The organism is Microbacterium sp. AC215, assembly GCF_979258645.1.
In genome coordinates, this window is the sequence record NZ_OZ409869.1 from 1,061,777 (window position 1) to 1,177,119 (window position 115,343).

99 protein-coding genes, 1 tRNA gene and 2 riboswitches (2 of these 102 running past the window's edge) are annotated in these 115,343 nt (G+C 68.1%); of the genes, 36 read left to right on the top strand and 64 right to left on the bottom strand.

Annotation, left to right across the window (positions count from 1 at the left end; all coding sequences use genetic code 11):
* The 6 genes from glf to rfbA form a co-directional block, all read right to left on the bottom strand.
* Positions 1-1,116, bottom strand: the 5' portion of a protein-coding gene (gene glf, locus ACZZZF_RS05435) for a UDP-galactopyranose mutase (RefSeq protein WP_072591042.1). It extends 21 nt beyond the left edge of the window; only the first 1,116 of its 1,137 coding nucleotides appear in the window; it begins with the start codon at positions 1,114-1,116; its stop codon lies off the left edge, out of view.
* Positions 1,117-1,208: 92 nt separating this feature from the next.
* Positions 1,209-3,287, bottom strand: a complete 2,079-nt coding sequence (locus ACZZZF_RS05440; protein ID WP_463497434.1) for an acyltransferase family protein — start codon at positions 3,285-3,287, stop codon at positions 1,209-1,211.
* A gap of 67 nt (positions 3,288-3,354) precedes the next feature.
* Positions 3,355-5,499 (bottom strand): acyltransferase family protein, encoded by a 2,145-nt coding sequence (locus ACZZZF_RS05445; RefSeq protein ID WP_372984385.1) that lies wholly within the window; start codon positions 5,497-5,499, stop codon positions 3,355-3,357.
* The gene (gene rfbD, locus ACZZZF_RS05450) at positions 5,496-6,911 is read right to left on the bottom strand and encodes a dTDP-4-dehydrorhamnose reductase (RefSeq protein WP_400340731.1); all 1,416 of its coding nucleotides are present in this window, start codon (positions 6,909-6,911) and stop codon (positions 5,496-5,498) included. The genes ACZZZF_RS05445 and rfbD overlap by 4 nt, the downstream gene beginning before the upstream one ends.
* A gap of 4 nt (positions 6,912-6,915) precedes the next feature.
* Entirely contained in the window at positions 6,916-7,914 is a 999-nt protein-coding gene (rfbB, locus tag ACZZZF_RS05455) for a dTDP-glucose 4,6-dehydratase (protein ID WP_056278175.1), read from the bottom strand.
* Positions 7,914-8,783, bottom strand: coding sequence for a glucose-1-phosphate thymidylyltransferase RfbA (rfbA, locus tag ACZZZF_RS05460; protein ID WP_053095633.1), 870 nt, complete (start codon positions 8,781-8,783; stop codon positions 7,914-7,916). The genes rfbB and rfbA overlap by 1 nt, the downstream gene beginning before the upstream one ends.
* Positions 8,784-8,887: 104 nt before the next feature.
* Between rfbA and ACZZZF_RS05465 the strand changes: the two genes are divergently transcribed.
* From ACZZZF_RS05465 to ACZZZF_RS05480, 4 genes are read left to right on the top strand one after another with little or no spacing between them, the layout of a single operon-like run.
* Entirely contained in the window at positions 8,888-11,173 is a 2,286-nt protein-coding gene (locus ACZZZF_RS05465) for a hypothetical protein (RefSeq protein WP_463497436.1), read from the top strand.
* Positions 11,174-11,210: 37 nt separating this feature from the next.
* Positions 11,211-11,966, top strand: coding sequence for a glycosyltransferase family 2 protein (locus ACZZZF_RS05470; RefSeq protein WP_285363049.1), 756 nt, complete (start codon positions 11,211-11,213; stop codon positions 11,964-11,966).
* Complete coding sequence (locus ACZZZF_RS05475) at positions 11,963-12,361, top strand: DUF2304 domain-containing protein (protein ID WP_053095630.1); 399 nt, start codon at positions 11,963-11,965, stop codon at positions 12,359-12,361. Before ACZZZF_RS05470 ends, ACZZZF_RS05475 begins: the two co-directional genes overlap by 4 nt.
* Complete coding sequence (locus ACZZZF_RS05480) at positions 12,358-13,287, top strand: glycosyltransferase (RefSeq protein WP_463497438.1); 930 nt, start codon at positions 12,358-12,360, stop codon at positions 13,285-13,287. Before ACZZZF_RS05475 ends, ACZZZF_RS05480 begins: the two co-directional genes overlap by 4 nt.
* Before the next feature lie 27 nt (positions 13,288-13,314).
* Here ACZZZF_RS05480 and ACZZZF_RS05485 read toward each other — a convergent pair whose 3' ends face one another.
* Positions 13,315-14,337, bottom strand: coding sequence for a glycosyltransferase (locus ACZZZF_RS05485; protein WP_463497441.1), 1,023 nt, complete (start codon positions 14,335-14,337; stop codon positions 13,315-13,317).
* 88 nt (positions 14,338-14,425) lie between these two features.
* Between ACZZZF_RS05485 and ACZZZF_RS05490 the strand changes: the two genes are divergently transcribed.
* Together ACZZZF_RS05490 and ACZZZF_RS05495 are read left to right on the top strand one after the other, a co-directional pair.
* The gene (locus ACZZZF_RS05490) at positions 14,426-15,688 is read left to right on the top strand and encodes a lipopolysaccharide biosynthesis protein (RefSeq protein WP_072591035.1); all 1,263 of its coding nucleotides are present in this window, start codon (positions 14,426-14,428) and stop codon (positions 15,686-15,688) included.
* A complete protein-coding gene (locus ACZZZF_RS05495) occupies positions 15,681-16,454 on the top strand; it encodes a glycosyltransferase (protein WP_053095626.1) in 774 nt (257 codons plus the stop codon). Before ACZZZF_RS05490 ends, ACZZZF_RS05495 begins: the two co-directional genes overlap by 8 nt.
* Before the next feature lie 31 nt (positions 16,455-16,485).
* Here the strand turns inward: ACZZZF_RS05495 and ACZZZF_RS05500 are convergent, their stop codons facing one another.
* Genes ACZZZF_RS05500 through ACZZZF_RS05515 form a run of 4 tightly spaced genes read right to left on the bottom strand, consistent with a single transcriptional unit; the run spans position 16,486 to position 21,891 of the window.
* Positions 16,486-17,376 (bottom strand): glycosyltransferase, encoded by an 891-nt coding sequence (locus ACZZZF_RS05500; RefSeq protein WP_463497443.1) that lies wholly within the window; start codon positions 17,374-17,376, stop codon positions 16,486-16,488.
* Positions 17,373-19,313, bottom strand: coding sequence for a DUF6541 family protein (locus ACZZZF_RS05505; protein ID WP_463497446.1), 1,941 nt, complete (start codon positions 19,311-19,313; stop codon positions 17,373-17,375). Before ACZZZF_RS05505 ends, ACZZZF_RS05500 begins: the two co-directional genes overlap by 4 nt.
* Complete coding sequence (locus ACZZZF_RS05510) at positions 19,310-20,212, bottom strand: glycosyltransferase family 2 protein (RefSeq protein WP_056278153.1); 903 nt, start codon at positions 20,210-20,212, stop codon at positions 19,310-19,312. The genes ACZZZF_RS05505 and ACZZZF_RS05510 overlap by 4 nt, the downstream gene beginning before the upstream one ends.
* Positions 20,206-21,891 carry a glycosyltransferase gene (locus tag ACZZZF_RS05515; protein ID WP_295103261.1) on the bottom strand — a complete coding sequence of 562 codons (1,686 nt, stop codon included), beginning with the start codon at positions 21,889-21,891 and terminating at the stop codon, positions 20,206-20,208. The genes ACZZZF_RS05510 and ACZZZF_RS05515 overlap by 7 nt, the downstream gene beginning before the upstream one ends.
* A 144-nt stretch (positions 21,892-22,035) precedes the next feature.
* On the opposite strand from ACZZZF_RS05515, the gene ACZZZF_RS05520 reads away from it, so the two are divergent.
* Together ACZZZF_RS05520 and ACZZZF_RS05525 are read left to right on the top strand one after the other, a co-directional pair.
* Positions 22,036-22,956: an ABC transporter permease gene (locus ACZZZF_RS05520; protein ID WP_082297772.1), complete on the top strand. Its 921-nt coding sequence runs from the start codon at positions 22,036-22,038 to the stop codon at positions 22,954-22,956.
* Positions 22,940-23,683, top strand: coding sequence for an ABC transporter ATP-binding protein (locus ACZZZF_RS05525; protein ID WP_463497448.1), 744 nt, complete (start codon positions 22,940-22,942; stop codon positions 23,681-23,683). Before ACZZZF_RS05520 ends, ACZZZF_RS05525 begins: the two co-directional genes overlap by 17 nt.
* A 53-nt stretch (positions 23,684-23,736) precedes the next feature.
* On the opposite strand, the gene ACZZZF_RS05530 is transcribed toward ACZZZF_RS05525, so the two are convergent.
* A complete protein-coding gene (locus tag ACZZZF_RS05530) occupies positions 23,737-24,810 on the bottom strand; it encodes a glycosyltransferase (RefSeq protein ID WP_372984653.1) in 1,074 nt (357 codons plus the stop codon).
* A gap of 109 nt (positions 24,811-24,919) precedes the next feature.
* On the opposite strand from ACZZZF_RS05530, the gene ACZZZF_RS05535 reads away from it, so the two are divergent.
* Together ACZZZF_RS05535 and ACZZZF_RS05540 are read left to right on the top strand one after the other, a co-directional pair.
* The gene (locus ACZZZF_RS05535) at positions 24,920-26,680 is read left to right on the top strand and encodes a DUF4012 domain-containing protein (protein ID WP_463497451.1); all 1,761 of its coding nucleotides are present in this window, start codon (positions 24,920-24,922) and stop codon (positions 26,678-26,680) included.
* A gap of 143 nt (positions 26,681-26,823) precedes the next feature.
* Positions 26,824-27,405 carry a hypothetical protein gene (locus ACZZZF_RS05540; RefSeq protein WP_053095618.1) on the top strand — a complete coding sequence of 194 codons (582 nt, stop codon included), beginning with the start codon at positions 26,824-26,826 and terminating at the stop codon, positions 27,403-27,405.
* 189 nt (positions 27,406-27,594) lie between these two features.
* Here the strand turns inward: ACZZZF_RS05540 and ACZZZF_RS05545 are convergent, their stop codons facing one another.
* The 6 genes from ACZZZF_RS05545 to ACZZZF_RS05570 all read right to left on the bottom strand — a co-directional run bounded on the left by ACZZZF_RS05545 (position 27,595) and on the right by ACZZZF_RS05570 (position 33,499).
* Complete coding sequence (locus tag ACZZZF_RS05545; protein WP_463497453.1) at positions 27,595-28,965, bottom strand: LCP family glycopolymer transferase; 1,371 nt, start codon at positions 28,963-28,965, stop codon at positions 27,595-27,597.
* 80 nt (positions 28,966-29,045) lie between these two features.
* Positions 29,046-29,513, bottom strand: coding sequence for a 5-(carboxyamino)imidazole ribonucleotide mutase (purE, locus tag ACZZZF_RS05550; RefSeq protein WP_053099056.1), 468 nt, complete (start codon positions 29,511-29,513; stop codon positions 29,046-29,048).
* Positions 29,514-29,622: 109 nt separating this feature from the next.
* A complete protein-coding gene (locus ACZZZF_RS05555) occupies positions 29,623-30,747 on the bottom strand; it encodes a 5-(carboxyamino)imidazole ribonucleotide synthase (protein WP_053095616.1) in 1,125 nt (374 codons plus the stop codon).
* A 90-nt stretch (positions 30,748-30,837) separates the two neighbouring features.
* Complete coding sequence (locus tag ACZZZF_RS05560) at positions 30,838-31,392, bottom strand: PH domain-containing protein (RefSeq protein ID WP_056278146.1); 555 nt, start codon at positions 31,390-31,392, stop codon at positions 30,838-30,840.
* 57 nt (positions 31,393-31,449) lie between these two features.
* A complete protein-coding gene (locus ACZZZF_RS05565; protein ID WP_372984649.1) occupies positions 31,450-32,214 on the bottom strand; it encodes a biotin--[acetyl-CoA-carboxylase] ligase in 765 nt (254 codons plus the stop codon).
* A gap of 1 nt (position 32,215) precedes the next feature.
* The gene (locus tag ACZZZF_RS05570; RefSeq protein WP_072591026.1) at positions 32,216-33,499 is read right to left on the bottom strand and encodes a CDP-glycerol glycerophosphotransferase family protein; all 1,284 of its coding nucleotides are present in this window, start codon (positions 33,497-33,499) and stop codon (positions 32,216-32,218) included.
* A gap of 153 nt (positions 33,500-33,652) precedes the next feature.
* Between ACZZZF_RS05570 and ACZZZF_RS05575 the strand changes: the two genes are divergently transcribed.
* Positions 33,653-34,678: a glycosyltransferase gene (locus ACZZZF_RS05575; protein ID WP_053099055.1), complete on the top strand. Its 1,026-nt coding sequence runs from the start codon at positions 33,653-33,655 to the stop codon at positions 34,676-34,678.
* A 21-nt stretch (positions 34,679-34,699) separates the two neighbouring features.
* Here the strand turns inward: ACZZZF_RS05575 and ACZZZF_RS05580 are convergent, their stop codons facing one another.
* Genes ACZZZF_RS05580 through ACZZZF_RS05590 form a run of 3 tightly spaced genes read right to left on the bottom strand, consistent with a single transcriptional unit; the run spans position 34,700 to position 39,032 of the window.
* Positions 34,700-36,136 (bottom strand): CDP-glycerol glycerophosphotransferase family protein, encoded by a 1,437-nt coding sequence (locus ACZZZF_RS05580; protein WP_463497454.1) that lies wholly within the window; start codon positions 36,134-36,136, stop codon positions 34,700-34,702.
* The gene (locus tag ACZZZF_RS05585; RefSeq protein ID WP_320487923.1) at positions 36,133-37,386 is read right to left on the bottom strand and encodes a CDP-glycerol glycerophosphotransferase family protein; all 1,254 of its coding nucleotides are present in this window, start codon (positions 37,384-37,386) and stop codon (positions 36,133-36,135) included. Before ACZZZF_RS05585 ends, ACZZZF_RS05580 begins: the two co-directional genes overlap by 4 nt.
* A 53-nt stretch (positions 37,387-37,439) precedes the next feature.
* Positions 37,440-39,032, bottom strand: coding sequence for a S1C family serine protease (locus ACZZZF_RS05590; protein WP_072591023.1), 1,593 nt, complete (start codon positions 39,030-39,032; stop codon positions 37,440-37,442).
* Between the two features lie 100 nt (positions 39,033-39,132).
* Here ACZZZF_RS05590 and ACZZZF_RS05595 point away from each other — a divergent pair, with 100 nt between their 5' ends.
* A complete protein-coding gene (locus tag ACZZZF_RS05595) occupies positions 39,133-40,332 on the top strand; it encodes an aminotransferase class I/II-fold pyridoxal phosphate-dependent enzyme (RefSeq protein ID WP_463497456.1) in 1,200 nt (399 codons plus the stop codon).
* Positions 40,333-40,342: 10 nt separating this feature from the next.
* Here the strand turns inward: ACZZZF_RS05595 and ACZZZF_RS05600 are convergent, their stop codons facing one another.
* A complete protein-coding gene (locus ACZZZF_RS05600) occupies positions 40,343-41,164 on the bottom strand; it encodes a carbon-nitrogen hydrolase family protein (RefSeq protein ID WP_463497459.1) in 822 nt (273 codons plus the stop codon).
* 79 nt (positions 41,165-41,243) lie between these two features.
* Here ACZZZF_RS05600 and ACZZZF_RS05605 point away from each other — a divergent pair.
* Positions 41,244-41,317, top strand: a tRNA-Met gene (locus tag ACZZZF_RS05605).
* 120 nt (positions 41,318-41,437) lie between these two features.
* Here ACZZZF_RS05605 and ACZZZF_RS05610 read toward each other — a convergent pair.
* Entirely contained in the window at positions 41,438-41,905 is a 468-nt protein-coding gene (locus ACZZZF_RS05610) for a hypothetical protein (RefSeq protein WP_053095607.1), read from the bottom strand.
* A 4-nt stretch (positions 41,906-41,909) separates the two neighbouring features.
* Entirely contained in the window at positions 41,910-43,229 is a 1,320-nt protein-coding gene (locus ACZZZF_RS05615; protein WP_463497462.1) for a hypothetical protein, read from the bottom strand.
* A 218-nt stretch (positions 43,230-43,447) separates the two neighbouring features.
* Between ACZZZF_RS05615 and ACZZZF_RS05620 the strand changes: the two genes are divergently transcribed.
* A complete protein-coding gene (locus tag ACZZZF_RS05620; RefSeq protein ID WP_463497464.1) occupies positions 43,448-44,041 on the top strand; it encodes a hypothetical protein in 594 nt (197 codons plus the stop codon).
* 150 nt (positions 44,042-44,191) lie between these two features.
* Here the strand turns inward: ACZZZF_RS05620 and ACZZZF_RS05625 are convergent, their stop codons facing one another.
* Positions 44,192-47,086: a UPF0182 family membrane protein gene (locus tag ACZZZF_RS05625; protein ID WP_463497466.1), complete on the bottom strand. Its 2,895-nt coding sequence runs from the start codon at positions 47,084-47,086 to the stop codon at positions 44,192-44,194.
* A 46-nt stretch (positions 47,087-47,132) separates the two neighbouring features.
* The gene (locus ACZZZF_RS05630; protein WP_082586550.1) at positions 47,133-48,227 is read right to left on the bottom strand and encodes a YlbL family protein; all 1,095 of its coding nucleotides are present in this window, start codon (positions 48,225-48,227) and stop codon (positions 47,133-47,135) included.
* 117 nt (positions 48,228-48,344) lie between these two features.
* Between ACZZZF_RS05630 and ACZZZF_RS05635 the strand changes: the two genes are divergently transcribed.
* A complete protein-coding gene (locus ACZZZF_RS05635) occupies positions 48,345-49,751 on the top strand; it encodes a zinc-dependent metalloprotease (RefSeq protein ID WP_463497468.1) in 1,407 nt (468 codons plus the stop codon).
* Between the two features lie 789 nt (positions 49,752-50,540).
* Here the strand turns inward: ACZZZF_RS05635 and ACZZZF_RS05640 are convergent.
* Positions 50,541-52,262: an ATP-dependent helicase gene (locus ACZZZF_RS05640; RefSeq protein ID WP_053095601.1), complete on the bottom strand. Its 1,722-nt coding sequence runs from the start codon at positions 52,260-52,262 to the stop codon at positions 50,541-50,543.
* Entirely contained in the window at positions 52,259-53,158 is a 900-nt protein-coding gene (gene nudC / locus ACZZZF_RS05645; protein WP_056278120.1) for an NAD(+) diphosphatase, read from the bottom strand. The genes ACZZZF_RS05640 and nudC overlap by 4 nt, the downstream gene beginning before the upstream one ends.
* A gap of 64 nt (positions 53,159-53,222) precedes the next feature.
* Here nudC and ACZZZF_RS05650 point away from each other — a divergent pair, with 64 nt between their 5' ends.
* Positions 53,223-54,572, top strand: a complete 1,350-nt coding sequence (locus ACZZZF_RS05650; RefSeq protein WP_463497470.1) for a phosphotransferase — start codon at positions 53,223-53,225, stop codon at positions 54,570-54,572.
* On the opposite strand, the gene ACZZZF_RS05655 is transcribed toward ACZZZF_RS05650, so the two are convergent.
* Together ACZZZF_RS05655 and ACZZZF_RS05660 are read right to left on the bottom strand one after the other, a co-directional pair.
* A complete protein-coding gene (locus ACZZZF_RS05655; protein WP_400340712.1) occupies positions 54,518-58,012 on the bottom strand; it encodes a UvrD-helicase domain-containing protein in 3,495 nt (1,164 codons plus the stop codon). The genes ACZZZF_RS05650 and ACZZZF_RS05655 overlap by 55 nt on opposite strands.
* Positions 57,961-61,194 (bottom strand): ATP-dependent helicase, encoded by a 3,234-nt coding sequence (locus tag ACZZZF_RS05660; protein ID WP_463497473.1) that lies wholly within the window; start codon positions 61,192-61,194, stop codon positions 57,961-57,963. Before ACZZZF_RS05660 ends, ACZZZF_RS05655 begins: the two co-directional genes overlap by 52 nt.
* Before the next feature lie 186 nt (positions 61,195-61,380).
* Here ACZZZF_RS05660 and ACZZZF_RS05665 point away from each other — a divergent pair, with 186 nt between their 5' ends.
* The gene (locus ACZZZF_RS05665; RefSeq protein ID WP_053095596.1) at positions 61,381-61,605 is read left to right on the top strand and encodes a DUF3107 domain-containing protein; all 225 of its coding nucleotides are present in this window, start codon (positions 61,381-61,383) and stop codon (positions 61,603-61,605) included.
* Positions 61,606-61,612: 7 nt separating this feature from the next.
* The gene (locus ACZZZF_RS05670; protein ID WP_053095595.1) at positions 61,613-61,900 is read left to right on the top strand and encodes a hypothetical protein; all 288 of its coding nucleotides are present in this window, start codon (positions 61,613-61,615) and stop codon (positions 61,898-61,900) included.
* A gap of 22 nt (positions 61,901-61,922) precedes the next feature.
* Here ACZZZF_RS05670 and ACZZZF_RS05675 read toward each other — a convergent pair whose 3' ends face one another.
* Positions 61,923-62,636 (bottom strand): ferritin-like fold-containing protein, encoded by a 714-nt coding sequence (locus tag ACZZZF_RS05675; protein ID WP_053095594.1) that lies wholly within the window; start codon positions 62,634-62,636, stop codon positions 61,923-61,925.
* A 167-nt stretch (positions 62,637-62,803) separates the two neighbouring features.
* Between ACZZZF_RS05675 and ACZZZF_RS05680 the strand changes: the two genes are divergently transcribed.
* A complete protein-coding gene (locus ACZZZF_RS05680; RefSeq protein ID WP_463497475.1) occupies positions 62,804-64,327 on the top strand; it encodes a DEAD/DEAH box helicase in 1,524 nt (507 codons plus the stop codon).
* Between the two features lie 73 nt (positions 64,328-64,400).
* Here the strand turns inward: ACZZZF_RS05680 and ACZZZF_RS05685 are convergent, their stop codons facing one another.
* Positions 64,401-65,276 carry a PHP domain-containing protein gene (locus ACZZZF_RS05685; protein WP_187249398.1) on the bottom strand — a complete coding sequence of 292 codons (876 nt, stop codon included), beginning with the start codon at positions 65,274-65,276 and terminating at the stop codon, positions 64,401-64,403.
* Positions 65,277-65,364: 88 nt separating this feature from the next.
* Between ACZZZF_RS05685 and ACZZZF_RS05690 the strand changes: the two genes are divergently transcribed.
* From ACZZZF_RS05690 to ACZZZF_RS05700, 3 genes are read left to right on the top strand one after another with little or no spacing between them, the layout of a single operon-like run.
* The gene (locus tag ACZZZF_RS05690) at positions 65,365-66,384 is read left to right on the top strand and encodes an endonuclease/exonuclease/phosphatase family protein (protein ID WP_187249397.1); all 1,020 of its coding nucleotides are present in this window, start codon (positions 65,365-65,367) and stop codon (positions 66,382-66,384) included.
* Positions 66,385-66,421: 37 nt separating this feature from the next.
* On the top strand, positions 66,422-67,843 hold the full coding sequence (locus tag ACZZZF_RS05695) for an aminopeptidase P family protein (RefSeq protein ID WP_230100661.1): 1,422 nt from the start codon (positions 66,422-66,424) through the stop codon (positions 67,841-67,843).
* Between the two features lie 8 nt (positions 67,844-67,851).
* Positions 67,852-68,742 (top strand): phosphotransferase, encoded by an 891-nt coding sequence (locus ACZZZF_RS05700; protein WP_463497478.1) that lies wholly within the window; start codon positions 67,852-67,854, stop codon positions 68,740-68,742.
* A gap of 4 nt (positions 68,743-68,746) precedes the next feature.
* Here ACZZZF_RS05700 and ACZZZF_RS05705 read toward each other — a convergent pair whose 3' ends face one another.
* The 4 genes from ACZZZF_RS05705 to ACZZZF_RS05720 are packed head-to-tail and all read right to left on the bottom strand — an operon-like array spanning position 68,747 to position 71,711.
* Positions 68,747-69,502: a metallophosphoesterase family protein gene (locus ACZZZF_RS05705; RefSeq protein WP_053095588.1), complete on the bottom strand. Its 756-nt coding sequence runs from the start codon at positions 69,500-69,502 to the stop codon at positions 68,747-68,749.
* 12 nt (positions 69,503-69,514) lie between these two features.
* Positions 69,515-70,165 carry an alpha/beta hydrolase family protein gene (locus tag ACZZZF_RS05710; protein WP_053095587.1) on the bottom strand — a complete coding sequence of 217 codons (651 nt, stop codon included), beginning with the start codon at positions 70,163-70,165 and terminating at the stop codon, positions 69,515-69,517.
* The gene (locus ACZZZF_RS05715) at positions 70,165-70,944 is read right to left on the bottom strand and encodes a DUF4870 domain-containing protein (RefSeq protein WP_463497480.1); all 780 of its coding nucleotides are present in this window, start codon (positions 70,942-70,944) and stop codon (positions 70,165-70,167) included. The genes ACZZZF_RS05710 and ACZZZF_RS05715 overlap by 1 nt, the downstream gene beginning before the upstream one ends.
* A complete protein-coding gene (locus ACZZZF_RS05720; RefSeq protein WP_463497481.1) occupies positions 70,944-71,711 on the bottom strand; it encodes a YflT domain-containing protein in 768 nt (255 codons plus the stop codon). Before ACZZZF_RS05720 ends, ACZZZF_RS05715 begins: the two co-directional genes overlap by 1 nt.
* Before the next feature lie 101 nt (positions 71,712-71,812).
* On the opposite strand from ACZZZF_RS05720, the gene ACZZZF_RS05725 reads away from it, so the two are divergent.
* Genes ACZZZF_RS05725 through ACZZZF_RS05740 form a run of 4 tightly spaced genes read left to right on the top strand, consistent with a single transcriptional unit; the run spans position 71,813 to position 75,214 of the window.
* Positions 71,813-73,078: a magnesium transporter MgtE N-terminal domain-containing protein gene (locus ACZZZF_RS05725; RefSeq protein ID WP_053095585.1), complete on the top strand. Its 1,266-nt coding sequence runs from the start codon at positions 71,813-71,815 to the stop codon at positions 73,076-73,078.
* Positions 73,078-73,617 carry a DUF1003 domain-containing protein gene (locus ACZZZF_RS05730; protein ID WP_463497482.1) on the top strand — a complete coding sequence of 180 codons (540 nt, stop codon included), beginning with the start codon at positions 73,078-73,080 and terminating at the stop codon, positions 73,615-73,617. The genes ACZZZF_RS05725 and ACZZZF_RS05730 overlap by 1 nt, the downstream gene beginning before the upstream one ends.
* Positions 73,614-74,732: an Mrp/NBP35 family ATP-binding protein gene (locus tag ACZZZF_RS05735; RefSeq protein WP_463497484.1), complete on the top strand. Its 1,119-nt coding sequence runs from the start codon at positions 73,614-73,616 to the stop codon at positions 74,730-74,732. Before ACZZZF_RS05730 ends, ACZZZF_RS05735 begins: the two co-directional genes overlap by 4 nt.
* Before the next feature lie 8 nt (positions 74,733-74,740).
* Positions 74,741-75,214, top strand: a complete 474-nt coding sequence (locus ACZZZF_RS05740) for a hypothetical protein (protein ID WP_082297768.1) — start codon at positions 74,741-74,743, stop codon at positions 75,212-75,214.
* A 37-nt stretch (positions 75,215-75,251) separates the two neighbouring features.
* On the opposite strand, the gene ACZZZF_RS05745 is transcribed toward ACZZZF_RS05740, so the two are convergent.
* Positions 75,252-75,638: a Sec-independent protein translocase family protein gene (locus tag ACZZZF_RS05745; RefSeq protein WP_053095581.1), complete on the bottom strand. Its 387-nt coding sequence runs from the start codon at positions 75,636-75,638 to the stop codon at positions 75,252-75,254.
* Positions 75,639-75,727: 89 nt separating this feature from the next.
* Between ACZZZF_RS05745 and ACZZZF_RS05750 the strand changes: the two genes are divergently transcribed.
* Entirely contained in the window at positions 75,728-76,363 is a 636-nt protein-coding gene (locus ACZZZF_RS05750) for an O-methyltransferase (RefSeq protein WP_053095580.1), read from the top strand.
* Between the two features lie 91 nt (positions 76,364-76,454).
* Here the strand turns inward: ACZZZF_RS05750 and ACZZZF_RS05755 are convergent, their stop codons facing one another.
* From ACZZZF_RS05755 to dapE, 3 genes are all read right to left on the bottom strand, one after another.
* Complete coding sequence (locus tag ACZZZF_RS05755) at positions 76,455-76,628, bottom strand: DUF3117 domain-containing protein (protein ID WP_067122349.1); 174 nt, start codon at positions 76,626-76,628, stop codon at positions 76,455-76,457.
* A 96-nt stretch (positions 76,629-76,724) separates the two neighbouring features.
* Complete coding sequence (locus tag ACZZZF_RS05760; RefSeq protein WP_463497487.1) at positions 76,725-77,942, bottom strand: hypothetical protein; 1,218 nt, start codon at positions 77,940-77,942, stop codon at positions 76,725-76,727.
* Entirely contained in the window at positions 77,924-78,997 is a 1,074-nt protein-coding gene (dapE, locus tag ACZZZF_RS05765) for a succinyl-diaminopimelate desuccinylase (protein WP_463497488.1), read from the bottom strand. Before dapE ends, ACZZZF_RS05760 begins: the two co-directional genes overlap by 19 nt.
* A gap of 65 nt (positions 78,998-79,062) precedes the next feature.
* Between dapE and dapD the strand changes: the two genes are divergently transcribed.
* Positions 79,063-80,016 (top strand): 2,3,4,5-tetrahydropyridine-2,6-dicarboxylate N-succinyltransferase, encoded by a 954-nt coding sequence (gene dapD / locus ACZZZF_RS05770; RefSeq protein ID WP_053095577.1) that lies wholly within the window; start codon positions 79,063-79,065, stop codon positions 80,014-80,016.
* 227 nt (positions 80,017-80,243) lie between these two features.
* The gene (locus ACZZZF_RS05775; RefSeq protein ID WP_463497491.1) at positions 80,244-81,644 is read left to right on the top strand and encodes a DEAD/DEAH box helicase; all 1,401 of its coding nucleotides are present in this window, start codon (positions 80,244-80,246) and stop codon (positions 81,642-81,644) included.
* 75 nt (positions 81,645-81,719) lie between these two features.
* On the opposite strand, the gene ACZZZF_RS05780 is transcribed toward ACZZZF_RS05775, so the two are convergent.
* The 7 genes from ACZZZF_RS05780 to ACZZZF_RS05810 form a co-directional block, all read right to left on the bottom strand.
* A complete protein-coding gene (locus ACZZZF_RS05780; RefSeq protein WP_463497493.1) occupies positions 81,720-82,190 on the bottom strand; it encodes an SRPBCC family protein in 471 nt (156 codons plus the stop codon).
* A gap of 11 nt (positions 82,191-82,201) precedes the next feature.
* Positions 82,202-83,521: a citrate synthase gene (locus tag ACZZZF_RS05785; RefSeq protein WP_187249390.1), complete on the bottom strand. Its 1,320-nt coding sequence runs from the start codon at positions 83,519-83,521 to the stop codon at positions 82,202-82,204.
* A 144-nt stretch (positions 83,522-83,665) separates the two neighbouring features.
* A complete protein-coding gene (gene dapC, locus ACZZZF_RS05790; protein WP_285363076.1) occupies positions 83,666-84,778 on the bottom strand; it encodes a succinyldiaminopimelate transaminase in 1,113 nt (370 codons plus the stop codon).
* Between the two features lie 3 nt (positions 84,779-84,781).
* Positions 84,782-85,102 (bottom strand): ferredoxin, encoded by a 321-nt coding sequence (gene fdxA, locus ACZZZF_RS05795; protein WP_042542002.1) that lies wholly within the window; start codon positions 85,100-85,102, stop codon positions 84,782-84,784.
* A gap of 9 nt (positions 85,103-85,111) precedes the next feature.
* Entirely contained in the window at positions 85,112-85,588 is a 477-nt protein-coding gene (locus ACZZZF_RS05800; RefSeq protein ID WP_230100669.1) for a histidinol dehydrogenase, read from the bottom strand.
* Positions 85,589-85,623: 35 nt separating this feature from the next.
* The gene (locus ACZZZF_RS05805) at positions 85,624-85,938 is read right to left on the bottom strand and encodes an AzlD domain-containing protein (protein WP_053095573.1); all 315 of its coding nucleotides are present in this window, start codon (positions 85,936-85,938) and stop codon (positions 85,624-85,626) included.
* Positions 85,935-86,645, bottom strand: a complete 711-nt coding sequence (locus ACZZZF_RS05810; protein WP_463497495.1) for an AzlC family ABC transporter permease — start codon at positions 86,643-86,645, stop codon at positions 85,935-85,937. The genes ACZZZF_RS05805 and ACZZZF_RS05810 overlap by 4 nt, the downstream gene beginning before the upstream one ends.
* A 93-nt stretch (positions 86,646-86,738) precedes the next feature.
* On the opposite strand from ACZZZF_RS05810, the gene ACZZZF_RS05815 reads away from it, so the two are divergent.
* The gene (locus ACZZZF_RS05815; protein WP_463497496.1) at positions 86,739-87,287 is read left to right on the top strand and encodes a helix-turn-helix domain-containing protein; all 549 of its coding nucleotides are present in this window, start codon (positions 86,739-86,741) and stop codon (positions 87,285-87,287) included.
* 3 nt (positions 87,288-87,290) lie between these two features.
* On the opposite strand, the gene ACZZZF_RS05820 is transcribed toward ACZZZF_RS05815, so the two are convergent.
* The 4 genes from ACZZZF_RS05820 to typA all read right to left on the bottom strand — a co-directional run bounded on the left by ACZZZF_RS05820 (position 87,291) and on the right by typA (position 93,101).
* Positions 87,291-88,922, bottom strand: a complete 1,632-nt coding sequence (locus ACZZZF_RS05820; protein WP_072590999.1) for an MFS transporter — start codon at positions 88,920-88,922, stop codon at positions 87,291-87,293.
* A gap of 28 nt (positions 88,923-88,950) precedes the next feature.
* Positions 88,951-89,964, bottom strand: a complete 1,014-nt coding sequence (glsA, locus tag ACZZZF_RS05825) for a glutaminase A (RefSeq protein ID WP_072590998.1) — start codon at positions 89,962-89,964, stop codon at positions 88,951-88,953.
* A 173-nt stretch (positions 89,965-90,137) separates the two neighbouring features.
* Positions 90,138-91,022, bottom strand: coding sequence for an aggregation-promoting factor C-terminal-like domain-containing protein (locus ACZZZF_RS05830; RefSeq protein ID WP_463497498.1), 885 nt, complete (start codon positions 91,020-91,022; stop codon positions 90,138-90,140).
* 165 nt (positions 91,023-91,187) lie between these two features.
* Complete coding sequence (gene typA / locus ACZZZF_RS05835) at positions 91,188-93,101, bottom strand: translational GTPase TypA (protein WP_053095568.1); 1,914 nt, start codon at positions 93,099-93,101, stop codon at positions 91,188-91,190.
* A gap of 103 nt (positions 93,102-93,204) precedes the next feature.
* On the opposite strand from typA, the gene ACZZZF_RS05840 reads away from it, so the two are divergent.
* Positions 93,205-93,990 (top strand): CPBP family intramembrane glutamic endopeptidase, encoded by a 786-nt coding sequence (locus ACZZZF_RS05840; protein ID WP_463497499.1) that lies wholly within the window; start codon positions 93,205-93,207, stop codon positions 93,988-93,990.
* 14 nt (positions 93,991-94,004) lie between these two features.
* Here ACZZZF_RS05840 and ACZZZF_RS05845 read toward each other — a convergent pair whose 3' ends face one another.
* From ACZZZF_RS05845 to ACZZZF_RS05905, 13 genes are all read right to left on the bottom strand, one after another.
* A complete protein-coding gene (locus tag ACZZZF_RS05845) occupies positions 94,005-94,565 on the bottom strand; it encodes a PH domain-containing protein (protein WP_295104154.1) in 561 nt (186 codons plus the stop codon).
* 2 nt (positions 94,566-94,567) lie between these two features.
* Positions 94,568-96,241, bottom strand: a complete 1,674-nt coding sequence (locus ACZZZF_RS05850; RefSeq protein WP_053095566.1) for a dipeptide ABC transporter ATP-binding protein — start codon at positions 96,239-96,241, stop codon at positions 94,568-94,570.
* Entirely contained in the window at positions 96,238-97,182 is a 945-nt protein-coding gene (locus ACZZZF_RS05855) for an ABC transporter permease (protein WP_053095565.1), read from the bottom strand. The genes ACZZZF_RS05850 and ACZZZF_RS05855 overlap by 4 nt, the downstream gene beginning before the upstream one ends.
* The gene (locus ACZZZF_RS05860; RefSeq protein WP_053095564.1) at positions 97,175-98,101 is read right to left on the bottom strand and encodes an ABC transporter permease; all 927 of its coding nucleotides are present in this window, start codon (positions 98,099-98,101) and stop codon (positions 97,175-97,177) included. Before ACZZZF_RS05860 ends, ACZZZF_RS05855 begins: the two co-directional genes overlap by 8 nt.
* 101 nt (positions 98,102-98,202) lie before the next feature.
* Positions 98,203-99,840: a peptide ABC transporter substrate-binding protein gene (locus ACZZZF_RS05865; RefSeq protein ID WP_150115049.1), complete on the bottom strand. Its 1,638-nt coding sequence runs from the start codon at positions 99,838-99,840 to the stop codon at positions 98,203-98,205.
* Positions 99,841-100,065: 225 nt separating this feature from the next.
* A complete protein-coding gene (gcvP, locus tag ACZZZF_RS05870; protein ID WP_463499921.1) occupies positions 100,066-102,897 on the bottom strand; it encodes an aminomethyl-transferring glycine dehydrogenase in 2,832 nt (943 codons plus the stop codon).
* A 61-nt stretch (positions 102,898-102,958) separates the two neighbouring features.
* Positions 102,959-103,336, bottom strand: a complete 378-nt coding sequence (gene gcvH / locus ACZZZF_RS05875; protein WP_463497501.1) for a glycine cleavage system protein GcvH — start codon at positions 103,334-103,336, stop codon at positions 102,959-102,961.
* On the bottom strand, positions 103,333-104,517 hold the full coding sequence (locus tag ACZZZF_RS05880) for a glycine cleavage system aminomethyltransferase GcvT (protein ID WP_285363079.1): 1,185 nt from the start codon (positions 104,515-104,517) through the stop codon (positions 103,333-103,335). The genes gcvH and ACZZZF_RS05880 overlap by 4 nt, the downstream gene beginning before the upstream one ends.
* A gap of 51 nt (positions 104,518-104,568) precedes the next feature.
* Positions 104,569-104,671: riboswitch (glycine riboswitch) on the bottom strand.
* Between the two features lies 1 nt (position 104,672).
* A riboswitch (glycine riboswitch) is annotated at positions 104,673-104,767 on the bottom strand.
* A 127-nt stretch (positions 104,768-104,894) separates the two neighbouring features.
* Entirely contained in the window at positions 104,895-105,731 is an 837-nt protein-coding gene (locus ACZZZF_RS05885) for an ATP-binding cassette domain-containing protein (RefSeq protein ID WP_463497504.1), read from the bottom strand.
* Positions 105,728-106,591, bottom strand: a complete 864-nt coding sequence (locus ACZZZF_RS05890; protein ID WP_053095559.1) for an ABC transporter ATP-binding protein — start codon at positions 106,589-106,591, stop codon at positions 105,728-105,730. The genes ACZZZF_RS05885 and ACZZZF_RS05890 overlap by 4 nt, the downstream gene beginning before the upstream one ends.
* The gene (locus ACZZZF_RS05895; RefSeq protein ID WP_053095558.1) at positions 106,588-107,568 is read right to left on the bottom strand and encodes an ABC transporter permease; all 981 of its coding nucleotides are present in this window, start codon (positions 107,566-107,568) and stop codon (positions 106,588-106,590) included. The genes ACZZZF_RS05890 and ACZZZF_RS05895 overlap by 4 nt, the downstream gene beginning before the upstream one ends.
* Positions 107,561-108,556, bottom strand: a complete 996-nt coding sequence (locus tag ACZZZF_RS05900) for an ABC transporter permease (RefSeq protein WP_053095557.1) — start codon at positions 108,554-108,556, stop codon at positions 107,561-107,563. The genes ACZZZF_RS05895 and ACZZZF_RS05900 overlap by 8 nt, the downstream gene beginning before the upstream one ends.
* Before the next feature lie 39 nt (positions 108,557-108,595).
* A complete protein-coding gene (locus ACZZZF_RS05905) occupies positions 108,596-110,287 on the bottom strand; it encodes an ABC transporter substrate-binding protein (protein WP_400340677.1) in 1,692 nt (563 codons plus the stop codon).
* 243 nt (positions 110,288-110,530) lie between these two features.
* Between ACZZZF_RS05905 and ACZZZF_RS05910 the strand changes: the two genes are divergently transcribed.
* The 5 genes in view from ACZZZF_RS05910 to ACZZZF_RS05930 are tightly spaced (at most 5 nt apart) and all read left to right on the top strand, a layout consistent with a single transcriptional unit that may run on beyond the window.
* Positions 110,531-111,247 (top strand): NUDIX hydrolase, encoded by a 717-nt coding sequence (locus tag ACZZZF_RS05910; RefSeq protein ID WP_053095555.1) that lies wholly within the window; start codon positions 110,531-110,533, stop codon positions 111,245-111,247.
* Positions 111,244-112,581: a quinolinate synthase NadA gene (gene nadA, locus ACZZZF_RS05915; RefSeq protein WP_053095554.1), complete on the top strand. Its 1,338-nt coding sequence runs from the start codon at positions 111,244-111,246 to the stop codon at positions 112,579-112,581. The genes ACZZZF_RS05910 and nadA overlap by 4 nt, the downstream gene beginning before the upstream one ends.
* On the top strand, positions 112,578-114,092 hold the full coding sequence (gene nadB, locus ACZZZF_RS05920) for an L-aspartate oxidase (RefSeq protein WP_463497507.1): 1,515 nt from the start codon (positions 112,578-112,580) through the stop codon (positions 114,090-114,092). Before nadA ends, nadB begins: the two co-directional genes overlap by 4 nt.
* Entirely contained in the window at positions 114,092-114,943 is an 852-nt protein-coding gene (gene nadC, locus ACZZZF_RS05925; RefSeq protein WP_053095552.1) for a carboxylating nicotinate-nucleotide diphosphorylase, read from the top strand. Before nadB ends, nadC begins: the two co-directional genes overlap by 1 nt.
* Before the next feature lie 5 nt (positions 114,944-114,948).
* Positions 114,949-115,343 carry the beginning of a cysteine desulfurase family protein gene (locus ACZZZF_RS05930; protein WP_463497509.1) on the top strand. It continues 745 nt past the right edge of the window, so only the first 395 of its 1,140 coding nucleotides appear in the window; the start codon lies at positions 114,949-114,951; its stop codon lies beyond the right edge, outside the window.

Below are 115,343 nucleotides of genomic sequence, written 5' to 3' on the forward strand. Positions count from 1 at the left end.
CAGCGACAGCGCCGAGCCGATGGCCATGTGCATGTCGAGGTACTGGTACGTGCCGAGGCGTCCGCCGAAGTGCACGTCCTTCTCGCCCCTCGTGAGCTCGCGATAGGCGAGCAGGCCGTCACGGTCCGTCGGGGTGTTCACCGGGTAGTACGGCTCGTCCTCGCGGTTCGCGAAGCGAGAGAACTCCCGCATGATGACCGTCTTGTCCGACTCGTAGACGTCCTTACGCTCCGGGTGGAAATGCTTGAACTCGTGGATGCGCGTGTACGGCACGTCCATGTCGGGGTAGTTCATCACGCTGGTGCCCTGGAAGTCGCCGATGTTCAGCACCTCCTGCTCGAAGTCGAGCGTGCGCCAGCTGAGGGCACCCGCCGTGTAGTCGAAGTAGCGGTCCACGGGGCCCGTGTAGACGATGGGCAGCTGTCCGACCGTCGCCTTCTTGTTCAGGGGCTGAGCCTCATCGAAGAAGTCGACGTTCAGCTTCACCTCGATGTTGGGGTGATCGGCCATCCGCTCGATCCACGCGGTGTAGCCGTCCGTCGGCAGCCCCTCCCACGTGTCGTTGAAGTAGCGGTTGTCGTATGTGTATCGCACAGGCAGGCGGCTGATGATGTCGCCGGACAGCTTCTGCGGATCCGTCTGCCACTGCTTCGCGGTGTAGTCGCGGAAGAACGCCTCGAACAGGGGGCGGCCGACGAGCGCGATGCCCTTCTCCTCGAAGTTGGACGCCGTCTTGACGTCGAACTCCCCCGCCTGCTCGCGCACGAGGGCCCGTGCCTGGTCGGGCGTGTAGGCCGACTGGAAGAACTGGTTGATCGTGCCGAGGTTGACCGGCATCGGGAACACGGTGCCCTTGTGCGTCGTGTACACGCGGTGCACGTAGTTCGTGAAGCTCGTGAAACGGTTGACATACTCCCACACCGTGGCGTTGGAGGTGTGGAACAGATGCGCGCCGTAGCGGTGGACCTCGATGCCCGTCTCGGGCTCGGCCTCGCTGTAGGCGTTCCCGCCGATGTGGTGGCGACGATCGATGACCGTCACCTTGCGGCCTGCATCGGCGGCGCGTTCTGCGATGGTGAGGCCGAAGAAGCCCGACCCGACGACAAGAAGATCCATGTTGCTGCTTTCTGCCCACAAGGCTGACATCCGCACGGCGTCGCGCGGCACACAGCAGACAACTCTACCTGCAGCGCACTCGGCGCTACCTGTCAGCCCGCCTCGGTGCCGACACGCCCTCCCACGTCCAGCATCTGCTGGAGCATCGGGGCGAGCGTGCGCCCATACGAGTCGGAGAGGTGATTGTCGTCGATGTAGACGGCGACGTTGCCGATCGACCCCCTGCACACGCCCTCAGGACACAGCCAGGGTCGGAAGTCCACCGCGATCACCCCGTCAGCCGCCGTGAGATCGTCGAAATCCTCTCCGTCGACGAAGGCGAGTTCGGGCACGTCGCACGATGCGGCGTCGGCACCCGGAACGACCTCCGAATCCTCCGACACGCACTCGTACATGTCGAAATCGAAGCGAGGATTGTCGCGCACGGCGATCACCTGGATGCCGTTCGCCGTGAGCTCCTCCGCGATCTCGCGGATCCCCTCGACGAGAACCTCGGGAGACGAGGGCGTCGCCCGGGTCGCGACCAGGTAGACCGCATCCGGCTGGACCCTCATCGCATACTCGATCGCCGCGGCGCGCCATTCGTCGCAGGGTGTACCCGCCGCCGACCAGGTCGGAGCTCCGATGCCGATGGCGCACCCTCCCTTCAGCAGAGCGACGAGGCCCCATCCCTGCTGATCGGCGAGAACGGCGAGAGGCGACATGAGCTGCTGTGCGTGCGAATCCCCCATCACGAGCACTCGCCAGGCGTCGGAGTCCTCCGCTGCCGCGGTCTGGGCGCAGCTGCCTTCCAGCGCAGGCTCCACAGGTTCGAGGTCTCCCGCGCAGCTGCCGTTCAGGTCCACCCACTCGTCATCGAGCGCCGTGGCCGGCGGCATCAGCGGGAGATCGGTGACGGCGAGATCGATCGGCGAGTCGATCTGGGCGGCACCCGGATACCCGCCGCTGTCGCTGTCCATCAGCGCCGCCGCACGATGCTGGATCGTGAGCTGCCAGGCGGCGAGGGGTGCGGCGACCAGCAGGACCGAGGCCGCGAGTGCGAGGACGCCGAGACGACGGGAGCCATCGAAGAACGCGGCGTCGCGGATCGGGCGCTCCACGAGCGTCGACACGATCCGCGCCAGCACGAACGAGACCAGGACGATACCGGCGCCGGCCAGCCATCCCGGCTCGGACCTGCCGCTCACCATCATCCAGGTCACGAGGACCGGCCAGTGGACGAGGTAGAGCGCGTACGCGTCATGGGAGACGAATCGCAGCGGCGCCGACTCGAGGATCATCGCGGGGCCGCCACGCGGGCGGTCGCGCCCGGCGACGATGACGAGCGCCGTGCAGATCACCGGCCACAGAGCGAGATACCCGGGGAATCCGCCCTGCACGTCGAGCACGATTCCGCACATGACGATGCCGACGATCCCGACCCAACCGAGGAGTGCGGCGATCGACGGTCGGACGCGGACATGCGGGAGAGCGATCGCGACGAGCGAGCCGGCCGCGAACTCCCACAGTCGCGTGCGGGTGTCGAAATAGGCGAAGGACTGGGCGCGCATCGTCTCGACGACCGAGAATGCGAGCGAGGCGACGAAAATCGTCCCGAAGACGACGGCGAGTGCGGGGATGACGAGGTGGCGCCGACGACGGAGGATCAGCCAGACCGCGGCGATGATGAGCGGCCACAGGATGAAGACCTGTCCTTGGACCGACAGCGACCAGAAGTGCTGGAACGGACTCGGGGTCACGGAGTCGCGAGCGTAGTAGTCGACCTCCGACAGGGCCAGCGTCCAGTTCTCGACGTAGAAGAGACTCGACCAGGCCTCACGCCAGACGCGCGGCCACTCGGTCTGCGGATACGCCGCGAACGCGACGCCGAGGACGCCGACGATCGTCACGGCCGCAGCGGGCAGCAGCCGCTGGAAGCGGCGCAACCAGAAGGACGCGAGCGCGAGCGGACGCTCCGACCCGACTCGTCGCACGAACGACGCGGTGAGGAAGAAGGCGGAGACCATCAGGAACACGTCGACGCCGCCCGAGACGCGCCCCAGCCACACGTGGTACGCCACGACCAGCAGGATGGCGAGCGCGCGCAGACCGTCGATGTCCGCGCGGCGGGTGAGCGGATCCCCGGCGACAGGCGCGGTCGGAGGAAGCGGTGTCGGGTGCGTCGTTTTCATGAGGGGCGGCGTATCGGCGAGGGGTGTCGCCGCAGTCGTCTCGGGTCGACCGTCTGCCTCTGCCAGCCTATCCGCCCGTTGCGAGCAGTCGCTCGGCCGCCGCGTCGATCTCGGTTCCCAGCAGTCTGGCGTATTCGAGATTGAGATGATCCGCGTCGTAGTAGACGGGGATGCCGCCCACCACGGCGTAGCACGATGTCGCGTCGCAGAATCGGTCGGTCAGATCCAGCACGCTGATCGACGGTGACTCTGCCTGAGCGCCCGCCACGACCACCGGGTCGACCGGGTGCGCCTCGGCTCGAGGGCGCGCGCAGGACTTCGGGTCCTCGGCATTGTGCAGCACGCAGTCGGGGCTTCTGACCTCAGCGTTGAACGGAGGATCCGCCAGCGCGAGCACCTTGATCCCCTCCTCGCTCCACCGCGTCCAGTAATCGAGCAGTCCGTCCGACATCTGATCGACCTGCGGCCGGTCGCTGCCGTCGTCCACCAGCTGGAGCCGCGACGCCATCGCGGTGATGACGAGGTCCGGATCCTCTTCGGCGACGGTGTCGGCGAGGTCGCTCGACCACTCGCGGCACCTCTCGACGTCGGCGGCACCCCACGCGCTGCGGAACCCGATGAACTCGACGTCGGCTGCGGGACACCCGCCGTAGAAACTCGTGTCGACGATCCAGCCGTGCTCCTCTGCGATGTCGAACACAGCTCCCTGCCACTGCTGCGCATGGGAGTCCCCGATGAGCCACACCCTCGTCGGATCCTCTTCTCCTCGCGAGAAATCGCACTCGTGGGTGGTCTTGAGGTCCCCATACGTGAGAATCGGCAGGAACTCGCCGCACTCCGCAGGCGTGTAGAAGTACTCGTTCTTCTTGGTCATCACCGAATAGTCCGCAGCCCCGAAAGGGTCGTCGCACTCGGCCCCCGGTGCGAGCGCCGAAGGCCCTTCGCACGTCGACGCGGCGAGGTCGTCCGGTGGGCTGTCCGCCTCGACCCTCGCCGCATATGCGGCAAGGACCGCCGCCACGAGCGCCGCGATGACGAGCATCCCCGTGACCATGAGCCCGAACGCGCGGCGCGAGGAGCCGCGCCAATATCCCCAGGTCTGTCCGGCGTCTTCGACGAACCTCTTCGTGAGCACGGCCAACACCAGCGAGATGGCCAGAACCGCGATCTTCGAGAGAGTGCTCGCTTCGCCACCGATGACGAACGGGGCGACGACGATGAGCGGCCAGTGCCAGAGATAGAGCGAGTACGAGATTCCGCCGATCCACTGCACAGGTCTCAGTGCGGTCACCTTCGCATGCCAGAGAGCGGCGTGCGAGTTTCCGGCGAGGATCACCGCTGCGGTGCCGAGAACCGGCAGCAGTGCGGCGTACCCGGGGAAAGAAGTCGCATGATCATAGGCGAAGGCGGCGACGACGATGAGGCCGAACCCGAGCAGGCTGACGATGTCGGCCGCGGCGCGTCCGAGCGGGATTCGACTGCCGAGCAGCGCGACCGCCCCGCCGATCGCGAATTCCCACCCGCGCGTGAACGTCGCGAAGTACGCCTGAGGCGGAGCCATGGTCGTGTAGACGACGCTGGCGACGAAGGAGGCGACCCCCACCAGCGCGACGACCGCGATCAGCGCCGTGGCCGTCCGCGCTCTCACTCCGCGTCGCGTGTCCGGTCGTCCGGTGCGCCGCGACACGGCCAGCGCGGCCACCAGCAGCACGGGCCAGACGATGTAGAACTGCTCTTCGACCGAGAGCGACCAATAGTGCTGGACCACGCTCGCCGCATCATTGAGCGCCGAGTAGTTGACCGACATCGATGCCAGGAACCAGTTCTCGACGTACCCCGCGCTCGCTGCGACCTCCCAGGCGCCCCGCTCCCAGCGAGGGTAGGGAAGGAACAGCACGAGAAGCACGAGCGACACCGCGAGGACGAGCAGCGCCGCCGGAAGCAGGCGCCGGATCCGTCGGGCGTAGAACGCACCGAGGCGCACTCCCCCGGTCCGTGTCATCTCGCCCACCAGGTGCCCCGTGATGAGGAAGCCGGAGATCACGAAGAACACATCGACTCCGACGTAGCCGCCGGGCAGGCGCATCGGCCAGAGGTGATTGAGCACCACCAGGCCGATGGCCACGGCGCGAAGTGCTTGGATGTCGGTTCGGAACACCCGCGCCTTCGGCGCCGCGGTCGGAGCGTCTGCGCTCCGCAACGACACGCTCACGACCCGAGATACTCCCTGAGGAGCTCGTCTCCCACGCGAGGGGTGAAGCCGATGCTCTGCACCCGGGTCAGGTCGAGGACGCTGTTCGTGGGGCGCGGGGCGACGGGCGACGTCGCCGCGGCGAAGTACGCGTCAGTCGACACACCCGTGACCCGCGCCGGATCCTCGCCGACGAGTTCGAACACACGGCGGGCGATGTCGGCCCAGGTGACGCTCTCGCCCTCGGACGTCAGGTTGTAGACGCCGAACGGCGGGCGGGTCTCGACGAGGGTGCGGATGAGGCGCGCGATCTCTTCAGCGAACGTGAGTCTCCCCCGCTGGTCGTCGACGACCTTCGGGTCGACTCCCTTCGCGGCCAGCGACGCCATGGTGCGCACGAAGTTCCCACCACTCCCGATCACCCACGAGGTGCGGACGATGTAGTGACGAGGGGCTGTGGAGACGGCGAGATCGCCCGCCGCCTTCGACTGGCCGTAGACGCCGAGTGGACACACGACGTCGTCCTCCGTGTACGGTCGCTCGGCGGTTCCGTCGAAGACGTAGTCACTCGACACATGCACGAGGGTGATGCCGTGCTCCGCAGCGATGCGAGCGAGAGCTGCCGGTCCGGCGGCGTTGACCGCCCACGCATCCCGCCTGCCCTCGGGCGTCTCCGCACGATCCACGGCCGTGTACGCGGCGGCGTTGATGATCGTGTCGTAGTCGCGCCACCGTCGCGCGTCGGTCAGAGTCGTCGATCCGAGATCGAAATCCGCGCGCGTCGTCCATTCGACGCTGCCGACGCCTTCGAACTCGGCTCGCAGCGCGGTTCCCAGCTGCCCGCCCGAGCCGATGACGAGGGTCTTCTTCGGGGCGACCGGCTCGACATCCGCGAGACGCGGGTGTGCGAGGTCCTTCGCAGACACCTCGGCCTCGGCGAGCGGGATGGGCCACTCGATCGCGACGGTCTCGTCAGCGAGATTCAGGAACGAGTACGAGGCGTCCGGCGACCAGTGATCGTTCACGAGGTAGGTGTACGCGGTGTCAGGCTCGAGGGTCTGGTAGGAGTTGCCGACGCCGCGAGGCACGAAGATCGCCTTCGAGGGATCCAACTCCGCCGTGAAGACCGCTCCGAATGTCGGGCCTTCTCGCAGGTCGACCCAGGCCCCGAAGATCCGACCGGTCGCGATCGACACCCACTTGTCCCACGGCTCGGCGTGGATCCCGCGAGTCGTGCCGACGGCGTCGTTGAAGGAGACGTTGTTCTGCACCGGACCGAAATCGGCGAGGCCCAGTGCGGTCATCTTCTCGCGCTGCCAGTTCTCCTTGAACCATCCGCGCGAGTCGCCGTGCACGGGCAGATCGAAGATCTCGAGCCCGGGAATCGTCGTCTCGGTGCGACTCAGAGGCTTTCCGAAGTCGATCTCGCTCACCGGGTCACTGTCCCTTCGACGCGTAGAACGCCTCGGTCTGGTCCTTGGACGGCGCCCACCACGATTCGTTGTCGCGGTACCAGGCGATGGTCGCGGCGAGTCCGGACTCGAAGTCGGCGAACTCCGGCTTCCAGCCCAGCTCGGTGCGGAGCTTGGTGGAGTCGATCGCGTACCGCAGATCGTGACCTGCGCGGTCCGTGACGTGGTCGTACGCGTCTCGCGGCTGGCCCATCTCCTCGAGGATGAGCTCGACGACGTCCTTGTTGTTCCGCTCCCCGTCGGCGCCGATCAGATAGGTCTCGCCGATCCGACCCTTCTCCAGGATCGTGAGCACGGCGGACGAGTGATCGTTCGCGTGGATCCAGTCCCGGACGTTCTCCCCGGCACCGTACAGCTTCGGCCGGATACCGCGGATGACATTGGTGATCTGCCGAGGGATGAACTTCTCGACGTGCTGATAGGGGCCGTAGTTGTTGGAGCAGTTCGAGATCGTCGCCTGGACGCCGAACGAGCGGACCCACGCGCGCACGAGCAGGTCGCTGCCGGCCTTCGTCGACGAGTACGGCGACGACGGGTTGTACGGCGTCTGCTCGGTGAACCGCTCGGGGTCGTCGAGTTCGAGGTCGCCGTACACCTCGTCGGTCGAGATGTGGTGGAACCGCGTCTCGTGCCGACGCGCCGCTTCCAGCAGCGTGTACGTGCCGATGATGTTCGTGTCCAGGAAGGGACGAGGACTGTGCAGCGAGTTGTCGTTGTGCGACTCCGCCGCGTAGTGCACCACGGCGTCCGCTTCTGCGGTGAGCCCGTCGACGAGCTCGGCATCGGTGATGTCACCGTGCACGAATCGCACCCGGTCCTCGGGGAGCCCCTCGAGCGACGCCCGGTTTCCGGCATAGGTGAGCGCGTCGAGCACCGTGACCGTGTGATCGGTGTTCTCCACCGCGTAGTGGACGAAGTTCGAGCCGATGAAACCGGCGCCTCCGGTGACGAGGATGTTCGACATCAACGACCTCTTTCCAGGGTCTCGAGCAGGTAGGTGCCGTATCCGGACTTCACGAGCTTCGTGGCCCGCTCGCGCAGGTCATCGTCGGTGAGGAAGCCCTGACGCCAGGCGACCTCCTCGGGGACGCCGATGCGCAGACCCGTGCGGCGCTCCATGGTGCGCACGTAGTCGCCGGCATCCGACATCTGGTCGAAAGTCCCGGTGTCGAGCCACGCTGTTCCGCGCGGGAGCACCTCCACCTGGAGCGCGCCTCGTTCGAGATAGGCGCGGTTGATGTCGGTGATCTCGTACTCGCCGCGAGCGCTGGGCTCGAGGGCGCGAGCGATCTCGACGACGTCGTTGTCGTAGAAATAGAGTCCAGGTACGGCGTAGTTGCTCTTGGGGTGCTCGGGCTTCTCCTCGAGCGAGACGGCACGACCGTCGGCATCGAACTCGACCACTCCGTAGGCGTTGGGCTCCGCCACCCAGTAGGCGAACACGGCGCCGCCCTCGACATCGGTGTAGCGCTTGAGCTGCGTTCCGAGCCCCGGGCCGTAGAGCAGGTTGTCACCGAGCACGAGCGCGACCTTGTCGTCGCCGATGAAGTCCGCTCCGATCACGAAGGCCTGTGCCAGGCCGTCCGGCGAGGGCTGCTGTGCGAAGGTGAGGTTCACTCCGAACTGCGAGCCGTCTCCGAGAAGCCGCTCGAACTGCTCGGCGTCGTGAGGCGTGGTGATGATCAGGATGTCTCGGATCCCGGCCAGCATGAGCGTCGACAGCGGGTAGTAGACCATCGGCTTGTCGTACACGGGAATCAGCTGCTTCGAGATGCCGATCGTGATCGGATGCAGTCGGGTTCCTGAGCCACCAGCGAGAATTATGCCTTTCACCCCCATATCGTGTCACATCCCAGCTGGGACTCAGACAGGCACGATTTACTTGCGTCACATCGTTCACACTGGCATCGTCTGTGCATTTCCGTCACAATGAGCAGGTGACCGGCTCAAAATCCCCCCACCTGCTCGGCCTCATCGCCAGTGCAGCGGCTGTCGTCTTCGCCGCATCCCTGCTCGTGGCGACGCCGGCCAACGCCGTCGCGCCCTCCTCCTCCGGCGCTCTGTCGACTGCGGGGGCCACGCTGACATCCTCGACCGCGGTGACGGGTTCCGCGGACGCATCCATCCGGGACACCGCGAACCTCGCGCAGTTCAAGCCGGGGAACATCATCTCCGATGGCGTGTTCTTCCAGAGCGACACCATGTCCGCCGGCCAGATCGACTCGTTCTTCCGCGGGAAGGTGGCTTCGTGCCGAGGTGGGTACGTCTGCCTCAAGGACTACCGTCAGAACACACCGAACCGTCCTGCGGACAGCTACTGCCGCGGATACTCCGGAGCGCCGAACGAGTCGGCGGCGACGATCATCGCGCGGGTCGCACAGTCCTGCGGCATCAACCCGCGGGTGCTCATCGTCATGCTCGAGAAGGAGCAGAGCCTCGTCACGCACACGTGGCCGAGCACCTGGCGCTTCGACATGGCCCTCGGCCAGGGGTGCCCGGACACGGCGCCGTGCGATCCGGCCTACGCAGGCTTCTTCTACCAGATCTACGGCGCCGCCCGGCAGATGCAGATCTACGCCGAGGGACGCTGGTTCACGTACTACGCGCCAGGGAAGACCTGGAACATCCTCTACCACCCCAACCGGGCCTGCGGGTCCGCCCCGGTCAGGGTCGAGAACAAGGCGACGGCCGCTCTGTATTACTACACGCCCTACCAGCCGAATAGGGCGGCGCTCAACGCCGGATACGGCACCGGGGACGGATGCTCCAGCTACGGCAATCGCAACTTCTACCAGCTCTTCACCGATTGGTTCGGCAGCACTCAGACGACGGGCGCCGCTCCGGCCACCCTCGCGCAGGTGCCGGGTCGCGCGGAGATCTACCTCGTGCAGTCCGGTGTCCGCCACCATGTCGTCGCTGCCGAGGACCTCGCCGCACTGCGGTCGAGGCTCGGCGGTGCCGTGTCCGTGGCCGCGGCGTACCTCGACCCGATGCCCGAGGGCAAGCCGGTCACGCGGTACGTGCACGACCCTCGGACCGGGACGCTGTACCTCCTGGAACCGGACGGCACCCGCCATCGCTTCGTCGACGCTGCTCAAGTCGCCCTGTTCGGATACGCGTTCAGCTCGTACGTCAACCTCACCGGCACCACTGCGGACCGATTCTCCGAGGGCGCCCCCGTCGGTTCGTTCTTCCGCTCGGGGGCGGACCCCGAGGTCTACCTCTACCAGGGCGGTCTGCGCAGGCATGTGGCAAACCAGCAGACCTGGCTCGAGGTCTCCAAAGGAACATCCGGGTACGTCGCGTCGATGAAGCCGTCCGCGGCCGCATCGATCGGCAACGGGCTCCTCGTCATCAAGGCGAACAGCCTGATCCGCGCCGCGGGAACCCAGGATGTGTTCCTCACGCTTCTCGGCGACCGCCTGCTGCGCGTACCGAGCACCGCCCTCGCCCGTGAGTTCGGCGCTGCCGGCATCACCGTGGTGCCGAGCAGCTCGGTCGCAGCCAACACGAGAGTCGGTTCGACGCTCACCCCCGTCGTCTCGTGCGGCAGCAGCACTCTGATCGCCGCGGGCGGCAAGCTCCATCCGGTGTCGGGCACGCAGTATGGCGGCATCAAGCCGACCACGCTGGGCAGCGGGGAATGCGGCGCGATGCCCCGCTCGAAGACCACGGTCTCCGCACCTCTGTTCATCCAGCCGCAGGGAGCCCCGGAGATCTACGTCGTCTCGGGCGGCACGCTGCGTCATGTGCCGTCCCCTGCCGACCTGCTGGCCCTCAACGGGTCCAGGCCGTTGAAGGTGCTGCCCTGGTCACCGGCCACCGTCGAATGGTTCGGCACCGGTGCGGCGAACCTGCCCGAGAAGTCGTTCGTGCGCTTCACCGGGCGCGAGGAGATCTACCGATACGAGAACGGGACGTTGCGTCACGTCCGCAGCATCACGACCCTGCTCCAGCTGAACGGGGGAACCGCGCCGCGCGAATACGTGCTCCCGGGTGATCAGCTGTCGCGATACAAGGTGGGATCCCCTCTGCTGACCAGCGGAACCGACTTCGTGCAGTTCACCGGCGCGCCGGAGATCTACTTCTACGAGAACGGCAAGCTCCGGCATGTGACGTCGATCGGGGTTCTCCTCCGGCTCGGTGGAGGGCGCGCACCCGCAGTGCTCCAGCTCGCCCCCGCCTTCAAGGCCGACTACGCCATGGGCGCTCCGATCACGTGATCGTCGCGTTCGGCCGATCGGATAGGATCGGTGAACTATGAGCTTGTCGTCGGACCGTGTCCTCGTGATCGTCCCCGCATGGAACGAGGCCCGCAACGTCGGACGCACCGTGCACGAGATCCGGGCAGCGAGCGCCGACTTCGATCTGCTCGTCGTCGACGACGGATCGACCGATGACACGAGCGCGGTCGCGCGAGAGGCCGGCGCCACGGTCATCTCCCTCCCCTTCAACCTCGGCGTCGGCGGAGCGATGCGCACCGGCTTCACGTACGCGAAGCGCCACGGCTACACCCGGGCCATCCAGGTCGACGCCGACGGCCAGCACAACCCCGTCGACATCGCGCGAGTCCTCGACGGTCTCGACACGGCGGACATCTCGATCGGCGCACGTTTCGCGGACGTCGGCGACTATTCGGTTCGCGGCCCGCGCCACTGGGCGATGGTGTTCCTGGCCAAGACCGTGTCCCGGGTCGCGAAGACCCGTCTGACAGACGTGACGAGCGGCTTCCGCGCTGCCAACAGCAGAGCCATCGAACAGTACGTCCGCTATTACCCCGCCGAGTACCTCGGCGACACCATCGACTCGCTCGTCGCAGCGTGCCACGCCGGATTGACGGTGACGCAGGTGCCGGTGGCCATGCGGCCGCGCGTGCACGGCACCCCGAGTCAGGGCCCGATCGGAGCATCGATCTACCTGCTGCGTTCGGTGTTCACCCTCGGCCTGGCGATGCTGCGACGACCCGGTTCGACGAGTCGGTCCGCATCCGTGGGCGAACCGGAGGTCGCACGATGATCGTCATCGTCGGGATCGCTCTCGCTCTCGTCATCCTCGCACTGGTCTTCTGGATGCTGCTGACGCGACGTCTTCGCGAGAAGTACGCGGTGATGTGGATCGTCATCGCGCTGAGCGTCCTGCTGCTCGGGATCTTCCCCCAGCTCCTGCTCTGGGCGACATCGCTGCTCGGTGTGCAAGTGCCGGCGAACCTGCTGTTCGCTCTCGCGATCACCCTGCTCCTGGGAGTCGCGCTGCACCTCTCCTGGGAGCTCTCCCAGGCAGAGGACGAGATCCGCCGCGTCGCGGAGGAAGCGGCGCTGTCGCGCGCGGAGATCGACCGGTTGGATCGCCGCATCGCCGCTCTGGAGGCTCAGCACCGCGGCCGCGACGCCGACAGCGCTCCCCCGGCATGACGTCCGGAGCCCCGAGCGCCGATGTCTGGGGCGTCGTCACCGTGCATCGCCCGGCACAGGTGCCTCCGCTTCTGGGAGATCTCGCTCCGCAAGTCACCGGTATCATCGTGGTCGATGACGGCAGCGGTGCAGAGTTCGACGTGATCCGCGCGGACATCGCATCGACCGGTGCGCAGGTGATCACGTTGGAGAGCAACCGCGGCATCGGTGCGGCACTGAATCACGGCATCCGCTGCGCCATCGAACACGGCGCGAGCGCGGTCGTGACATTCGACCAGGACTCGACCATCGCCCCCGGCTTCGTCGCCGCTCTGGGCGCCGCGCACGAGCATGCGCGCACGCACGGCGTTCCCGCGGGCCCCGTGGTTCCGGAGTTCTTCGCGGACGTCTCCCAGGCCGGGTCATCGACGCCGCAAGGAGTGGTCCACGCCGCCCACGCGATCCAGTCCGGCATGTATCTTCCGTCAGAGGTGCTCGAACGGGTCGGGCTGATGGACGAAGCCCTCTTCATCGACCTCGTGGATACGGACTTCGAGATCCGCTGCCTGGATGCCGACCTGCCGTGCATCGTCGCCCCCGGCCTCCGCCTGCCCCACCGCCTGGGTGCACGCTACCGGGTACCCGGCCCGCTCGGAGCGGTGCTTCCCACCCTCACGCTGAGCACGCCGTTCCGGTACTACTACAGGGCGAGGAATCGGATCGTCGTGGGACGGCGGCATCCGCGTCATCGGGCGCGCCTGCGTCGCGACGCGCGAGCCGACTACGCGTACTTCCTCATCGCGTGGATGCTGGCCAGGCCCCGATCCACCATGCGCAAGCTGCTCATCGCGGGGTTCCGTGACGGACGCGCTGAGCGCCTGGGCAGGATGAGCCCGGAACTCGCCGCTGACGCCGCTCGAGTCACCTGGCGCGCGCGCCCTGTGTGACCGGCGCGAGATCTGCGAACGGACCGCTCAGCGTGCCACCGTCGGAGTGCGCCGCCGGCCCCGGATCAGCCACCCCGCTGCCCAGCTCGCGACATAGGCGATGACGAAAGGCGTCGGGACGGCCCGCGCGCGGCGAACCCTCCGCAACATCCCCAGAGTCACCGGCAGTCGCCGACCCGAGCCGAAGAGCCGATCCAACTCGATCGCGCGTGCCGCGCGGGGATCACGCTCCAGGAGCGTCTGCGCCATGAGCTGGCGCCACCCCACATAGATCCAGAACAGCATCCGGGTCATCGCGGACGGCGTCGCCGCCCCCTCGTACCGCACGGCGAACGTGACGGCATTGCCCCAGGCTCTCCGCAGAGTCGCGATCGGTCCGAGTCTCAGCCTGCTCGGGTCGCCGAACACGTTCGCGGAGTGCTGCACGTAGTCCTGCACGACCTCATCCACGATGCGACCGCCTCCCTGCGCCATCCCGACGACAGCAAGCCAGTGATCGTGCGCGACCGTGTGTGAGGAGAGGCGGGGAAACGGCAGCGCCGTCGTCAGCAGGTCTCGGCGGAAGAGGCACAACGAACCGGTGAACTGATTCACGATCATCGTCGATGCCGGGTCGAGCTGCCGGCGGTCGGTGAATCCGAGCACCTCGTCACCGGGATGGGACACCAGACGCGCCTGCCCGGAGACGATCGCCGAATCCGAGAGGTACGGGAGCAGCTTCTCGAGCTTGTCGGGATACCAGAAGTCGTCCTGGTCGCTCAGCGCCACCCACTCGGTCTCGGCGGGCACCGCTGCGAGACCCCTCTCGAAGTTCATGTAGAAACCCAGGCGTCTGCCGTCCGCGACGATGCGGAAGCGCTCGTCCCCGGCCGCGACCTCGGCGACGACCTCCTCGATGGTCTCCAGTTCTCCGTCGACGGAGATGATGCACTCCCAGTCGGTGACCGTCTGATCGCGAATCGAGGCGAGCTGGCGGGTGAAGAGTTCCGGGAAGGTCGGTAGGCGGCGAGCACGATGACACCAACCATGGGACCCTGACCTCTCGTTCACGCCGACTCAAGTAGTCTAGGGTCGCACGCGTTCACGTCCGCGCCATCCGGAATGGTGTCGGGCCGCAATGGTCCGAGGAGTCCCATCGATGAAGGTTCTGCTGTCACGCTTCGCGGGCTTCAGCGCCGTTCCTCTGATCTCATTCATCGCGCCGCTGTTCCTGCTGCCGATCATCCCGAACGTCTTCGGTCTGGCGGCGTGGGGCTCCGTGGGCACGGCTCAGGCCGTGGGAACCGTCTGCGCGATAGTCGCGGGATTCGGCTGGAACATCTCGGGCGGAGCGCGCATCGCGCTCAGTGCCGACGACGACGCCCGACGTCAGCTCTTCGGTGATTCGTTCTGGTGCCGCGGACTGCTCGTCGTCGCGGCGGGACTCGTCGGTGCCGCCCTCAGCTCGGCCCTGGTTCCCCCCGAGTTCCGCCTTGTCGCCGCCCTCGTCACGCTGGCTACCACCGCCGCGGCCATGACCGTCGTCTGGTACGCAGTCGGCGTCGGGGATGCGCGGGTCGTCCTGCTGTTCGAGACCGTGCCGGTGAGCCTCAGCGTCGCTCTCGCGATCCCGCTCCTCCTGCTCACCGAGCAGCTGCTGTGGTATCCGGTCCTCACTCTGATCGGCTTCCTCACCGGCCCGTTGCTTCTGAACCTCCGCCTCTACCGACGACCCGTGCCTCCGTTCGCCGGGCGGCGCATCCTGCGCGCATATCGCGCGAACGTCTCGGTCGCCGCGGCCGAGACGATCGGCGGAACCTACACCTCTGCGCCCATCCCGCTCGCCCAGGGCCTCCTCGGCGCGACGGCCAGTGGTCAGGCGACCTCCGCCGACAAGTTCTTCCGCATCGCCCTCTTCGCCGTCACGGTGCTGTCGAACACTCTGCAGAAGTGGGTGCTCGAAGTGTCTTATGCGCATGGCCGGGCGCGCCGCCATCTCGTGGCATTCGGCCTCCACACAGCCCTCGCTCTCTTCGGCGGTACGGCGCTGGCTCTGCTCGGTCCTGTGCTGTCCACGCTCCTGTTCGGCCGGGCAGCGACGCCCGAGATCGCCGTGTTCCTGGGCTTCGGCGCCACCTTCGCGCTGACGAGCCTGACGACCCCCTTCATCCGCAACGTCCTGGTGCCGGCCGGCCTCAACCGCTACGTGCTCTACGGCACCCTCGGCGCCGCTGTCGTCGGAGTGCCGCTCATGATCTGGGCGTCCCAGTGGGGTCTCAGCGGGATCATCGCCGGCCTCGCCGCCTCGGAGCTCGTGATCCTCGCCGTCGTCGGGTCGGCCGGAACACATCATCTGCTGCGGGAGAGGCGGGCGGCTTTCGCTCTCGTGGCACCGTCTGAGGGAGGAGTCGCACATGACTGAGACCGTGTGCGTATGCATGGCGACGTACAACGGCACAGGGTATCTGCGCGAGCAACTCGACTCGATCCTCGCGGGACTGCGGCCGGACGATCAGGTCGTCATCGTCGACGACGCGAGTACCGACGGCACCGTCGCCCTTCTCGAGACATACCGCGATGCGCGCGTGACCGTGTACAGAAACCCGAAGAACCTCGGTTACGTCAAGACGTTCGAGCGTGCGCTGTCGCTGGCGGACCGTGACGTCATCTTCCTCTCCGACCAGGACGATGAGTGGGTCCCCGGGCGTCGCGACCTGTTGGTCGAGGCACTCCGCGACCGCTCGATCGCCGCCGGCGACCTGGTGCTGCTCCCTGACGACTCGCCACTGAGCTCGCCGCTCACCGGACGACCCTGGCGCCTCGCTCCGCTGCCCTCGGGCGGATCGCTGGCGAACGAGCTGCGTCTGCTGGCCGGCGATGCCCCCTACTACGGCTGCGCGATGGCGATCCGACGTGAGGCCTCGGAGCTGATCCTGCCTTTCCCGGGGTTCCTGGTCGAGTCCCACGACCTGTGGATCGCGACGGTCGGCAACACGGCCCGTGTGCTCGCGCATGTGCAGAGCCCGGTTCTGCGACGTCGGCTGCACGATGCCAATGCGTCGGCACCGAGGCCACGGGGTCTCCGCAAGGCTCTGCAGTCGCGGTGGATGCTTCTCCGTGCCTGGCGCGAGGCATCACGTCGCGTCGCCGCGGCACGGCGACTCAGCCGAGGCCGCTCAGCCCCGTAGACAGCGGCTGAGCAGTTTCCCGTGCCGACCCTCAGCGGGGATCCGCGACGTGCGCCAGGGCCGACCGCACACCCCGCGCCGTGCCATGCCTCAGGACGAGGGGCAACGCGGCGATCCCGTGCAGACGGGACATGAGACGTACTCTCGCGGTCCGCGCTGTGCGGCTCCACCCCCGCGCAGCGGCCGATCGACGCGCGATGCGGTAGTACCGACGCTCGTCGAGGAAACGACTGCCGTCGAGCAGCGTCTTCTGAGACGCGCTCGCCAGATGACGCCGATAGGAGAACGCGAGCGGCGGCGTATACGCCAGCGTGCCCCCGTCGAACGCGATGTCCATGAGGAGAGCGAGATCCTGGATGACGGCGAGGTCATCCGTGAAGTCGATCCTGCGCAGCGTCTCGACCCGCAGCGAGAGCGAGGGCCAATACAGCCAGTTGCCCCGGATCAGCGTCGTGGCCATGTCAGGGCCGTTGAACACGGTGATCCCCTGGCCCTTCGGGGTGAGCAGGCGCTGCTTGATCCGATCGACGAGGGGCAGCACGACCGCGCCGCGCTCATCGATGACCTGGACTCCCGGCTGGATCACATCCGCGTGGGGCACGGCACGCGCCGCGGCGCGGACGACCGCCACGTAGTTCGGGTGCAGGAGGTCGTCGCAGCCGAGGATCGTGACGAAGTCCCCGGACGCGCGGCGAACCGACTCCCGGAAGTTCTCGGTGATCCCGACGTTGTGCTCGTTCCGGGTGTAGATGATCCGCTCGTCCGACTCCTCGTCGAAGTGCGCCGCGACGGACTCATCGGGATAGCAGTCGTCGATGACGGTCAGCCGCCAGTCCGGATCCGTCTGGGCGCGCACCGATTCGACGGTCTCGTAGAGCTGTTCGGGGTCTCCCCAGAAAGGCACGAAGATCTCGTACGTCATGACCCGAGTCCGCACGAGACGATCTTGTAGAGCTTCGCATCTCCGCGCTGCTCGACGAGCTCGACGTAAGGCGAGCTCTCGAGGTCGTCGAGTCCCGAATAGTCGCCGTCGTTCTCCTGGAAGTCGCCGTCGGCGCTGAAGTCGAGGACGTACGCGACACCGGTGTCCTCGAGGGCGTCGCACACCTGCGGAGAGTCGCCGTCTGTGTTCAGCTTCGTGTTGATCGCCTCGGCGTCGTCCGTGAGATCCATCAGGAGATGCGGCATGAGGACGCGTCGTCCGCTCACGCCATAGGCGAAGGACGCTCCGGTCCACGGGTCTCCCGCGATGACGGCGTCCTCGGGAACGAGCTCGTCGAGATCCTCCATGAGATCGAGCTCGTCCGGAGACAGGATCGGCCCACCCGGTCGCAGCTCGTAGGTGAACTCGATATCTGCTGCGGCCTGCCGGATCGCGGCGTTCTGGGTGACTCCGACGAGTACGATCACGACGACGGCGATCAGGACGATCGGCAGACGCTCGGAGAAGCGCCGCACCGGCGCGAGCAGGCGCTGGCGAAGAAGCCACGTGACCAGCACGATGCCACCGAGCGCAGCGAGCGGGAGGACTCCGATCGCCCAGAACGCGGCGATACGAGGCGGGTTGTTGTACCACGGGGCCGTGAACCAGAACCGGAGCGTCTCATACGGTGACGCCGACACGATGATATAGAGCACGGCGGAGATGACCGCCATCGCCAGGACCGACCACCGCGCATAGGTGCCTCGGCGGATCACGCTGTACGCGCCGATGATCATCAGAGCGGTGATCCCGAGCGAACTCGGGTAGCCGTACACGCTCGCCGCGACGACCTCACCGATGGAGTCGGGCACGGTGTTGATGATGGGCCAGTAGATCTGGCTTCCGGGGGGACGCACGACCTGCAGGAGGACCACGCCGACGGCGGCGTAGGCGACGAGCAGGCCGATCGCGATCACCCGCGGGCGTCCGGGAGCCCTCATCTGATGCAGAAGCCTGGCGAGGACGAAGGGCACCGTGAGAGCGACGACCGCCATGAGAGCCCCGGGGTGCGCGACACCCAGGCCCGGCACGACGAGCACCAACAGCAGGGCCCAGTCCTGGCGACGCGACACTCGCCCGGGCCTGAGAAGCCACCAGGCGACGACGATCGCGGCCGGAGCCACGGCCAGGCCGAGGAACAGCGGATAGAGCACCCCGTAGTGCAGGAGCAGGAAGGGGAAGGCCGGGAAGGCGGCAGCCAGAGCGCCCGCGATCACCGTCATGATCTGGTTTCGTCCCAGAAGCTCGCGCACGAGGAACACCGCGCCGATCGGCCAGACGACCGCCGCGACGACGATGATCATCGCATTGGTAGCGAGGGGCACGGATGCCCCGCTCAGAGCGACGACGATGGAGACGAGCGCGTGCCATCCGGACGGGTAGAAGGGGACGCCGGCCGGCGACGTCATGCTTCCCAGCCACAGCGGCGATGCGTTCCCGGTGTCCAGGACGTACTGCACAGCGTTCAGATGGAAGAAGTTGTCGTAACGCTGTGAGAAGAACTCCGGGTCGTGCATGCTCCGCACGAGCACGAACGCGATCAGCGCAGCGGGCACTGCGATGGAGACGATGATCGCGACCAGCTGCCTCGCGCTCACGTGCGTGCGTGGTCGCGCCGGGACTCCGACGTGCTTCGACCAGAAGAAGGCGGCGAGCGACGCCACCGCGGTGAGTACGAGGACGGGCAGGATGCTCCATCGGATTCCCACGAAAGGCGCTGCGATGGCGGCGACCGCGACGAGGGAGACGCTCAGCGCCGGTGCCAGCGCGAGGAGTCTCATTCCGCGCAGGCGGAGGAGGAAGCCGAGCAGGAGTCCCGGGAGGAAGAGAAGAGCTCCGGTGACGATCAGTGCGGGCAGGATCGAGACCCAGCTCACGCCGCCTCAGCCTCCGGGTAGCGGACCTTCGGATTGAAGGTGATGCCCTTCAGCCACTTGCCGAGCAGCTTCGCGCGCAGATCCAGCGGGACGCGACCGCGGTGCAGGCTCACGAAGAGCCGTGCGCCGAACTCGATGAAGTACAGGAATCCGCGATGGTGCAGCTGCCAGGAGGCCTCGTTGCGCACGCCGTACGAGAACTTCCAGAGGCTCTTGCGGTCGACCATCGCGAAGTTCACTCCGCGGTTGTCGCCCATGTCGTGGACCACGACGCTGTCGAGCACCTGCACGCCCGGGCAGCGAGCGGTGAGGCGAAGGGTGTACTCGCGGTCGTCGAACCAGATGAAGTACTCGGAGTACGGAAGCCCGTACTCCGCGATCGCCCAGCGTGGAATGAGCACGGAGACGAACGAGCACGCTGTGACCATGACATTGTTCTGGCCCTTGACGAGCAGACGGCCCCAGTCCCACGTCGTCACGGGGTTGTTCATCTCGCAGATGCTGCCGTCGGTGAACTCGACGACGGAACATGCGAAGGGGACGTCGCCGCCGAGTTCCTGGACGGCCCCGTCGAATCCGGCGATGAGGCTCTCGAGCGCTTCCGGCTTCGGATAGCAGTCATCGTCCATGATCCACACGTGGTCCGCGCCGGAGGCGTATCCGCGCAGCATCCCCTCGGAGAAGCCACCCGCTCCCCCGGAGTTGGTCGACATGGTCACGACTTCGAGGGGGACGGACGTCTCGAGGGATGCCAGGTACTCCGCCGTGCCGTCGGTCGAGGCGTTGTCGATGACGAACAGCGTCTCGACGGCGTGCGTCTGCGCCTCGATCGATGCGATCACCGTCTTCAGCTTCTCGAGCCGATTGAACGTGACGACCACTCCAGCGACACTCACCATGAGCCCACCTCTTCCTTGAACCATGAACTCGCGGACTGCTGGGACAGCAACTTCTTCTCCGCCTTGCGCTCCTTCCGCCACAGCGCTTCCCTCGACTCCTCGTCGTCGACGAGCGGGGCCACCGCCTCGGCGAGTCGACGGGCGGCGACACGTGCGTGACGCGGAACCAGAGCGGATTCGGGGATGATGTCGCTCTGTGCCCCGACATCCGTCGAGATCACGGGCACACCGTGTGCGATCGCCTCGAGCGTCGTGAGCGTGAGTCCCTCATTGTGCGACGCGACGACGAGCACATGCGCTTCATCGAGCGTCTCGGAGACAGGGGTGTCCGAGCTGCGTCGGACGATGTCCTCCCCCAGCCCCTCGGCACGGATGATGTCATCGACCCAGCTCGACAGCTCGCCGCCGCCGTGAAGGATGAAACGCAGCGAGTATCCCTGGCGCTTCAACCGCCTCGCCATGGTGATGTACACCTCGGGCGCCTTCTGCCGGGCCATCCGGCCGATGAACGCGACGGTGAACTGCTCACCCGCGGTCCGCGGACGGAACACGGCATCCTTCGGCTTCACGGTGAGTCCGCCGAGCGGTGCCATGACCACACGGTCAGCAGGGATGCGCTGCACATCGGTCATCCAGCGGGCGAGGCTCGGCGAGATGACGTGATGCGTCGTGATCGATCGGGACGCGATCGCACTGCTCAGCGGATACCCGCCGCCGGTGTACTCGACGATGTGAGTGCTGTCGATGATGGGGATGCCAGGACGCGAGGCGGCGATCCAGGCGACCCGGTCGTACAGCCACTGATTGTGGTGGATGACGACACCGCGCACGTCGAAGGTGCGCAGCAGCGAGCGGAGCAGCGGTTCGACGCCGGCGGTCTGCGAGGTGACGGTGGGCTCGGAGAACGGGATGAGCAGCGCTCCGTCGAGCTCGGGCCGTGTGACCCATGGCTGGTGAGAGTCCCGATTGGTCAGCACGATGGGAAGGAAGCCGGCCTCGCGCACCAGACGCACCGTCTCGAACGCCCAGAGTTCGGCGCCACCGAGCTCGAACCAGTGGAGTCCGATGATCACGGCCTTCGGCGCCCCGTCGAGAACCGGGCCGGCCGGCACGATCACGTCGTCCTCGTGTGCGCCCCCCGGACGGAACTCCGCCTCGTAATCGCGAGGCTCGATGGCCGTCGTGAGCTTGCGGCGGAATCTGAGCAGCGAGAGGTCCCGGGCGTCGTCGTAGAGCAGCGGCGCGCGCGACTTGACGCTCCGTGCGATCCGGCCGACCAGGCCGGGACGCTGCGGGCGGTAAGGGTCCGAGTCGAGCACATCGTCGGATGACACGTGCAGATGCCTGGCGGGCGACGCCACGAGACGGGCCGAGGCCGCTTCCGCACGCTCGCGCTCACGCTCTTCGACGGAGACGGAGCTGACGATGTCGAAGCTCCCGATGCGGTGTCGGTTGTTCCTCGAGAGTCCGTCGAACGTGCTGTCGTCGGTCAGTCGAGGCGTCGTCTCCACCGAGCCGTCGTAGAGATGGATCCGCAGCTTTCGCTGAGGTGCCATGAGCGCGTGGAAGTTCAACGCGCCGACGAGAAGGCGGCGTTCGCGCTCCGACAGATCGGCGCCCGTCTGCGGGTCCTCGAAGCGGAAGAGTGCAGGCTGATCGAGAGCTTGAAGAGGTGTCACGGATACAGTTTGCTTTCGGATCGACGGACGCACGAGACCTCCGCGATCCTACCAGCGGCCCAGCCCCTGACCCTGGGTTGCGCCTGTGCCGCGCGTTCGGACGCATCCCCATCGATCTGCCAGGGACACCGCGCGGAGGATCGTATGATTGCTCTCGGTGCGCCCGAGACCGTCGGCGCCTCGGAAGGTGGAATCGCGGTGCAACAGGCTCGCACAGCCGACGACCAGAGAATGACGACTCCTGGCGCGAATCGAGGGCTCCTCGAGGTCTTCCGGCAACGGCATCTCCTCTCGCTCATCGTGCGCAAGGAAGTCCAGATCCGGTATCGGGGTTCCATCTTCGGCTGGCTGTGGTCGTACGTGAAGCCACTCGTGCAGTTCGTGGTGTTCTTCGTCGCGATCGGCGTGTTCCTCGGCCTGAACGACCGCGTCGACTACTTCCCGATCTATCTGCTCTCGGGCATCACCGTCGTCACCTTCTTCAACGAGGCGTTCTCCAACGGCACCCGGTCCCTGGTCGACAACGCGGCGCTCATCAAGAAGATCTACCTGCCTCGCGAGATGTTCCCGATCGCCAGCATGATGATCGCCGCCGTGAACACGGTGCCGCAGATCATCGTCGTGATCGCCATCTCGCTGTTCTTCGGGTGGGCGCCCACCTTCGCCTCGCTCGGCGCCATCCTTCTCGCACTCGTCATCATCGCCGTGCTCGCCAGTGGCCTCGGGCTCTTCTTCGGGTCGATCAACGTGACGTTCCGCGATGCGCAGAGCTTCGTCGAGATCATCGTGATGGTCGCGATCTGGGCCTCCCCCGTGATGTACGAGTGGACGCAGGTCGCCAATGTCGTACCCGACTGGCTCTTCGTCCTCTATCGACTGAACCCCATCACCGCCGCCGTGGAGCTCTTCCACTACGGCGTCTGGTTCCCGCTCGGGCCTGACGCGTCCCCGCTCCCCGACGTGTGGATGTACGGGCTCATCGCCCTCGTGACGTCTCTCATCGCGCTGGTCATCGGCCAGCTCGTCTTCCGCCGACTGGAGGGCCGCTTTGCCCAAGATCTCTGATGCGCAGCCACTTCCGCGGATCATCATCGACGACGTCCACAAGACGTTCAAACTCCGGCACACGCATTCGATCAAGGAGACGGCTCTCGCCGCGATCCGTCGCAAGCCGCTGACGACCGACTTCCACGCCCTGGACGGCGTGTCGTTCGACATCCAGCAAGGCGAATCCGTCGCTCTCCTCGGTTTCAACGGATCGGGCAAGTCGACGATGCTCAAGCTGATCTCGGGTGTTCTCGAGCCCGATGCCGGCACCGTGCTCACTCGCGGCCGCATCGCCGGCCTGATCGAGGTCGGCGCGGGGTTCCACCCCGATCTGTCCGGACGCGAGAACATCTTCCTCAACGCCGCGATCCTCGGCATGAGCAAGAAGGAGACCGAGGCTCGGTACGACGAGATCGTCGCGTTCAGCGAGATCGAGCAGTTCATCGACACCGAGGTGAAGCACTATTCGTCCGGCATGTTCCTCAGACTCGCGTTCTCCGTGGCGATCCACACCGAGATGGACGTCCTGCTGATCGACGAGATCCTCTCGGTCGGCGACGAGCCGTTCCAGAAGAAGTGCCTCGCTCGCGTGCGCGAACTGCACGCTGAGGGGAAGACGCTCGTCGTGGTCAGCCACGACCTTTACATGGTCTCGAACCTGTGCGACCGCGGCATCCTGCTTCAGAAGGGCAAAGTGCGCTTCGACGGACCGAGCGCGGAAGCCGTCGAGGTCATGCGCTCCTGAGAGCGCTCGGACGCCGGCGCAGCGCGCTCGGCGACCGCGCGCGGATGTGCGTCTCAGAGATCCGCGTGGAGTCCCCACACACGCTCGGCCGCGCCGAGCCAGGAGAACGACCTCGATCGATCCGCGCCGAGCACGCTCAGACGCCGTGCGCCGTCGCCGACCGCATCGACGACGGCCTCGACCATCTCGGTCGACGGCACGATCGCGCCCCCGTCAGCGATCACATCCTGATGGACTCCGCTGTCGACGGCGACCACCGGCACACCGAGGGTCATGGCCTCGACCGCACGCCATGGCCACGCAGCGCGTGGGCTGGTCGCGACCAGCGCCGACGCCCCGGCGAAGACGGCCGCCCGATCCTCCGTCGACAGAGCGCCACGGATGTGGGCCCGTGCTTCAGGCAGCCCTGTGGCCACTGCGACCTCGACGAGTCGCGGTTCTGCCCCCTCCGGAGCGTCGAGCACGACGGCATCCCTGCCGGATGCGACAGCTGCCCGGAAGCCGTGCTCGAGCGACTGCGCCGATCCGGTGAGCAGCACATACCCTTCCGTCAGGGACAGAGCGGCTCGTCGTTCTCGCGCGTCGAGGGGCATCACCAGAGCAGTTGGGGCGGCCCCAGGGATGACGCGAATCCGTCCGCTCAGCTTCGCGATCTCCGCCAGTCGCTCACCGACCGAGTGGGAGGGCACCACGACGGCATCCGCGTGCTTGACGGCTCGCTTCAGCATCGCCCGCTGCCAGGCGACCACGGACTTGGTGAGCGAATCCGGCTCGTCCCACGCCTGCAGATCCCACAGGGTGACTGTCGTCTGATCGAGGTCGTGCAGGCGGTCGTGACGCACCAGCGGAGCCATCAGGGTCGGCGAGTGGATGAGCCCTCCGCCCACCCCGGGGACGATGCCCAACTGCCAGGACGCCGCGAGCTCGCGCCGCGCGAGTGACAGTCTGCGCACGTCGACCAGACCCGGGATCTGCACGTCGACGCCCGACGGGACGATGGCCTCGACCTCGCACCCGGAGGGGGCGGTCGAGATGAGCGCAGCGGTGAGGTCCGACGCCGCTGAGGCGTGGTCCGCGTGCACGACATGCGTCAGCTGATCCAGAACAACACGCAGCCGAGCACCCATGCGACAACAGTAATCGCCCACCCGCCCCGAACCTGGGAGCAGCACCGGGTGCGCGGAGGATTGCGGGGCCGTCCGCCGCCGATATCTCGCTTCGTGCTTGAATGCAGGGGTGAGTGACGGACGCCTGCCTGTACGTCGTCGATGGTTGCGGTGGACCATCGGCGCGATCGTGACCCTCGTCGTGCTCGCGATCGGCTGGGTCGGCATCCGTGGGATCGGAGCCGTGAACGATCTGCAGCAGGTCTCGGCCGCGTCGTCGAAGCTCAAGCAGGCGATCGGGCAGGGCGACCTCGACACAGCCGCAACGCTCTCTGCGCGCATCGCTCACCACGCACGGTCCGCGCACGACCTGACATCCGATCCGATCTGGTCAGGCTTCGGTCTGCTGCCCTGGCTCGGACCGAACTTCTCGGCGGTGAGCGACGTCGCCGAGATCGCCGACGACGTCGCGTCGGACGCGCTCGTTCCGGTGCTGGCCGCCGCTGAGGAACTCGATCTGGCGAGTCTGGGACTCTCCGGCGGAGTGGTAGATCTCACGCCTTTCGCGCAGATCGAGCCCCCGTTGGCTGAGGCGAGTGCCACGCTGACCTCTGCGGAGACGCGAGCGCTCGACATCGACGCGGGCGCGACGATTCCTCCGCTCGCCGATGCCGTGAGAGAGATGCGATCGGCCGTCACGCAGGCTGCCACCGTCGTGGGAGCGCTGCATGGAGCGTCCGCGCTGCTGCCGAGCATGCTCGGCGGAGAGGGTCCCCGCAATTATGTGCTCGCGATGCAGAACAATGCCGAGCTGCGATCGTCCGGCGGAATCATCGGGGCGATCGCCCTGCTGCACGCCGAGAACGGCCGGATCACGCTCGTCCAGCAGGCCTCCGTTCCGGATTTCCCCTCCCTCGACACGCCGCTGCCGTTGAGCGAGTCGACCGTCGCCCTCTTCGAGGACAGCCCCGGTCGGTATATGCAGAACCTGACGAGCATTCCGGATTTCACGGAAGCAGGCCCCGCGATCGCGGCACGATGGCAGAACCGATTCGGGCACCCCATCGACGGCGTCATCGCGGTCGACGCCGTGATGACGGAGAACCTCGTCGCAGCCACGGGCCCGCTCACCTTCGGGCCGTTCAGCGCGACGAAAGACACCGTCGTGGGCCTGCTGATCTCGGAGATCTACGCCAGCGTGCCCGATCCGGCGGCGCAGGATGAGATCTTCTCCCAGGCGGCGGGAGCGCTGCTGTCCGCTGCGCTGACCGAAGCGGCCCCGAAGGATCTCGTCGCCGCCCTCGCCGAGTCGGCCGATGAGCGACGCATCCGCATCTGGAGCGCGCATGAGGGCGAAGAGGCGATCCTGTCGGCGTCGACGCTCGGCGGGGCGCTGCCCGAGGACGGCCCCCAGACCCACGTCGGCGTGCTCTTCAACGACACGACCGGCGGGAAGATGGACTTCTACGCGGACGCGGCCATCACGACGTCGATCGGCACGTGCGACGGCGAACCGACCACGCAGGTGACGGTGACCTGGAAGAACGACGCGCCCGCGGACGCCGGGACGGCGCTGCCGCCATACGTGACCGCTAACGGGTTCTACGGAGTACCCGCCGGGTCGACCAGGACCCTGATCACCGTGTACGGCCCCGAGGGCGCGACCCCGTCTCATATCGATCGCGACGGAGAAGAGGTCAGTGTGCAAACGGCTCTGCTCGGCTCCCGCTCCGCCGTTCAGCACGAGGTGCTGCTGGCTCCGGGCGAATCGTCGACGATCACCGTCGAATATCAGGGAACCGGCGCCGGAGAACGACTGACGGTGGTCGATCACACGCCCATGGTCACCGCACCCGACGTGTCCCGCGAACAACTGCGTTGCACGTCGTGACTTTCCTGATTCGATGATGTAGGGTCATTCTCACTGGGGAATATCTGAGTTCTGCAATTCTGTCGTGGGGACAGGAAGAGCTCACGCAGTCGGATGCAGGGGTGTATCCGAAGGCGATTCCGCGTGTATTTCTGGGGAGAATCATGCTGAAGAAACTGGCTGCCATCAGCCTTACCGCTGGCGTACTCGTGCTCATGGCACCTGCTGTCGCCTCCGCCTCACCGGTCGTTCCGACCGAGTCCGACTCGTATGCCGGCACGCCGCGGGTGAGCGTCGATGATCCGATCATCGACATCTGCGAAGTGTCCACCGTCGTCTTCGGCGCAGGCTATTTCCTGCCGTCTGAGAACGTCGGAGTGTCGGTCTCTGGCCTCAACGCGGGCGACTCCGCTGTCTCGGGCAACACGGCCGCGGCGGACGGCAGCCTCGTCGTCACCTTCCGCCCGCCGGCCGACGGCGAGGGCTCCTACGCACTCGCCTTCGACGGGTCGCGGTCGTACACGGCGACGATCACCGTCTCGCACGGCCACGATTCAGCGGTGAGCTGCGACCACGATCCCGGTGTCGCGGCCGCGGGCACGGAGCTTCCGCTCACCGGCGGCGGGCTCGAGCTCGCCCTCACGGGCGGCAGCGTCTCGCCGTGGGTTCTCGGAGGTGGGGCAGCTGCTCTGGTGGCTGGTGGAGTACTCGTCGCCACAGGCGTCACGCGCCGTAAGCGCGCCTAGGTCAGGTCCCCGCTTTCAGCGGGAACCGACTGGACGACGGTGATCCCTCCCCCTCCGATCACCGTCGTCTGGTGAATCCGGTCCTGAACCGGAGGCCCACGGCCGCCACCTTCACTCTCAGGTGGCGGCCGTGGGCTCACTCATGTGCACCGGCCGTTCGAGGGAGAACATCCCGATCGACGTCACCGATCACGGAGTCGGCGTCGGCGTCTCCGTCGGCGGGTGCAGCGTCTGCCGGACCAGCTCGTGGATGTACCCGTAGTCAGGGGTGTGCTCGTCCACCCCGTTGTCAGGAGTGAGCTCGATCGTGGTGACGGTCTGCTCCCGGGCCTTCGTCATCAGGTCGAAAAACTCGGGCAGCTTGTCCTGAGGCAGATCGGTGCTGATCAGCGCGGTACCCGCGGCGGCCACCTCGTTGAAGCGCGTGAGCACCGTCTGCGGGGTGAACTGCGCGAGGATCGCCTCCTGCAGTTCGCGCTGGCGCTTCATCCGATCCCAGTCGCTCGTCGTGTACCGCGATCGCGCATACCACTGCGCCGTGTCACCGTCCATGTGCTGCTCGCCGACCTCGATCCACCCGATCGCCCATGCGTCGACGTCATACGGGTCGGTGCCCTCGGGTGGGCCACCCTTGGGCAGCCGCTCCGTCACAGTGATGTCCACACCGCCGAGCGCGTCGACGAGCGCAGCGAAGCCGTGCATGTCGACGAAGACGTAGTACGGGATCTCGATGCCGAGAACGCCCTCCGCCGCATCCTTGGTCGCCTCGATGCCGGGATCGGAACCGTGCGATGCGGCGTCCGGGTACAGGCCGGTGCCGTTGTCGTCACGGCAGATCTCTGCGGCATTGCGCACGTGGTTCATCCAGCCGTTCCAGCCGCACGCGCTGGAGCTGTGACCCTCGAAGCCGTTCGGATACAGAGCCTGCATCGGGCTTCCCTCGCTGAAGGGTGCATTGGGCAGCTCGCGCGGGATCCCGGTGATCGTCACGGCGCCGGTGGTCGCGTTCACCGAGACCACCGAGATGCTGTCGAACCTCATCGAGTCTCGGCCCTCGCCGCTGTCCGCTCCGAGCAGCAGGATGTTGTAATACCCCTCGCTCGGCGGCAGGCTGGGCCCGCTCTGTCCGAAGATCGTGCTGATCGTTCCCCGGGCTGTGCCGACGTACGACGCCGCGTATGCCGTTCCGGTTCCGACGAGACCGAGCAGAAGCAGGGCGACGAGTGGGATCGCGAACTTGGACGGGCCCGGGACCCTGACCAGTCGGACGAGCCGCAGCACATCGAAGGTGAGCACCACCCACAGCACGAGGTAGGCGATCAGCAGCACCTGGACGAGAGTCAGGATGACCGCGGAGAACCAGCCTCCGCCGACCGTGAGCCACAGCAGCACAGGACGAGCGAACAACGCCAGCCCCGCGCCCACGATCACGAGCAGCCATGCGGTCAGCGTCGCCCCGAGACCGAAGCGTCCGAGCCTGCGATTGCCGGCGAGGACCTGGGCGGAACCGGGCACCAGCAGGTTGAGCAGCACCAGCCACCACCCGCGTGTGGTCATCATCCCCGCATCGGCGGTGTTCGGATGCCGGATCGGGCGGCTCTCGATCAGTGGTCGCGCCGTACCTCGCGGCGGCGCAAGGGTCACAGGGACCCCTTCAGCCGATCGTTCTTCTCCTCGACCTGCGCTTCGAGGTCGAGCGCGTAGGCCTCGACACGATCGGCGAGGTCATCGTCGGAGGTGCCGAGAATCCGCGCCGCGAGGATGCCCGCGTTGCGCGCTCCCGCTATCGACACCGTCGCGACCGGGATTCCGGCAGGCATCTGCACGATGGAGAGAAGCGAGTCCATCCCGTCGAGGTACGCGAGCGGAACGGGGACTCCGATGACCGGCAACGCGGTCATCGAGGCCAGCATCCCGGGAAGATGAGCGGCCCCGCCGGCACCTGCGATGATCACACGGATGCCGCGACCGCGCGCTTCCCGCGCGTACTGCATGAGCTTGTCGGGGGTGCGGTGCGCCGAGACGACCTCCACCTCGTGCGGGATAGCGAAGTCGCTCAGCGACTGAGAGGCGTCGCTCATCACGCGCCAGTCGGAGTCGGAACCCATGACGACGCCGACGAGGGGCGCGGTGGAGGAGTGCAGTGGCTCAGTCACCCACTCAGGCTACGGTCTGGTGCTGGGAGAAACCCCGAACGGCACACCCCTGACCGCACGCTCAGTCGAAGTGCGCCGCCGCGGCGCGCGCGACGTACACCGCGTCGTCGAGGTCGTCGCCCGTCACATTGACGTGCCCGACCTTGCGACCCGGTCGCGGGCTCTTTCCGTAGGTGTGGATCTTCGCCGACGGATGCTCGGACATGGCTCCGGCGAAACGGTCGCCGAGCGTGCCGGTCTGCGGCCCTCCGAGGATGTTCACCATCACGGACCACGCCGCCTGAGGCGCGGTGTCGCCGAGGGGCAGGTCCGCGACAGCGCGCAGGTGCTGTTCGAACTGCCCGGTCACTGCGCCGTCCTGGCTCCAGTGGCCGCTGTTGTGCGGACGCATGGCGAGTTCGTTCACGAGGATGCGCTCATCGTCGGTCTCGAAGAGCTCGACCGCGAGCATCCCGGTGACCCCGAGTCCTTCCGCGATCGATCGACCGATCTCCTCGGCGACCCGGACGAGGCGCTCGGCCGCATGAGGCGCCGGCGCTATCACCTCTGCGCACACACCCCCGCGCTGCACCGTCTCGACCACCGGGTAGGCGACGATCTGGCCGCCCGGACGACGAGCCACCTGCTGCGCGAGCTCGCGCACGAATCCGACCAGCTCCTCGACCAGCAGCGCCTCGCCGTCGGCGAGCCCGTCGAACCAGTCCTGAGCCTCGCCGGCCTCTCGGACCACGCGGACTCCCTTGCCGTCGTATCCGCCGCGGGGGGTCTTCACGACACCCTGCCCGTCGTGCTCGTCGAGGAATGCCTGCAGCTCGGAGGAGTCGCGCACCGGCGCCCAGTCCGGCTGAGGAACCCCGAGCTCTTCGAGCCTCGCCCTCATCAGGAGCTTGTCCTGGGCGAACTGCAGGGCGTCCGGCCCCGGGTGCACGGCGACCCCGTCGGCAACCAGTGCCCGCAGCACCTCCTGCGGCACGTGCTCGTGGTCGAAGGTGACGACGTCCACGTCGCGGACGAACGCGCGGACGACCTCGAGGTCGTGGTAGTCGCCGACCGCCGTCGCGGCGAGCTGCGCGGACATCCCCTCGTCCTCAGCGAGCACCCTCAGCTCGAGTCCGAGTTCGACCGCCGGAGCGATCATCATCCGAGCCAGCTGGCCTCCACCGATCACACCAACGCGCAGCGCCATGGGCCGCCTCCATTTCGTCCTGACCATTCTCGCGCATCAGCGCGAGCGCCGTTCACGCGTCCCGCCCGACCCGCCGACGCGGTACCGCGCTCAGAATCCGGCAGTGCCGTCGTGACCTGACTGCGCATCGCGGTGCGCCAGAATCTGGCTCACCTCGATCTGATCGGCCAGTGTCTCGTGCACGAGCGTCACGTTCGGGACATTGGGCAGACGCAACGGTGCATCGACCCCATTCGAGAGCGTGATCGTTCCGACGCCCCACATCCGCTGGATCATGCCGCGGCGGACGCCGATCGTGTATCCCCGAGCGTGCGACATCTCCCGCCTGTTGCGGGCGCCGATACCGTGATTGACGATGACCCTCCGCGTGGTGAGAGTAACGGAGCGCGAGTACCAGATGACCCAGGGCACGACGACCAACAGGAGGACGATCGCTCCGGCTGCACTCAGCAGCATCCAGTTCTCGAACGGCGCCGGGAGGTTGTCGTAGAAGAAGGACGTCGCACCGAAGACGGCGATGAGCACGAGCGCCGACCAGAAGAGCCTCCGGGCGTGAGTGCGGAACCGGGCGATGAGCAGCTCTTCCGCGGGCGCACCCGGCGGTGGCATCGTCGGCCTTCCGCCGAGAGTCACGGGCTGAGTCACCCCTCCATTGTGCCCGCAACCGCCGACATCGCCGCTCGCGCGCCGGGCGTGTCAGACTCACGCCGGACGGACGTGCACCACATCTCCGGCAGAGATCGACGTGTCGCCGCCCTCCGCCTGCACGACGAGCCGACCGTCCACGTCGAGTCCGGTGGCTCTTCCGACGAGGACGGAGTCGCCGGGAAGGGAGACCCTGACGTCGAGACCGATCGTGGCGCACCGCTCGCTCGCGGCGGCGTGGAGACCGCTCGAGACGGCGTCGCCCGCTGCCGCGAGCTCGGCGACCAGCTGATCGAGTGCGCGCAGGTAGGTGGCGAGAAGCCTGTCGGCGTCGGCCTCGACGCCGAGGATCGCGAAGGACGTCGCGGTCGGCACCGGAAGCTCCGACCCTGTCATCGCCGTGTTCACACCGGTTCCGACGACGACGGCATCCTGAGTCGCCTGCGCCAGGATTCCGCAGATCTTGCGACCGTCGACCAAGATGTCGTTCGGCCATTTGACCGCCACGTCGTGGTCGGGAAGCTGTTCGGCGATCGCATCCGCCATCGCCACTCCGGCCGCGAGCGGGATCCAGCCTCGCGAATCCGCCGCCGAGGGCAGCCTCCGCAGCAGCACGGAGACGGCGAGCGATGCGCCAGGTGCGGATGTCCAGGAGCGGCCGAGTCTGCCGCGCCCCGCCGTCTGGTTGTCGGTGAGGACAACGGACAGGTGCGGCGTCGACGGCGAATCGCGCGCTCGCTCGCTCAAGATGTCGTTCGTCGAGCCTGCTTCGGTCAGCACCTCGAGACGTGAGGCGACCGCGGCAGTGAGTGGAAGGTCCACGTCAGACCTCCTCTTCGTCGGCCTCTTCGTCGTCATCGTCCTCATCGGTGCGCACTGCCCCGATCTCGTTCGCCTGCCAACGATCCCACTTCTGCATGAGCTGCGCGATCGCGGCGTGGAACTTCTCCGTGGCCACTCCGGGGGTCGTGTCTCCGAAGTAGTGCTGCACCCACATGCGCAGCCTCGCGATGGCGACCTCGTCGGCACGCACGCGTTCCACCTCGGCGACGATGTCACCCGCAGCGCCGGCGTCGAGCCATTCACAGTCCGACAGGTAGCCGTTGGTGTCGATCGATGCCCTCTCGTCGGCCGGCCGTGTGATCATCAGCGGCTTGCCTACTGCGAGGCGGTCGTAGACCATCGCCGAGATGTCGACGATCGCGACATCGGCGGCGGCCAGCTGCCATCCGAGCTCCGCGCCGTCGTCGTAGACGTGCTGTGCGGACGGATCCGCGGCGTTGGCGGCCGCGATGGCGGCGATGATGCGTCGGTGCGCGGCACCGTACGCGTCGTCGATCACGCCGCTTCGCGGGTGCGGGCGGTAGATCACGCGGTGCCTCTCCGAGGCGAGCAGCGTCGTGACGAGGGTCTCGCCGTGGGTGGCGATCGACCCGTAGTGCGCGCTCGGGCGGTCGCCCTCCCACGTCGGGGCGTAGAGCACCACGGTGCGCTCGTCCGGAACGTACGGCAGCGTGCCCGAGTAGTGGTCGGCCTGCGGCCGGCCGATCTCGATCGTCCGTCGATCGATGTCCCAGTCCCAGAGAGTCCGTGACAGGCGGTCACGGGCAGCCTGTCCTGCGACCAGGGCGTAGTCGTACGCCTTGTACTGATTGGTCGTCATGTACATCTTGTCCGACTCGCCGTGATTGATGAACACGTGCCAGCGCCTGCCGTAGCGGAACATCTGGAAGTTGCGGGTGTTCTGATTCACGTAGAGGACGACACGGATGTCCTGCGTGCTGAGGAAGCGTTCGAGATCACGGATCGTCGGGACGAAGGCGACGGGAGGACCGGCCTCGTCGAGCAGCTTGTCGGCGCCCGTCGCCGACCGGGACAGCACGACGACGGGCCAGTGCTTCGACAGCTCCACGAGAGGGCGATACCACTGCCGCATCTGGTACATGTTCACGTCGCCGTCGGCGAAGTACACCGCCACCTGGTAGTGCTCCGGCGGGTGCGGTTCGCGCTCGGCGAGGCGCCGCCGCACTCGCTGCACAGCCTTGCGCGAGGCGAGCGCCCGCTTCAGCAGACGGTAGGCCTTCTTCGCATCGGACACAGCACCCATCCCTCCAGGATACCGAGTGCGGCGGCTCGCCCCGCCTGACGCCTTCCGAGATCACCGGTGCCGGGAATCAGCGAACGCGCGAGAAGCGCATGCCATGATCGTCATGTGCCTGACAACGACATCGCCGCCCCGGAGAACGGAGTGTCTTTCGTCATGCCCGTGCTCAACGAGCGCGCCTATCTGGAGCACGCAGTCGCCTCCGTGCTCCAGCAGGAGCTCACTGTCCCGGCCGAGCTGGTGCTCGCGCTCGGGCCCTCCACCGACGGCACGACAGAACTCGCTCAGCGCCTGGCCGCCGGGGACGCGCGGATCCGGCTCGTCGACAACCCCGCAGCTCACATCCCGGTCGGATTGAACGCCGCGATCCGGGCCAGCCGCTTCGCGACCATCGTCCGCGTCGACGCCCATTCCGAACTCGCTCCGGGCTATGCGGCCCTCGCCCTCGCGACTCTCGAACGCACGGGTGCCGCGAACGTCGGCGGTGTGATGCGCGCTGACGGGCGCACGCCGTTCCAGACCTCCGTCGCGCGCCTCTACAACTCCCCCGTCGGCCTCGGCGGCGGGGCCTATCACGGCGGCACCCACGAGGGCGAGGCCGAATCCGCCTACCTCGGCGTCATGCGTCGGTCGGTGCTCGACGAGGTCGGGCTCTTCGACGAGTCGATCCGCCGCGGAGAGGACTGGGAGCTCAACCTCCGCATCCGCCAGGCAGGACATCTCGTCTGGTTCGATCCCGATCTCTCGGTGACCTACTGGCCTCGCGAGAGCTGGCTGCGGCTCGCCCGTCAGTTCCGGGCCACGGGCGCGTGGCGCGGCGAACTCGTGCGACGATACGGACGCCGCAACGGCATCCGGTACTTCGCTCCCCCGGCGCTCGTCGTCCTCGTCGCGGCCGCTCTCCTCACCGGCGTCCTGCAGCTGACCGGCATCCTCTCCGGCGCTCTCTCGCTCGTCGTCGGGGCTGTGGTCTATCTGCCGCTGGTGGCGTATCTGCTGCTCGTGGTGGGCGTCGCCTGCCTTCCCGGCGGTGGCGGGCTGCGCCAGAGACTGTGGACACTGCTGGTTCTGCCCACCATGCACCTCTCCTGGGGCCTCGGCTTCATCGAGGGCGTGCTGCGCGGCGCTCGCGACACGGTGGACGCGTCCCGACTCGGCACCCGCAACACGCCACTCCCCTGACGCGCCGCACCGCCGACCGGCTCACCGGGTGACGTACCCCTGGTCCAGGATCCGCGCGACGACCCGCTCGGCGGAGCGACCGTCATCCCGCGGGTTGAACTGCGCCCGCCAGGCACGATATCGCTCGGCATAGACGTTCCCGTGCTCGCCGTCGGCGAGTGCCGCGACCAGTTCATCCTGCGTGCGGACCAGAGGGCCGGGGGCGCGGGTCTCGAGATCGAAGTAGAACCCACGGAGCTCTCCGCGATAGTGGTCGAGGTCGGGCACGAGGAAGAACATCGGCTTGCCCGTGACACTGAAATCGAACATCACCGAGGAATAGTCGGTGATCAACACGTCGGCGGCGAGCAGAAGCTGCGAGGTCTCGGGGTATCCGGTGACGTCGATCACGCGAGCGCCCGCTCGGTCCCGTCCCGTGTCGATCGTGCGCGAGTGGCCGCGCACGAGCACGACGGAGTCCGTCTGCCTCGCGAGCTCCTCCGCGTCGATGAAGTCGACCATCTCGGGCCGGTCGTCGCGCCAGGTGGGCGCATACAGCAGCACGCGCTCGCCGTCGGCGATGCCCAGGTCCGCGCGGATCGCTGCGGCATCCCCGGTGACCAGAGCGTCGTTCCGCGGATACCCCTCGACCCAGATGGGCCGTCCGAAGAATGCGTATGCCTTGCGGAGAATGCGCTCGGAGTAGGTGTTCTGTGCCAGAAGCACGTCCCAGCGTCGGGACTCCTTGATGACCGCCGCCATCCGTCGAGGAGCGAACCCCGGACGGTGCAGCGCCAGCCGCTTCAGGGGCGTGCCGTGCCAGGTCTGCAGCACCTTCTGGCCGGGCTTGCGGGCGAAGCGACGGCGCAGCCAGTCGTTGACCACGAGCAGGCGGGATGCCGCGCGGGCACGCCACCACTCCGGGCTGCCTTCGACCACCGCGATCGCCCCGTCGGGAACCGCCACCGACAGGTCGACCACACTCCAGTAGCGCGTGACGTCCGGCGCCTGCGCGAACAAGGCGCGGTCGATCGCCCGCGGGTTGCAGCCGACGGCACGTCCGTAGAAGCTCTCGAAGAAGACGGCGTTCTCGGTCGCCCCGGGATGCGCGAGGTAGCGGCCCTCGAGCGTCGCCTGCCCCTCGCTCGTCTCATAGGCGGGATCGATCGGGGCCGCGATGCGCACGGTCGTCCCGTCGACGGCGACGCGCACGCCGGTCAGCACCTCCGCTGCGACGAGGAGATCACCGAGCTCCACGTCGGCAATGTGCAGCTCGTAGTCCCCGGTCGGCAGGGGAAGCTCAGGGCCGCCCCACCGTGCTGCGCGCAGCGGGAACGTCGCCTTCCAGGTCTTGCCTCCGCCGGTGATGCGCGCGCCGACCCGGGCGCGCGGCCCGATCAGCTCGGCGGTGGTGGGGCGCTGGCCGGCGCCTGCGATGACCAGCGTCTCTGCCGCCTCATCGATCCGGGCCGTGGTCATGCTGCTCCCTTCGGCGCGGGGATCCCCCGCGCACGGATTGTCTCGTAGACGCGCCGGGTGTTGCCGCCGTCGCGGAAGGCGTGCATCTCCGCGCTGAGCGTATCCGAACGCTCGGCGCGTGCAGAGAAGAGGTCCTCGTCGTCCAGAAGTGCAGACAGCTGCGGCAAGAGCGAGTCCCAGCCGGTCGCGGCGTCGTCGCCGGCGACGTCCTGGAACCGACCGTAGAAGCCTCTCGTCCGCGCGTAGTCCTCGGCGTCGGGAGCGAGGAACAGCACCGGCATTCTCAAGAGTCCCACGTCGTACGCCATCGAGGAGTAGTCGGTGATGAGCACATCGATCGCCGGCAGCACCGGCGTGACGTCGGTCAGCAGGCCGGAGCCGAGCATCCGCACCCTTCTGCTGGGCAGCGGAGGCGCATACCCGCCCTCTCCGAGCGGGTGGGAGCGAACGAGCAGCACGGCATCCCGCTGCTCGAGCATCTGGATGATCCGCACCCACTGAGTCGCCGACGGGACTGCCGGATCATCGGCTCCGTCGCGCCAGGTCGGGGCGTAGAGGATCGTCCGAGATGCGGTCGGCAATTCGCCGACGACGCGCGCCAGCGCATCGGACGCGGCGGCCCGACGCTCGGTCGGGTCGCCTGCGGACAGCACGTCGACGCGCGGCTCGCCCGTGACGACGACGCGGCCGTCGCCGAGCGCGAAGGCCGACTCGAGCCGACCCCTCGACCGGTGCGATGCGGCCGGGAAGACTCGGATCCGCTGAGCGGCTCGGCGGTACAGGAAGCCGACGAGACGACGCAGCAGCGGCGCACCGGGGACTTCCGGAACCTGCGTGGTCGCGGGTGAGTCCAATCCGATCCGCTTGAGGGGGATGCCGTGCCAGAGCTGCACGACGAAGGCACCGGACACCGCATAGCGGTTGACGTCGCCGAGGCCGTGCGTGACGACGACGACGCGGGCACGCGCCGTCGCCCACCACCCTCGCAGGCTGCCCTTGCGCACCGTGCGGAGGCCGAGCGCCGCGGCATCGTGGTCTTCCCGATCGGAGGACGTGAGCCACACGGTATCGTGCCCCTCAGCTGCGGCGACACGGTGCAGGGCGAGAGCCCCATCCCCGACGCCTGCACCGCACCCGAACACCCATCGGGCCCCGCGCGGAATCACGAGGGTGCCGGCGCGTCCGGCGAGGTAGAGCGGTATCCGAAGCAGCTTGGCCGCATTGCCGGAGCCGAAAGAGAAGGACGCCACCCCGCGAGCCTATCGCGGGGTGGCGTCCTTCTCGGTGAGCACGGTTGCCGGAGTCAGCCGGCGAGGTCGCCCAGGGTCACATCGGCCTCGTATTCCTTGCCGCCACGGATGTACGTGACCTTCGCGTCGCTGCCCCCGGCTGCCGCCCGCACCTGCGCCGTGAGGTCGCTGGCGCTCGTGATGGGCACGCCGTTGAACGCGGTCACGATGTCATCGGCCTTCAGCCCGCCGGCCGCGGCGGCGCCGCCACCGGTGACATCCGCGATGTAGGCACCCGACACGTCGGCATCCTTGACGCTGGCCGCATCCTGCACCGACGCCCCGAGCAGGCCATGGGTGGCTGCGCCGTCGGCGATGATCTCCTCCGACACCCGCTGAGCGATGTTCGCGGGGATGGCGAAGCCGATCCCGATGGATCCCGACTCCTCCGAGCTCCCGGAGCTCGCGATCGCGACGTTGATGCCGATGAGTTCGCCCTTGCTGTTCACGAGCGCGCCGCCGGAGTTGCCGTGGTTGATGGCGGCATCCGTCTGGATCACGGCGATCGAGATCGACTCCGACGTCTGCTGCGAGGTGTTGCCGGGCAGATCGAACTGGAACGGGCCCTCGCCCTCCTCAGGCGTCTGCTGCTCGTTCTGCGGAGCATCTTCCGAGGACGAGTCCGGAAGCGCCGACGACGCGATCTGGATGCTGCGGTTCAGAGCACTGACGATTCCGGTCGTGACCGAGTTCGACAGGCCGAGCGGCGCGCCCAGAGCCACCGCGGTGTCCCCCACGTTGAGTTTGGAGGAGTCTGCGAAGTCGATCGGGGTGAGATCTGTCGCGTCCTCGAGCTTGATGACGGCGAGGTCGTAGATCGGGTCGGTCCCGACGACGGTCGCCGAGAAGATGCGGCCGTCCGACGTGGTGACGCGGATCGTGGGATCGGCGACTGCGCCGCCGAGCGTCACCACGTGAGTGTTCGTGAGCACGTAGCCGTCGTCGCTGATGATGACGCCCGATCCGCTGCCGCCCTGATCGGAGCCGGCCACCTCGATGGTGACGACCGACGGGAGCGCCGCGGTCGCGACGGCCGTCGTCTCGTTGACGGAGCCGGGGTTGTTGACGGTGATGGTCTCGGGACCCTGGGCGACGCCCGTCGAACTCTGGTCGGAGATCCCGTTGAGGATCGCTCCGCCGCCGAAGCCCGCGACACCGCCGACGAGCGCAGCCGCCACGACGATCGCGGCGAACTTCACTCCGGCGCGCGGCTTCTGCTCTTTGACCTTGACGGAGCCGTCGACCGGCTGCCCGGGCTGCGCTCCGGTGTGCAGACCGAACGCCGCACCGGGAGAGGCCGCGGCCGGTCCGCCGACCGGGCCCGATGCGTGGCCAGGGTGGTGTCCCGGCGCTCCGAGGTACTGCTGCGGGACGGTCTGGGCGTCCGGCGCCACCGGGGCGGCCGGCGCCTCGAATGCCGGCGCGGGTGACGATGTGAACGTCGCGGGAACGTGGTGTCCCTGATATGGCCCCGGGGCGGCGACGATGCCGGGGGTCTGAGCGGCGGCATCCGTCGTCGAACGGTCGACGACCTCTGCTGCCTCGGTGGACGGCGCTGCGTCATTCGACGCAGGTGCCGTGTGGTCCTGGGTGCTGTCTTCGTTCATGGTGTGTGCTCCTTCAACAACGCCCTCTCAGAGTGACGCCTGTATCTGTGCGTTTCGTATGGCGAAGATGAGTTTCACCTATGGCCTTAGCCTGTTCTTCATGAGTGTCATCCCCGGCGCATGGCGGCGCACGGCAGCGGGAGCCGGTCTGCTCGCACCAGACGGAACCGTCGCGCCCACCATCTTCGCAGAGATGTCCGCTGCTGCGGCCCGAACCGGTGCGATCAATCTCGGCCAGGGCTTCCCCGACGAGGACGGTCCTGCAGAGGTGCTCGACGCTGCCAGGGACGCGATCTCCCGCGGGGTGAACCAGTACCCTCCCGGAAGAGGGAACCCCGACCTGCTCGCCGCGATCAGCGAACACCAGCGGCGCTTCTACGGGCTCGAGGTCGACCTCTCCACAGAGGTGATCGTGACGGCCGGTGCCACCGAGGCGCTGACCGCGACGCTGCTCGCCCTCATCGACGGTCCTGACGACGAGGTCGTCGTCTTCGAGCCGTACTACGACTCCTACGCGGCGGCGGTCGCTCTCGCCGGCGCACGACTGCGCACGGTGCCGTTGCGAGCACCGGACTTCCAGCCCGATTTGGAGCAGCTGGCGGCCGCGGTGTCCGACCGCACGCGCATCATTCTGGTCAATGACCCCCACAACCCCACCGGAGCCGTCTTCGGTCGCGAGGTGCTCTCGGAGGTCGTCCGTCTCGCCGACCTGCACGATGCGATCATCGTCACCGACGAGGTCTACGAGCATCTCGCTTTCCAGATCCCGCACACCCCCGTCGCCACCCTGCCGGGTGCCGCCGAGCGCACGCTCACGATCTCGTCGGCAGGCAAGACGTTCTCCGCGACCGGCTGGAAGATCGGCTGGGTGCACGGCCCCGCCGATCTCATCACCGCTGTGCTGACCGTGAAGCAGTATCTGACATACGTGAACGGCTCGCCGTTCCAGCCGGCGATCGCCGTGGGTCTGCGCCTCGGAGATGCGTTCTTCGCGGATGCCGCGTCGACGCTGGCGCGCAAGCACGAGATACTCGGCGCCGGCCTGCGCGCCGCCGGGTTCACCGTGCATCCGCCCCAGGGCGGCTATTTCACGGTGGCCGACGCGTCAGCGATCGGCGGAGCGGATGCCGCGGAGTTCTGCCGCGCACTTCCCGAACGCGCAGGAGTGGTCGCGATCCCGCTGACCGCCTTCGTGTCGAAGTCACGCCGACGCGAGTACGCCGGGCTCGTCCGCTTCGCGGCGTGCAAACGCGTCGAGATCCTGGAGGACGCGGCGACGAGGCTCGCGACGAGCTTCTGAACGCTCCCGTTCAGCGCGGACCGACGGCGTAGCGGCGCCCGCGCAGGGACGGGTTCACTGCCCGCACGCGATCGATCGTGCTCCGCTCGACTGTCGCGACCGCGATGCCCTCGGTCGTTCCCACCCCGGCGAGCACGACGCCCTGCGGATCGACGATCTGCGAGTGCCCGACGCCGATCGGGGTCGGGTGGTCGGCGGCGATCACGTACGCGGTGTTCTCGATGGCGCGTGCCGCCAGCAGCGTGGTCCAGTGGTGCTCCTTGAGCGGACCGCGGACCCACTCGGCCGGCACCACCAGGGCGTCGGCGCCGGCATCCATCAGAGTGCGCGACACCTCGGGGAATCGCAGGTCGTAACAGGTCATCAGTCCGAATCGGATGCCCGCGAGCTCGAACGTCGCCGCTCCCCCGACCTCCCCCGCCTCGACCCAGTCGGACTCGGTCTGGCCGAAGGCGTCATACAGGTGCTGCTTGCGATAGGTCGCGAGGATGCCGTCGCCGCGCACCGCGACCACCGTGTTCCTCACATGAGCGGCGTCCGAGGCCTGCTCGGCCAGCCCCGCCACGATCACCACTGCGTAGTCGGAGGCCAGCGCAGTCAGTGTCGACACGAACTCACCATCGAGTGGCTCCGCGTTCTCGGCGAGAGTGGCGTCCATCGGATCCACGAAGTAGCTCGAGTACTCGGGGAACACGACCAGCCTGGCACCGCGTGCGGCGGCCTCCGCCGTCAGCTCCGCGATCCGATCCCGGTTGGCCGCACGGGAGGCGATGGGGGCGAACTGACAGACGGCGACGGGCACAGCGACGGGCACGGCGGGGGTCTCTGGCATGCTCCCATCCTCTCGCACACGCGTCCTCGCGGCCTCGATTCGCGCACTCCAGATTCGCGTGTTAGGCTATTGATCGTGCCGCGGGGTGGAGCAGTTCGGTAGCTCGCCGGGCTCATAACCCGGAGGTCGCAGGTTCAAATCCTGTCCCCGCAACGAGAATGCGACACACGAAAGGCCCCTGATCGGGAGATATTCCGATCAGGGGCCTTTCGCATGTGTACCTCACGCCGGCCTCGCAGCCGAGCGACATCGAGATCGCTCGGCTGCGAAGGATCAGCGGTAGCTGAGTGTGAGCTCAGGACCGGTCGGCTCGACGAACTTGACTCGGACGCTGCCCAGCGCCGCCGCGCCGGCCGCGACGTAGCTCATCACGACGCGGTCCCTGTTCGCGGTTCCGCCATCCGGCAGGATGAGAACGCGCGCGACCGAGAGCGCGTCCACGAAGTCACCCGCCGAGGCGCCCCCGACCCGGCCCTGTTCCCAGGTGCGGAAGACGCTCGCCGCGGGTGAGCTGTCGCGCTGCACTCCCTCGGAGATGGTGGTGCGCGCCATCTCGTCGAGGAAGGCGAGATTGTCGAGAACCATATCGACGTCGTTGAGGACGGACTCGTCGAAGCGGTCCGGATAGTCGATCTCGATGCGCACCTGCACATCGTCTCCGTCGAACGGCACCGAGCCGTTCATCGCGCCTCCTCCGGTTCCGCCGTCGAGGGTGATCTGTCCGAGATGACGGCTCTCCATCAGCTCACACCCCCAGATTCGCGCTGAGGATCTCTTCGGCAAGGAGGCGCGAGACCTCCTGCGAAGCCGCGGAATCCGACGAGAAGAAGTCCTCGACAGTCGCGTCGAACAGCTGATGCCCTCGGGCATATTCGGCCGCGGTGAGCGCCAGGCAGCGCGCCGTCAGCGCGTAGAGGTCGCTCGCCGCGTAGTGCGTGCCGTTCGACGAGCGCCCGACGCCGGCGCCGCGGGGAGTCGGGTTCGACGCCGGCGCGCTGCCGAGCGCCGCTGCGGCACTGGCGAGCTCCGTATCGATCCGGCCCATGCTGTTCGACACCACGGTCGCATTGCTCCTGTCCATGCTCATCGTGCCGTCACCGACCGGGTACGGGCCGAGAGCGAACGCGTCCAGATTGTAGGTGGCGTTGTCGGAGCGGATGATGCTCGCGGCTTCGGTCATGGCGTCGTTGAGCTCGTTCTCCTGCTTCTCGAGCGCCTTATCGAGATTGCCGAGCGCCTCGTCGAGAGACGACAGGATGTCGGAATAGGTGTTGCCCTCGATGACGACGTTGCGGGCGATCCCCTGCACGGCGCTGCTGGCCGCGCCGGCGATCCCCGAGAGCACGGCTGCTGCGGCCACCGTGCCCGTGCCGGCCGTCACGATCGCGGATACGACGCCCGCCACCGCTCCGACGACGGTCAGCACGAGCGTCCCGTTGGCCGCAGCGGCGTTCCCCGCCTTCTGGTCCCAGGCGGCGCGAGCGCTGTCGCAGATCGACACGACGTCCTGTCGCGCGGCGGGCCACATGGCGGCCTGAGCGCTGTAGTTGAGCTGGAGGATCACGCATGCGTCCCCCAGGCCGTGGGTGACGGACTGGAACTGGATGTAGTACTTGTCGATGAACGCGGGCTTGAAGCTGCCCTCGATCTTGTTCGCCATCATCTCGTGCACCGAGTCGTTGGCTGTGCCGATCGCACCGGTGTTCTGCACCGACGCACCCGCGCCCGAGGTGCCGAGGATCGCGGCTGCCGCCGAGGTCGCACTCGCCGGTGCCTCGCAGGCGTCGCCGCCGTCCGGCAGATCAAGCCACTTCGACACGCGGGCATCGATCGCGGCCCGGATGTCGTCGAAAGCCGGTGCGACCGAGTGGTTCACGCCGTTGCCGTCGCCCCCGCCCTCGCCTGCGGCATTCGGCCGGTTGTAGAAGTTGAGCATGAAGCCCCACTTCGCGTAGATCTGGTCATTTCCCCAGTTCGGGTGAAAGCCCTGGTCCGCCATGAAACAGTCGATCGCGGCGCGCTTCATCTTGCCGATGATGTCCGGCAACTCCGAATAGTCAGGCATATCTCGATCCCCTCCAGTCTCGATTTCCGTGAAGTGCCGCCCGGACATCTCTCGACGCGTCGGGGCGGCTCCACCGAGAGACTAATCGATTCCCGGACTCCTTCGCGCGCGACAGGACGACACCCGCATCGCCCTCGGATCCACTCGTTAGACTGTCCCACCGAACGGCGCGACCGTCGACGGCGGCGCGGTCGGTGGAAACAATGACCCGGAGGTCCATGATGACGCAGACTCCCGACAGCGCCGCGGGGAACCGTCCCGCGCTTGCATCAGGCTCATCGCGGCGCGCGATCGTCAGCCTCTGGATCGGCGCCGTGGCTCTGCTGATCTCCGTCGCATTGATCGTGCTCCTCGTGCCCGTACCGGCCCTGCTCCCGGTCGCAGCAGCCGCCGCGCTGCTGGCGATCGTCGCTCTCCTGCTGGCCGGTCGAGCGAGACGCTCCGCGGTCGCTCGCACGGGAACGGCGGCTGTCGTCGTCGCAGCGGTCGCCCTCATCGTCGATCTCATTCTCGTCGTCGTGATGGCAGTCGGCGTCCTCGCCGGCAACGGCCTCAACCACGTCGAGGTGCGTGCCACGGGCGGACCCACATTCACGGTCTCCTTCGCCGATGACACACAGGCGTACGACGAGGAGTGGGCCTCCAGCGGCTGGAAGCAGTACACGACGACCGGCGATTCGGCGGAGATCGTCGTCACCGCCCCGGACGACGACACGGACTCGACCGTGAGCTGTCAGATTCTGTGGAACGACGAGCTGGTCGTCGAGCAGAGCGGCACAGGCTCCGTGACCTGCCGCTACGACGCGGACTGACCGACCGGACTGATCGGCCCGACCGGATCGAGGCGGCGTCAGCGGACTGCTCGTCGCGCCCGTCGCCTGCCTCCGCGGGCGTCGGCAGAAACGGACGATGCCGCCCCTCGCGAACGAGGGACGGCATCGTGTGCAGACGGGGCCGGGGTGTTACTCCCCCGAGGCGGCTTCCAGTCCGAGCAGCGTGTTCACGGCATCCGTGAGGCGCTTGTCGGCCTCGGCGAACTTGGTCAGGTCGCCTGCCTTCAATGCGGCCTCTCGGTCGGTCAGCGCCTGCTGCGCGGCTGCAAGAGCCTCAGCCTCGACGTCGGTCGGCACCGTCGGCTCGGTCGGGACCTCACCGGTGTCCGGGTCGGGCTCGGTCGGCTCGACCTCATCGTCTCCACCGGTCGCACCGGCATCTCCGCCGAAGAGGGTGTCGAGCGCGGCGGTCAGCGTGTCTTCGAACGCGACCTTGTCGCCGAAGGCCACGAGGACCTTCTGCAGACGCGGCAGCTTGGTGCCCTCCGAGGACTGCACGTACACCGGCTGCACGTAGAGCAGGCCGCCGCCCACGGGCAGAGTGAGGAGGTTTCCGTACAGCACCTCGGACTCGCCCTGCTGCAGCAGGTTGAGCTGCGGCACCACAGCCGTGTCCGAGTTGTAGGTGTTCTGCACCTGGCCCGGGCCCGGCACGGTCGTATCAGTGTCGATCTCGAGCATTCGAAGCTGGCCGTAGCCTTCCGCCTTCACGCCGGCCTCCGATCCGGCATCCGAGTCGACCGCGAGATAGCCCATCAGCACGTCACGGTTGCTGCCGCCCTGCGCCGAAGGAATGAACGTCGAGAACATCGAGAAGCGCGGGGAATCCTGACCCGGCATCTGCATCGTCAGGTAGTACGGCGGCTGCAGGACCTGCTCGCTGCGCGGGTCGTTCGGTGTCTGCCAGCGGTTGTCCTGCTGCGCGAAGGAGCCGGCGGTGTCGATGTGGTAGGTGCCGAGGATGTCGCGCTGCACCTTGAACAGGTCTGTCGGGTAGCGGACGTGGCTCATCAGATCGGCCGACATGTCGCTCACCGGCTTGAGCGTCGACGGGTAGATGTTCTGCCAGGTCTGCAGCACGGGATCCTGGTCGTCCCATGCGTACAGGGTGACCGAACCGTCGTAGGCGTCGACCGTGGCCTTGACCGAGTTGCGGATGTAGTTGATCTCGTCGATCGCGAGCGTCGGCGACGGGAGGTTCGAGTCGGCGATCGCATCCGACAGGCTCACGTTCGTCGAGTAGGGGTAGGTCGAGCTCGTGGTGTATCCGTCGACGATCCAGACGATCCTGCCGTCCACGACGCTCGGGTACGGGTCGCTGTCGAGCTCGAGGTACGGGGCGACCTTCTGCACGCGCGTCTTGGGATCGCGGTCGTACAGGATCTGCGAGTCGTCGTTTACGAGGTTCGAGAACAGGATCTGCTCCGACTGGAACTTCAGCGCGTACAGCAGCTTCGTGAAGCTGCTCCCGATCTTCGGTCCGCCGTCGCCCTCGAACGTCGTCTTGGTCTCGCTGGCGCCGTCCTTGCCTCGCGGATAGTCGATCTCGACAGGATCGGTTCCGTCGGGAGAGCCGACGATCGAGTACTCCGGCGAGTTCTCGCCGAAGTACACGCGCGGCTCGAACTCCTCCTGCTGGGTGAGGAAGCCGTCGGACGGGATGCCACGCTCGAGGAAGACCGGCTCGCCGTCGGGCGTGCGCTGGTTGCCCGCTGCGACGACCAAGCCGTAGCCGTGCGTGTAGACAGCGGCGCGGTTGTTCCAGTTCGTGACGTCGACGCCGTTCATGTCGAGGTCGCGGACGGAGACGACCGTGTCCTGCATCTCACCGCCGATCTCGTAGCGGTCGACGTCGAGCTTCTCCTGGAACTGGTAGTAGCCGCGGTACTGCTCGAGCTGTCGCACGGCGGGGCTGATCACGTTGGGGTCGACGATGCGGATCGATGCGGTGGTCTCGGCGTCTTCACGCAGCTGGCCGGCCTCGGCATCGGTCTCGGCTTCGAACGGGGTGGTCTCGAGGTCGGCGACCCCGTACGCCTCCTTGGTGCCGTCGATGTTCCGCTGGTAGAACTCCGCCTGGTAGGCGTTCTGGTTCGGGCGGACCTGGAACGTGGTGACGGCCCACGGGAATCCGACGCCGACGACAAGCGAGGCGACGATGAGCAGCGCGGTCGCGGCGAGAGGGAACCGCCACCGGCCGATGACGGCCGTGACGAAGAAGAGGATGGCGACGAGCGCGGCGATGATCGCGAGGATCGCGAGGCCGGGGATCGTGGCGTTGACGCCCGTGTAGGCCGGGCCGACGATGCGGTCGTCCTGTGCGACGAGGGTCTTGTAGCGGTCGAGCCACAGGCTCGCCGCCTGAACCAGAAGGTACAGCCCCGCGATCACAGCGAGCTGGATGCGTGCGGGCTTCGAGATGCGCAGCTCGCCCTGACCGATGCGGACCGACCCGTAGAGGTACGACACCAGCGCGGTGACGATGAGGGTGAGCAGCAGGACCGCAGACACGAAAGCCAGCAGGATCGAGTAGAACGGCATCGCGAACATGTAGAAGCCGGTGTCGACGCCGAACTGCGGGTCGGTGGCGTCGGTCGCGACGCCGTTGGCCCAGAGCCAGACGGTCTTCCACTGGCTGGCCGCCGAGAAGCCGGCGAAGAGGCCGAAGAAGATCGGCATGCCCCACATCGCGAGGCGGCGGAGCGGCTCGATGACCTCCTGGTACCTGTCGAGCTGCGAGCTGAGCCGTACGTAGACGGGGCGCAGTCGGTACGCGAGCTGGATGGCGACGAACAGCGGCACGGCCATGCCGAGGAATCCGACGACGAACATCACCGCCGTGGCGAACCATTGGGTGGTGAGCACTCCCGCGAAGCCCACCTGGTCGAACCAGAGGAATTCGGTGTAGAGCGACGCGAAGACGAAGAAGGCGGCGATCAGCGCGGCGATGATCGCCAGCGAGATACCGAAGATTCTTCGCGAGGTTCGGGGAGTGGCCGGGTTCGGTGCAGAAGTCGAGGTCACCCTCCCATCCTAGGCACGCCTTACTGTGCTGCGGCTGTCATACCTGTCACGGGGAGGTCACGACGTCGCAGGTCGGGAGCGATCCCACGTCGCCGCCGTTCGCGATCACCTCGAGCGCGTCGAGCGATTCCTCCAGCGTCGAGGTGCTGATCACGGTCAGTCCGTCCGGCACGTGGCCGGTGACCTCGTCGCAGTTCGTCGACGGAGCGAGGAAGTACTCCGCCCCCGCATCACGGGCACCGTAGAGCTTCTGACGGATGCCGCCGATCGGCCCGACCGTCCCATCGGCCTCGATCGTGCCGGTGCCGGCGACGTTCTCGCCGCCGTTCAGCTCCCCTTCGGTGAGGGTGTCGATGATGCCGAGCGCGAACATCATCCCGGCGCTGGGTCCACCGACGTTGTCGAGCTGGAGCGTCACATCGATCTCGAAATCGTAGTCCGTGCGCAACGTGACACCGATCAGCCACGTCGTCACGTCACCGTCGGTCTGCTCGACGGGCGTCACCTCGACCACCTGTTCCTCGCCGGAGCGCTGCACGGTGAGCGAGACCGGCGCGCCCTCCCCATCCTGGATCGCCTGACGCAGCTGCTTCGCGGAGGTCACCGCGGCGCCGTCCACGGCGGTGATGACGTCCTCCGCCTCGAGCGCTCCCTCGGCCGGTGCATCCTCGACGACCTCCTGGACGACGACCTCGGCTCCGGTGTCGTAGCCCAGCTCGTTGAGCGCTGCCGCGGTCGCCTCGTGCTGCGAGTCCACCATGAGTGTCGCGTTGCGTTCGTCGCGCTGCTCCGTCGTGACCCCCTCGGGGAACACGGAGTCGAGAGGCACCACCGCTCGTGAGGAGTCCATCCACGCGAGAGCGAGCTCGAACCAGCTCGGGGTGCGCTCACGGTTTCCGACGACCTGCACGGTCGTGAGGTCGAGAGTCCCTCCGGTCTCGAACGTCTCGGCGCCGTCGACCTGGATGAGCGGAACCTGCTCGCCGTCGGCTCCTGCCGCGGTGCCGAGGGTGTCGTAGACCGGGCCCGGGCGCTGGATCACGTAAGGCGTCGGGAGGAAGGTCAGCACGACGAGCGCGATCAACGCGACGACCAGCGCCCAGACTCCCAGTCCGAGCTTGACAGACCGGGTTCGATCCACAGGGTTCCTCCGTCGTTCGCGGGCGGCGTACAGCGATCTGCCCGCTTCGGGGTCTCGCGGCCGATCCTGTGACTAGCGTAGATGCCACGGCTTTAGGCGTGCTGAGAGGCGAGCGACATGTCAGACAACGACCCGACCCCCGAGGACTTCCAAGAGTTCCTCCGACGCATGATGTCCGGCCAGGGCGCCGGAGACATCGACCCCGAGGCGCTGCAGAACGCCTTCGCGGGCATGGATGGGATCCAGATCGACCCGGCGATGATGCAGACGATCATGTCGCAGCTGCAGGGTGCGTTCGGCGGCGATCCCTGGGAGAACGCGCTGCGGCAGGCGCTGCACATCGCCAACCGCGACGGTCTCGGCATCACCGACGGCTCGCGGACCTCGCTCGTCGACTCCTTCGCCCTCGCGGACCTCTGGCTCGGCGAGGCGACCACGATCTCCGAACTCGGCGAGTCGCCGAAGGCCATGACGCGCGGCGAATGGGTCGAAGCGACCCTGCCCGTGTGGAAGGAGATCGCCGGCCCCGTGTCGACGAGCATCGCCGATGCGCTGACCAGCGCGCTCGACACGCAGGTGCCCGAAGAGATGCGCGACGTCGTGCAGGGCGCGGGCAAGCTCATGCGCGGTCTCGGCGGCTCGGTCTTCGCGGCGCAGTTCGGCCAGGTCCTCGGCAACCTCGCACTCGAAGTGGTGTCGGGCGGAGACGTCGGCATCCCGGTGCTTCCGGCCGGCACTGCCGCTGTCATCCCCCAGAACCTGACAGCATTCGGCGAGGGTCTCGAGATCCCCGAAGACCAGATCACCCTCTATCTCGCGACCCGCGAACTCGCATACGCCCGGCTGTATCGCCACTCGAAGTGGCTGCACCTGCACGTCATGGCGCAGATCACCGATTTCGCCCGCGGGGTCACGGTCGACGTGGATGCACTCGAGGACGTCGCAAGCCGCCTCGACCCGTCCAACCCCGAAGAGCTCCGCGCGGCCATCGAAGGCGGTGCGCTGCTTCCCACGCAGACCGACGCGCAGCGCGAGGCACTGGCCCGACTCGAGAACCTCGTCGCGACGATCGACGGCTGGGTCGACGTCGTGACAGCGCAGGCCACCTCCCGTCTTCCCGACGGTGCCCGCATCGCTGAAGCCGCTCGCCGCCGCCGCGCGGTGGGCGGTCCCGCCGAGGACGCACTCGGCGCTCTCGTCGGACTCAAGCTGCGGCCCCGTCGTCTGCGCGAGGCGTCGGCCATGTGGAAGGCGGTGACAGACGCCGTGGGCATCGCCGGGCGCGACTCCCTGTGGGACTACGCCGACCTCATGCCGACGTCGGACGACATCGACGACCCGTCGGCGCTCGTGGCGCGACTGCAGGCGAGCGCGCGGGGAGAGCAGCCGGTCGCCGATGAGTTCGACGAGGCGCTGGCACGTCTGCTAGATGGCGACGACTTCTCGCGAGAGCAGCCGGAGACGCCCGAAGGCGAGCAGGACACCGACGGTGACGACGGCCCGGGAGGCGACCGACCCGTGTGACCGACGGGGCGGCAGAGGCGCGAGGACTTTTCCACGGATGCCCGCGACTCCCCCACCGGGAGCCCGGCTTTGCGCAGAATCGAGGGATGTCTCCGCTGACACCCAAGACCATCACTCGCCTGGACCCCGCGGTTCCACTGCTCTGGCGCGACGGTGAGACACTGCAGATCGGCATCGAGGGGACGCTGCGCATCGCCGCCTCGGAACCGTGGGTCGAGCGTCTGATCGCTCGGATGGCCGCCGGATTCCGGCGCGGGGGCTTCGATGTCGTGGCACATGCCGCCGGCGCCCCGCGCGCAGAGGCGCGGATGCTTCTGTCGCGGCTCGAGCCGCTGCTCGTCGACGATTCTCCCGCTCCCCCGGCTGCGTGGGTGGAGAGCATCGACGTCGCCGACGCGCGATGCGAGTTCCGCATGCGCGAGGCGCTCCTCGACGAGGGCATCGCCGTCGGCGAGCGGGAGAATCCCCGCGACATCGGCATCGTGCTGGTCGAAGGTGCGGCGGCCGCGCTGCACTTCGCACGCTACCTTCGCGACGACACGTCGCACCTGCCGGTCGCGCTCGAGCGAGGACGGATCACGGTCGGACCCCTGGTGGTACCCGGCGAATCGGCCTGCCTGACCTGCCGCGACGAGCATGAACGCGAGCGCGACGATGCCTGGCCCCGCATGCACGCCCAACTCATCGGGCGCGGCGCGGGTCCGATCAGTGCCGCGCGGATCACGGAGGCGGCGACGCTCGTCGCGCGGCTGCTCGCAGAGAGCGCGGCCCCGGGCTCGTTCGTGGAGGTCAGCGGCGAGGGGCGCCGCGACTGGCGCTCGGTGACGTTTCACGAAGAATGCCGGTGCCGCGAGCAGTCGTTCCCATCTCTGCCAGGAACCGCGACGGGGCGCGTTCCCCGCGTCCCGCTGAGCGCGACCACGACAGCGAGAGAGTACGCGCGGCCCGCGTGACGCCGACGTAAGCGAGGCGGCGCTCTTCGTCGATCGCCTCGAAGCCGGTGGCGTAGGAGATCGGGAGTGCGCCCTCCGCCCACCCCGCGAGGTAGACATGCGGCCATTCGAGACCCTTGGCGGCGTGCAACGTCGACAGAGTCACGGTGCGCATGGTGGGCTCGTGCTGGTCCTTCGCGCGCGCCATGAGCGCGTCGCTGAAGGTGCGCAGGGTCTCATCGGGTCCGGCGTCTTCGGCGAGACGCAGAATCGCCCGCCGAGCCTCCCAGCCGTCGCGCTGAGCTCCCCCGGCCGCCGGTGGCTCGTCGGAGAGACCGAGCTCGCGGAGGACCCTCTGGACCCCGGGCAGGAAACCGTGCTCGGTCGGCGCGACCGCGGCGGCCCGCAGGGCCAGGATCGCCTGTCGCACCTCGGGCATCGCGAAGAACCGGGTTCCACCCAGTACCGATGTCGCGATGCCTTCGGCGGCGAGCGCCTGCTGCAGCACCGCGGACTGCGCATGAGCCCGGTAGAGCACGGCGATCTCTGAGGGCGACGCCCCTGACTCGATCCGCGCCGCCACGGCGGCGGCGATCCCCTCTGCCTCGTCGCGCTCGGAGTCGTACGCCGTGACCGTGGGCGAATCCGCGTTGAACGTCTCTCTCGCCGGGACGAGTTCGAGGGCGCCCGGCCGCCCCTTCATCAGGGCGTTCGCCGCTTCGAGGATCGGGGCCTGCGAACGGTAGTTGGTCTCGAGACGCACGACCGTGGCATCGGGATGCCGCCGCTCGAACTCGAGGAGGAATCGCTGTTCGGCGCCGGCGAACGAGTAGATGGTCTGACTCGCGTCACCGACGACGCAGATGTCCTTGCGATCGCCCAGCCAGAGTTCGAGCAGGCGGTTCTGGAGCGGAGAGACGTCCTGGTACTCGTCGACCGTGAAATGCCGATACTGCTCGTGCACGGACGCTGCGACGCGAGGTTCGGCCTCGAGCATCCCGGCGCAGGCCAGCAGCACGTCCTCGAAGTCGAGTTGGCGCCGCTCGTCCTTCAACGCTTCATAGCGCTGTTGCAGTTCGACGAACTGAGCGGAGTCGACGCCGCTCAACGTGCGGCCGAGCGACGCGTGCTGTTCGATCGACAACATCGACACCTTGCGCCATTCGATCTCCGAGGCGAGGTCGCGAAGCGTCGCGGTGCTCGGCCGCAGTCGCATCGCGTCGGCAGCCTGGCCGAGCAGCCTCACCTTGTTGTCGATGATCGACGGAGCGGGTGATCCGGCCAGTGTGGGCCAGAAGAAGTTCAGCTGGGCGAGGGCGGCGGCGTGGAATGTCCGCGCGGCCACGCCCTCGACGCCGAGCGCGCGCAGACGACCCCTGAGCTCGCCCGCCGCCTTGGCCGTGAAGGTCACCGCCATGACGCGCGACGGCGAGTATGCACCGGTGTCGACACCATGGGCGATCCGGTGGGTGATCACTCGGGTCTTCCCGGTTCCCGCACCTGCGAGCACAGCGACGGGACCGCGCAGCACGGATGCCGCCTCCCGCTGTCGATCGTCGAGGGCTTCGAGCGCGCTCACGCGCGCTCCTCGAACCAGTCGAGAATCAGTGCGCGGGCGATGGACGCGGGTCCGGGGAGGCCGACGGGTCCGTCACCGGCGAGAGCGGACCCGATCTCGTCACGGGTGAACCAGCGGACGTCGATGATCTCCTCCCCGTCGGGCCGCAGCTCGTGCTCATCCAGAGCGACGGCACGGAAGCCGAGCATGAGCGAGCGAGGGAACGGCCACGGCTGAGACGAGACGTAACGCAGCGAGGCCAGCCGAACGCCGGATTCCTCCTCGAGCTCACGATGCACGGTCGACTCCAACGACTCGCCCGCCTCGGTGAATCCCGCGAAGCAGGAGTACATCCGGCCGCCCCAGTTGGCGTTCGCCCCGAGCAGGAGCCGTTCGCCGTCAGAGCTCTCCACCGCGACGATGACGGCTGGGTCCGTCCGAGGGAAGTGCTCGCGACCGCAGACGAGGCAGCGGCGCGACCATCCGGCCTGGCGCAGCTCCGTCCCTCCGCCGCATCGGGGGCAGAACGGTGCGTCCCGCAGCCAGCCTCCCAGCGCGAGCGCCTCGATGAGCAGCTCCGTGTCACCCGAGCCGAGACGCGCGCCGAGGTCGCGGAGTCCCAGCCACACCTCGTCGGGTGCGGTGTCGACGGTGTCGCCCTCGGGCTGCAGAACGGCGAGAAGCACGGCGGTACCGTCACCTTCGCGCCCGAGGAGCGCCCAGGTCGCATCGACGATCTCGGCGGCGGGAACCCGCAGCAGCGTGGCCGATTCGAGGTCGGCGCCCGAAATGCGCACGCGGCCGTCTCGTACGGCGATGACCCGCGTCGCCTCGTCGGCGCGCAGACGATCGAGGACTCCGGGTTCGACCCGCAGATCCGCTGCGCGATCGAGGGATGTGCTGCTGCCGGCGATCATCGTCTCCCTCTCTCACGGGCGTGGCGGAAGCTGGACCACCCCCACGTCCACCTACCCTGGAGGCATGGGACGCTCTCCATTCACTCTAGCCGCGGCGGTGACTGCCGCACTGCCCGGCGCCGAGGTGATCGGGGCCCGCACGCTCAGCGCCGACGGTGACGGACGCTTCGACTCCGCGGTCGCCACTCTCGCAGACGGGCGCGAGCTCGCGATCCGTGTCGCCGATGACGATGAGACCTCACGCGAGCTGGCCGCCGAGGCGCTCGCGCTGCGGGCTCTGACAGCCGGTGCGCGGGCGATGCTCCCCTTCCGAGCCCCCGAATACATCGGCGAGACGCGACTCGCGGACGCCCGCGCGCTCGTGACGGAGCTGCTGCCCGGATTCCAGATCGAGGCGGCGATGGTGCCTGCCGGCCGTGGCGCCGCCGAATCGATGGGTGCGGCGATCGCGGCAGTGCACTCCCTGCCCACCTCGGTCGTGAGAGGCGCCGGGTTGACGACGCGGTCTGCGCAGGAGAGCCGCGACGAACTCGCTCGACTGATCGACTCCGCGGCATCGACCGGGCGCGTCCCCGCGCGGCTCACGGTGCGATGGCGCGACGCCGTCGCCGACGACGATCTCTGGCGGTTCGAATCGACGGTCGTGCTGGGCGGCGTGCAGTCGACCTCCTTCATCTTCCGGGACGACCCGGATCTCGGTCCCGAGGTCACCGGACTCATCGGCTGGCATTCGCTGGCCGTCGGAGATCCGGCGATCGATCTGTCGTGGCTGTCCACCGCCCCTGATGCGGCGCACGACGTCCATGCCGCGTACGCTCGGGCCGCCGACCGCGGGCCGGACGGCGCTCTCGAGGTGCGCGCACGCCTGCTCGCCGAGCTCGAATTCGCCCGATGGCTCGTCCACGGCGACTCCTTGCACCGGCCCGACATCGTCGACGACGCCGCCGCCCTTCTCGACGCACTCGCCGAAGGATTGCACAGCGACGATCTCGGCGTGATCGCGTCGCGCAACGAGGGCGTCGAGTCCGCCCTGGACGCGCTCGACAGAGTGCCGGCACGCGCCTCGGCGGGGGCCGACACGTCGATGCAGACCGACGCGTACAACCCGAACGAGCTGTGGCGCGACGACGACGCCGACGGTCCTGATGGCGATGCCGACGATCAGGCGACGAGCGATCTCAGCGACGCCGCCGCGGACGCCGCTCGTCGTCTCGAGGTCGGTGGTCTCGAGACGGAAGATCTTTCAGGCGTGCGCAGGCACACCGCGCAGGAGCCCACCGCGGAGCGACGCCCGGTCGATGACCCGGCGAGGACTGAGCGAGCGGACGGCTCAGACGAGGGATCGCCGGAGGACGAGGCTCAGCGGGCTGCCCGAGCAGCGCTCCAGCGCTGGAAGAGCTCCGACTCGGAGTAGACGCGGTCACCGCGGATGACGAGGTCGTCCGCGACGTAGTACAGCGCCACGTCGATCTCCTCCAGGGGCACTCCGAAACGACGGTGGTAGGCGAGACGGTAGAGCGCGAGCTGCAGCATCCGCTCCTCCCGTTCCCGAGGTGTGCGTGGGGCCTTGCCCGTCTTCCAGTCGACGATCTCGATGCGCCCGCCGCGATCTTCGCGTCGATAGACCGCGTCGAGTTTGCAGATGACGATATGGCGTTCGTCACCCGGCACAGCGCCACCCAGCGCGAAGTCGATCTCGATCTCGACCGCGATGGGCTTGAGCGCGCCCCACTCGCTGGCCTCGAAGATCGACTGCAGGGTCTCGAGGTCGGCGGCGTCGGCGGACGAGACCTCCGCTCCGCCGACGGTCTCGACGAACGAGAGATCATCCTCGTCGACCTCCCACAGCGCCTCGTCGACGCGCTGACCGACGCCGACGAGTTCGCTCCGCCGCTCGACCCATGCGTGGAACAGCGTGCCCAGCCGGGTCTGCCGATACGGCCGCTCAGGCATCGGACGGACGATGGAAGACACGGTGCCGGTGAAATCGGTGACGTAGTCCTTGAAGCGGGAGGCCGGCACCCGGGTGGGCGGTGATGCGTCGGTGCCACGCAATCGGGCGGCGCGCTCGGCGAGCAGACGCGCCAGTTCGGGAGCGGCCTCCGGCTCCCCGTCGGCTGCCGCGCGCACGGCAGCGGCGGCTGCCTCGACGACTCCACGCCGAGCGCCGAGCGGGTCGAGAGGCCAGGTGAGCGTTGCGCCGGGGCCGTCGTAGGGGTTCTCGTCCGGATCCACGGGCTCGATCGGAGCGATTCCGAGAATCTCCATCGCCTCGGTCAGATAGGGGCTCGGCTTCTTCGGCTGCTTCTGCCCCGCCCAGTGGGCCCCGGTCAGAAGCAGATGACTGCGCGCCCTGGTGACGGCGACGTAGGCGAGTCGACGCTCCTCCTCCTGCTGATACTCGCGGTAGGCGTCCTTGAAGACCGTGATCGCGCCCGGCGCTGTCTTGCTCCTGCTGGTCAGCGATGCGATACCTGCCTTCAGCCGCTTCGCCGCATCGAGCTCTTCGTCCGAGGGCGCTATCCAACTGAAGGTCGGCAGGGCCGCGCTGTCGCCTCGCAGAGCGAACGGCAGCACTCCGAAGCCGAACCATCCTGAGGTGTCCGTCGGGCGCGACGGCAGTTCGCCCTCGACCATGCGGACGACGGCGACCGCATCCCACTCCAACCCCTTGGATCCGTGGATCGTCAGAAGCTGGACGACCCCGGGTTCGGGCGGCTCGGGCCGCGGCACCAACTCGTCTGTGCTCTCGGCCTTCTCCAACCAGGCGAGGAGACTCGAGATGGTCCCCCGTTCGTCTGCGGCGAGGAACGACCGAACCTCGTCAGTGAACGCGCGCAGCTGCGTCGCCGCGATACGCGCCGGCCCTCTGGTCTCGTTCGCTGCGAGCTCGATGTCCAGACGCAGCTCGAGCTCGATCAGCCTCAGCAGATCGGGAAGCGGAAGCGACGACGCCCGTCGGAGGCGTTCGAGCATCTCGCCCGCGGCACGGATGCGAGAACGCCCGTCCGGCGTGATCCCGGCGAGAAGGCGGTAGTCGTCGCTGAGACCGCGGAGCACGTCGACGGCGTCGATGATCGACAGCGCCTCGTCCGCCCCCCGTGACGCGCGGATGCGTTTGCGGAGCTCGTCGTCCAGCGGCAGCAGCCCGCTGTCCCGACGGGAGAGCTCCGCCGCGAGCTGCTGCAACGCCGCCATGTCGGCGACACCGACGGAGAATCGAGGACCGACGAGGAGCCTGATCAACGCAGAGCCCGCCGTCGGATCGTGCAGCACGCGCAGCGTCGACACGACATCGACGACCTCGGGGGTCGCCAGGAGTCCCCCGAGCCCCAGGATGCGGTGCGGAATCCCTTCTGCGGCAAGGGCCGCCGCGAACGTCTGCATGTGCCGCTTCGACCGGAACAGCACCGCTCCGGTATGCGGCTTCGCGAGGTCGTCGTGCTCCGCGCGACGCGCCGCGAACCATTCGGCGACCGCGCGAGCCTCGTCATCGACGGTGAGCGGGAAGCTCATCTCGACCGCCCCGGGGCCGGCGCCGGGACGAGACTCGAGCGGTGGCACATCCAATCCGGGCCTGCGCAGCGGACCGAGGATGCGGTTGGCGACACCGAGGATGCTCCGGTCGTTGCGCCAGCTCGTCATCAGACTGTAGTTGCCGACGCTCTCGTGTTCGGAGAAGGTGCGCGCGAAGGCGTGCAGATTGTCCGCGCTGGCGCCTCGCCATCCGTAGATCGACTGGTGCGGATCCCCGACCGCCATCACCGCGGTGTCGCGGAAGAGTCGGGCGAGGAACTGCGTCTGGATCACCGAGGTGTCCTGGTATTCGTCCAGCAGCACCACCTGATGCTGCTGCCGCAGGTCCTCGCGCACGTCGGGAGACGACTCCACGATGTCGTAGGCGCCGCTGACCTGGTCGGCGAAGTCCAGCACTCCGCGGCGCTCCTTCTCGGCGATGTAATCGCGCACCAGGACGGACAGAGCGGGAAGAGCGCGCAGGTTCGCAGCCGCGGTCGCGACCTCCGCGTTGCTGAGGTACGGCTCGAACGCCTCGGCCTGGCGCAGCGCGATGCGATCGGCGCGGTCGAGATCGACCCGGTGATCGAGCGAGTCGCCGGCCAATCTCTGAACCGCGTCGACCACCCCCGCCACCGACCGGTCGATCTCCTCCAGCTCCGGCAGGTCGGCGCGCAGCACCACGTCGCGTACGAGCATCCAGGATGCGGCCTGGCTGAGCATGGCGACGTCGGAGTCGCGGCCGATGCGCGCCGCGTGCTCGCGCACGATGCCATCCGCGAACGCGTTGTAGGTCGAGACCTTCGGACGGATCAACAGATCCTCGGCCGAACGGGGGGTCGAGACCGCCCCGGTGCCGAAACGTGCGGCGAGCTCGTCGAGCACCTGCGATCGGACGACCTCGCGCTGTCTGGCGTTCGCGGCTCTCGACACCCGATCGAGGGCACCGCTCGCCACGATCTCGGGCAGGTGCGGCAGCAGTCCTCGTCTCCCGTATTCGTCGATGAGCGCCAGACGGACGCCGATGCGCTCCGCGAGCTCACCCGCGGCCTTCCGCGTGAAGGTCAGGCCGAGGATCTGATCGCGTCGCACATGCCCGTTCGCGACCAGCCAGACGACGCGGCCGGCCATCGTCTCGGTCTTTCCGCTGCCCGCGCCCGCGACCACCAGGGCCGGCGCCGGTGGCGACTCGATCACCCGCTGCTGAGCCTCCGTCGGTGCGGGGAGACCGAGCGCGGCGGCGACGTCCAGAGCAGAGATCCCGTTCCCCGCTCCCGTCCACGCCGTCACGCGCTCACCGCGGCGACGGTGTGGATGCGGCACGGCTGGACTCGCCATTGCGTATCCGCGCAGTGAGCCTCGACATGGGCCGTGAAGCTCGCCGCCGACATCCCTCGGGCGGCTTCCGCGATCCGTCCGAGGAACTGGACACGCTCTTCACCGGCGAGGGTGTGCTGGTGCGCGACGCGGAAATCGCTGCCGGCCAGGGTCTTGGCGACCAGGACGAGGCGCGCGCCGGCGAGGGCCGCAGGATCCGCTCCCGCCACGAGTCCTTCCTGCACCGCCACCTGGTATGCGGCGAGCTGGGCGTGGTCCGCCACCTTCTGCTCGCTCTCCGGCTCGTACTTGCCGGTCTTCAAGTCCACGACCACGACGCGCTCCCCGCTCTGCGCATCGGCCATGCGCGTCCACTTCTGTCCCCGCGCCTTCGAATGCTCTCCGCCACCTGCGGCGTACGCCTCGACCCGGTCGATGAAGCCGTGCACGATCGCATGGTGCGGATGGGGGTCGCCGTCGACGCTCGCCGCACGCACGCCCGGCGCGATGCCCTCCTGCTCGGGCACCTCGACCGCGAACCGGAACTCCACCTCGCCGGCGATCACTCGACCGCCCTCGTCCGACACGTCCGACAGGTAGCTGTGCAGTCGATCGATGTACAGATCGGCGCGGCGCCTCTCCTTGCGACCTATCCAGGCCGTCTCGAAATCGAGCTCCGGCCAATGCTCGGCCAGGACGTCACGCAGACGGTCCAGTTCGCCGTCGGGCACCTGCTCCATCGCCTCGTGGATGATCGTGCCGATTCCGGCCGACGGCGGCATCACGGTGTCGCCGCCCAGGGCGGACACCGCCCAGTTCAGCTCGCACTCCTCGAAGGACTCCATCCGCGACGGCGAGACCCGGGCGGCGTCGACGGCGAGGTCGTGCAGCGGTGCATCGGTCGTCGGCGGCGTCACTCCGTACCACTCGTCCGGATCGGCACCCGGCACTCCCTCCCGCGCGAGCACCGCCAGCTGGGCGGAGGCGTGGTCTCGGGCGGCACGGACGCTCGAGGTCGTCAGTACCCGACGATGACGCGCGACGAGACCGCGCAGCGTGAGCGGGTGCTCGGCCGAGGCATGCAGCTCGGGCGGGTCGGGCGGCGGGAGGAAGCCGAAGAACGCACTGGGTGTCATGTCGTCGTCATCGACCGCGGTGATGAGGAGTCTGCTCCGCGAACGAGAGATGGCGCGGACGAACAGGCGCAGCTCATCGTGCAGAGCGGCGCGGCGCCTGTCGAGTGCCTCGGGCGGGTGCTCGGCGGTTCCGGTGCGGGATGCGAGCAGTGCGTCGGCGAGACGCCAGGACTGGAGCATCCCGCCGCGCAGCCGCACATTCGGCCAGATTCCGTCCTGCACTCCGGCCACCACGACCGCGTCGAACTCCGTTCCGAGTGCGGTCGCCGGTGTGAGCAGGGTCACACGGCCCGGCCGGTCGGGACTCGAGAGAGAGTCTTCGGGCACCTCGCTGTCGAGGATGTCACGCACGAAGACCTCCGGCTTCTCGTTCGGGGTGCGCTCGACGAATCGCTTGGCCGCACCGAACAGGGAGACGAGCGCATCGAGGGCTCGCGCCGTCTCCGCACCGCTGGTCTGCAACGACATCTCACGCCAGGCGATCTGGAGCTTGCGCCCGTCGACCGCTCTGGCCTGGTCCCAGACCCGCCACAGGAGATCGTGGATCGTCTCGCCGTCGGCAGCCGCGGCGGCCACATCTGCGATCGTCGCGGCGAAGCGCGCGGCCAGGCGCGATTCCTGGGCGTCGATGAGCGTGAAGTGGTCGGGCGATGCCAGCGCCTGGCGCAGCAGTTCCCGTGCGGGCGTCGAGCCCCCCAGGTCGAGCTCTATATGGCGCAGACGAGCGCGAAGGCGTCGGAGCCCGATCGCATCCATGCCTCCGAAGGGCGTGCGGAGCGCCTCCTCCCAGTCCTGGGGAGTCCGCTCCTCGGCCGGCGTGAGGGCCAGGCGCACGATGCCGACGATGTCGCGCACGATCGGCTCGGAGCCGAGAGGACGTTGCACGCCCGCGGCTCTCGTCGGGATCTCCCGCGCGGCGAGCTCTGCGTCGAGCTGCGTGACCTGCCTGGTGTCGTGTGCGATGACCGCGATGCGATCCCACGGGACGTCATCCACGAGGTGCCATTCGCGCATGACACCCGCGATGCGGTCGAGCTCTTCATGCGGTGACGGGGCGATGAAGGTGCTCACGTCGCCGGGGGCGCCCGGGCTGTGCGCGGCGACGGGCTCGGGCGCGCGCCTGTGGTCGACGCGACCCGACACGCCGATCGCCTGCGTGACGGTGCGGGTCAGCGCGGTGAGCGCCGGCGCCTGACGATGAGGGACATCGAGCACGTGGACCTCGCCCAGCGCCGTGGCGAGCTGCGCGAACAACTCGGGGCTCGCGCCGCGGAAAGCTCCGGAGGAGATGTCAGGATCGCCGAAGGCGAGCACTGCCGTGCCTCGCGCACGGAGCGCCTCGACCACCGCGATGCCACCGCGTGTCAGCTCCTGCGCGTCGTCGATGAGCACCACCCTGAGGTCGGCGAGAGGGCCGAGGGCACTCGGCTCGGCGGTGCGCAGGATCGTGCACGCCTCGGCGAGCAGGTCTGCCGCGTCGCGGTGGGATGCCCGTGCCAGGTCGAGCACGGCGCGGTATTCGACGAGGAACTCGGCGACGGACGACCAGGCGGGGACATCGGACGTGCGCAGCTCGTCGGGCTGCGCCCCCAGTTCGACGCATTCCGCGAGGAAGGCACGGAGCTCGGAGCGGAACCCCTTGGAGGCGCGTACGGCGGGGCTCAGCGCCTGCGGCCAGTCGATGCGCTCGTCCTCCGCGTCGCCGGCGAGGAGCTCGGCGATCAGGCGGTCCTGGTCTGCGCCGGTCAGCAGAGCCGGTGGCTCCGCCCCTTCGCGAACCATCGCTCCGCGCACCACCTGGAATGCGAACGACCCGAGCGACCTGGCCAGCGGCCCGGGAGTGGCCTGACCGATCCTGACCCCGATGCGGTCCCGCAGCGCGGTCGCCGCCTGCCTGCTGGGAGTGAGGACGAGGACCTGCTCCGGACGCATCCCCGCTGTGTCGAGCAGATGGACGACGCGCTCGGTGAGAGTGCGGGTCTTGCCCGTGCCGGGCGCCCCGATGATGACGCCGGATGCCGAGGCGTCTGCACCGATCACGGCGTTCTGCGCGGCATCCTCTGTCATGTCCTCCACGCTACTGCGGCGCGCCGACATCGCCGGGCGTCGCCGTCTCGCGACGGTGTGCGCTCAGGGCGAAACCGGCCCGATCCGCGGATCCCGTCACCTCGCCGCCCGGTAGAGTTGGGCTCAGTCGTCGACCTCCGGGGTCGACTCGACCACAGCATCGTCGACTGGAAAACAGGAGTACGCGTGGAAATCCGCATCGGCATCATCAACACCGGCCGTGAGCTCAGCTTCGAGACCGCATCGAGCGCGGACGAGGTCCGCACGCAGGTCTCCTCGGCTCTCGAGCAGAACACTTCTCACCTGAGCTTCGCCGATGTCAAGGGCAACTCCTACCTGGTTCCGACCGCGAACCTCGCGTACATCGAGCTCGGCACCGAGGAGTCTCGTCGCGTCGGCTTCTTCGCCTGACCCCACGATGTACATCCTCCTCGCTCTCGTCGGAGCGTGCGCGCTCGGCATCGCGGCCCACTACATGATCGGTGGGCGGGAGTTGCGCGGGGTCGCTCTCACCCCCGCTGTCGCCACGGCCCTCGCGGCCGTCATCTACACCGGCCTGCAGTGGCTCGGCGTGGGCGAGGACAGCATCTGGCTATGGCTCGCGAGCGTCGTGGGCTCCGTCGGCATCGCGGCAGTCGCCACCGTCGCGATCGTCGCGTCGCGCCGACGCAGCGATGCCGCGGCCAAGGCGGCACTCGGCATCTGATGCCGTCGGCCGGGTCCGTCGGCTAGGAGGCGAGACCCATCGCATCCATGCGGCGTGCGTGCGCGCCCATCAGCTCGGTGTAGACCAATTCGACGCGGTCCTCGCTCATCGCGGCGAGCTCGGGCTGACGCAGCGCCGACCGGCACACCAGGATCGTGTCCCCCACGAGCCGGCGCGCCCACATCGAGAGCAGCGACCGCCACTCGCCGTCGCCGTCGATCGTCTCCTGGATGATGGCGACGATCTCGTGTCGCGCATCGTCCTCGGAGAGGATCTCCGCGACCCGCTCCCCCGTGTCGCCGTAGCTCGAGGCGAGCGCGAAGTAGAAGTCGTCGAGCATGCCTGCCGTGATGTAGACGGCGAGGAGAGTCTCCCGCGGACGCGCGCCGATGGTCTTGCGCCGGAAGGCGTCGAGGTTCTCCCGGAACGGGAGCATGAGCTGCGTCGGATCGTCTCCGCGCTCCGCGATGAGTTCGACGATCGCCCGATGCTTGGTGAGCGCAGCACCGGCTGCCCGGGAGAGCGCCTCCTTCTCGGAGAGCTCCGGAGTCGCCCTGATCAGCCGCGTGAGCGTCTCGAAGTACCCCAGCTGGAGGTACGCCGCCTGTCCCAGGAATCGCGGCAGCTCCGGCGCGAGTTCGGCGAAGTCGACCCGCGTCGCCGCTCCTTGATCGCCCCGACTGCGCAACGTCATCGTGCGCCGGGGCGTCCTACGCTTCCAGAACCAGTTCACCACGGGGTTCACACTACCCGGGAGACGCGATATTCCCGGGCGTCGCCACCCCCTCGGGTAGGCTGTCCCTGTCCCCGCCGTCGGAGCGGGGCCCGCGCCTGTGGCACAAGAGACGGCGTGGATCCGTGAACATGGCGATCCTCGCAGGTCGCCGGACAGGCATCTGAACATTGACAACCTTCGCTGATCTCGGAATCGATCAGGACATCATCGACGCTCTCGCCTCCAAGGGCATCGTCGACGCATTCCCGATCCAGGAGCAGACCATCCCCCTCGGCCTTCCGGGCCAGGACATCATCGGCCAGGCCAAGACCGGAACAGGCAAGACGTTCGGCTTCGGCATCCCCGTGGTGCAGCGGCTCGGCCTCGACCCCGAGCACGGCGTCAAGGCGCTCATCGTGGTGCCGACGCGCGAGCTCGCGGTGCAGGTGTACGAGGACATCGACCTGCTGACGAGCAACCGCTCCACCAGCGTCGTCGCGATCTACGGCGGCAAGGCATACGAGGGCCAGATCGACCAGCTCAAGGCGGGTGCCCAGATCGTCGTCGGCACGCCCGGTCGCCTGATCGACCTCGCCGGACAGCGTCTGCTCGACCTCTCCAACGCGACCGAGGTCGTGCTCGACGAGGCAGACAAGATGCTCGACCTCGGATTCCTCGCGGACATCGAGAAGATCTTCCAGAAGGTCCCGGCCGTCCGTCACACCCAGCTGTTCTCCGCGACCATGCCCGGACCGATCGTCGCGCTGGCTCGTCGGTTCATGACGAACCCGATCCACATCCGCGCGACCGACCCCGACGAGGGTCTCACGCAGGCGAACATCAAGCACCTGGTGTACCGCGCCCACTCGCTCGACAAGGACGAGATCATCGCCCGCATCCTCCAGGCGGAGGGTCGCGGCAAGACGGTGATCTTCACCCGTACCAAGCGCGCCGCGCAGCGCCTCGTCGACGAGCTCAGCGACCGCGGCTTCAACGTCGGCGGCGTGCACGGCGACATGGGACAGGACCAGCGCGAGCGGTCGATGGCCGCGTTCAAGGCCGGCAAGCGCGACGTCCTCGTCGCGACCGATGTCGCCGCCCGCGGCATCGACGTCGACGATGTCACGCACGTCATCAACCACACCATCCCCGACGAGGACAAGACGTACCTGCACCGCGCCGGTCGCACCGGCCGTGCGGGCAAGACCGGCATCGCCGTGACCTTCGTCGACTGGGAGGACCTGCACAAGTGGGCGCTGATCAACCGCGCCCTCGAATTCGGGCAGCCCGACCCGGTCGAGACCTACTCCTCGAGCCCGCACCTGTTCAGTGACCTCGACATCCCCGCAGGCACCAAGGGCCGTCTCGTCTCGGCTCCCAAGACCCAGTCGGTGAAGACCGAGCGCGCACCGCGCCCCGAGCGTGCGGCCGATGCCGCGGCCGAGGGCACGGATGAGGGCGGCACCCGCCGTCGTCGGCGTCGTCGGGGCGGCTCGACCCCGGTGGGCTCGACGTTCGCCGAGGGCGCTGCCGACGCATCATCCGGAGACTCTCAGTCCTCGCCGTCAGCGGACCGCGGCGCCGAGGGCGCCGGCACCCACGACGGCGCAGGCAAGGAGCACCACGACGGCAAGCCGGCCCCGGCCCGTCGTCGCCGTCGTCGCCGCGGGGGTTCGGGCGGCGCGGGAGCGGCTCCGGTCGTCGGAGCCTGATCGACTCCACCTCAGGGACTCACAGAGGGGCGGATGCTGCAGCTGCGGCATCCGCCCCTCTGCCGTCCCGGCGTCAGGCGTAGCGGGGCGCGGAGCCGGTCGCGCGCTCGATCAGTCGCTCCACCATCTCGTCGGATGTGGTGTTCTCGCCCGGCAGATTGGGTTTCCCGGTGCCGTGATAGTCGCTCGAGCCGGTGACGATGAGATCGTGCTTCGCGGCGATCGCGTGCAGCGTCTTCCGGCCTGCCGCGGTGTTCTCCCGATGATCGATCTCGAAACCGCCCAGGCCTGCGGCGATGAGCTGCTCGATGAACGGCACGGGCATCATGTGGTCGCGGCCGATCGTGGCAGGGTGCGCGATGATCGCCACCCCTCCGGCCTCGGTGATCAGACGCACTGCCGTGAGCGGGTCGGGCGCGTAGTGGGGCTCGTAGTAACCCTCTCTGGGGTGCAGAATCCCGTCGAACGCCTCGGTGCGGTCGCGCACGATTCCGCGGGCCACAAGGGCATCAGCGATGTGCGGACGGCCGACCGTCGCGTCGAGAGTGGTCTGGGCGAGGACATCGTCCCAGTCGAGGTCGTAGTCACGACCGATGCTGCGGACGATCCGCTCGGCACGACCGATCCGGTCGCCTCTGATGCGATCGGTCTCGGATCCGAGCGCCTCGTCGAGCGGATCGAAGAGGTAGCCCAGCACGTGCACGCTGCGCCACTCGTGTTTCGCGGAGAGTTCCATGCCGGGGATGAACGTCATCCCGAGCTCGGCCGTCGCCGCTGCCGCCTCGTCCCACCCCGTCGTGCGATCGTGATCGGTCAGCGCCATCGTGCGCACCCCGAACCGGTGTGCCTGGCGCACGACATCGCCGGGCGACTCCGTTCCGTCCGAGTGGTTCGAGTGCATGTGCAGGTCGGACGGACCGGCGAAACGGCGGGATCGAGCGGTGGCCATGCTCCGAGCGTACCGACGACCGTGGACGTCGGCCGCGCACGCCTGTCGCTCTAGGGACTTCACAGAGAGGACTTCTAGGCTGAAGAGGATGTTTCGACTACTGGGGATCCTCGTCACCGTGCTGCTCGCGATCGCGACGGCCGTCGTCGTCTGGCCGCAGTTCTTCCATCTCGAGCAGACCTATCCGTTCGCGCAGATCGTCGCCGCCCGCGGCGTGGTCCTGGCGGCATTCCTCCTCGTCGCGGCCGTTTCGCTGCTGCTCCTGTTCGCGAAGCCGTTGCGCGGCTTCGCGGCATCCGTGCTGATCGTCGCCCTGCTCGGCGCCGGTGCGACGGGAGCCATCGGCTTCATGCGCGGGTTCGGCGCGGACACGCTCCCCGCCGCCACCGATTCGAGCATCCGGGTGCTCACCTGGAACACCGCCGGCGACGAGGTGTCCGCCGAGGAGATCGCGCGGGAGATCCTCGAGCGTGGCGCTGACGTCGTCGCATTGCCCGAGACCACCGAAGAGGTGGGCGAGCAGATCGCCGTGCTGCTTCGCGATCAGGATCACCCCATGTGGGTGCACCATGTGCAGTTCAAGCCCGACGTCGTCGACGGCCCCAAGTCCTGGCACACGACCGTCCTCGTCTCCCCCGACCTCGGCGAGTACTCCGTGATCGAGTCGTCCGAGGACGGCTCCAACAACACCGGCTCGGTGCCCAGCGCGGTGCTGATGCCGGTCGATGGCGAGGGTCCGACGATCGTCGCGGTGCACGCCGTCGCGCCCCGGATGGAGGACATGGCGCAGTGGCAGAGCGACCTGCGCTGGATCGCCGACCAGTGCCCCGAGGGGAACTTCATCCTCGCGGGTGACTTCAACGCGACGATCGACCACATGGCGGGGCTCGGCGTCGACGGCGGCGACATGGGGTACTGCCGCGACGGCGCGAGCCGCTCCGGCAACGGATTCAGCGGCACATGGCCGAGCTCGCTGCCGGCGCTGCTGAGCACCCCGATCGACCACGTCATGGCGTCGCCGAGCTGGTCCACGACGGGTTCCGTCGTGATCGGCGGCTCGGGAAGCGACCACCGCGGTCTCGTGGTGCAGCTCGAACCCGCAGGCTGACATGCCGTGGCCGTCGCTCAGGTGACAGACTGGAGGGATGAGCACCGCTGAGCGCGACACGATCGCAGAGCCCACGACCGAGACTCCCGCCGAGACGACCACCACGAATCGGAAGCAGCCCTTCCCCCGCGGATTCCTCGACACGATCTCGACCGGATGGGCGGAGCGCCCCGAGTCGATCCCCGCGCCGCGAGCGCAGGCGCCGTTCGCCGCCGTGCGTCGCGCCGCCCTGTCCGCTGCCTTCCCCGGCAAGCGACTCGTCATCCCTGCCGGTTCGCTCAAGCAGCGCAGCAACGACACCGACTACCCGTACCGTGCGCATTCGGCCTTCGCACACCTCACGGGATGGGCTTCGGATGCCGAGCCCGACTCGATCCTCGTGTTCGAGCCGGCCGAGTCCGGCCACGATGTGACGCTGTACTTCCGGGAGCGCGCCGATCGCACCACCACGGAGTTCTATGCGGACGCCACGGTCGGTGAATTCTGGATCGGCCCTCGCCCGTCTCTCGCCGGCGTCGCGGCAGACCTCGACATCGCGACCGACCACCTCGAGAGGTTCTCGGCCGCCGAGGGAGAGCTCGTGCTCGACGAGGACGACGACCTCACCCGCTTCGTCTCGGAGCTGCGGCTCGTGAAGGACGAGTACGAGATCGCCGAGATGCGCCGAGCGGTGGACATCACCGCGCAGGGATTCGAGGACGTCATCCGTTCGCTTCCCGACGCGATCGCTCATGCTCGCGGCGAGCGCGTCGTCGAGGGCGTCTTCCACCGCCGCGCGCGCGAGGACGGCAACGGCGAGGGCTACGACACGATCGCCGCATCGGGTCCCCATGCCTGCTACCTGCACTGGACCCGCAACGACGGCACGGTCGTGCCCGGAGACCTCATCCTCGTCGACGCGGGCGTCGAAGCGGACAGCCTGTACACCGCGGACATCACCCGCACGCTCCCGGTCTCCGGAACCTTCACCGAGGTGCAGCGCCGGGTGTACGAGACGGTGCGCGAGGCCGCTGATGCCGCGTTCGCCGCGGCTCGCATCGGGGTGCGCTTCCGCGAGGTCCACGAGGCGGCCATGCGCGTCATCGCCGCGCGCGTCGCCGAATGGGGAATGCTCCCCGTGAGCGCACAGGAGGCGCTGGACGGCGACACCGGCGGGCAGCACCGCCGCTACATGGTGCACGGCACGTCGCACCACCTCGGCATCGACGTCCATGACTGCGCTCAGGCCCGGCGTGAGATGTACTACGACGGCATCCTCGCCCCGGGAATGGTCTTCACGATCGAACCCGGCCTCTACTTCCAGATCGACGACCTCACCGTTCCCGAGGAGTACCGGGGTATCGGTGTGCGAATCGAGGACGACATCCTGATGACCGAGGACGGCCCGGTGAACCTCTCGGCGGACATCCCGCGCACGGCGGACGAGGTCGAAGCCTGGATCGCACGAGTCCAGCACTGACCTCACGGATGCACGAGGGCGAGCTCGCACTCACGGACTATCGCGCTGCGCGGCTGATCGCGCAGACGTTCCCCGAGCTCGCCCACCTGCCGATCGAGCGCGTCCGCTCGACGGGCACGGTGAACACGATCTTCCGGATCGGCGACGACCTCGCGGCACGGTTCCCGCTCGTCGCAGAATCGCGCGATGTCCTCGGCGCCGAGGCCGCGGCGATGGCTGAGCTCGCCGACGTCTGCGTCGTGCCGGCGACGCGGCCTGTCGGACTCGCCGCGGCGACCGAGGAGCATCCGTCTGCCTGGTCGATCCAGACCTGGTTGGCGGGTGTCGCCGCGACCCCCGCCGGCCACGCATCGTCGGAGTCGCTCGTCTCGGACGTCTCCGGGCTGATCGCTGCGCTGCGGTCGACCGAGACCCGCGGACGGAAGTTCGACGGGCGCGGCCGCGGTGGTGTTCTCCGCGACCACGACGAGTGGGTCGCGCTCTGCATCGAGCGCAGCGCGCACCAGGTCGATCCTGATCGCGTGGATCGACTCTGGAGCTCGCTGCGCGACGCGCCCCGCGAGGGTGCGGACGTCATGAGCCACCGGGACCTCACGCCGTTCAACCTGCTGGTGGCCGACGGTCGTCTCGTCGGTGTCCTCGACGGCGGGGGCTTCGGCCCTGCCGACCCTGCGCTCGATCTCGTCGCCGCGTGGCATCTGTTCGACGCTCGGGGGCGGTCCGTCGTGCGTGACCGTCTGCGCGTCTCCGACAGCGAGTGGCGGCGAGGAGCAGCCTGGGCGCTGCAGCAGGCGATGGGCCTCGTCTGGTACTACGAGTCCTCGAACCCTGCCATGAGCGGTCTGGGACGGTCGACGATGAGGCGTCTGCTCGACGATCCGGACCTCGCGAACCCCTGAGCGATCATGGCGTCGCCGTCTGCGATGCCTGCCGCCCTCGATATACGGCGGTGCGGAGCTCGACGGCCCAGACATCGGCGGTCGGCATGTCGAGCGATTCGGCGACGGCGATCTCGGCCTCGACGTCGTAGGGCACGCGCACGAACTGGATCCCGAAGGGATCGTCCGCCGACTGTCCTCCTTCGAGGATCACGTAGGACGGAACGGGTGTGTCGAGCGGGTTCCCGACGCTTCCGACGTTGAACAGCGTACGTCCGTCGTTCGATTCGATGTAGGCGTCGTGGATGTCGGCGTAGCCCACCACATCGGGCAGCGGGCCGTCGCCGGTCATCTCCGTCGCCTCGAACATCGCGGAGAACTGCTCGGGCGTGTGGGCGAAGTGCACGCGGACGTGCGGGCTCTGCGCCGACGCGTGGAACAGGCGGATCCGATGACCGCTGAGGACCAGATCGACACTCAGCGGAAGCGACCGGAGCCACGCCCTGCTCGACGCCGACAGCTCATCTCGCCACCACAGCATCTCGGACGGCCCGTCGTCGGGGATGGTCGGCAGGAAGTCGTCCCAGTTGCCGCGGACGTTCACCTCGCACACGTCGCGGCAGCGCCGCACGGCGTCCTCGCCTCGTGGCCCCTTGCCCGCCGTGTCTCCGAGGTTGACGATGCGGGCGATGCCCCGGCGATGGATGTCGGCGAGCACCGCCTCGAGAGCGGTCAGGTTTCCGTGGACATCGGAGATCAGGGCGACGCGTTCGAGACTCACCCTGCCATGCTGTCAGGGCCGGACGAACTCCGCGACGATCGGCGCGAGCGACGCGCCGATGTCGGATGCCGCACGCTTGCGCCCCTTCACCTCGAAGGTGTGACCGCCACCCTCGATCCAGACGACGCGGGCGTCCTGACACGTGGAGACGACGTCATCGAACTGTGTCAGAGGTTGGATGAAGGGGTCGTTCGTGCCCTCGATGAACAGCTGCGGCGCAGCGACCGCCGGCAGGTGGTCAGCTCTCGGCTTCTCCGGTCTGCCCGGAGCGTGCAGCGGGTAGCCGAGGTAGACGAGACCGTCGACCGCCAGTCCCTCGGCCACGGCCATCGATGCCATGCGTCCGCCGTAGGACTTGCCTGTGGCCCAGATGGCGGCCTCCGCGTCGAGATCGCGCGCGAAGGCCACCGCCGCGTTCCACGTCGCGATCGCGTGCGCCGCAGGCCCCGGCATCCTGCGCCCCTGCTCCACGTAGGGGAAGTTGAACCGCAGGGTGGAGAATCCCCGGTCCGAGAGCGCATCCGAGAATCCCACGAGGAATGGATGGTCCTTGCCCGCACCGGCGCCGTGGGCGATCAGGACTGTCGCGCCGTTGTCTCCGGGCGCCCAGTCGGCAGAGACCGTCGTCACCCCGGAGGGCAGCTCGACAGGGATCTCGATCATCAGGCCCGCAGGTACGGGATGGCGAACGGCACGCGCATGACCTTGCCGCTCGACGCACGCACCATGCCCACGATCACGAGCACGACGTGCAGCACCGAGAGCGCGAAATAGAGCGTGATGGGGATGCCGAGCGGGTAGAAGCCGGTGGTCGGCGAATCGGAGGTCAGCGCGAACAGCAGCACGAAGTGCGTGACCAGGAGCACCGTGGAGACCAGAAGGTACGTCAGCCCCCAGTTCAGCGCAGCGCGAGCGTTCTCACGCGCGACCCCGCCGTATCGACGGGACGCCCCGCCGCTCACGGCCATGGCGAGTCCGGACGCGAGTCCGCCGACGAACGGGAACGGGATGAGGATCAGCAGGCCCAGTGCCCACGGAAGCAGACCCCGCGGGGGGACGGCCGCAGGGTAGGCGCCTACGGGGTACCCCTGTACGGGGTAGGCCGGCGGCGCGTAGCCCGGTGCCGATTGCTGCGGCGCGTAGCCCGGCGCCTGAGGCGGCGCATACCCCGGGGCCTGGGGTGCCGCGTACCCCGGGGCCTGCGGCGGTGCGTACCCGGAGCCCTGCGGCGGTGCGCACGCGGAGCCCTGTGGCGGTGCGTAGCCGTGCGACTGCTGCGGGGCTGAGCCGGGCGCCGGCGGCGGGGCGTACGGGTTCAGCGGACGGGCCGGCGCCGCGGGCTGCTGCCCGTCAGGGAAGGGCGGAACGGGAGGCACGGGCGGCGGTGCGGGCTGCGCCGATCGCTCGGACGGGGTCGACGGATCGCGGGGGGCGTCTGACATCAGGCGGGCTCCGCAGACTTCGGAGGAACCCCCGCGCCACCGGTCCCGGGCGCCGCGGGAGACGGCGGCTCCGGATCCGCGGGCCTCGGCGGGACGGCCGGCTCTGCAGGCGGAGTCTCACCGCCGCCCAGCGGCGGTGTCGGCTCGCTGCCGGGAGTCGGATCGGCTCCGGGCGTCGGCTCTTCGGGCATCGGCTGTGTCGTTGTCGTCGGCTGTCCGGCCGGTTCGTGCGCGCCGGGGGTGATGCGCTCGCCGTACCGCGGCGGCTCGTCGAGGTTCACCGGTGCCCGCGCCGGTGCCGGCGTGGCCGCACCCAGGGCGAGACGGGCCTTCGCGAGCGAAGCGGCCTGGACGCGGACCTCGTAGTGATCCGCCGCGAACTGCGTGACGCTCGCGAAGTCGCGGCGTCGCCGCACGATCGCATACGTGACGAGGCTCAGAAGCATCCCGAGTGCGACGCCGATGAAGACGAATCCGACGAACAGCTGGATCGGAACCTCCGGGTTGCCGATCACGAGGATCGCAGAGAGGAAGAGACCGATGAGCACGCCGTTGATCGCTCCCGATCGGGCGGCTGCTGCATAGCCCAGACGCCCGGTGATGCGCTCGACCGTCCGGACGCTCTGTCCGATGATCGCGATGTCCCGGGCGGGCACCTCCTGGGTGATCAGTTTCGACACCGTCTTCTGGGCGCCTTCGTAATCGCGTGTGGAGGCGACGATCTCGCCCTCATCGCGGCTGTCGGCTGGACGGTTCAGCATGCTCATCCCGCCATTGTTCCATGCCTTGTGGTGACAGGGCCGGGAGTGTGTCGTGCAGCGGTGCCGCCGGGCGCCACCCGTGCGACACCGGCGACTACGCTGGACGAGTGAGCACACAACGGGTATTCGCCGCGCGCCTTGCTGGCTGCGCCGTCTTCGACCCCGTGGGCGACCGGCTCGGCAAAGTCCGTGATGTCGTCATCGTGTACCGAAGTACGGGTGCTCCCCGCGTCATCGGCCTCGTCGTCGAGATCCCCGGGCGCAGACAGGTCTTCCTCTCCATCGGACGGGTGACGTCGATCCGCGCGGGCCAGGTGATCAGCACCGGTCTCATCAATGTGCGCCGATTCTCACCGCGCGCCGGCGAGGTGCGCGTTCTCGCCGAGCTCCTCGGGCGTCGGGTGAGCCTCGTCGACGGCAGCGGCACCGCCGTGATCGAAGACGTCGCCATCGAGCCGAACCGCATCGGGGAATGGGCGATCAGTCAGCTCTTCCTGCGTCGACCGAAGACCAGCGCCTCTCCGTTCGCGAAGGGACCGACCACGTTCGCAGCCTGGAGCGAGGTCGCCGAGCAGCACTCCCCCGGCGAGTCCCAGTCGGCCGAGCAGCTCGTCGCGTCGTACTCGGAGCTCCACGCAGCCGACCTCGCGAACACCCTGCTCGACCTCCCCCAGCAGCGCATGATCGAGGTCGCCGAGGAGCTCTCGGACGACCGCCTGGCCGATGCCCTGGAGGAGATGCCCGAAGACGAGCAGGTGCATATCCTCGATCGACTCGGCGACGAGCGCGCCGCCGACATCCTCGACCAGATGGAACCGGACGACGCCGCGGACCTCCTCGCGCAGCTTCCGCCGAATCGTCTCGAGCAGCTGCTCGAGCTGATGGAGCCCGAAGAGGCCGAGGACGTCAGGATGCTGCTCCGTTACGGCCCCGACACGGCCGGTGGACTCATGACGCCCGAGCCGATCATCCTGTCGGCCGATGCGACGGTGGCCGAGGCGCTCGCCCTCATCCGGCGCCACGAGCTGCACCCCGCCCTTGCAGCCGCGGTCTTCGTGACCCTGCCGCCGTTCGAGACGCCGACCGGTCGGCTGCTCGGCATGGTGCACTTCCAGCGGATGCTGCGCTACCCGCCGCACGAACGTCTCGGGGCCATCATGGACGACAGCCTCGAGCCGGTGCGGGTCACCGCGTCCGCCGCTGAGGTCGCCAGGATGCTGGCGAGCTACGACCTCGTCTCGCTCCCCGTGATCGATGCCGCCCACCGACTGGTCGGCGCGATCAGCATCGACGACGTCCTCGACTACCTGCTGCCCGATGACTGGCGCACGCACGACAGCGACGAGCCGACGGTCTCCAAGGAGGTGCGCTGATGCCCCGCTCGCGCTCGCCTCGGCTCGACGCCCCCCTGGGCCGCGGCACCTCCCGCCAGCGCTCGACGTCTCGTGATCGCTTCGGCCGTTTCACCGAGTGGGTCGCCCGCGCCATGGGCACCCCCGCGTTCCTGCTGATCCTCACTCTGTTCTGTGTGCTCTGGATCTGCTGGAACACACTGCTGCCCGACCACCTGCGCTTCGATGACGCGGCGCTCGGTTTCACGGCCCTCACCCTCATGCTCTCGCTGCAGGCGTCGTACGCGGCCCCTCTGATCCTTCTCGCGCAGAACCGCCAGGACGACCGTGACCGGGTGCAGATCGAACAGGATCGTCAGCGGGCCGAGCGCAACCTCGCCGACACCGAGTACCTCGCCCGTGAGATCGTCGCGCTGCGGATGTCGCTCGAGGAGCGCAACAACCAGGTCGTGACCCGCGATGTGCTGCGGCAGGAGCTCAAGTCGCTGCTCGCCGAGCTCGGAGACCATGACGACGAGCCGGTCGAGCGACGCCCCCGCGGCCGCGCCGCCTCATCATGAGCACCGCTGATTCCGTGCGGGCGGCCGTAGCCGCGGTCACAGATCCCGAGCTGCGACGCCCCATCGGCGATCTCGACATGGTCAGGGAGATCGACGTCGACGGTCCGCGCGCGCACGTCGCGATCGTCCTCACGATCGTCGGCTGCCCGGCTGCCGCCCGCATCGAATCGGACGTCCGCGCGGCCGCCGCCTCCGTGCCGGGGATCACCGAGGTGGACGTCGAGGTCGGTGTCATGACGCCCACCGAGCGCAAGGCGCTCACCGAGAAGCTGCGCGACGGCCGGCCGCCGCGCCAGATGCCCTTCGGCCCGGACTCGCTCACGCGGGTGATCCTCGTCTCCAGCGGCAAGGGCGGGGTCGGCAAGTCCACGGTGACGGCGAACCTCGCGGTCGCACTCGCCGCGCAGGGTCTCGCAGTCGGTCTCGTCGACGCCGATGTGCACGGCTTCTCGATCCCCGGGCTCCTCGGCATCCCCGCGGGGACACAGCCCACGCGCATCGACGACCTCATGCTCCCGCCCGTCGCCCACGGAGTGAAGACGATCTCCATCGGCATGTTCCTGCGCGACGGCGAGGCCGTGGTGGCCTGGCGCGGTCCGATGCTGCACCGCACAGTGCAGCAGTTCCTGACGGACGTGTTCTTCGGCGACCTCGACATCCTGCTGATCGACATGCCCCCCGGCACCGGCGACATCGCGATCTCGATCGGGCAGCTGTTGCCGCACGCCGAGGTGCTCGTCGTGACGACCCCGCAGGCGGCCGCATCCGACGTGGCGATCCGCAGCGGGCTGGTGGCGCGTCAGACCGGTCAGCGGGTGATCGGCGTGGTCGAGAACATGGGCGCGCTCACCCTGCCGGACGGCACCGTGATAGACCTGTTCGGCTCGGGCGGAGGTGCGGCCGTCGCAGAGGCGCTGTCCGCGACGCAGTCCGTTCCGCTGCTGGCGTCGATCCCGCTCAGCCCCGCGCTGCGCTCCGGAGGCGACGACGGTGTGCCGGTCGTCCTGAGCGACGGCGCCGATGCGGCGGCGACGGCGATCCGTGATCTGGCCCGCACTCTCGCCGGACAGGGGCGCGGACTCGCCGGCCGGTCGCTTCCCATGAATGTCGGATAGGCCCGACCATGACTGTCACCGTCGATGAGCGGCTGCTTCGGGGAATGGCTCGAGATGCGGCGGTCTACGCGCTCACTCGTCCTGCGGCGATCGTGATGTGGATCGCCCTCGCTGCAGCGCTCGCGCTGAGCATCCTGAATCTGAGCGCGACCGGAGGCAACCCGGGGCTGTCGGGTCTGCTCCCCGTCGCGAGCATCGGTCTGATGGTCTATGCCGTCGTGATGACGATCGTCGGAGCACGGCGTGCCGTGCATTCGGCGACCCCGCCAGGCACCGTCGTCTGGGTGCGACTGGGCGACACTGCCCTGCACATCGGCGCGGGGCATCGCTCGTCCGACATCGACTACAGCACCTTCCAGAGCGTGCGAGCAGGCGCTGACGCGGTACTGCTCAAGCTGCGTGGCGCGTCGGCGATCACCGCCATCCCCCGGTCACTGGTGACGGACGACGACCTCGCCACGCTGCGCGCGCGCATCGGCTGAGCCTTCGCAGCGGAGCTCCGCCGGGCGGAGACTCGGGCTATGTCGCTTCGGAATCGTACGGCGGAGGACTCGCGACCGAGAACTCCGGTCGCACCCTCGCCGTCCGCACCGGTTTCACCGTCGGCTCCGCAACGACTGCCTCCGCACGGGCGGGACCGGGCGCAGCGTCGTCTTCGAAGAGCGCGTCGCGGATGATGCGCCGGGGGTCGTACTGCCGTGGATCGAGTTTGCGCCAGTCGACGTCGTCGATCTCGGGACCCATCTCGTCGCGGACACGCGATTTGGTGTCGCGGAGGAACTCGCCGGCGCGCCGAGCGAGCTTGGCGACGCTCTCGGCGTAGCGGGGCAGCCGCTCCGGTCCGATGAGAAGCACAGCGATCAGACCGATGAGCAGCAGCTTCTCGAAGGTGATCCCGAACTGCATCTGTCCAGGCTACCGCCGCGCCTGCCGTTGTGCCGCGCACCGAGCGCATACCCTGGGAGAACACATATCTCAGTCGGGAGAATCAGGCAATGAGCGAGAACGATGCGAATGCACGTTTCATCCGCGAGTCCATCGCGGAGCCGTCGCCGATCGCCCGCGCGCGTGCGCACGCCATCGAACTCGGCGCGTCGCCGATCAGCGCGGCCGTCGGCTCGCAGATCGCCGTGCTGGCCGCCGCGACCGGTGCCAGATCGATCGTCGAGATCGGCACGGGCGCCGGAGTCTCGGGTCTCTGGCTGCTGCGCGGCGCGCCGCAGGCGGTGCTGACCTCGATCGACAACGAGCCCGAGCACCTCGCCGCCGCCCGTCAGGCCTTCTCCGACGCACGCGTCCCCGCGACGAAGGCGCGTTTCATCACAGGTCGCGCGGCCGACGTGCTGCCCCGCATGAACGAGGCGTCATACGACATCGTGCTGGTCGATGCCGACCCCGAGAACGTCATCGACTACGTCGAGCATGGCCTGCGGCTGGTGCGTCGAGGCGGAATGGTTCTCGTCCCCCGCATTCTCGGAGGCGGCCGTGTCGCCGATCCGGTGCAGCGCGACGAGGTGACCTCCGCCTACCGCTCGCTCGTGCAGGAGACTCAGGAGTCATCAGCCGTGCTCGCGACCGTCTCTGCCTCCGGCGAGGGGCTGCTGCAGCTGATCAGCGTCGGCGAGAGCTGAGCCGAACACCGTCGTGAACGGACGGAAGAGGGCGACGGATCATCGATCCGTCGCCCTCTTCGTGAATCCGCGTGCGCGAATTCGAGTTCGATCAGGCGGGCGTCACGACGGCTGCCAGCACGTCGTGAAGCTCCTTCGCCTCTGCGTCGTTCACGGAGACGACCAAACGGCCGCCGCCTTCGAGCGGGACGCGCACGATGATGAGTCGCCCTTCTTTCACGGCCTCCATGGGTCCGTCTCCGGTCCTCGGCTTCATCGCTGCCATCGTGGGCTCCTTTTCCTCCGGTGGTATGCGATCAGTTTATCGGGTGTTACCGGAACCTGGATGTCCCCTATGAAGAAATGCATCAAGCCTTAACATTCACGGCACCTGCCAGAAGGTGTTCCCCAGGGCGTAGATGTGGAATATCCACAGCCACTGCCCCAGCAGGCAGACGGCCAGGACCCCGAGCCGCCAGACGCGCGAGCGCGGCACCGCGAGTGCGCCCCCGATCGGGCTCACGGGCAGCAGCAGCCGGAAGGTGCTCGACTGGGGGAAGAACACCGCGAGCAGGTAGAGGAGGTAACTCGCGCTCCACAGCCGCAGGTCGGGACCCAGCGCACGCACCTGCGGCACGTAGAGCAGGGCGGCACCCGCTGCCACCACCAGGAGCGCGACGGCGACCGGCCCCCACGAGCCGGGGAGTCCCCACTGACCGAACCAGAACTGGGATGCCTGGACCCACCCTTCGAAAGGCACGAACCCGTCCACACCCCCCACGAGCCAGTTGCGACGCCAGGAGAGCTCGGTCGCCAGGTACGCACCGGGATCGCCGGTCACGACACCGGCGATGACCTGCCACGAGAAGCCCGCGACCGTGGCGAGTGCGCCGAGCGCCACGATGTGCATGATCTCCCGCGGGGCGAGCGGATCATCCCTGCGATGCCACCAGCGGAGGATGCCGTGCAGACCCAGGTACAGCGCGAACGCGAGAATCCCCGGTCTGGTGAACGCCATCACGGGGATGAGGAGATACAGCCATGCGTAGTTCCGTCGCACCGTGGCATCGAGAGCCAGGAAGAGCAGCAGCAGGAACAGGGTCTCGGCGTACCCCACCTGGAACATCGCCGCGATCGGTCCGGAGGCGAAGAACACCACCGCCCACATCGCCGCACGCGCGCCGATCCGATCGCGCAGCAATCGGTGCAGCGCGAGACAGGCGAGGTAGCCGGCCACGAATGACAGCAGGAAGGCGCCCATCCCCCACGACCCGAACACGAAGCCGATCGCCTTGGCGGCGAAGGCGAACACCGGCATGAACGCCCAGGCGTTCTCAGCGACGTCACCCGATTCGGTGAGCGGCAGATCCGAGGGGTATCCCTCTTCGGCGACGAGCCAGTACCACTGCGCGTCCCACCCGACGATGAAATCGGCGAGGCCCGGTTCTGCGCCGAACCTCGACAGCGATGTCGACTGCGTCGCCGCCGCGATCATCATCGCGGTTGTCACCGCGCGAGCGGCGAGGTAGATCAGGGCCACGCGCAGCGCCAGTGGCGCTGCGGCCCACCGGCGGGTCGCAGTCAGCGCGAGCTGAGCCATGCGCGCAGTCCTCGCTCGACGGCGTCGATCTGCGCGAGCGGCACGCGCTCCTCGTCATGGTGCGCGAGGTGCGGGTCTCCCGGTCCGTAGTTCACGGCGGGGATGCCGAGGGCGGAGAACCGAGCGACATCGGTCCAGCCGTACTTCGGGCGAGGCTCGGCGCCGACGGCGGCCACGAAGTCTTGGGCGATCGGCGCGTCGAGGCCCGGCCGCGCGCCTTCTGCGGCGTCCGTGATCTCCACGTCGAAGCCGGCGAGGAGGTTGCGGATGTGCGCTTCTGCATCTGCTGCCGACTTGCTCGGAGCGAACCGGTAGTTCACCTCGACCTCGCAGGCATCGGGGATCACGTTGCCTGCGACCCCGCCTGTGATGCGCACGGCGCTCATGCTCTCCCGATACAGGAGTCCGTCGACCGCGATCTCTCGTGCACGGTACTCGGCCAGGCGCGCGAGGATCGGGGCTGCCCGATGGATGGCGTTCTCACCGATCCACGCACGTGCCGCGTGCGCACGCACGCCGGTGGTGCGCACGATCGCGCGCATCGTGCCGTTGCAGCCACCCTCGACCTCGCCGTTGGACGGCTCGCCGAGGATCGCGAAGTCGGCCTGGAAGAGATCCGGCCGCACCGCGGCGAGGAGCGCCAGCCCGTTCTTCGAGGCCTCCACCTCTTCGTTGTCGTACCACATCCAGGTGATGTCGACCGAGGGCTCGGTGAGCTCGGCGGCGAGCTTCAGCTGCACAGCGGTGCCGCTCTTCATGTCGACGGTTCCCCGGCCCCAGAGGTACTCGACGCCGTCGATCTCGACGTCCTTCGTCGGCACGTTGCCGTTGATCGGCACGGTGTCGATGTGTCCGGCGATCGCGACCCGCTGCGCTCGCCCGAGATCGGTGCGCGCGACGATCGTGTTGCCGTGGCGGATCACCTCGAGATGGGGATACGCGGAGATCGCCTGCTCGATGGCATCCGCAAGCGCCTTCTCGTCACCCGACACGCTCGGGATGTCGCAGATCGCACGGGTCAGTTCGACGGAGGACGCGGTCAGATCGAGCATCATGCCCCCAGCCTACTTACCCCGACATCTGGACCATCCCTCGTCGCCTGTCGCGATACCGTGGAGGTATGACTGAGGCGCGCACCGTGTGGGGTACTGGACTGTCGACGATCGCCGGCGACGGCACCGTACTGGATGCCTGGTTCCCCGAGGTGACGGCCGTCGAGCCCGGTGCCGACGACGCGGCCACCGCGCTCGCGGCGCTCGAGGAGTTCACCGGTCCGGACGAACGTCGCAACGTCTCGGTGCAGACGGTACAGCTGCAGATCGATCTCGATGCGGCGCCGGCCTCGACCGCTGACGCCTATCTGCGGCTGCACACACTGTCGCACCTCCTGGTGCGACCGAACGAACTCAACCTCGACGGCATCTTCGCGCATCTGCCGAACGTGGCGTGGACGAACGCCGGCCCCATGCACCCCGTGGATGCCGCGCGGCTTCGACCCGTGCTCCAGCGCTCAGGGATCCAGGTTCAAGGGCTCGACAAGTTCCCCCGGCTCACCGACTACGTGCAGCCTGCCGGTGTGCGCATCGCAGATGCGTCGCGCGTCCGCCTGGGCGCGCACCTCTCCCCCGGCACGACCGTCATGCACGAGGGCTTCGTGAACTTCAACGCAGGCACCCTCGGTGCGTCGATGGTCGAAGGACGTATCTCCCAGGGCGTCGTGGTGGGCGACGGCAGCGACATCGGCGGCGGCTCGTCGATCATGGGCACGCTCTCGGGCGGCGGCGCACACCGCGTCTCCATCGGGGCACGCACGCTGCTGGGAGCCAACGCGGGCATCGGCATCTCGCTCGGCGATGACTGCGTCGTCGAGGCCGGACTGTACGTGACGGCCGGCACGAAGGTCGTGCTGGTCGACGGCCCGGCGACGCCTGACGGCGGCAGGAAGACCGCCAAGGGTTCCGAGCTGTCCGGGCGCGACGGACTGCTGTTCCGCCGCAACTCGCTGAGCGGCGCGGTCGAAGCCGTGCAGCGCGCCGGCGTCGGTGTGACCCTCAACGACGCACTCCACGCCTGATCGCACGACTCGCTGAGAGCGGGCCGTCTCAGCCTTCTCCGGGACTGCCGTGATAGTGTCGCGGTGACGCCACTCGCACTGCGAGACGTCTGCGTCGTCGACACGCTCCCGCGCCACTTGCCTGGTTCTGGCCATTTCGAACGGCGAAACGATGCGCGATCCCGCGCCGTCGCCCACCTTCCGCACCCGGCCCCTCGGCTCGTGCGTGCATTTCTCGGAGATACTTCATGACTTCCTTCCTCGATCTCGGCGTGCCCGCCGACCTCGCCGCCGTCCTCGCGAAGGACGGCAAGACCGAGGCGTTCGCGATTCAGCGCGACACGCTTCCCGACTCGCTCGGCGGACGCGACCTCCTCGGCCGCGGCCGCACCGGCAGCGGCAAGACGATCGCCTTCGCGCTCCCCCTCGTCGCCCGCCTCGCCGCCTCGTCGCGCAAGAGCCGCCCCGGGCACCCCCGAGGACTCGTCCTCGCTCCGACCCGTGAGCTCGCGACCCAGATCGCCGCGACCATCGCGCCCCTCGCCGAGGCGAAGGGCCTGCGCGTCACCACCGTGTTCGGCGGCGTCAGCCAGCGTCCCCAGGAACAGGCCATGCGCAACGGCGTCGACATCGTCGTCGCGTGCCCCGGCCGCCTCGAAGACCTGATGAAGCAGCGGGTCGTGCAGCTCGACTCCGTCGAGGTGACTGTGCTCGACGAGGCCGATCACATGGCCGACCTCGGCTTCCTGCCGGGTGTCACCCGCATCCTCACCGCCACGCCCGCCGGCGGACAGCGCCTGCTGTTCAGCGCCACGCTGGACCGTGGCATCGACACCCTCGCCCGCCGGTTCCTCTCGAACGCCGTGAGCCACGAGGTGGACGAGGAGAGCGTGCCCGTCGGCGAGATGACGCACCGCGTGCTCGTCGTCGATTCCACCGACAACAAGACCACTCTCGTGCGCGAGCTCGCCTCGGGCACCGGTCGCCGCATCCTCTTCACCCGCACGAAGCACCAGGCGAAGAAGCTCGCGAAGCAGCTGACCGCGGCGGGCATCCCCGCTGTCGATCTGCACGGAAACCTCTCGCAGAACGCGCGTGAGCGCAACCTCGGCGCCTTCTCGTCAGATCCCGCCGACGGAGGCGTGCGCGTCCTCGTCGCGACCGACGTCGCCGCCCGTGGCGTGCACGTCGACAACGTCGACCTCGTCGTCCACGTCGACCCGCCCATGGAGCACAAGGCATACCTGCACCGCTCCGGCCGCACCGCCCGTGCGGGAGCCGCGGGAACCGTCGTCACTGTGGTCCTCCCCGAGCAGCGTCGTGATGTGAAGGACCTCCTGCGCAAGGCGTCGATCACCGCCGCGCTCGAGCCCGTCACGTCGAACGCCGTCACCGAGCTCGTCCCCGAGCGTGCGCCGCACGTGCGTCCGGCTCCGGTTCAGCCCCAGCAGCAGCAGCGTCAGTCGTCGAAGCAGCGCCCCGCCGGCGGCGAGCGCAATTCAGCGGCCAACCCGCCGTCGCGCCGCAGCCGTCGTCCGCGCTCGGGCCAGGGCGGCCAGGGCGCCACGGCCGGCAGCCGTCAGGGTGGCCAGGGCGGATCCCGCTCCGGCGGCCAGGGTGGCCGTGCTCGCGGTTCGCAGGGCCGCTGACCCGAGAGACATACAGGCGGGTGCGCCGACGCTCAGCGTCGGGGCACCCGCCTTCTTCGTCCCGCCTGCGCGAGATCAGCCGCGAACGGCGGCCAGCACCTGCGGGTCTGAGCACCCTCGGGCGAAACCGGCGATGCGCCGACGGATCTCGAACCCGAGCACCCGCGCGCCGATCCACTCGGCGATCGGCGCGAGCCAGGTCGGCTGACACGAGACGTTGTACTTCCAGACGGCAAGCGTGCCCTCAGGCACCTCGGTGAACCGCCAGCCTCCGCCGAGCTTCGTGAAGAACCACGGCCCGGTCTCCATGACCATCCCGACGTTCCTCGGCGGGGCGTAGGACACATACCGGCTCACCATCGACAAGCCGAAGCGCTGCCTGGTGACCGTCCGCACATCCTTGGCCGCGACATCGGCGCCATCGAGGAAGTGCTGCTCACTGATGAACGGATCCCACCGGCGTCGGATCGCACCCGTCGTCTGTGAGACGGCGAAGGCCGTCGCCGGATCCACCGGCACGACGGCCTCCGCGCTCACGACAGGCATCGCGAGTCGATTCAGCGGGTCTGGAAGGTGCGCTCGGGAGATCCTGTGTAGAGCTGCTGCGGGCGACCGATCTTGGTCTGCGGGTCGAGCTGCAGCTCGCGCCACTGTGCGAGCCAACCGGGCAGACGGCCGATCGCGAACAGCACGGTGAACATGCGCGTCGGGAAGCCCATCGCCTTGTAGATCACGCCGGTGTAGAAGTCGACGTTCGGGTAGAGACGACGCTCCTTGAAGTAATCGTCGGCGAGAGCCAGCTCCTCGAGCTCCTGAGCGAGGTCGAGCAGCGGATCCGTGACGCCGAGCTCGGCGAGCACCTCGCCCGCCGCCTCCTTGACGAGCTTGGCGCGCGGGTCGTAGTTCTTGTAGACCCGGTGCCCGAAGCCCATCAGCTTCACGCCCTCTTCCTTGTTCTTCACCCGCTCGACGAAGCGGGAGACGCTCTGACCGGAATCGCGGATCTGCCCGAGCATGGTGAGCACGGCTTCGTTCGCACCGCCGTGCAGCGGGCCGGAGAGAGCCTGGATGCCGGCGGAGATCGAGGCGAACTGGTTCGCGCCCGTCGAGCCGACGAGACGCACAGTCGAGGTCGACGCGTTCTGCTCGTGGTCCTCGTGCAGGATCAGCAGCAGCTCGAGGGCCTTCGACATCACGGGGTTGACCTGATACTCCTCGGAATGCACGCCGAAGTTGAGCTTCAGGAAGTTCTCGACGAAGCCGAGGGAGTTGTCGGGGTACAGGAACGCCTGGCCGATGCTCTTCTTGTGTGCATACGCCGCGATGACCGGCAGCTTGGCCAGCATCCGGATCATGTTCAGCTCGACGTGCTCGGGGTTGTGCGGGTCGGTCTGACCCTCGTAGTAGGTCGAGAGGGCTGCGACGGCAGACGACAGCACCGACATGGGGTGCGCGGTGTGCGGAAGCGCCGAGAAGAAGCGCTTGAGGTCTTCATGCAGCAGTGTGTGCCGACGGATCTTCTCGTCGAACTCGGCGAGCTCGGCGGCGGAGGGAAGCTCGCCGTAGATGAGGAGCCAGGCGACCTCGAGGTAGCTCGTCGAACCGGCAAGCTGCTCGATCGGATACCCGCGGTAGCGCAGGATGCCCTTGTCTCCGTCGATGAACGTGATCGCGGACTTCGTCGACGCCGTGTTGACGAACCCGTAGTCGAGTCCCGTGTAACCCGTCTGCCGCGTCAGCGTCGAGAAGTCGATGCTGTCGTTGCCGGCCGTGCCGCGCACGAGTGGGAATTCAGCGGTCGTATCGCCGATCGTCAGCTTCGCCGTCGCCTGCTGCTCTGCCGCTGCGCTCACGCGGGCCTCCTCATGGATCTTCATCAAGTCGGATGTGGCGATGTCACGGCGCTGTGCACCAGGTCAGTTCGAGATCGTCGATACACGACCGAATCGCCTTTACAGCCTAGTAGGCACACAGGCCTACTGTGACAACCGACAAAAGAACCACTGATCTGAGGCCAGAACCTACACGGCCTGTGCGTGCAGACGCCGCGCGCCCTCAGCGATCCTGTCGGAGGGAGCCGTCAGAGCCAGTCGCACGTGCTGGGTCGAGAACTCACCGTAGAACGGACCGGGACCCGCCAGGATGCCGAGATCGGCGAGCCGCTCGATGCTCGCCCAGGCGTCCTGCCCCTCCGTCGCCCACAGGTAGAGCCCGGCCTCCGAGCCGTCGATCCGGAACCCCGCCGCCTCGAGCGCAGGCCGCAGCATGTCGCGTCGCGCTCGGTAGAGCGCCTTCTGAGCGGCGACGTGCTCGTCATCGCCCAGCGCCACTGCCATGGCGTGCTGCACCGGCTCTGGCGGCATCAGGCCCAGGTGCTTGCGGGCGGTGAGCAGTTCGCCGACGATGCGCGCACACCCTGCGACGAATGCCGCACGATAGCCGGCGAGATTCGACTGCTTGCTGAGCGAGTAGACGCTGAGCAGATTCGCCCTGCTGCCACCGGTCACGCGAGGATCGAGGATCGACGGAATCGGCTCAGTCGCCCAGCGGCCGTCCCAGCCGAGCTCGGCGTAGCACTCGTCGCTCGCGAGCACGGCTCCCAGCTCTCGAGCCCGCTCGACCGCAGCAGCCAGCTCCTCCACGCTCCAGGTACGGCCGTCCGGATTTCCGGGCGTGTTGATCCAGATGAGCTTGGTGCCGTCAGGCCACTCCGTCGGATCGTCGGACGGCAGCGGGGTCGCTCCCACGACGCGAGCACCCACCTCATAGGTCGGGTAGGCGATTCGGGGATGCACCACGATGTCGCCCTCCCCCAGGCCCAGAAGGGTCGGCAGCAGAGCCACCAGCTCCTTCGAGCCGATGGTGGGCAGGACGTTGTCGACGGTCAGGTCGCTCACTCCCCTGCGCCGCGCGTACCACTCGACGATCGCCTCACGAAGGGCGGGAGTGCCGACGGTCTGAGGGTAGGCGTGCGCATCGGTCGCCTCCGACAGCGCCCGGCGGATCAGCTCGGGCGTCGGGTCGACGGGCGAACCGACCGACAGGTCGACGATTCCGTCCGGATGACGCGCGGCGCGTTCGCGGTAGGGAACGACCGCATCCCACGGGTAGTCGGCGAGATCGCGAACACTCACGGACTACTCGCCCTGCGGCGGGAGAGCGGCGATGATCGGGTGATCGTGTGCGATGACGCCGACCTTGGCCGCACCGCCCGGGGAGCCCACCTCGTCGAAGAACTCGACGTTGGCCTTGTAGTAGTCCTGCCACTCGTCGGGCAGGTCGTCTTCGTAGTAGATCGCCTCGACGGGGCAGACGGGTTCGCACGCGCCGCAGTCGACGCATTCGTCGGGGTGGATGTACAGCGAGCGTTCGCCCTCGTAGATACAGTCAACGGGGCACTCGTCGATGCAGGCGCGATCCTTGACATCGACGCACGGGAGGGCGATCACATACGTCACCCCTCCAGTCTACGACTCGCCGCCGGTCCGATCGCCCAGGACGGGGGCACGAGGGGCGGTCGCCTCGTCTGCGCCGGGCGCCGTGCCGGATGCCGCGGCCGTCGACGCCTGCGCCTCGGTGCGAGTCGGAAGCCGCGAGAACGAGGGCCATGCGACAGCGAGGAGCACGAGCCCCGCGACGAGATAGGTCCAGATGCGACCGCTGAGCGTGTCTTCGACGACCACCGATCCCCCGGGCCCGACGCCGGAGATGAGCACCAGCATGCCGAGCATGCCGAGCCCCGCGGCGAGAGTCGCGCCTCGGTCGTGGGTGAGCGCGCGGATCGCGACGAGGATCGCGCCGCACGCGATCGCTCCGACGATGAGTCCGACGGGCACGGGACCCCACATGAGGCTGTGACCGATCGTCCCTGCGACGCCGAACACGCCGCCGACGAGAGCCGCGGCGATCCAGGAGAGCACCCGGGAGATCCATCCGATACGCACGAGTCGATCCTACGCGCGCCGCCGCGAAGGGGCGCTCAGACAGCGAGCCCGAACAGGCGCAGGAGAGCCGCGACGAGGGCGGCCGCGACCACCACGACGAGGAACGACTGACGCAGCCAGAGAAGCCCGGCCGCGACGAGCAGAGCGGGAACCCGTGCATCGACGACGACGGCCTGCCCGGCTCCGAGGGTCTGCACGGCCACGAGCGCGGCGAGCAGGGCCACGGTGAGCAGATCGGAGATGCGCGCCGGTCGCGGTGCCTCGAGCACCGAGGGCGGCACGAGGTACCCCGCGGCCTTCAGAGCGAGGCAGATCACCGCAGCGAGAAGGATCGCACTCCAGATGCTCACGCGGCGGCCTCCCCACCGTCGGGTGCGGAGGCATCGACCCGACCGAGCCAGTTGAACCAGCCCACGATGATCGCGACGACGGCTGCCACGAGCACGGGCAGCCCGGGCATGATGAACGGCGTGAGGGCGGCCGCCACCACCGCCGCAGCCACCCCGACCGCTATGGCCTGACGTTCCTTCAGGCGCGGCCAGAGCAGAGCCAGGAACGCCGCGGCCGCCGCAGCATCCAGCCCCCAGGTCTTGGGGTCACCGAGCACGTCGCCGACGAGTGCCCCGATCAGGGTCGTGATGTTCCAGCCGATGAAGATGCCGATCCCGGTGACCCAGAAGCCGACCTGCCTCAGCCGCGGATCAGTCTGCGAGATGGCCACGGCGGTCGACTCGTCGATCGTGAAGTGCGCCGCCGCTATCCGCCGTCCGGTGGTCGTGCCGACGACGGGTGACATCCGCATGCCGTATGCGGCATTGCGCACTCCCAGCAGCGCGGCCGACGCGATCGCCGACGGCAGTGCGGACACTCCTCCGGCGGCGAAGACTCCGACGAAGGCGAACTGCGACCCGCCCGTGAACATCAGCAGGCTCAGCACGCACGCCTGCCAGACGTCGAGTCCGGATGCCACGGCCAGCGCGCCGAACGAGATGCCATAGGCGCTGGTGGCGAGCACGACTCCCAGCGCTTCACGGCAGACCTCGCGGTCGGCGGTCATCGAACGATCGTTCGCTGCGGTGAACACATGACCATCATTCTGAACGCGGTGTCCGGGATAGTCAAGCGAACGATCGTTTGACATGATGAACACATGGAGGAACTCCGAACGCGCATCGCCCGCACTCTGCGCAGAGAGAGGGAGAGAGCCGGACTGTCCGTGTCGGAGTTGGCGCGTCGAGCGGGAATCTCGAAGGCGACCGTCTCCCAGCTGGAGTCCGGTGCCGGCAACCCCAGCGTCGAGACGCTCTGGGCGCTCGGCGTCGCGCTCGGGGTGCCGTTCGCCGTCCTCGTCGATCAGCAGAGCAACGCGCCGACGCTCATCCGCGCCGATGACCTCACGGGCGTCCCGTCGTCGGTCGCCGCGTACAGCGCGACCCTGCTCTCAGCGAGCCCGCCGGGTGCGAGGCGGGATGTGTACCTGATCCACGCGGATCCGGGGGATCCACGCCGCTCCGATCCGCATCACGTGGGAACGACCGAACACGTGATCCTCATCTCCGGCCAGGCTCGGATCGGTCCGTCGGACGCCCCCGTGCTGCTGAACCCGGGCGACTATCTCTCGTACGCCGGAGACGCGCCCCACGTGTTCGAGGCGACCATCGCCTCGACCAGTGCGGTGCTCATCTCGGAGCTGCGCTGAGCATCACTTCGGCGCGGAGCCCGAGACCGGTGACGGGTCCGGGATCTCGTCCGGCTTGTACTTCGGCAGCCGGGATGCGGGCAGGATCGCCACGGCACTGAGTCCCGCGAGCAGCAGCAGGCCGAGTCGCAGCGTCCCCAGACGGGACTCCTCGTTGACGGCCACCGCCGCGTCGACCTGCTCGGGCGTCGCATCCGTCTGCTCGAGTGCTGCGCGCAGGTCGTCGTTGCTGACGAAGTTCAGGTTGTCCATGTCGACCTGCGCGACGAGCGACGGCGGCAGCTCGGGGTGCTCGACGACCGCACGGCCGATGCTCACCCCGAGGAGCGAGACGAGGAGTGCGCCGGCCAGAGCGGTCCCGACCGCCGAGGCGAGATTCTGCGTGGTGCCGCGCAACGAGCCGACATCACCCGCGAGCTCAGCCGGCGCCGCGGTGACGAGCACGTTGAAGACGAGGGTCACGAGCGCACCCTGACCGATGCCGAACACGACCAGCCCGAGGATCGTCGGAAGCGTCTCCCAGTTGTTGTTCACCACGAAGGACAGCCAGACGAGCGCGACCGTGGTGAGGATGAAGCCGAAGACGCCGATGACCCGCGGCGGGTAGCGCTTGTAGAACCGGACGACGAGTGTGGCGGTGATGAACACGGTCAGGTTGAAAGGCATCATCGCGAGCGACGTGTCGAAGGGCGTCCTTCCCTGCACGATCTGGATGTACAGGGGGATGGTGAAGTTCACGCACGCCTCGAGCGCCACGACGATGAACATCGCGTACACGGCAGCGCGCTCCTTCGACGAGTCGAGGATGCTGAGGTCGATCAGCGGCACCTTGCCCTCGGCCATCCGACGGCGAGTCCAGACGAAGAAGCATTGACCGAGCACGATCCCGACGACGACGAAGGCGGGCGCAGGCGAGAGCCCGAGGATGTTGAAGGGTGCGGCCTCGGTCGCGGCGACGGCACCCCACCCGTTGAGGTTGTTGAAACCCAGGGTCAGAAGCACGATGGCCGCGCCGATGAGGAGCGACGCCACGAGGTCGATGCGGATCGACGCGTCTCCCCCATCACCTCGCAGCGTGAAGCTGAACGCGAAGACGACCACGGCGATGCCGAACACGATGAAGAACATCGGCCGCCATCCGACCAGGGTGCCGAGCGTGCCGCCGATGAGGAACGCGGTGACTCCCGAAATGGCTCGGGCGGACCCGATCGCACCGATCGCCGTCGCCTGCTGCGCGCCCCGATAGTTCTCGGCGATCAGCGCCACGATCGAGGGGACGATGATCGCTGCGGCGGCGCCGGCGACCGCCTGCCCCGCAATGGCCCAGCCCACACTCGGGGACACGATCATCAGCACCGACGACGCGGCGAACAGGCCGATCACGATCCGGAAGATGAGGACCCAGCCGACCCGCTGACCGAGCTTCGCGCCGGTCATCACGAGGGCGGCCACGGCGAGGCCGTACATCACGATGGTGGTGCTGGCGACCGTCGGCGGCACGCCGAACTCACTGACCATGCCACCGAGGGATATCGGCAGGGCTGCCACGTTGAACGACATGAGCACCTGGGCGAGGAAGAGACTGACGAGCGGCATCCAGGAGGTCTTCGTGGATGCCGGAGCAGTGAGTGTCATGGCAGGGTCCTCTGAGCGGGGAAGGAGGTCAGTCCGTCGACCGAGCGGTCGGCGCGGGCGCGGAGGCGAACAGGTTCAGTCCGAGAGCGCGGGAGAGGTGACCGATGGCGAGCTGCGATCGCACGGAGTTTCCCGCCGCGTCGAGGCGCGGTGAGAATCCGGCGACGGCACCCTTGCCCGGCGCGACGGCGACGATCCCTCCTGCCACACCCGACTTGGCGGGCAGCCCGATCTCGAACAGCCACTCCCCCGAGGCCTCGTAGAGGCCCGTGGATGCCACCACTGCGAGAGTGTCGCGGCAGACGTCCGCAGAGACCACCCGCTCACCCGTGATCGGATTCACGCCGCCGTCGGCGAGCGTCGCCCCCATCACCGCGAGGTCGTGGGCCGTGACGCTGAGAGCGCACTGACGCGTGTAGACGTCGACGACCTCGTCGGGGTCGCCGACCAGCCGTCCGTAGCTGCGGAGCAGCCAGCCCATCGCCCGGTTGCGCTCGTTGGTCGCGGCTTCCGAGGCGTACACCACGCCGTCGAGGCTCAGCGCGCGGCCGGCGAAAGCAGAGAGCCCCTCGCGCACGCGCTCCCACTGCTCGACCGCCGTCTGCCCCGGCATCAGTGCCGTCGTCGCGATCGCACCGGCGTTGACCATCGGATTCATGGGGTGTCCGCCGTTGAGCTCGAGCGCCATCAGGGAGTTGAAGGCGAGGCCGGTGTTGTTGACGCCGACGATGTCGCGCACCCGCTCATGGCCGTGCTCCTGGATCGCCAGAGCGTAGACGAACATCTTCGAGATCGACTGGATCGAGAACGGATGCTGCGCATCCCCGGCGTCATGCAGGCCGCCGTCGACCTCGATGACCGCGAGACCGAACAGCTCGGGGTCGGCGTCGGCGAGGACCGGGATGTAGTCGGCGACCGCGCCGCCGTGGTCCTGCGCATACAGGCGATGAGCCTCACGTACGAGCTGGTCGACCCTGTCCCACCCGGGCAGCCCACCCGTCGAGACCTGCTGCGGGATGCCTGCCAGCGCCGCGACGTCCATGCGTTCTCCTTCGAGTCCACGACCCCCCAGCCGTCATCGCTCACCGTAGTGCCAATGCGTCGCGCTGCCTAGGGCAGGCAGTGCCCTGTTGCGACACATGTCCGGAGACACCGAGACCCACCGCCGCACGCAGGCGGGGTGGGTCTCGGAGGGAGGGTGTGCGGAGCTGCGGCTCAGTACCAGTTCACCGACTGGGAGTGGCCCCACGCACTGCAGGGGGTGCCGTAGACCGACGAGATGTATCCGAGGCCCCAGCGGATCTGAGTGGCCGCGTTGGTCTGCCAGTCGGAACCGGCTGACGCCATCTTGCTTCCGGGCAGAGCCTGCGGGATCCCCGTCGCGCCACCCGAGGCGTTGTACGCCTTGTAGTTCCAGCCGGACTCCTTGGTCCACAGCGAGTTCAGGCAGGAGAACTGGTCCTCGCCCCAGCCGTACTCACTCGACGCGATGTCGCGAGCCGCGGCCTTCGCGCCGTCGACGGTGTTCGTCTGAGCGAGCGCCGCGGCTTCAGCCGCCGCCTGGGCCGCAGCCGCGTCCGCAGCGGCCTTCGCCTCCTGGGCTGCGACATAGGACGCCTGCAGCGCAGCGGTCTCCTCGACGAGCTCGTCGGTTCCGGTGACTGCGTACGCGGTCAGGCTCGAGAGCTCTCTGTTCGAGAAGTCATCACGGTCCGCCAGTTGATCGACCCACGTGGTCACGTCAGCGGTGTCGACGCTCGAGGGTGCGGCGCCCAGATCGAGGCCCGATGCCGCGACCTCTGCGTTCAGCGCCTCCGCTGCCGCGACGGCATCCTGAGCGGCGACCATCGTGAGCGCCGAGTCATCCGCGCTCTTGGCCGGGGCGTCCGGCTCGCCGGTGACGAACGAGGTGACGCCTGCGACGGCGTCCGGCAGCTCGGCGCCGGCCGCGGGGGCGGACACGATGCCGACCGTCAGAGCGAGGCCGAGCACGCCGCCGGTGATCGTTCCGAGGATCAGTTTCGGGCGACGCGCCGTGATGGCGTTACGAGCTGTCGCCGCCGCGTGGGCGCGCCGAAGCGCACGGGTGGTGTGAAGCATTGGGTTCGACTTTCGGGTCGTCGTACGCCCGTCACAGGACACTCATCGGGAGATCGCCCCAGGCGCAAGGTAACGATTCTGCAACGGCACTCCTGGACGTTTCGTGAGAAAGGGGCCCTGTACCGCCGTTTCCGGCGGTACAGGGCCCCTTCTCTCAGACGATTCTCAGACGTTCGCGTCCTGGCGCTTCAGGCGAGCGGTCTCACGCGCACGAGTGTTCGCGTCGAGGTTCACCTTGCGGATGCGGACGACCTCGGGCGTGACCTCGACGCATTCGTCGTCACGGGCGAACTCGAGGCTCTCCTCGAGCGTCAGCTGGCGCGGGGGCGTCATCGACTCGAAGGTGTCGGAGCTCGCCGCACGCATGTTGGTGAGCTTCTTCTCCTTCGTGATGTTGACGTCCATGTCGTCGGCGCGGGAGTTCTCGCCGATGACCATGCCCTCGTAGACCTCCTGCGTGGGCTGCACGAAGAACGACATGCGCTCCTGCAGGGCGATCATCGCGAACGGAGTCACGACGCCCTGACGGTCGGCCACGATCGAGCCGTTCTGACGGGTCGTGATGGAACCGGCCCACGGCTCGTAGCCGTGCGAGATCGCGTTCGCGATGCCGGTGCCTCGGGTCGTCGTGAGGAACTCGCTGCGGAACCCGATGAGACCGCGCGACGGGACGATGAACTCCATGCGCACCCAGCCGGTGCCGTGGTTCGTCATGTTCTCCATGCGGCCCTTGCGGTTCGCCAGAAGCTGCGTGATCGCGCCGAGGTGCTCCTCCGGCGTGTCGATCGTGAGGTGCTCGAACGGCTCGTACGTCTTGCCGTCGATCTTCTTCGTGACCACCTGCGGCTTGCCGACGGTGAGCTCGAAGCCCTCACGGCGCATGTTCTCGACGAGGATGGCCAGCGCCAGCTCTCCGCGGCCCTGCACCTCCCAGGCGTCCGGGCGTCCGATGTCGACGACCTTGAGCGAGACGTTGCCGATCAGCTCCTTGTCGAGACGGTCCTTGACCATGCGAGCGGTGAGCTTGTGACCCTTGACCTTGCCCATGAGCGGCGAGGTGTTGGTGCCGATCGTCATCGAGATGGCCGGGTCGTCGACGGTGATCGCGGGAAGCGGCCGGACATCCTCGGGGTCGGCGATCGTCTCACCGATCGTGATGTTCTCGAAGCCGGCGATGGCGACGATGTCGCCCGGGCCCGCCGAATCGGCCGGGTAGCGCTCGAGCGCCCGCGTCTTGAGCAGCTCGGTGATGCGTGCGTTCTGGTGCGTGCCGTCAGCGCGGACCCAGGCGACCGTCTGGCCCTTCTTCAGCGTGCCGTTGAAGACGCGCAGCAGAGCGAGACGACCGAGGAAGGGGCTGGAGTCGAGGTTGGTGACCCAGGCCTGCAGCGGGTGCTCGTCGTCGTAGGCGGGAGCGGGGACGTGCTCGAGGATCGCCTCGAACAGCGGCTCGAGGTCGTCGTTGTCGGGCAGCGATCCGTCGGCGGGGCGGTTCTGCGAGGCCGCGCCGGCACGGCCGGACGCGTAGACGACGGGAACGTCGAGCAGGGCGTCGACATCGAGGTCGGGCACGTCGTCGACGAGGTCGGACGCGAGGCCGAGCAGCAGGTCGTGGGCCTCTTCCTCGACCTCGGCGATACGAGCGTCGGGACGGTCGGTCTTGTTGACCAGGAGGATGACGGGCAGCTTGGCCTCGAGAGCCTTGCGCAGCACGAAACGGGTCTGCGGGAGCGGGCCCTCGCTGGCGTCGACGAGCAGCACGACGCCGTCGACCATCGACAGGCCGCGCTCGACCTCACCACCGAAGTCGGCGTGGCCGGGGGTGTCGATCACGTTGATCGTGATCTCCTTGCCCTGAGCATGCTTGCCCTTGTAGGTGATCGCCGTGTTCTTGGCGAGGATCGTGATGCCCTTCTCGCGCTCGAGGTCGTTCGAGTCCATCGCGCGCTCATCGACGTGGGCGTGTTCGCCGAACGAGCCGGTCTGACGCAGCATGGCGTCGACGAGAGTGGTCTTGCCGTGGTCGACGTGCGCGACGATTGCGACGTTGCGGAGGTCAGAGCGAAGGGCGTGCGCCATGCAGATGTCCTAAAGAGTGTGGGGTTTTGCCGAGAAGCCGACGTTCCAGACTATCGTATTCGGGCGAGTCGTTCCTGAGCGCTCTCGAAGTAGCATCGTGATCGTGACCGTCGCCGACCTCTCCCCCGCTCCCTCACGCAGTCGTCTGTGGTGGGAGGTGGCGATCGTCCTCGCGCTCGGCCTCGGTCAGTCAGCGGTGTATGCGGTCGTTCAGCTGGCGTACCGCCTCACCGACGAGACGCCGCTCGCCGACCAGACCGCGACCCTGAACCCCTCCCGGAGCGATCGGGAGATCTTCGACCTGATCTACCAGATCCTGTCGATCGGCTTCTCCCTCGTCCCGGTGCTGCTGGTGTGCTTCCTTCTCTGGCAATCCACGAGGCCGCACCTCGCGCGCCTGGGTCTCGACGGCACCCGGGTGGGTCCGGACGTCGGTCGCGGGATCCTCCTGGTGGCAGCCATCGGCATCCCGGGCATCGGGCTGTATCTCGCCGGCCGCGCACTCGGGCTGTTCGTCGCGGTGAATCCCGCGGGGCTCGACAGCCACTGGTGGACCATCCCGGTGCTTCTCCTCGCTGCAGCGCGCGCATCGCTGCAGGAGGAGTTCGTCGTGCTCGGATATCTCTTCGCCCGGCTCAGGCAGCTCGGCTGGGGTCCGTGGGCCATCATCGTCGCCACATCGCTGCTGCGCGCGAGCTACCACCTCTACCAGGGGCCGGGAGCCTTCATCGGGAACCTGGCGATGGGGCTGCTCTTCGGATGGCTGTTCCAGCGCAGCGGACGGCTCATGCCGTTCCTCGTCGCGCACTTCCTGATCGACGCGACCGTGTTCGTCGGCTACCCGTGGGCTGCGGCGACCTGGCCGGCGCTGTTCGGGCTGCCCGGCTGAGAGCCGAGGCGGGGTCAGCCGTTCGCGATCAGGATCGACGCCACGGCCCAGAGCACGATGACACCGAGGGCGATGAGCGCCCGATAGTCCCACGTGCGGCGGATCGGCGCGTCCGCACCGGAGAGAGCCGCCTGCCAGCGGTCACGGACGTCGGTGAGGTCGCGGAGCGCGACGGGGGCCTTGGCCTCGTCGTCGCCGGTCGCGCGTCGCACGGGCCGCGCTCGAGCCGGCCCTCCGTAGCTCGACAGGTCGGTGCCGTCGTCGAGCGAGAAGACGAGCTGCCAGCGCAGGTCGACGTCGCGCACGCGGCTCCAGCCGAACGAGGTGCGACGCAGCATGTTCTGCACCATCGCTCCCTGGTCGTCGATGCGGACGACCGAGACGAACGCGATCTCGTAGACCACCCAGAGTCCGAGCAGCACCCAGGGTGCGAGCAGGAGCATCTGGCCCCAGCCGGCGCGTACGACGGCGTCGCCGAGCAGGAAGATCGCGAGCAGCGAGCACAGCACGAGGGAGACAGGCCCGGAGGCCGCACGGAAAGTCCGTGCGGCCTCCGGTCGAGGGTCGATGCTCACTCTCAGTGACCGCCGAGGGTGATGGTCGCCCCGGGGATCGCCTTGAGCAGACGATCGGTGTACTCCTGCTGGGGATTCGCGAAGATCTCGTCGACAGTGCCCTGCTCGACGATCTTGCCCTTCTCCATGACGCACACCAGATCGCTCGACACTCGGACGACCGCGAGGTCGTGAGTGATGAACAGGTAGGTGAGCCCGAGCTCCGACTGGAGCTCGGCCAGCAGCTGCAGCACCTGATCCTGCACCAGCACGTCGAGCGCCGACACCGCCTCGTCGAGGACGATGATGTCGGGCTTGAGCGCGAGAGCGCGTGCGATCGCGACACGCTGACGCTGACCGCCCGAGAGCTCGTTCGGATACCGGGTCGCGAGGACGCGCGGAAGCGAGACCTGGTCGAGCAGCTCCTCGACCCGCTCTCGCTGCGAGGCGCGATCGCCGACGCCGTGGATCTGCATCGGCTCGGCGATGGTGTTGCCGATGTTGCGCAGTGGATCGAGCGAGCCGTACGGGTCCTGGAAGACCGGCTGCATGCGCCGACGCAGACCGAACGCCTGCGCATTCGACAGCCTCGACACATCCTGCCCGTCGATCTCGATGGTTCCGCTGGTCGGCTCTTCGAGCTTCAGCACCATCTTGGCGACCGTGGACTTGCCAGAGCCCGACTCGCCCACGAGCGCGAGCGTCTTGCCGCGAGGGATCTCGAAGGACACGTCGTCGACAGCGCGGAACGCTTCACTGCGGAAGTTCCCCTGACGGATCCGGTAGTCCTTCGTGAGTCCGGCGACGCGCACCGTCGGCGGGATGTCGGCGAGGTCGTCGAGCGTCTCGATCCCCCGGTCCTCTACCACCGCCTGGATGCGCTGCGATGCGACGCTGGGCGCCGCGGCGACCAGTCGCTTCGTGTACGGGTGCTGCGGGTTCTCGAGGATCTCGCGGCTGGGACCGGACTCGACGATGTTGCCGCCGTTCATCACGATGATCTTGTCCGCACGCTCGGCTGCGAGACCGAGATCGTGCGTGATCAGGAGCACCGAGGTGCCCTTGTCACGTGTGAGCGACGCCATGTGGTCGAGGATCACGCGCTGCACGGTGACGTCGAGAGCCGAGGTCGGCTCGTCGGCGATGAGCAGCTTGGGGTCGGCCGCGAGGCCCATCCCGATCAGCGCGCGCTGGCGCATGCCTCCCGAGAACTGGTGCGGGAACTGGTGCAGACGCTTCTCGGCGTCGGCGAGACCGGCCTGCTGCAGCACCTCGACGGTGCGCGCCTTGGCCGCATCGCGCCCCTGGGCGATGCCGTTCGCACGGATCGCCTCCTTCACCTGGAAGCCGATGCTCCAGACGGGGTTGAGGTTCGACATCGGGTCCTGCGGCACGAAGCCGATGTCCCGGCCTCGGACGGCCTCGATCTCGCGACGGTTGAGCGTCGTGAGCTCGCGTCCCTCGAGGGTGATCGATCCCGCGGTGACCTGGCCGGTGCCGGGCAGCAGGTTCACGATGGCCGTGGCCGTCGTGGACTTGCCCGAGCCCGACTCGCCCACGATCGCGACGGTCTCTCCGGGCATGACGTCGAAGCTCACTCCGTGGAGCACTTCGCGCAGACCCTCCTGCGTGCGGAACGCGACGCTCAGGTCGCGGATGCTCAGCAGCGGGACCTGTTCGGTGATTCGCTCGCTCATCGGCGTGCCCTCGCCTTCGGGTCGAGGGCGTCTCGGATGAGCTCGCCCAGGGTGACGAACGCCAGCACCGCGAGGGTGAGGGCGATCGACGGATAGATGAGCGCCATCGGCGCGACACGCAGCGATGCCTGAGCCTTCGCGATGTCATTTCCCCACGACATCACGTCGCTGCCGAGACCCACCCCGAGGAACGAGAGCGTTGCTTCCGCGACGATCGCGGCGGCGAGGCCGAGCGTCGAGACGACGAGCAGCGGAGCGATGGCGTTCGGGACCACGTGGTTCAGGAGGATCTTGAACTTCGACTGACCGAGCGCCTGCGACGCCATCACGAAGTCCGCCTGACGCACACGGAGCACCTCGGCCCGCACGACGCGAGCCGTGGACGCCCAGGCGAACGCTCCGATGGCGAACGCGAGCGTCCACACCGAACGGGAATCCCGGAACACGGTCATCACGACGACGGCCGCGAGGATGTACGGGATGGCGAAGAAGATGTCGCCGATGCGCGAGAGCACCGAGTCGAGCCATCCGCCGTAGAAGCCCGCGAGAGCTCCCATGATCAGGCCGAGAACGGACGAGATCAGCGTCGCGATGAGGCCGACGGCCAGCGACGTCTGAGCACCCCAGACGATGCGCGCATAGATGTCGCAGCCCTGGAACGTGAACCCGAGCGGGTGTCCGTCCGTCGGACCGCCGTTGCTGTTCGACAGCTGGCAGTCGTTGTTCGGCGGCGTCGCGGTGAAAAGAGTCGGCCACAGCGCCATCACGAGGAAGAACAGCGCGAGGACGACCGAGAACCAGAACAGCGGACGACGACGCAGGTCGAACCAGGCGTCACGCCAGAGGTTGCTGGGCTTGTCCGAGATCCGAACGGCGTCGACCGCGATCGACTCCGTCTCGATCGGAGCGACGTAGTGCTTCTGAGATGTGGGATCAGGCATAGCGAATCCTCGGGTCGAGCAGACCGTAGAGCAGGTCGATGAGAAGGTTCACCAACACGTACAGGATGACGAACACGGTCACGAACGAGACGACCGTGGGTCCCTCGCCGCGCTGGATCGCCTGGAAGAGCGTGTTTCCCACACCGGGGACGTTGAAGATGCCCTCGGTGACGGTGGCGCCCACGAGCAGCACGCCGAAGTTCGTGGCGGAGTTCGTGATCACCGGGATCAGGGAGTTGCGCAGCACGTGCACGGGCAGCACGCGGTTGCGCGAGAGGCCCTTGCTGTACGCCGTGCGCACCCAGTCCTGGTTCAGGGTCTCGATGACCGAGCTGCGCATGAGACGCATGCTCACCGCATAGAGGCTGAAACCGAGCACGATCGCCGGCAGCCACAACCCGCCCCAGTCGTTGTCCGCACCCACCGTGGGCTTGAACCAGCCGAGCTGGATCGCGAGGAAGTACTGCGCGAGGAACGCCACCACGAAGATCGGGATCGCGATCGCGACCAGCGCCACGACGAGCGAGACGTTGTCGAACAGCTTGCCCTTGCGCAGCGCCGAGATGGTGCCGATGACGATGGCGAGCACGAACTCGATGGCGATGGCCATGACTGCGAGTCGGCCGGTGACAGGAAGCGTGGCGGCGAGCACAGCCGAGACCGGGCGGCCCGAGTAGGTCGTGCCCAGGTCGCCCTGGAAGACGCCGGTGATGTAGTACCAGTACTGCACGATGAACGGCTGGTCCAGGTGGTACTGCGCGCGCAGCTGCTCGACGACCGCCGGGTTGGGCGTCTTGTCGCCGAACAGGGCGAGGATCGGGTCGCCGGGCATGGCGAACACGAGGAAGTAAATGAGCAGGGTGGCTCCGAAGAAGACCGGGATCACCTGCAGGAGACGTCTCAGAATGTAACCGAGCATCCGCTTGTCCCTTCTTGAGGGGAAAGAAAGCTACGTGAACACAAGCCTGTGAGGCGGTGACGAAGAATCGTCACCGCCTCACAGGTGAAGTGCCGTCAGACTTACTCGCCGGCCTTCGTGATCTCGTAGTACAGCGGAACCGAGTTCCAGCCGAACGTGACGTTGTCGACGTTCTCGCTGAAGCCACCGGTCACGTTCGAGTACCACAGCGGGATCGCGGGAAGATCCTGGAACAGGACCTCCTGCGCCTTGGTGAAGTCCTCGATCTGAGCCTCGGCGTCGGGGTTGCTGATGCCGGCGGAGATGAGCTCGTCGAACTCGGGGTTCGTGTAGTCACCGTCGTTGGAGCCTGCGCCGGTGGCGTAGAGCGGTCCGAGGAAGTTGTACAGACCCGGGTAGTCGGCCTGCCAGCCCGAGCGCGCAGCCGTGGTGATGGTGCGGTCGTTGATCTTCGTGCGAAGGTCCTGGAAGGTCGGGTACGGGTCACCCGATGCCTCGATGCCGAGCGTGTTCTTGATGCTGTTGCTCACCGCGTCGACCCAGGCGTCGTGGCCGCCGTCGGAGTTGTACGCGATCTTGAACTCGCCGTCCCATGGTGCGATGGCGTCGGCCTCAGCCCACAGCTCCTTCGCCTTCTCGGGGTCGAAGTCGAGGACCTCGCTGCCGGGAACCGAGTCGGACCAGCCGTCGATGACCGGAGAGGTGAAGTCGGATGCCGGGGTGCGGGTGCCCGAGAAGATCGTCTCGGTGATCTCCTCGCGGTTGATCGCCATCGACAGCGCCTGACGACGCAGCTGGCCCTCTTCGCCGCTGAAGTGCGGGAGGAACTGGCCGATGGTGAAGGACTGGAACACAGCGGAGGGCTGGTTCACAGCACGGTCGCCGAGCTCGTCGGTGAAGACCGGGAGCGAGTTCGTCGGGATCGCGTCGATGACGTCGACCTCGTTCGACAGCAGGTCGGCGTATGCGGCCTCCTGCGTGGCGTAGAACTTGATGGTCAGACCGCCGTTGGCGGCCTGACGGCCACCGTCGTAGTCGTCGTTGCGGACGAGGTCGATCTGGACGTCGTGCTGCCACGCGTCTTCGCCGTCGATCATGTACGGACCGTTGCCGATCGGGTTCTGACCGAAGGCTTCCATGTCCTCGAACGCGACGTCGGGGAGCGGGTAGAAGGCCGAGTAGCCGAGACGCAGAGCGAAGTCGGATGCCGGCTTGTTCAGCGCGATCGTGAAGGTGTAGTCATCGACCTGCTTGAGACCCGTGAGCTCGGAGTCGGTGTCGTAGCTGAAGCCCTCGATGTCCTCGAAGAAGTAGCTGGAGAGGTGAGCGTTCGACGCCTTGGCGCCCTCGTTCCACGCCTTGATGAAGTTGTCGGCGGTGACTTCTTCACCGTCGGTGAAGGTCAGGCCTTCCTTGATCTTGACGGTGAGGTTCTGCGGGTCCTCCGTGGTGATCTCCTCAGCCACGTCGTTGACGGGCTTGCCGTCGGCGTCGTAGTAGATCAGACCGGCGAAGATCTCGTCGAGGATCTTTCCGCCGCCCACCTCGTTGGTGTTGGTGGGGATCAGCGGGTTCTCGGGCTCCGAGCCGTTCGTGGTGATGATGGCGTCGGCGTCGGTGTTCGCACCGGAGCCGCCGTCGCCTTCATTGCCGCTTCCACCGCTCGCGCAGCCCGCGAGCGCCAGGGCGCCGATCGCGAACAGCGCAGTGCCCGCAAGGGCGATCTTGTTGCGCTTCACTTTGTGTCCTCCTGTGGACGGGTATTCATCAGACTGCGCGCTCATCGTCGAACGCGTAGGGATAGTTGACTGTAACCCGCGGTTTCGTGGACGCCGCTCTCGGCTAATGAACCGTTACTGAGTGGTGACCAACTGAAACATCCCCGAAACACGCGGAAATGCACGGAAACGAGTGACGGCGTCGTGTCCGCATGGACACGACGCCGTCACCCCTCGGGATTCGGTTCAGGCGAACGCCTCGATCGGCGGGCAGGCGCACACGAGGTTGCGGTCACCGTACGCCTGGTCGATGCGGCGCACGGGCGGCCAGTACTTGCCTGCCACCAGGGCGTGCACGGGATAGGCGGCGTCTTCACGGCTGTAGGCGTGCTCCCACTCCCCCGCGATCAGCGAGACTGCGGTGTGCGGAGCGTTGACGAGAGGGTTGTCGTCCGCGGGCCAGCGCCCGGCGGCGACGGCATCCGCTTCGGCCTTGATCATGATCATGGCCTCGATGAACCGCTCGATCTCGCCGAGGTCCTCGGACTCGGTGGGTTCGACCATCAGAGTCCCCGCGACCGGGAACGACATGGTCGGTGCGTGGAAGCCGAAGTCGATCAGTCGCTTGGCGACGTCGTCGACGGTGATCCCGGTCTCCTCGCGAAGCGGACGCAGGTCGAGGATGCACTCGTGCGCCACCCGGCCGTCCTCCCCCGCGTACAGCACGGGGAAGTGCTCGCCCAGGCGCGCGGCGATGTAGTTCGCGGACAGCACGGCGGCCGCGGTCGCGTGACGGAGGCCGTCGGCGCCCATCATCCGCACATAGGACCAGGAGATCGGCAGGATGCCCGCAGATCCGTACGGTGCCGCCGACACCGCGCCGCCTTCGAAGACGAATCCGCCCGCATGCTCCGCCCGCTGCGCGAGCGGGTGCGACGGCAGGTGGGCCGCGAGGTGCGCCTTGGCTGCGACGGGGCCCACACCGGGGCCGCCGCCGCCGTGCGGGATCGCGAACGTCTTGTGCAGGTTGAGGTGCGAGACGTCGCCGCCGAGATCGCCGAACCGGGCGTAGCCGAGCAGCGCGTTGAGGTTCGCACCGTCCACGTACACCTGGCCGCCGGCGTCGTGCACCGCGGTCGTGATCTCGACCACGTCCTGCTCGTACACGCCATGCGTCGACGGGTAGGTGATCATCAGCGCCGAGAGCTCGTCGGCGTGCGCCGCGATCTTCGCCCGCAGGTCGTCGAGGTCGACGTTCCCGAGCTCATCGCACGCCACGACGACGACCTTCATTCCGGCGAGCACCGCGGAGGCCGCGTTGGTGCCGTGCGCGGACGACGGGATCAGGCACACCGTGCGCTGCGTGTCGCCGTTCGCGAGGTGGTAGCCGCGGATGGCGAGGAGGCCGGCCAGCTCGCCCTGCGAGCCGGCGTTCGGCTGCAGCGAGACGGCGTCGTACCCCGTGACCTCGGCGAGCCACGCTTCGAGCTGCGTGATCATGTCGAGATACCCCGCGACATCGGATGCCGGCGCGAACGGGTGGATGCCCGCGAACTCCGGCCACGTGATCGACGCCATCTCGGTCGCCGCGTTGAGCTTCATCGTGCAGGACCCGAGCGGGATCATGCCGCGGTCGAGCGCATAGTCACGATCGGCGAGGCTCTTGAGATAGCGCATCATCGCCGTCTCGCTGCGGTGCGCGTGGAAGACGGGGTGTGTGAGGTACTCGTCCTGACGGAGCAGATCGCCGGGGAGGCCGCCCTGCGAACCGGAGCCGAAGAATCCGAATGCGCGCTCCCGGGCACCGCCGAAGACCTGAGCGACCTGATGGAGCTCGGCGACCGTCGTGGTCTCGTCGATCGAGATGCCGATCGTGTCGGCATCCGCGGCGTGCAGCAGGATGCCGAAACCGTGATGGGCCTGCTCCACGAACTCGGCAGTGCGCCCCGGCACCCGCACCTGGAGGGTGTCGAAGAACGAGTCGTGCACGACGTCCGCACCCGCATCGGCGAGCCAGTCGCGCAGCATCGCGGTCTTGGCCGCGACCTCCCGGGCGATCGCCTTCAGTCCATCGGGACCGTGGTAGACGGCGTACATCGACGCCATCACGGCGAGCAGCACCTGAGCGGTGCAGATGTTGCTCGTCGCCTTCTCGCGGCGGATGTGCTGCTCGCGGGTCTGCAGCGACAGCCGATACGCCGGCTTGCCGTCGGCATCGACAGAGACGCCGACGAGACGGCCGGGCAGCTGACGTTCGAGCCCTGCGCGCACAGCCATGTAGCCCGCGTGCGGGCCTCCGAAGCCGATCGGCACGCCGAAGCGCTGCGTCGTCCCGACCGCGACATCGGCCCCGAGCGAGCCGGGCGACGCGATGAGGGTGAGCGCGAGGAGGTCGGCCGCGACGACGGCGAGCCCGCCCGCGAGGTGCGCCGCATCGATCACGGCCGCCGGGTTCCAGACTCGCCCGGAGGCCCCCGGGTACTGCACGAAGACTCCGAACAGCTCGGCGGGCAGCTCCTCGCCCGCCGCGAAGTCGACGGACACCAGTTCGATGCCCACGGCCTCGGCACGGGTCTCGAGCAGTGCCTTCGTCTGCGGGAACGCGTCGGCGTCGACGGCGAAGACGTTCGACGCCTTCTTCGACGCGCGGCGTGCCAGCAGCATCCCCTCGACCACAGCGGTCGATTCGTCGAGCATCGACGCGTTCGCGGTGGTCAGGCCGGTCAGTTCGGCGACCATCGTCTGGAAGTTGATGAGCGCTTCGAGGCGACCCTGCGAGATCTCGGGCTGGTACGGCGTGTACGCGGTGTACCACGACGGATTCTCGAGCACGTTGCGCTGGATCACCTGAGGGGTGATCGTGCCGTAGTACCCGAGACCGATCATCGGCCGGTTCACCGTGTTGCGGGACGCGAGCGCTCGCAGCTCGGCGAGCGCCTCGGTCTCGCTCGCTGCGCGCGGGATCACGGACTCGGTGGAGGCGGGGGTGAAGATCGAAGCGGGCACGGCCTGACGCATCAGCGCCTCGACCGGGCTCCAGTCCTCGAGCTTCGACTCGACGCCCAGCGTGTCGAGCATCTGGCGCTGGGCGGCGGCGGTGGTTCCGATATGACGATCGGCGAAAGAGACCACTGGACGATCAGCCCTCCGTGAGAGCGACGTACGCGTCGCGGTCCATCAGGCCCTCGAGCGCACCGGTGGCGACGGAGACCTTGATGAGCCAGCCTCCGTCGAACGGCTCGGCGTTCACGAGCGACGGGTCGTCGACGACGGCGTCGTTGATCTCGACGACCGTGCCGGTGACCGGGGCGTAGAGTTCGCCGACCGACTTGGTCGACTCGATCTCACCGACGACCGACCCTGCGGTAATCTCGGTGCCGACGGCGGGGAGTTCGACGAACACGACGTCTCCCAGCTTGTCGGCCGCGTAGTCGGTGATCCCGATGGTCACGGTGTCACCGTCAGCGGCGATCCACTCGTGCTCGTCGGTATAGCTGAGTGCGTTGAGATCGGTCATTTGGTCCTCCGGTAGAAAGGCAGGGCGGTCACGGTCGCGGGGATCCTGGTCCCCCGCACATCAAGGAATACTGCGGTTCCCGCGGCAGCGGAAGAAGGTGCCACGTAGGCCATCGCGATCGGGTGGCCGAGCGTCGGGCTCAGTGCACCGCTGGTGACCTCGCCCAGCACGATGCCGTCCGCGTCGACCACCGAGTAGCCCGCGCGTCCGGCACGCTTGCCCTCGGCGACCAGGCCGACGAGCACCGGAGCGTCGGATGCGGCATCCACCGCTCCCTTGCCGATGAAGTCATCTTTGTCGGACACCACCACTCGCCCGAGACCGGCCTGAGACGGCTTCGTCTCGCGCGAGAGCTCGTGACCATAGAGAGGCATCCCCGCTTCGAGCCGGAGGGTGTCGCGCGCGGCGAGGCCCGCGGGGACGAGCCCGTGTGGCTCACCCGCCTCGACGAGGGCGTCCCACAGGGCGGGTGCGTCGGCGGCTCTCACCAGAAGCTCGAATCCGTCCTCGCCCGTGTAGCCGGTGCGGGCGAGCAGCAGCGGTGCACCCTGGAACAGCGCATCGGCCCAGGCGTAGTACTTCTGTTCCGCCCATGGGGTGCCGAGATCGGTGATGCCCGGCGTCGACGAGACGATCGCCTCGGAGGCGGGGCCCTGGACCGCGAGCAGGGCATAGTCGTCGGAGACGTCTTCGACGTCCACGCCCCTGTCGCCGATGAACCCCGCGAAGCTGCGATCCTCTCCCTCGGCCCTGGCGGGCATCTCGCGTTCGATCCGCGATGGGAACGAACGGACGCGCGATGCGAACGCCTGGTCGACGAATCCGCGGTTTCCCGCGTTCGCGATCACCAGGAAGCGGTCGTCTGCGAGCCGGTAGACGATGACGTCGTCGATGATCCCGCCGTCGTCGGCGAGCATCAGGGAGTACTTCGCCTTGCCGACTGCCATCGCCGACAGCCGGCCCGCGAGCGAGTAGTCGAGGAACTCCCCGGCGAAGTCGCCGGTGACGAGGAACTCCGCCATATGGGAGATGTCGAAGATGCCGGCCGCCTGCCGCACGGCGTGGTGCTCGGCGAGGTCGGACGTGTATCGCACCGGCATCTGCCAACCGCCGAAGTCGGTGAACGATGCACCGAGCGCCTCGTGGCGCTCACGCAGCGGGGTGTAGCGGGGGTCGGACATGGAGTTCTCCCGGGCTGGATCGGGCGGAACAGCGACGCTGCTCCTGGGAACTCCCCCTCTGTCATGAGCCTGAGAGCTTCGCCCAGAGACTGGGCTTTCACCGTCGGCGGATCCGAGCTGACGCGGCGTCGCTCGAGATCGCTTTTCAGAGTGGCCGGAACCGCGCGGTACGCGTACCTGAGAGATTGGCGGGGAGGCTTGCTCCTTCGGTGCCCGGCTGCATTCGCCGGGGCTCTCCCGCGTGGGTCATTCGGCCTGTCTTCACTTGTGGCCTCAGTCTAGCGGGTCGACGTCGTCGGCACAGGCCGCAGAAAGCCGCGCTCCCCCGACGCCCCGAAGGAGGAGCGCCAGGCGAGCGCGGCGTCATGCACTGGAGGTCAGCGACCCGCCAGCTCGGCTCTGACCTCGTCTCGCAGACGCCCGAGGTTCTCGGGCTCGGGCGCGGCCCCCAGCAATGTCCTGGTGTACTCGTGCTGCGGATTGAGGATGACCTCGTCGGCGGGGCCGCGCTCGACGACATCGCCCTTGTAGAGCACCATGATCTCGTCGCTGAAGTGACGTGCCGTCGCGAGATCGTGCGTGATGTAGAGCACGCCGAGGTTCTCCTCCCGCTGCAGATCTGCCAGCAGGTTGAGCACTCCCAGTCGGATCGAGACATCGAGCATCGAGACCGGCTCATCCGCGACGATGAACCGCGCTCCCGGGGCGAGCGCACGAGCGATCGCCACGCGCTGCCGCTGGCCACCGGACAGCTCATGCGGGCGACGTTCGGCGAAGCTCTCGCCGGGCGACAGCCGCACGCGCTCGAGCAGCTCGATCGCCCGCGCCCGCACCTGGGAGCCAGACAGCTTGGGGTGGTGGAGCCGGATCGGCCGCTCCAGGTGATGGATGATCGTGTGGAACGGGTTGAGTGACGCGAAGGGGTCCTGGAAGACCATCTGCACCTGGGAGCGGTAGTCCTCCACGGCGCGGCCGCGCATGCCCGAGTCCTTGCCGTCGAGCAGGATCTGCCCGTCCGTCGGCGTCTCGAGCTTCATCAGCATCCGGGCGATCGTCGACTTGCCCGACCCGGATTCGCCGACGAGAGCGACCGTCTTCCCCGCTTCGATGGTGAACGAGACGTCCTTCACCGCGTGCAGGACCGACGTCTTGAGGCCGGATCGCAGCGTGAAGTCCTTCACCAGGTTGCGGGCTTCGAGGGTGGGAGCACTCATCGGACCTCCTCCTGACTGGGCTGGTTGCCGGTGCGGACGAAATCTCCGCGCTCGCCGGTCAGACTCGGGAAGCTCGACAGGAGCTTCTTGGTGTATTCGTGCTGTGGCGTGCGGTAGATCTCCTCCGCGGTGCCCTCCTCGACGATCTGCCCCTGCAGCATCACGGCGATGCGGTCGCTGATCTCGATCAGCATGGGCAGGTCGTGCGTGATGAAGATCACCGCGAAGCCCAGCCGCTCACGCAACCGCATGATCTCGCGGATGATCCCGCGCTGCACGACCACGTCGAGCGCCGTGGTCGGCTCGTCCATGATCATCACCTGAGGGTCCAGCGCGAGCGCCATCGCGATCATCATGCGCTGACGCATGCCACCGGACAGCTCATGGGGGAAGCTCGTCAGTCTCGACGGGTCGACCCCGACCAGGGTCAGCAGCTCTTCGGCCCGCGCCTGCTTGTCCTTCTTGGACATGCCGGGGCGATGGGTCTCGAAGATGTCGAAGATCTGCGCCTTGACGCTGATGACCGGATTGAGCGAGTTCATCGCTCCCTGGAACACCATCGAGATCTTGTCCCAGCGGAAGGCCCGCAGCCCATCGCCGTCGAGAGCGACGATGTCGATGTCGTGGCCGTCGCGGTCATGGAACACGATCTCGCCGCTGGTCATGAGCGCAGGAGCCTTGAGCAGCCGATTCATGCCGTAGGCGAGCGTCGTCTTGCCGCAGCCGGACTCACCGGCGAGGCCGAGGATCTCGCCTCGGTTGAGTGTGAGAGAGACGTTGCGGACCGCCTTCACGGGCGGATCCACCTCGTACTCGATCGACACGTCGCGTGCGGTCAGCACGGCATCCGGAGCGCTCATGCGGCGACCCCCTTCGTCTTGGCGGCCTTGCGCACGCGCCGAGCGGCGTCGGGTGCATTGCGGAGCTTGGGGTTGATGACCTCGTCGATCGCGAAGTTGATGAGCGAGAGTCCCGCGCCGAGCATGGCGATCATGATTCCCGGTGGGACGAACCACCACCAGGCGCCTCGTCCGAGCGCCTGACCTGACTGCGCGTCGTTGAGGATCGTCCCCCAGGTGATGGAGGAGTTGGGGCCGAGACCGAGGTACGAGAGACCGGCCTCGCCGAGGATCGCGAAGATGATCGCGAACAGGAACTGCGCGGTGAGCAACGGCAGCAGGTTCGGCATGATCTCGACCAGGATGACGCGGAAGGATCGCTCTCCCGCGACCTTGGACGCGTAGACGTAGTCACGGGTGCGCAGAGATCGGGTCTGCAGCCTGAGCACGTAGGCGGCACCGGCCCAGGACGTGATGCCGAGCACGAACGCGACGAGCTGCCAGCTGCGCTGCGGGACGAAGGAGGAGATCACCATCACCAGCGGCAGGCCGGGGATCACGATCATCACGTTGGTCAGCAGCGCCAGGGTGTCCTCGCGCCATCCGCCGAGGTACCCCGCGAGGACTCCGAAGACAAGCGACAGGATGATGGCGATTCCGCCCGCTACCACGCCCACGAGGAGCGAGCCCTGGGCGCCGATGGCGAGCTGGGCGAACATGTCGTTGCCGAGCTTGGTGGTGCCCAACCAGTGCTCCGGCGAGGGCGGGAGCAGTGCGGGGTTGTCGGTGCTTCGAGGGTCCTGCGAGAAGATCGGCGCGATGATCGCGAACAGCACGATCGCGATCACGATGCTCGCGCCGATGATGAACTTCGTCGATGAGGTGGGAAGGACGCGGCGGCGTCTGCGGCCCCGCTGGGTGGCGAGAGAGATCGTGCTCGCAGGCTGGGTCATGGGCTGATCCTTCGTGATCAGCACTGTGTTCTCGGTGTCAGACATTCTGGCGAGCCCTCGGGTCGATGAAGCCATAGACGAGGTCCATGATGAAGTTGGCGGCGAGCACCGTGATCGTGATGACGAGGAAGAGTCCCTGCATCAGCGCGTAGTCGTTGTTCGTGACCGCCTGGAACATCAGCTTCCCGATGCCCGGGTAGGTGAAGACCTGCTCCATGACGATGGAGCCGGCGACAACGAATCCCAGGGTGATCGAGAAGCCGGCGATCGACGGGATCGCGGCATTGCGGGCGGCGTACGTCGTCATGATGCGACGCGGACGGAGCCCCTTGGCCTCGGCCGTGAGCACGTAGTCCTCGGCCATGGTCTGCACCATCATGTTGCGCATCCCGAACATCCAGCCGCCCACCGACGAGATCACGATCGTCAGTGCGGGCAGGATGGCGTGCGAGAGCGCATCCATGAAGAACGCCCAGGTCGGCTCGGGACCGTCCGGGAAGTCGAACACGTCGTAGCCGCCGAAGATCGGGAACCAGCCGAGCCCGACCGCGAACACCGAGACGAGCAGCAGCGCCATCCAGAAGTACGGGATGGACTGCAGCACGGTGGTCGCCGGGATGAGGTGGTCGACCCACGTTCCCCGCTTCCATCCCGCCCAGGCGCCGAGGACGACGCCGAGGATGAAGGAGATCACGGTCACCGTGCCGACGAGGATGAGCGTCCAGGGCAGCGCCTGCCCGATCAGCTCGCTCACCGGCGCGGGGAACTTGGTGACGGAGATGCCCAGGTCGCCCTGGAACATGCGCCCCCAGTACGCGATGTACTGATCCCAGAGGGACGAGTCATCACCGCCGAGAAGCAGCTTGATGTTGCGGATCGTGGTCTCGGAGACCTCGCCGCCCGCTCGCTGCATCTTGGCGATCATGATGTCCGCCGGGTTCCCCGGCATGAGCCGGGGAAGCAGGAAGTTGAGTGAGATCGCGGCCCATAGCGTGAACGCGTAGAACCCGATTCTTCGTGCATAGAACTTCATGTCACTGACCGTGCTTCCTGCTCCCCCGACTCCATGTGCTTAGTTCGCCGGCTCGAGCTGCGTCAGGACGTAGCCCGCCGCGATCGCACCCCAGGACGGCGGGAAGGCGTAGAGGTCCTCCTCCGTCGGCCATCCCGTGAAGTCCTTCGTGTTGTAGAAGGTCTGCGTCGCGTTGATCACGAGCGGGATATAGGGCAGATCACGGACGATCTCGGTCTGGATCGTGCCGTACAGCTCCTTCTTCTCTGCCTCGTCGTTCGTGCTGATCGCGGCCTGGACGGCCGTGTCGACGACGGGGTTGCTGTATCGGCTGAAGTTCCAACGCCCCGCGGGCACCTCCGAGCCCACCGCTGCGGTCGAACCGACGGTCGTGCCGCCGAACCAGTCGCGGTAGATCTGGAACGGGTCGGCCACCGAGGTTCCGACCACACCGCCGACGATCAGCTGGAAGTCACCGCCCTGACGGGCGTCCGAGAATTCCTGCCACTGCACCGTGGATGCCGTGATCTTGATGCCGGCAGCCTGTGCCTGCTCGGCGATCAGCTTCGCCGCATCGTTGTAGTCGGTCCAGCCGTCGACCGAGATCAGGCTGAGCTCGAGCGGCACGCCGTCCTTCGCGTAGAAGTCGCCGTCCTTCGTGTAGCCGGCGGCCTCGAGGATCTCGCCAGCCTCGTCGGCGTTCGCCTCCTGGGGGCTGATCTCGTTGGCGGAGTCCGCGACCCACTTCTCGTCACGGGGCAGCAGCGCGAAGGTCGGCGAGATGTCGCCGGTCAGACCGACGAACGCCTTGTCCTTGATGGCCGTGCGGTCGATCGCGACGTTGAGCGCCTGTCGAACCGCGACGTCGGTCTGGGGACCCGTGCATCCGAGCTCGGCGTTCGAGCACGTGTACAGGACGGTCGGGTCCTGCGGCGTGTTGATCCAATCGATCGCTCCGTTGCCCGTGACGTCGTCCGGGTTCGGGATGAACATGCCCGTCCAGTCGAGCTTGCCGGCGGCGAGCAGGTCCTGTGCGGTCTGGTTGTTGTCGACCGCGATGTACTGGACCTTCTTGACTCCGAGCTCGTCGGCGTCGCGGAAGTTCTCGTTGGCGACGAGCGTGTACGACTCGCTCGTCGTCTTGTCGACCACGTAGGCGCCGGAGCCGACCGGCTCTTCGTTGGCGAAGTTCGCGAAGTCGGTGACCTCCGCCCACACGTGCTCGGGGAGGATGTAGGTCGAACCGAGGCGCTGGAACTCGGTCGTGTACTGCGCGGTCGTGTACGTGAGGACGACCGTGGTGTCGTCGGTCGCCTCCGCCGAGACGAGACCGTTGCCCTCAGGGTTGTTGGCCTCGTAGGTGAAGGAGAACGCGACGTCCGCGGCGGTCAGCGGCTCTCCGTCGCTCCACTTGAGATCGGGCTTGATGGCGATCGTGATCACCGTGCCGTCCTCGTTGTATTCGTACGAGTCTCCGATCAGACCGACGGGCTCGGAATCCGCCGTCTTGTTGAAGAAGAACAGCGGCTCGTAGATCGGCCCGAGTGCACCGTGGAGCACGGTCGGGGCGAACGGGTTGTAGTTCGCGGTGATGGGGGTCTGGCTGCCGGCCCAGACACGAAGAGCACGGTCGCCATCGCCACCGCTCCCCTCGTTGCCTCCGCCTGCGCCACAGGCCGTCAGGCCCAGGGCGAGGACGGATGCCCCCGCCACAGCGGTGAGCGCGATCTTGCGCCTTCCGTTACGGATCATTCTGTATTTCCTCTCGGTGCTGCACTGCAGGAGGGATTTCTCCGGGTGGAGTCGAACTCCGGACGGAGTTCGCAACAGATCCCGAAAGGGATTTGTTAGGACAGTAACCTAACAAATCCCTTTCATAGCGACAAGAGTCCAGAACGCTGGTATATAACGTTTCGGCCTCAGGGGCGGTGGCGTCACGAAGATGCACTAACAGTCGAGATGACACTAAGATCAGAACAGGAGGTTAAGGTATATATGACCCAAAGCAGAGGCATCGACGTCGCCGTGTCGACCGTGATCCTCACCCTTCGACGCACCGAGGACGGCTCGGCGGTGCTCGCGCTGCCACTCGTGCTGCGCACGCGCGAGCCGTTCGCCGGCCAGTGGGCCCTCCCCGGCGGCTGGCTCACCGAGACCGAATCGGCTGTCGACGCCGCAGCCAGGACTCTGGCCGAGACGACGGGACTGACGCCGAGCTATCTCGAGCAGCTCTACGCCTTCGGGGCCGTCGACCGCTCCCCCACCCGCGTCGTGTCGATCGTGTACTGGGCACTGCTCCGCCAGGATGACGTCGACGCGCAGAGCGCGGCGCATCGGGCATCCGGCAAGGCTCCGGAGAACGTGCGCTGGGTCGACCTCGATGAGCTCCCGGCGCTGGCCTTCGATCACACGAAGATCGTCGAGTACGCCCTGTGGCGACTGCGGAACAAGGTCGGCTACAGCCGCGTCGCCCACGGCTTCCTTCCTGCCGAGTTCACCCTGGCGGATCTGCGCGAGGCGTACGAGGCCATTCTCGGCAAGCACCTGGATCCGGCCAACTTCCGCCGCCAGGTCGAATCCGCCGGCAACCTCCTTCCCACCGACCGGTTCCGCACCGGCAACCACCGACCCGCCCGCCTGTACCGCTACAACACCGACGTCGAGCTGGCCGATCACGGCCCCCTCGGCCCCGAGGAGACGAGCACCCGATGAGCATCACCTTCGTTCCCACACCGGTCGTCCAGCCGATCGACGCCTCTGTCGATCACGCGATCCAGTCGATCGTGTCCGGCGCCTCGACCGACGCGACGTGCGCGACCGACCTCGCCGCCGGCCCCTGGGACTTCGACTCCCGCCCCGGATACGGTCCCGGGTCGTCGATGGGCGACGTCATCCCCACCGGCGCTCCGCGGCAGGGAGAGCTCCCCGCAGAGTACCGAGAGGCCGGCGAGGCCGACCTCGACGAGCGCATCCGCATCGCGAAGGCCACCCTCGGTGACCGCGCCGTCGTGCTCGGGCACTTCTACCAGCGCGAAGAGGTCGTGCGGCACGCCGACTACGTGGGCGACTCGTTCCAGCTCGCGACCGCGGCGAAGGAGCGTCCGAACGCCGAGGCGATCGTGTTCTGCGGAGTGCACTTCATGGCCGAGACGGCTGATCTGCTCTCGGGACCCGACCAGGCCGTGATCCTGCCCAATCTGGCGGCCGGATGCTCGATGGCCGACATGGCGGACATCGATCAGGTCGAGGACTGCTGGGAGCAGCTCGCAGACGTGCTGGGCGACCTCGACACACCCGATGCGGGTGGACGGGTGCCGGTGATCCCCGTCACGTATATGAACTCGTCGGCCGCGATCAAGGGCTTCGTGGGGCGCCACGGAGGAATCGTGTGCACCTCCTCGAATGCGCAGACCGTACTCGAGTGGGCATTCGAGCGCGGTCAGCGCGTGCTCTTCTTCCCCGACCAGCACCTCGGCCGCAACACCGCGAAGGCGATGGGCGTACCGCTCGAGCGGATGCCGATGTGGAACCCGCGCCAGGCGCTCGGCGGATCCTCCGCGGCACAGCTCGTCGACTCGCAGGTGATCCTCTGGCACGGGTTCTGCTCGGTGCACCGCCGTTTCACCGTGGATCAGATCGACCAGGCGCGGGCCGAGCACCCCGGGGTCCGGGTGATCGTGCACCCCGAGTGCCCGATGGCCGTCGTGGACGCGGCGGACGAGGCGGGATCGACCGACTACATCCGTCGGGCGATCGCCGCGGCGACCACGCCGACCACCTTCGCGATCGGCACCGAGATCAACCTCGTCCGTCGCCTCGCGGCGCAGTTCCCCCAGCACGAGATCTTCTGCCTGGACCCGGTGGTGTGCCCCTGCTCGACGATGTACCGCATCCACCCCGGGTATCTCGCCTGGGTGCTCGAAGAGCTCGTCGCGGGCCGCACGCCGAATCGGATCACGGTGACGGCGGACGTGGCCGACCCCGCCCGCATCGCCCTCGAACGGATGCTGGCGGCGAAGCCGCCCGTGGCGGCGAGCGCCCGATGAACGTCGTCGTCGTCGGCTCGGGCATCGCCGGACTCACGACGGCCCTACACGCGCACGAGACCGGCCACTCGGTCACGATCGTGACGAAGGGTGCGCTGGGCGACGGCTGCACAGGGTACGCGCAGGGCGGCGTCGCCGGAATCTACGGCGTCGGCGACTCGGCGGCACAGCACGCCGCAGACACCATCGATGCCGGAGCAGGACTCTCGGATCCCGCCGCGGTCGATGTTCTCGTGCACGAGGGCGCGACCAGGATCGCGGAGCTGATCGCCCGAGGCGTCGCGTTCGACCGCTCACCCGACGGGCGGGTGCTGCTCGGGCGGGAGGCCGCGCACCGTCACGCACGCATCGTGCACGCCGGAGGGGATGCCACGGGAGCAGCGATCACCCGGGCGTTGGTGGCCTCGGTCCGCGACGCGGATGTCACCGTCGTGGAGGGCGCCTTCCTGGCCGACGTGATCGCCGAGGACGGCGTCGTGCGCGGCGTGCGTGTCCAGGTCGGCGGGGCGGTCTCGGAGCTCTCCGCCGACGCGGTCGTGCTCGCCACGGGCGGCGCAGGGCACCTGTATGCGCACACCACGAATCCCCTCGGCACCACGGGTGACGGCATCGCCGCCGCCGTGCGGATCGGGGCCGCGGTGGCCGACCTCGAGTTCGTGCAGTTCCATCCGACGATCCTGGCCGAGGGTCCCGCCTTCCTCGTCTCGGAAGCGGTCCGCGGCGAAGGGGCGACGCTGGTGGACGCCGACGGTCGGCGATTCGTCTTCGACAGCCACCCGGACGGCGAGCTCGCCCCACGCGACGTCGTCGCGCGGGCGATCGCCCGCCAGTCCGCCCGACAGGGCTCCCCCGTGCGTCTCGACGCGACCAGGATCGGCGGACTCAGGCTCGCGCAGCGGTTCCCGACGGTCGATCGAGTGACGCGGGAACGCGGTCTCGACTGGGGCTCCGCTCCGATCCCGGTGACACCCGCCGCCCACTATCTGATGGGAGGCCTCGTCACCGACCTCGACGGGCGCACCTCCGTCCCCGGGCTCTTCGCCGTGGGCGAGGTCGCGCGCACCGGCGTGCACGGTGCGAATCGTCTCGCCTCGAACTCGCTGCTCGAAGGCGCGGTCTTCGGAGCCCGCGCGGCAGCCGCGCTCGGCACGCCCTGGCAGCATCCTCCCGTCAGCTCGCAGCGCGGCTCGGCGCCTCGCGCACCTCTGTCCGAGGAGTCGGAATCCACCGGCGAGATCGCTGTCGGCGCCGACTTCAGCCGCGCCGCCCTGCAGCGCCTGATGTGGGACCACGTCGGCCTGCTGCGCTCGGAAGAGGGTCTGCGACACGCCGCAGCCATCGTCGCCCGCTGGCTCAGCGCGGTTCCCGAGCCGGCCACCGTCGCCGAGCGCGAGGATGCGAACCTCCTCCTGCTCGCCCGCGCGACCGCGTCTGCCGCGCTCGCTCGCACCGGTTCCGTCGGTGCGCACTTCCGCGAACCCCTCGCCTCACCGCTCCTGGAGACAGTCTGATGCTCACCGCCGCCCACATCACCCGCGTCGTCAGCGCAGCCCTCGAGGAAGACGCCCCCTGGGGCGACCTGACGAGCGCGACCCTGCTTCCCGCGGATGCCACCGCCACTGCCGACCTCGTCGCCCGCGAAGCGGGCACCTTCAGCGGCGGCGAGGTGTTCGCGGCCGCGTTCCACCTCACCGATCCGGCGATCGCGGTCGACGTGCATGTGGGCGACGGAGACGCCTTCGATGCGGGCGACGTGCTCGCCTCGGTATCCGGCTCGGCCCGCGGCATCCTCACCGCCGAGCGCATCGCTCTGAACTTCACCCAGCGGATGAGCGGTGTCGCGACAGCCACCGCCGCCTACGTGCGCGCGGTCGAGGGGACATCGGCGCGGATCGCCGACACGCGGAAGACGACCCCGGGCATGCGAGCGTTCGAACGGCATGCGGTGCTCTCGGGCGGTGGTCACAACCACCGGTTCTCGCTGTCCGATGCGGTGATGGCCAAGGACAACCATCTCGCGGTGCTGAAGCGCTCGGGCGTCGACCTCGCCTCGGCTCTGCGGGATGCGCTCTCCCGACTGCCTCACACGACGCACGTGGTCGTCGAGGTCGACCGGCTCGATCAGATCCCCGCCGTGCTCGACGGGGGTGCGCACACGGTGCTGCTCGACAACTTCTCTCTCGACGACCTGCGCGCCGGAGTCTCGATGATCGGCGATCGCGCGCAGGTCGAAGCCTCGGGCGGGGTCGCTCTCGACACGGTCGGGGCGATCGCGGCGACCGGGGTCGACGTCATCTCGGTCGGCGCCCTGACGCACTCCGCCCGGGCGCTCGATCTCGGTCTCGACGTGCGGATCGACTGACGGGGATGCTCTATCTCGATCACGCCGCAACGGCTCCGGTGCGACCGGAGGTCGTCGAGGCCATGCGCCCGTTTCTGACCGGGGTCTTCGGCAATCCGTCGAGCCACCACACGTACGGTGAGGCCGCGGCGAGCGCACTCGACGACGCGCGGTCGCGGGTGGCCCGAGTGCTCGGCATGCGCGCGGGCGATGTGATCTTCACATCCGGTGGAACGGAATCGAACAATCTCGCGGTGAAGGGCATCGTGCTGGCAGCCCTCGCACGCGGTCGCCGGCATCTGGTCGTCTCGCCGATCGAGCACGAGTCGATCCTCGAATCCGCCGACCACCTGCGGCGCTTCCACGACGTCGAGGTGACGCCGATCCCCGTCGACGGCCTCGGCAGGATCTCCGTCGCCGC

Coding starts and splice junctions, on each gene's coding strand:
- ACZZZF_RS05440 (WP_463497434.1), bottom strand. CDS start 3,287: ATGAAAACGACGCACCCGACACCGCTTCCTCCGACCGCGCCTGTCGCC.
- rfbB (WP_056278175.1), bottom strand. CDS start 7,914: ATGTCGAACATCCTCGTCACCGGAGGCGCCGGTTTCATCGGCTCGAAC.
- ACZZZF_RS05470 (WP_285363049.1), top strand. CDS start 11,211: ATGAGCTTGTCGTCGGACCGTGTCCTCGTGATCGTCCCCGCATGGAAC.
- ACZZZF_RS05475 (WP_053095630.1), top strand. CDS start 11,963: ATGATCGTCATCGTCGGGATCGCTCTCGCTCTCGTCATCCTCGCACTG.
- ACZZZF_RS05480 (WP_463497438.1), top strand. CDS start 12,358: ATGACGTCCGGAGCCCCGAGCGCCGATGTCTGGGGCGTCGTCACCGTG.
- ACZZZF_RS05490 (WP_072591035.1), top strand. CDS start 14,426: ATGAAGGTTCTGCTGTCACGCTTCGCGGGCTTCAGCGCCGTTCCTCTG.
- ACZZZF_RS05495 (WP_053095626.1), top strand. CDS start 15,681: ATGACTGAGACCGTGTGCGTATGCATGGCGACGTACAACGGCACAGGG.
- ACZZZF_RS05500 (WP_463497443.1), bottom strand. CDS start 17,376: ATGACGTACGAGATCTTCGTGCCTTTCTGGGGAGACCCCGAACAGCTC.
- ACZZZF_RS05510 (WP_056278153.1), bottom strand. CDS start 20,212: ATGGTGAGTGTCGCTGGAGTGGTCGTCACGTTCAATCGGCTCGAGAAG.
- ACZZZF_RS05520 (WP_082297772.1), top strand. CDS start 22,036: ATGATTGCTCTCGGTGCGCCCGAGACCGTCGGCGCCTCGGAAGGTGGA.
- ACZZZF_RS05530 (WP_372984653.1), bottom strand. CDS start 24,810: ATGGGTGCTCGGCTGCGTGTTGTTCTGGATCAGCTGACGCATGTCGTG.
- ACZZZF_RS05540 (WP_053095618.1), top strand. CDS start 26,824: ATGCTGAAGAAACTGGCTGCCATCAGCCTTACCGCTGGCGTACTCGTG.
- ACZZZF_RS05545 (WP_463497453.1), bottom strand. CDS start 28,965: ATGATGACCACACGCGGGTGGTGGCTGGTGCTGCTCAACCTGCTGGTG.
- purE (WP_053099056.1), bottom strand. CDS start 29,513: ATGGGTTCCGACTCCGACTGGCGCGTGATGAGCGACGCCTCTCAGTCG.
- ACZZZF_RS05555 (WP_053095616.1), bottom strand. CDS start 30,747: ATGGCGCTGCGCGTTGGTGTGATCGGTGGAGGCCAGCTGGCTCGGATG.
- ACZZZF_RS05570 (WP_072591026.1), bottom strand. CDS start 33,499: ATGGGTGCTGTGTCCGATGCGAAGAAGGCCTACCGTCTGCTGAAGCGG.
- ACZZZF_RS05575 (WP_053099055.1), top strand. CDS start 33,653: ATGCCCGTGCTCAACGAGCGCGCCTATCTGGAGCACGCAGTCGCCTCC.
- ACZZZF_RS05580 (WP_463497454.1), bottom strand. CDS start 36,136: ATGACCACGGCCCGGATCGATGAGGCGGCAGAGACGCTGGTCATCGCA.
- ACZZZF_RS05590 (WP_072591023.1), bottom strand. CDS start 39,032: ATGAACGAAGACAGCACCCAGGACCACACGGCACCTGCGTCGAATGAC.
- ACZZZF_RS05595 (WP_463497456.1), top strand. CDS start 39,133: ATGAGTGTCATCCCCGGCGCATGGCGGCGCACGGCAGCGGGAGCCGGT.
- ACZZZF_RS05600 (WP_463497459.1), bottom strand. CDS start 41,164: ATGCCAGAGACCCCCGCCGTGCCCGTCGCTGTGCCCGTCGCCGTCTGT.
- ACZZZF_RS05610 (WP_053095607.1), bottom strand. CDS start 41,905: ATGGAGAGCCGTCATCTCGGACAGATCACCCTCGACGGCGGAACCGGA.
- ACZZZF_RS05615 (WP_463497462.1), bottom strand. CDS start 43,229: ATGCCTGACTATTCGGAGTTGCCGGACATCATCGGCAAGATGAAGCGC.
- ACZZZF_RS05620 (WP_463497464.1), top strand. CDS start 43,448: ATGATGACGCAGACTCCCGACAGCGCCGCGGGGAACCGTCCCGCGCTT.
- ACZZZF_RS05635 (WP_463497468.1), top strand. CDS start 48,345: ATGTCAGACAACGACCCGACCCCCGAGGACTTCCAAGAGTTCCTCCGA.
- nudC (WP_056278120.1), bottom strand. CDS start 53,158: ATGATCGCCGGCAGCAGCACATCCCTCGATCGCGCAGCGGATCTGCGG.
- ACZZZF_RS05650 (WP_463497470.1), top strand. CDS start 53,223: ATGGGACGCTCTCCATTCACTCTAGCCGCGGCGGTGACTGCCGCACTG.
- ACZZZF_RS05655 (WP_400340712.1), bottom strand. CDS start 58,012: ATGGCGAGTCCAGCCGTGCCGCATCCACACCGTCGCCGCGGTGAGCGC.
- ACZZZF_RS05660 (WP_463497473.1), bottom strand. CDS start 61,194: ATGACAGAGGATGCCGCGCAGAACGCCGTGATCGGTGCAGACGCCTCG.
- ACZZZF_RS05670 (WP_053095595.1), top strand. CDS start 61,613: ATGTACATCCTCCTCGCTCTCGTCGGAGCGTGCGCGCTCGGCATCGCG.
- ACZZZF_RS05685 (WP_187249398.1), bottom strand. CDS start 65,276: ATGGCCACCGCTCGATCCCGCCGTTTCGCCGGTCCGTCCGACCTGCAC.
- ACZZZF_RS05690 (WP_187249397.1), top strand. CDS start 65,365: ATGTTTCGACTACTGGGGATCCTCGTCACCGTGCTGCTCGCGATCGCG.
- ACZZZF_RS05695 (WP_230100661.1), top strand. CDS start 66,422: ATGAGCACCGCTGAGCGCGACACGATCGCAGAGCCCACGACCGAGACT.
- ACZZZF_RS05700 (WP_463497478.1), top strand. CDS start 67,852: ATGCACGAGGGCGAGCTCGCACTCACGGACTATCGCGCTGCGCGGCTG.
- ACZZZF_RS05710 (WP_053095587.1), bottom strand. CDS start 70,165: ATGATCGAGATCCCTGTCGAGCTGCCCTCCGGGGTGACGACGGTCTCT.
- ACZZZF_RS05715 (WP_463497480.1), bottom strand. CDS start 70,944: ATGTCAGACGCCCCCCGCGATCCGTCGACCCCGTCCGAGCGATCGGCG.
- ACZZZF_RS05720 (WP_463497481.1), bottom strand. CDS start 71,711: ATGAGCATGCTGAACCGTCCAGCCGACAGCCGCGATGAGGGCGAGATC.
- ACZZZF_RS05730 (WP_463497482.1), top strand. CDS start 73,078: ATGCCCCGCTCGCGCTCGCCTCGGCTCGACGCCCCCCTGGGCCGCGGC.
- ACZZZF_RS05735 (WP_463497484.1), top strand. CDS start 73,614: ATGAGCACCGCTGATTCCGTGCGGGCGGCCGTAGCCGCGGTCACAGAT.
- ACZZZF_RS05740 (WP_082297768.1), top strand. CDS start 74,741: ATGACTGTCACCGTCGATGAGCGGCTGCTTCGGGGAATGGCTCGAGAT.
- ACZZZF_RS05745 (WP_053095581.1), bottom strand. CDS start 75,638: ATGCAGTTCGGGATCACCTTCGAGAAGCTGCTGCTCATCGGTCTGATC.
- ACZZZF_RS05750 (WP_053095580.1), top strand. CDS start 75,728: ATGAGCGAGAACGATGCGAATGCACGTTTCATCCGCGAGTCCATCGCG.
- ACZZZF_RS05755 (WP_067122349.1), bottom strand. CDS start 76,628: ATGGCAGCGATGAAGCCGAGGACCGGAGACGGACCCATGGAGGCCGTG.
- ACZZZF_RS05760 (WP_463497487.1), bottom strand. CDS start 77,942: ATGGCTCAGCTCGCGCTGACTGCGACCCGCCGGTGGGCCGCAGCGCCA.
- dapE (WP_463497488.1), bottom strand. CDS start 78,997: ATGATGCTCGATCTGACCGCGTCCTCCGTCGAACTGACCCGTGCGATC.
- dapD (WP_053095577.1), top strand. CDS start 79,063: ATGACTGAGGCGCGCACCGTGTGGGGTACTGGACTGTCGACGATCGCC.
- ACZZZF_RS05775 (WP_463497491.1), top strand. CDS start 80,244: ATGACTTCCTTCCTCGATCTCGGCGTGCCCGCCGACCTCGCCGCCGTC.
- ACZZZF_RS05780 (WP_463497493.1), bottom strand. CDS start 82,190: ATGCCTGTCGTGAGCGCGGAGGCCGTCGTGCCGGTGGATCCGGCGACG.
- ACZZZF_RS05785 (WP_187249390.1), bottom strand. CDS start 83,521: ATGAAGATCCATGAGGAGGCCCGCGTGAGCGCAGCGGCAGAGCAGCAG.
- ACZZZF_RS05810 (WP_463497495.1), bottom strand. CDS start 86,645: ATGACCGCCGACCGCGAGGTCTGCCGTGAAGCGCTGGGAGTCGTGCTC.
- ACZZZF_RS05815 (WP_463497496.1), top strand. CDS start 86,739: ATGGAGGAACTCCGAACGCGCATCGCCCGCACTCTGCGCAGAGAGAGG.
- ACZZZF_RS05820 (WP_072590999.1), bottom strand. CDS start 88,922: ATGACACTCACTGCTCCGGCATCCACGAAGACCTCCTGGATGCCGCTC.
- glsA (WP_072590998.1), bottom strand. CDS start 89,964: ATGGACGTCGCGGCGCTGGCAGGCATCCCGCAGCAGGTCTCGACGGGT.
- ACZZZF_RS05830 (WP_463497498.1), bottom strand. CDS start 91,022: ATGCTTCACACCACCCGTGCGCTTCGGCGCGCCCACGCGGCGGCGACA.
- typA (WP_053095568.1), bottom strand. CDS start 93,101: ATGGCGCACGCCCTTCGCTCTGACCTCCGCAACGTCGCAATCGTCGCG.
- ACZZZF_RS05850 (WP_053095566.1), bottom strand. CDS start 96,241: ATGAGCGAGCGAATCACCGAACAGGTCCCGCTGCTGAGCATCCGCGAC.
- ACZZZF_RS05855 (WP_053095565.1), bottom strand. CDS start 97,182: ATGCCTGATCCCACATCTCAGAAGCACTACGTCGCTCCGATCGAGACG.
- ACZZZF_RS05860 (WP_053095564.1), bottom strand. CDS start 98,101: ATGCTCGGTTACATTCTGAGACGTCTCCTGCAGGTGATCCCGGTCTTC.
- gcvP (WP_463499921.1), bottom strand. CDS start 102,897: ATGCTCGACACGCTGGGCGTCGAGTCGAAGCTCGAGGACTGGAGCCCG.
- gcvH (WP_463497501.1), bottom strand. CDS start 103,336: ATGACCGATCTCAACGCACTCAGCTATACCGACGAGCACGAGTGGATC.
- ACZZZF_RS05880 (WP_285363079.1), bottom strand. CDS start 104,517: ATGTCCGACCCCCGCTACACCCCGCTGCGTGAGCGCCACGAGGCGCTC.
- ACZZZF_RS05885 (WP_463497504.1), bottom strand. CDS start 105,731: ATGAGTGCTCCCACCCTCGAAGCCCGCAACCTGGTGAAGGACTTCACG.
- ACZZZF_RS05890 (WP_053095559.1), bottom strand. CDS start 106,591: ATGAGCGCTCCGGATGCCGTGCTGACCGCACGCGACGTGTCGATCGAG.
- ACZZZF_RS05895 (WP_053095558.1), bottom strand. CDS start 107,568: ATGTCTGACACCGAGAACACAGTGCTGATCACGAAGGATCAGCCCATG.
- ACZZZF_RS05900 (WP_053095557.1), bottom strand. CDS start 108,556: ATGAAGTTCTATGCACGAAGAATCGGGTTCTACGCGTTCACGCTATGG.
- ACZZZF_RS05905 (WP_400340677.1), bottom strand. CDS start 110,287: ATGATCCGTAACGGAAGGCGCAAGATCGCGCTCACCGCTGTGGCGGGG.
- ACZZZF_RS05910 (WP_053095555.1), top strand. CDS start 110,531: ATGACCCAAAGCAGAGGCATCGACGTCGCCGTGTCGACCGTGATCCTC.
- nadA (WP_053095554.1), top strand. CDS start 111,244: ATGAGCATCACCTTCGTTCCCACACCGGTCGTCCAGCCGATCGACGCC.
- nadB (WP_463497507.1), top strand. CDS start 112,578: ATGAACGTCGTCGTCGTCGGCTCGGGCATCGCCGGACTCACGACGGCC.
- nadC (WP_053095552.1), top strand. CDS start 114,092: ATGCTCACCGCCGCCCACATCACCCGCGTCGTCAGCGCAGCCCTCGAG.